Origin of the sequence: Nostoc sp. (genome assembly GCF_036917655.1) — a bacterium.
Lineage (GTDB): Bacteria > Cyanobacteriota > Cyanobacteriia > Cyanobacteriales > Nostocaceae > Nostoc.
In genome coordinates this window covers 1-115,343 of record NZ_JBALCY010000057.1, presented here as the reverse complement: position 1 = coordinate 115,343, position 115,343 = coordinate 1, and the positions used below count along the sequence as shown (strand labels likewise).

Here is a 115,343-nt window from a genome sequence, read left to right as displayed (position 1 = left end):
ATCCGCAACTATTCCGGGAACTCAAAGGACGGCTGAAATTTTTTAATGTTGCGATCGCAGTTGCAACATCTTTACTACTGCAACTGGTAGTTTTTTTATATCAGTTACGGGAATTGCCTGATGATAGATACTCCCTAACTGCCACATATTGTCGTTTGCATCAAGTCTATGAACTGCAACAAAAGCAGGTTTACCAGGAATCAGATCAATCTAGAATTGCTGACTTAAATCATTTCTTCTCAAATAATTTTTGTCCTCAAAATGAAATTGATTGGCAATTGTGGTGGCAAAACCATTGGGAATATACGTTTCTAACGTTTAGTGTAATTTTTATATTTACACTATTAGTTGCCGGAACTTATTTACTAATCAACGATTTAGCCAAAGAAGAAACTCGCGGCACACTGAATTTCATCCGTCTCAGTCCCCAATCAGAAACAAGCATATTGACTGGGAAGTTGCTCGGAGTTCCGAGTTTAATTTATCTGTTCATCTTAGTAGCAGTTCCTTTACATTTGTGGGCTGGACTTTCTGCCAAAATTGCCTTTAATTACATTTTGAGTTACTACGCAATCGTTGCTGCTAGCTGTATTTTCTTCTACAGTGCTGCACTACTATTTGGTTTATTTAGTCGTTCCTTTAGCGGTTTTCAGCCTTGGCTAGGTAGTGGTCTACTTTTGCTTTTTTTGTTCATAACAATGGTGGTGGCATTGTCTGATAACATCACCTTAAATAATTCAACTGCTTGGTTTAGACTTTTTAATCCTTGGGATGTAACAAATTATCTATTTCCTAACTTGTTTCATGTATACTATGGTTCTCCCGTGACAAACTTGCAGTTTTTCTATTTACCATTAGGGACAAGTGTTGTTAGTGTTGTTGGTTTATATTTGCTGAACTTTGGATTATGCAGTTACGGTATTTTCCAAGCTCTTAAACGTTGCTTCCGTAATCCTCAAGCGTCAATAATCAGTAAGGAACAAAGTTATTTTATAGTAGCGTTTTGCCAGTTGATGATGTGGGGATTTAGCGTACAAATTAGTCTAAATAATGAAAGATGGGATGAACGGCTTGGGGGAAGTCTCATTTTGCTAGCACTATACAACTTGGTGTTGATTTTAAGTTTAATTGTGGTTCTTTCCCCTCACCGTCAAGATGTACAAGATTGGGCAAGATATCGACATCAGGCAGTTTCTAGCCGCAAGAGTGCTTGGCAGGATTTAATTAAGGGCGAAAAAAGCCCTGCACTAGTAGCGATCGCTATTAATCTGACAATTGTTACTATCCCTTGGCTAGTTTGGGTTTCACTTACATCTGTTTTTGATGCAAACAATGGCCAAATTTGGCTGAGTAACGATATTGACAGGTTTAAAGTAGTTTTAGCTATAGCTTTGTCTATCAGCTTAATGATGATTTACGCTACCATCGCCCAATTGATACTTTTGCTGAAAACTCCCAAGCGTTATTTTTGGACAATTGGGACTTTAGGTACAGCAATGTTTCTACCACCGACGATTCTCCAATTTCTCGACATCTCCTCATCGAAATATCCTACTGTCTGGTTATTTTCAACTTTTCCTTGGGCAGCTATAGAATACTCTGGGGTGACAACAATTTTTATGGCACTTCTAGCTGAGTTGAGTGTTCTAGCGTTGTTAAACTTCCAGTTGACAAGGCGCGTGAGATTAGCAGGCGAATCTGCTACGAAAGCATTATTGGCAGGACGTTAGGTAAGTAGTTATCGATACACGTTAGAACCCCGATTTCTTTGAGAAGTCGGGGTTCTTGTTTTTCAAAAATGATTTAAGACTGCTATATTATCTATTATTTGCCTAAATTAACGGTTAAATTTTTAATCGGCATAAATATTACGACTATCTAAGAATTATGCTAAATATTTCTACTGAAGACCTACGCTATACAGCCATCCAGTTTTTAGAACAAAGTCCCCCACAGCGTCTGCGAATTCTCAAGAATCTGGGCATAGCTCGTTATGATTTTTTAACCAAAATACAACTAAATGAAGCAAATATAATCTGTATGATGCGGTTTTTTAAATATCCAAGTCAGCTAAAATTTCCTAATCTTATAGGAGCAGATTTATCTGGTTTAATTTTAGATGGCGTAAACTTCATCCGAGGAAATTTATCAGGAGCAAATCTACAAGGTAGTAGTTTAGTTAATGCAGACCTCTTATTTGCAAATTTTACGAAAGCTGACTTGAGAAATGCAGATTTACGAGGTGCAACTTTGAATGAGACTATTTGGCTAGAGACTCTAGTCGATAACTGTCAGCTTGGCGTAGGTACTGGTTTAAATCATTTGCAACGTCAAGATTTACAACTACGCGGAGCTAGATTTAATTCTTGAAAAGATGGTAATTAAAACACAAAAAATTATAATATTATTGACAGGACTTACGCCAAAAAGTTATGAAGTAGCGGTAATTCATGAATTACCGCTACGACAAATCAGGTTTTTGAAACAATTTTGCATAAGTCCTAATTGAATTGAAATTGACTGGATAAGTTAATGAGTATTAAGTTGCCCCAAAAATTGATGTTACTGGGTTCAGGAGAACTAGGCAAGGAATTTGCGATCGCAGCTCAACGTCTTGGTAATTATGTGATTGCTGTTGACCGCTACGCCAATGCTCCGGCGATGCAAGTTGCTGATGCTTCTGAAGTTATTTCTATGCTCAGTGCTGATGATTTAGAAGCTGTAGTGACAAAATATCAGCCACATATTATTATACCAGAAATTGAAGCAATCAGAACAGAAAAACTGATCGAATTTGAACAGCGAGGGATTACAGTTATACCGACTGCGGCTGCTACTAACTATACAATGAACCGCGACAGAATTCGGGAACTAGCGCATCAAGAATTGGGCATCAGAACGGCTAAATATGGTTATGCAACTACTCTAGAAGAATTAATTGCAGTTTCTGATGAAATTGGGTTTAGTAATGTTGTTAAACCTGTGATGTCATCCTCTGGGAAAGGTCAGTCTGTAGTCCAGAATAAGAGTGAGGTTGAGAAGGCTTGGAATTATGCGATCGCTAATTCTAGAGGTGATAGTCAAAAGGTGATCGTCGAAGAATTTATTAACTTTGAAATTGAGATAACTTTACTGACAATTAAACAGTGGAATGCACCGACAATTTTCTGTTCTCCTATTGGCCATCGCCAAGAACGAGGTGATTATCAAGAATCGTGGCAACCCGCACTAATTTCTGAAGATAAGATATTAAGAGCAAGAGAAATTGCTATAAAAGTCACTGATGCTTTAGGAGGAGCCGGAATTTTTGGCGTTGAGTTTTTCATTACCAAAGATGAAGTGATTTTTTCCGAACTTTCTCCCAGACCCCACGATACGGGAATGGTGACATTAATCTCCCAAAATCTCAATGAATTTGAATTACATTTAAGAGCAATTTTAGGCTTGCCAATCCCTCATATAGAACAGCTAGGAGCATCAGCTAGTGCGGTAATTTTAGCATCAGAAAAATCTGATTCTATTACTTTTGGTGGTGTAGCCGATGCTTTGTCAGAAAAAGATATAGATATTAGATTATTTGGTAAACCTAATGCTCATCCATATCGGCGAATGGGCGTAGCTTTAGCGAAGGGTGCTAATGTCCAAGAGGCTAGGGAAAAAGCTACGAAAGCAGCCAATAAAATCACAATTATCTAATCCAAGTAGGTGGGTTGAATTAAATATAAAACCACTGTATCTGTAGGGTATGTTATAGCGGTTATCAGTTGAGTGAGGTACAATAACCCCACCCCCAACCCCCTCCCCGCAAGCGATGAGGGGGCTATGATGTACCTCATTTGATTGTGTAGCCGCGTTCGCGTCAGCGTGCCGGAGGCTCTATTCTATTCGCCCTGGCTATTTTTAACCCAATTGTGAACTGCTATCTCGTCGCACTGTTAGGAAAATTAACCGCAGCAACCGGATTCAACTGATTCAGGTAATTGTAAACAAGCTGGGAAACTTGACGGATAAAGTCTCTCCCTCTAGTGTCCTTATACGGACGGGTGACGAAGATAGCCGCCAAGTAGCGCTTACCATTGGGCATAGTCACAAATCCCGCGTCGCCAATGAGAAAGCCGATATCTCCGGTTTTGTTAGCGATGACAGCGCCTTTCCCCAAACCTGCGGGAAGCAGTGTGTGAATTGTGGTGTGACGCAGAATATCTAAAGCTTGCTCCCGACTCTGTAAAGAAACTAGCTTGTTATTCACAACTAAAGCCAGCACCCGCGCCATATCTTGAGAACTTGTGGTGTTGGTTCCTCTCAAGTCAGCCAAAAGATGCCGAATTACTGTGTCTTTCAGTCCCCAGTTACGGAAGCGCTGATTTAGTCGCGCAGCTCCACCTAAGCGATCGATAATCATGTTGGTGGCGGTATTGTCACTGATGGTTATCATCTTAGTGATGGTTTCCAAAGCTGTATACTTCTTACCAACTCGCTCATACTGCATAACTCCAGAACCATTGGTTACTAAGTCACCCCGCATAGTCAGGTTTTCTTGAAGGGTGACTTTACCAGCATCTAAATCTTGGAAAAAGGCGATGAGAATTGGCAGTTTAATTGTACTTGCAGCCGGGAAAACGCGATCGCCTCCAATATCCAAATAATCTCCAGTATCCAAATCTAGGAAAAACATTCCTGTTTTGAGAAAACTGTAGCGACTCATCAAGGCTTTAATTTGAGGTTCCAGCACTTTCATCGGTAAATGCATGGGAACCACGCCAGCAAATAGAGTGCTATTATCACCCACTGTTGGAAAAATACTCGGAGTTATTTCCAGATATTTCGGCTGGGTTGCAGTCAGTGGTACTGGCTTGGGTAACTGCACAGACCAATGATTGGCTGATTCCTCTTGCAACTTTACCTGTGCTAAGTCGAAGGTGTAACCGGGTGCTAAAGTAACTACCATGCGGGTAGTCTCTGCGTTAAACTGCTCGATGCGAATCTCTTGAATTACTGACCCCACTCTTTGACTAGTCTGTGGATATCCTAATGTAACTCCAGGTAAATCAATGACCAGACGAGTAGGGTTGGTAAGTAATTGTACTTTCGGTTGAACATTCTTGTCTGTGGTGAAATCCAGATGATTGCGATTGCTATCAAAATGCCAATTAGCGATCGCAGTAGCTTTGACAGTAGAGCCAAACAGGAACAAACTTAAGAAGCTGGGTAGAAGCAAGCTAAATTTTAAAATGTTTTCTTTGTGTGTGAGGAGCATCGATGATCGCTTTGTGTGTGAGGAAGATTCTTAGAGAACAAAAACCGCTCACCATTAAAGCACAATTATGAGAAGTTTTGTAACAGGACTTACGCAAAAAAGTTCTGAAATAGCGGTAATTCATGAATTACCGCTACGACAAATCAGGTATTTGAGACAATTTTGCGTAAGTCCTATGTAAATAATGTGCTTATCCGAAAAAGCATCTAAACCACATCTATTTTTTTGCGTAGGCTGTTGTGTAATCAGCTTGATTGATGCACGTTAAAATCCTAAATCCACGGCAATGCGGTGGGCGCAAGCAAACCCAGAAAAAGCGACTGCATTCAATCCTTGACCCGGAAAGGTACTATCGCCTACACAATAAAGTCCTGGAATAGCTGTGCGATTAAAGGGCATGTTCAATAACCCCCACAACTTGCGCCGGGGAATTGGCCCATAAGTGCCATCCTCACGACCCAAAAAGCGGCGATGAGTGCGCGGTGTCCCCACTTCTAAATAATCCAATCCGGCATCTAAACCGGGAAAAAGCTTCTCTAGGCGGTCAATAATTCGCCCAGCCGCCTCTTCTTTCTTCGCTTCGTACTGACTCACAGAAAGTTCTTGCCAATCATCAATCCAATGAGGCGTGAAGGCATGAATGATGTGATATCCATTTGGTGCTAAATCTGGGTCAAGCAATGTGGGAATCGAAACAAAAACTGTGCCTTCTACTGCTGTCATCTTTTCCCAATCTTCTAGCAAAATATGGTGGCACTCTGTCCCCGCAGGCAAAACTGACTCTTTTACCCCCATGTGCAAACTCAAGAAGCTTGGAGATTTTTGATAATTTTGTTGCCACTTTTTTTCATTAAGTGGCATTTCTTCTGCTGGTAGTAATTGTGCAAATGTATCCCAGCGTGTAGCGTTAGAAACTATGCGTTTACCCTGATATACTTGACCATTAGCCAGTTGCACACCTACCGCTTTTCCCTGTTCTGTAAGAATTTTCGTGACTCTAGCTTGGTACTGAATCTTACCTCCAGCCTTCTCTAGACCTTCCACCAGTTTTTGGGCAATTTGTCCCACTCCGCCTTTAGGATAGTTAACTCCGCCATAATGTCTGTCAGAAAAGACCATTCCAGCATTAATCATTGGTGTCATGTCAGCGGTTACAACCGACCAGCAATAACATTCCATATCGATAAATTTCAATAATTGCGGGTCTTTGATGTAGCGCCGCGCCACGTCTCCAGCATTTTGGGGCAGATATTTAACTAAACCGAGACACGCTAAAGGATGCTGAAAAAATACCCGCAGTAGATACCGAGGTTCTTCCAGCGACAGCAAATCCATGCTGTTGAGGCACTTGAATACTTTTTGGCATTCGTCATAAAAGCGATGAATCCCCTGTTCTTCATGGGGAAAATGAGCAGTAAGATTTTGCAAAAATTTTTCATAAACCCGGTCAACTTTCAGGTTTAAACCTTGGGGTAGATGATAGTGAATTTGTACTGGATCTGCGATCGCTTCTTGGCTGACATTTACAGTTGATAATGCACGGGTGAGTAAGTTAGTAGTACCGTTCTGTCCCAACCCAAAAATCATTGATGCGCCAACATCGAATCGATAGCCTTGGCGTTCAAAATAACCGGCGCTACCACCTGGAATCAAATAACGTTCCAGTACCAGCACTTTTGCTCCCTTCGCAGCTAACTGGGTCGCTGTTACTAATCCGCCAATCCCAGACCCAATCACGATCGCATCAAAATCTTGCATTTTTCTCTTTTGTCATTAGTCCTTTGTTTATTTTCCAATGCCTAATCACAAAAAAGAGGGACGAGCCTGCTGCTGCTGGCTAATCCCGTCTGCCGATCCTTAAAAGAGAGGAGAACACTGTATAAGAATATAGCTTTGATTGATAATTAATGTCAACTACTAATGAAAAAGTTTATCAATAAAGTTGAGAGTGTAAATTTTTAGCTGTCAGCCGGATGCAGGAAAGAGTATTATGGTGTTTCAGTTCTTATACAATAAAAAGGCGCCTATTTCTGGCTATGACGCTACAATTGCGCGTTTATGTTCCATCCCATCCCCTGATCAAACACTGGCTGGCAGTTGCCCGTGATGCAGGCACACCTTCAGTATTATTTCGCAGTGCGATGACTGAGTTGGGAAGATGGCTGACTTATGAAGCTGCGCGAGACTGGTTGCCCACCCAAGAAACAGCGGTGCAGAGTCCCTTGGATACCTGTCCAGCAACCGTGATTGATCCACAAGTGCCTATGGCAGTAGTGCCGATTCTGCGGGCTGGACTAGGATTACTTGAGGGAGCGCAGACTTTACTGCCTTTAGCATCGATTTATCATCTGGGCTTGGCGCGAGACGAAGAGACACTGCAACCTCATTGTTATCTGAACAAGTTACCAGAAAAATTTGACCCCCAAACACGAGTGTTAATTACCGATCCAATGTTGGCAACTGGAGGGTCGATCATGGCTGCAATGGCAGAATTGACACAACGGGGTGCTGATCCAGCCTTGACCCGGATTGTTTGTGTAGTGGCGGCTCCACCAGCTTTGCAAAAACTGAGTGCAGCTTATCCAGGTTTAATAGTTTACACCGCTACTATTGACGAAAAACTTAACAGCAAGGGTTTTATTGTACCGGGATTGGGAGATGCAGGCGATCGCATTTTTGGGACTTAGGCTAGTATGCAGCTAGGGCAGGAAAATAGCATAACTACTGTAAAAGTTGCAAGGTTTGTTGAAGGCGGTAAAGATATGAGTCAACGAGATGGTTTTGGCAGTGGTTTTTTAGCAGGGGCGTTTGTTGGTGGCGTATTTGGCGGTGTTATCGGGGCACTGATTGCTTCTCGACGCGACCCTCAATTGCTAGCAGAGGAGGAGATAGAACTGACGGATAGCCAAGCCGAAGCTAAAAAAATAGCAGCAAAGCGGCGTCAGATGAAAGCCTCAGAAAGTGAGAGTATCGGTATAGAAACGGCCCGGCGATCGCTAGAAGATAAAATTGCCCAGCTAAATGCCACAATTGATGAAGTGCGAAAGCAACTGGGTAATGTGAATGGCGGTTCACCCCAAGCAACCAATGACCGCTCCCTCACTAAAGACTCCTGAGGTTTGTTCAGGTGTGGTGAAAGTATCAAGTGTGGTAAACGTGGAATCAGCAGACACGATGACATGGACTAAATTAAAATTAAAAGATAAGACTGCGTTTGACACTTAAGTAGGAAACTAACAAATCCATGTACCTTCTGATTAACACTCTGGCTAGTTTCATCCAGATCTATACTGTTTTGCTAATTATTCGGGTTTTGTTGACCTGGTTCCCCAATATCAACTGGTACAACCAACCATTTACAACTTTGAGCCAGATAACCGACCCTTACCTGAATCTGTTCCGCCGAATTATTCCCCCATTGGGCGGTATGGATTTTTCGGCAATGTTAGCTATTATACTCCTTCAAGTACTAGGTAGTTTCATAGGTGGTCTTCAAGCCTACGCATAAAGCAGAATTTGCTATTTGCTACACTTCAAATAAAATATTTTTAGGTCTGGGCTAATTAAGTCCAGACTTTTTAAAGTAACTATTAACGCCGGACTTGACCGCTAAATCCGGCTGCTTTAAATTGCTTGAGCTTCAAAGGTAACGGCTGATTCGCAGGTACAGAAATTCTCAATTCAAAATCGCTAATACCTGATGGCACCTCGACAATAGAACCTAAACGAGTGCGGTTTTGCATTACCGAGTCATTGTTGGCATCATAGATGCGTCCAAAAATATCTGCGTCGTAGACTGTTTTATTAGTGCCATTTTCGGCTTTGCCAATGACAATAAAACAATTGGCAGCCGCGCTACCACTACTGATAACAGCCCCTTGTGCGAGTTCTGGTGGACAATCTTTATAAGAGACATCAAATAGTTTAATCTGTGTCAGGGCTACAGCAGAGGGAGTGATCGCCCACGATAGAAAGGTGATCAGACAGGAAATCAAAACGACCGTGAGTGAGCGCAACCGCATAAAAGACCCCGTGACTTAATTCAATAATTATTTAACTTATAATCTCAGCTTACAACATACCCTTACTCGCTATTCTCTACTTCCCTGATTGATTCGCAACTGCAAACACCTGCTCCACGATCAATTCCCAATCGGGTACTACATCTGATGCAATCCGAACCGTACCCTTCAACACTGTATCCTCATCCTGTCCCTCCACCCACTTACAAACGGTGATTTGTTTTAACTCCGGATCAACAATCCAGTATTCGGTAATGCCTCTAGCTGCGTATTCCGTGCGTTTATAACGGTAATCGCGGCTGCGGTTCTCAGTTCCGGGACTGACGATTTCAACCACCAGCGCTGATAGAGGCATATCGCGGGTAATCAGATTGCGGGGACTCCCAATCAAAGCCGTTTTCGACTCTTCTGTATGCACCACCAGATCCGGTAGCCGACAGGTTGCTCGCCGCCCACTAACTTCAACTTCAATGTCCTTGTAAGCCAGCAAGGCGATAGGAAAATGCTTTGCCAACTCGAACAGCAGAAATTTGGCAATATCACAGTTTTCCTGGCTCTCAGTTGGCATTTCTACTAGCTCCCCATCCACTAATTCATAGCGGGTATCAGTGTAATCGTCATAAGCTAGAAATTCCTCAAAAGTCAGGAGTTTTGTGGGATGCTGAGTTTGAGTCATGGCAATTTCTCTAACTAGGTGATAAGTACGTCAACACTAGAAAATATCAAACCGATAGCAAGAACTCAGAAGACAAGAAAGAATAAAGTTTTTCTCTTGACTCCTGACTTCCCTGAATATTACAGCTATTTTCAGGTAAATAGACGACGCGGTAGGGGCGCAAGGCCTTGCGCCCCTACGACAGATGTGGTTCAAATAGATGAAAACTGCTGTAAGCATCTTACGTTTAAGTATGTCCATATTTAACTACAGGGTGATTGGAGACTTTAATTTAACTTTTGTAATAATTAGGAAAATAAACCCTCAATTGCTATTAACTTATGACTCCAGATGAGATTGAAGCAGCTATGCTTGCAGCCTTTAATGATTGTGATGTAGCAAGCTGTCCTCTCACTGACACGCAGAAACAGATATTACTGCAAGTGGTCGAGCAAATTCAGGGAAATTCTACCTCTGGGGCGTCAAGTATTGTTAATCCCTTAGACGAACTTACCCCAGAGGAGTTAGAAGCATTTTTAGAGTTTGTTAAGGATGAAGAACAACGCAACCGCACTTGGAAAGTGCAATTACTTAACGACTGGCTGCTAGGAAATGACTCTGGAACAGTACAATTTATTCGGCAACGTTATGGTTTACAGTGGCTGAATCGTGTTGAGTCATATCATTTTGATAAGTATTCTTATTTTGAGGATGCACTAAAGCTGAGAGTAGGCGATCGCATTGAAGTTTCCAATGCACTATGGGAATGGGTGCAACAAGATGGCCCTTGTAAGCGCGAATGGTTTCCTTGTATGGTGATCAAAGTCGAGGAAATTAGCGATGTCTACGACGGGCTACGCCTACGCGATGATTCTTCTACTAATTGCATCGTCCGCTTCTTCAACGGCGCTGAGTATGAAATTCAAGGCATCTACGAATGGAATCGCTACAATTGGCGCTGGCCTCAGAAGTAGTGGGGAGTGGGGAGTGGGGAGTGGGGAGTGGGGAGTGGGGAGTGGGAAGTGGGGAGTGGGGAGTGCTGAGTGAGTAGTAAATCTCATTGAGTCTTTGAAACTCGTTCATCCACCTTTGATACTCATTCATCCACCTCGGAACTCCGTTAATGAGTCTTTGATACTCGTGAATGAGTCTTTATGCTCTGACTGCTGCCATACTTTAATAAAATTATTGCCTGAACAACGCCCAAGCCAAAAACCTCTCGGTATAATACAACGCTAATTGATTGCTCACACCATTGAAAACGGCATCAAAAGCGTGTTCTGCCCAAGGAATTTCTAGAAAAACCGCAGTATTACCAGAGTCATGTAAATGTTCATACATCTGTCTGCCAAATCGCGCTTCTACCAAATTGTCACGACTGCCGTAAATTAATAAAGTTGGCGGTAAAGGGTGCGTCAGATAATTTATCGGTGAAGCAATTTCATACTGATTAGGTAATTCTTCTAAAGAACCACCGAGAAATGCTTTTAAAACAGCGCGGGTGTTGATAGGGTCAGGATTTGGCGGTGTTTTATATCCTTCAGTTAAATTAACAGGCCCGTAATAGTTCACCACAGCCCGAATGGGTGGTGCATCTGGTTCATAAGCCGCTAGCATTGCTAGGTGCGCCCCCGCAGAACGTCCTAAAAGTACCATGCGTTCAGCATCGGCTTCATATTCAGCTGCATGTTTGCGAATAAAATTTAGGGCTGTACGCACGTCATCTAACTGAGATGGAAACCGATATTTAGGTGCGTGTCGATAGTCGATCGCAAATACTGTATATCCATGATTAGCAATATATTGATTAAACTCAGAATTGGCATGAGGATTGCCATATTGCCAAGCTCCACCATAAATTACTACCACTGCTGGATATTTCCCTACCTCTGAGGGTTGGTAAACTTCCATTTTTAAAGGCACTCCCGCAGGAGAAGCAAAAACAATATCTTTTTGATGACGCGTTTTGCCTAATGCAATACCCCCGAAAAAATTAATTAAGTCAAAGGGATGGGTTTGCATCTTAGCCCTGACTTGGACTGGAATTTGCTCTAGATAATTTGCTCCCAATCCTTGTTTCATCGCTTTAGTCATCTGTATTTGAGTTAGTGGGATATTCACTAGTACCCATCCACAAATTAGAAATCCTATCAAACTGAAAATATAAGCTAAACGCTGTAGTTGACGGCGACGGATGTAGAACAAAGAAAGTAATAAAGAGAGCAAGTTTAATAACAATAACCAAGGGCTGACTTCTGGCGCTCCCACTGCTAGGGTGAGTAAAAACATATTTGGAGCCGGAAGAATAATCCAAGAACTAAGAAATAGACTTGCAAAACTGAGTAATAATACAAGCCATAATAAAAGTATTTTGGGTTTAGCAAACATAAATTAAAGTGCGGTAAAAACGACTCCAAAGAAGTACAATCTATCCGCCAATGCTAAGGTTGGCAATAGTTACAGCTATTTTCAGGTAAATAGACGATGCTGTAGTGTCAATTTAACGTTAAATCGGCGGTTAGAAACCGCGTCTACACAGGCAAAACCCACCTCCGTGGGTTATAAAAGCTTGATGTTCTGCTGCCTTCACGCAATCTTCAATTACTTTTCAGTACCTTTACAGCGATCGCATTCTGCCTTGAAAGACTCTGCTCTGGTGCTGGTTCCCATTTCACTTTTTCTTAGTCCGCGGAGGCGGACTTTGTTTGTGGTAGCTGCGAATTCTAAGCTGTTACGTATACAACTTGCATTATCAGGGCGGGCAGGATGCCCACCCCACAATCATCTTGAAAAAATATTAGTGCAAATTAAAGGCGCAACAGCTTATTCGCCCTGGCTCTAAGTTGACACTACGCTTACGCATTTCAAAAAGCCATTAATAAAGCCATCTAGCTCAGGGTAATTATTTTTCCATCAACCTAAACCCAGATGCTTTCTCAATGCTTGGCGCATCACTTCTACAGGTACAGTTTCCTGCTGTAACCAAATTTTTAAGGCTGCTACTCCTTGTTGAACTAGCATTTCTAATCCATCGATCGCAATTGCACCTTGTTTTTCTGCTTGCTGTAGAAATTGCGTCGGTTTCGGAATATATATTAAATCGTAGGCGATCGCACATGTTGATAAATTCGCTATTTCCTTTCCACTCAAAGGCGACTCATCAACCTGGGGATACATACCTATGGGGGTTGTGTTTACCAACAGATTAGCTTGGGGAATTAGCTTTGAAACTTCCTCCCATTGATGAACCTGTAAATTTTCACTTATGGGTGAATTGCTCCAACTCTTGCCAAATTCTTGTAATCTCTGCACATTCCGCCCAGCAACGTGAATTTTGGCAAAACCTAGTTGGTGACAACCTGCTACAACTGCCCTGGCTGCGCCACCATTACCTAAAATTACCGCTACCTTCTGACTCCAATCCTGTTTATACGTTGTCTGCAAAGGAGCGATAAATCCTTCTATATCTGTGTTTGTCCCCACCCATTGATTATTTTGGCGACTAACAGTATTCACTGCGCCAATAGTTTGAGCCAGGGGTGTAATTTCTGAGAGTAGGGGTATGATTGCCTGTTTATGAGGTATTGTCACACTAAAACCGACAACACCAATAGCTGCGAAACCTGCGATCGCTATCTCTAGATTCTGTGGTTCGATAGGAAAAGGGAGATAAACGTAATCTAATCCCAAATGTGCGATCGCTGCATTATGCATCACTGGCGATAGCGAATGTTCCACCGGATGTCCAATGACTCCTAGTAGTCTAGTTTTGCCTGTAATCAATTTGTCATTTGTCATTTGTCATTTGTTATTGGTTATTTCTCCCCCTGCTCCCCCGCTTCCCCTACTCCCCCACTCCTCTGACTAGCCTACAATTATTAAAAGCTACTTAACATTTCTTTTGATTATGCAGGCAACTACAGCCCCCTCTACAACCCCAACTCCTGGTAAATATTGGCAGTGGCGAGGGCACAACGTTTACTATGTGTGTGCGGGAGAAAAACAATCTCAACGTCCGCCCTTGCTTTTGGTACATGGATTTGGTGCTTCCACAGACCACTGGCGCAAGAATATCACAGGATTGTGTCAAGATTTTGAAGTATTTGCGATCGATCTTTTGGGATTTGGGCGATCGGCAAAACCAAAATTGCAGTATAGTGGCGACTTGTGGCGCGACCAACTCCATGATTTTATCAGTGAAGTAATTGGTAAAAAAGCAGTATTAGCGGGTAATTCCCTTGGTGGCTACGCTGGCTTGTGTGTTGCAGCACAGCGTCCCGACAGTGCTGCTGGTTTAGTTTTGCTCAATAGCGCTGGGCCTTTTAGCGAAAGCCAGCCTACATCTGAGCCTGAAGCTTTACAATCAGAAATTCAGCCACCTAAACAAACCTCTTCTTTACAGAAAGTACTAGGTGACTCAGTTAAGTGGATTTTTCAACAACCTTTAGCTCAATCTCTGTTATTTCAATATGTGCGACAACGTTGGGTGATCCGCCAAACTCTAGAAAAAGTTTATCTTGACAAGAGTGCAATTACAGACCAATTAGTAGAAGAAATTTATCGCCCTGCTTACGATCCTGGTGCGTTGGATGTATTTGTGTCAGTCTTTAGCACTCCTCAAGGGGAAAAAGTTGACGTGTTACTAAAGCAATTAACTTGTCCTCTGTTGATGTTGTGGGGAGAAGCTGATCCTTGGATGAATGCTAAAGAACGTTCCCAAAAATTTCGTCAATATTATCCCGAACTCACAGAACATTTCTTAACAGCCGGTCATTGTCCTCATGATGAAGTACCCGATAGAGTAAACCAACTTTTAGCCGATTGGGTTTTGTCTATTCCCAAGTGATATAGGCTTTTTATTTGATTCGCTTTCGACTGACCTAGAATGCTGGCATTGGCAAGTTTGTCTTTGATATTCGACTATTTCAATGGAGCGTTCTACTATAGCAGTTCTGGTTTGGATGCAACACATGGCAGGGGCACAGCAATGCTCATAGGTGTCAACTTAACGTAAAAACCAGTTTAGACAAAGCTTTGATAGATTCCCTCGTTCCCAGTCTCCGACTGGGAATGCCGTTCTAGAGGCTCCGCCTCCCTTGCTGGCGGCAGAGCCGCCAAGAGCAGCATTTCCAGCCAGAGGCTGGAAATGAGGTTTTAAAAGGGTTTGTGCTTAAGTTGACACCAATGAGCAATGCTGTGCCCCTACGAGTGGTCTGTATTCCATGCAATTGAGAACCGCTATAGTTGTACTACAAGTTGTGTTTACCCTCCCACTGGGGAATAAGCAGTTTATAACAATCCTTCCAATTCAGCGAATTTACGCAAACGTGGCAGACACTGGCGCTGATAAAAACTGCTTAATGTCGGAATTGACAGCCCAAATTCCTCAGATAATTCTCTCCAGCTAACTTCCGGGGGTAGGCGTCTGAGAATTAAAACCTGACAATTTACATCTGGACGCCCTTTAATGTAAGTACCGCACAGTTCTCCTTGAGAATCTGTCTTAACCCACATCTCCAAGTCTTCCAGAATGGGAGGTGTTTGGGGGGTAGCTGGGAGGTTATCTACAGGATCAATGGTTTCACCTGTTCCACCCGATGTAGACTGACGAACCCGAAGAGGGACTGTTGTGGCTTGTTCCCGGTTCTGGTGAATGTAAAAGTCTTGTAGTCTCCGTTTTAGGTAAGCATTCAGCCAGGTGATGACACTGCCATAGGTGGGGTCATAGATTTGACCTGTCAAACCTTCACAAACATTGCGGCAGAAATACAACCAAGTTTGTTGTAGTGCATCTTGATAGTAGGGAGTACTTTCCCTCCAGAGTCTACTTGCTGTCAAGCGAATAATTTGCGTGAGCAGCTTCTGACGCTGAGGGCTTCCAGGTGTGTGTCCACAGGCTTCGGTAACTAAGCGGCGTAGCTGTTCATCGAATTGAACCATGACAATCTTGGCGAAGAAAGCAAGAATATCTTAGTATTGCCTATAACAACGCCCTAAAAAATACCTTTCGTCAAGATGCTGTATCTTTTTTCAAAGGGATTGGGCATTGGGTATTAAGAAGATTCTGATTTTTCCCCAGTGCCCAGTCCCCAATTCCCTCAATATAATCCCAGCCAGGAAAATAAATTTTCCCACCAGGAATATCTCAGATTACCTACACTCAGCTTCATTTTGTTGCGAATGTCTTGAATATTCCAGTTGGTTAGTTTAGCTAGAGTTTGCGCCTCTTGTTCAAAACGCTTGGGCAAAGACCGCTTATATTCTCTACCCGCCTGACACTTGAGTTCCCCTTGGAACGGATGTTGCAAAACATAACGCCCTTGGAAAGATTCACTATTAGCAGTTTGTTGGAAAATCAGGTCTTCAGGAAATTTGTCGCGGGTGTAGCGAACATGCAATCGGGAGATGAAAACGCTACTACTAGGAGAAGAACGACGAAAGCCGGGGCTTGCTGGCATATTACTTTCAGAATTATCATCTAGCCAAAATACGCCTGCTTGCTTCAGTTCTTCTGGGGTTAGCGGATCGGCAGAACAAGGATCGCAACTACCCATGTCCCAAGCGTATTCCAAAAAACCAACTTTCCTGTCTTCTTTGGTGTAGGCAGTTTGAAACATGGATTTGTAGAATTCACCAAATTCCTCTTTGACAAACAAGGGAATGTTTGCGTCGGAGGGGATTTTCACTGTCCGGTAGTTAGTGATTTCTGCCTGTCCTTGGGGCGAGAGGATGTAGACAATCAAATCCTGCTCTGTCGTAGCATTGATCATGCCCAAACGAATTGGCAGCATGAATTTGGGTGACTGGTAGGAAATTTGTAGCGGACGGAGGAACTGATAGCCAGATTTCTCAAATTTATCCAAGTTGACTTTGGCAACAAAGAATTTCATTGAGGAGCGGATGTAGGGCTGAAGTAACTGTTTTGCTCCTCTGGGGATTTTGTAGCCATTGCGTCTGAGCCAAGTTTCCAGTCCGCCAGATTCTTTAGCGCTGAGGATCAAAATGTCGTATTCGCCGACGTTGAAACGCGCTTCGACTGTCACACCTAAACTGCGATCGCTTGTCTTTTGAGCTTCCTCATTGACTGCGCCTGCTCTAGATGCCGGAGCTGGTCGATCTAGCGAATCACTTACAGCACATGGATCTGAGTCAAAATATTCTACCAATCGCGGCGCACTAAAAGCATCTAGGCGCTGGATAATCTTCGGTTCGGTAACATGAACTTGCTCTTTTTGTAACACCGTTGGCACAGGTATTACTATTGCAAAATCTTTGACCTCGCCTTGAAAGTCGTTTGCCATTGTCATAACAGTGCGATCGTCTTGTCGCGCGATCACCACTTGAGAAGCTTTGTTATACAGTTTTGTATCAGCTTTCGCTACATAAAATCCACAAAATGCCCAAGCTGCGGGTGCAAACCACAAAACAGCTACAATTGCCAACAATAATGGCGTTAAAAGTCGAAAAAATCTCATTTTATACCTCTACTTTTTTAGTGCTGAGTTAGGAGACGCGATTAATCGCGTCTGTACAAGAGTTAGGAGACGCGATGAATCGCGTCTGTACAAGAGTTAGGAGTAGAGACGCGATTAATCGCGTCTGTTAGGAGTTGTCCCTCATCTCCTCTTTGCCAAGCAAACCTTGGGGCTAACCAGAGAACATCTAACAGAATGGTCAATGGCGCAAGGGCAAACAGCGCCCAGAAAACTGCGGTGGAAACAAAAAAATAATTCCGCAGAATAAAAGTTAATCCGGCGATGCACATTGCCCAAACTACACGCCCAATTCGGGAGTTGGGGATTGATCGCGGATCTGTAATCATAAATAGGGCGAACAGCAGTAAAGACCCGCTCATCAATCGGTGCCAGTAAACATCCCAAGTCCAACCCAGCCAGAGATTACGAATCGCTTCTAGCAAGGAGTAGGAACCCAAAAAAGCTGCTGTGGTGTCCCAGCGACCAACGCGCTGCAAAATCATGCCACCAGTGCCGGCAAATAATAGCCCATACCACCACTCTTCACCCCATTGTCCCGGCGAAACCCAAGCATCGGGGGTCAGAATCAAGGCAGATATGATGCCAAAATTGGCGGGATTGAAGAAATGCTTATCACCGACTTGAAAGATAAATTTGCTGGCGATCGCAATTGCTGCGGCTATTGCCATTGTCGTCCAGTGATCAGCCCGTAACAGCAGGCTCAGTCCTAGTGAGGTAATTAAAGCACTCCGAAGACTCGTTACTTGTTCTTTCCCTGTTACCCATGACAATATCCATTGGGTTGCTAGACTGGTGGCGATCGCTACCCCAATTAACTCAGGTCGCAGCGTCCAGTCTCGTGTACCGATTCCCAAGACTAGGAACAAGCCCAGAAATAGAATTTGATAATCTCGTATATCTTTGAGCAACATTACCCTTTCATTCAGGGATTCCCCGTAGATTTGTCATCAATCTAGACGAGTGCTAACTCAAATAATGTTACTGTTACAGATTTTGTTACAAAATAGAGCAGTAAATCTAAAAACCCGTAAGGATATAGTCAGAGATAGAAATGTATTTCGCAAGCAACATCTACAAAAAGTTGTCAGCAGCAGATAAACGCAAATGCAGCTAGCTCCCCTGTTCCCAATTTTATACCGCATTCTCCAGCCGAGTTTTCCCAACTGCCTTTGGGCTGGAAATCGCGATTCTAAAGCGATCGCTCTGACTTTTGATGATGGGCCCCATCCTCAATACACACCCGAAGTCTTGGCAATATTAGATCGTTACAATATTACAGCTAGTTTTTTTTGGTTGGGTGTTTGCGTCAATCGTTCACCAGCCATTGCTAAAGCTGTTTGCGATCGCGGCCACTGGATCGGATTGCATGGCTACGATCATCGTTCTTTTCCGATGCTTTCCCCAAATGACCTAAAGGACAGTTTAGAAAAAACCCAAGTTGCCATCTCCAATGCCTGCAATCTGCAACCAGAACAAGTGCGAGATGTCCGCCCCCCCAATGGTTTATTTACACCTGCGACTTTAAAATTATTTTTCCAGTGGAATTACCGCCCAGTTATGTGGAGCGTTGTACCAGAAGACTGGGTGCGACCAGGTGTCACCACCGTGGTAAAGCGAGTTATGCAGCAAGTCAAAAATGGTTCGCTGATTGTCTTACATGATGGTGCTTGCGGTGGAGAAGATGTTGCTGCCACAATTCAAATCCTGATTCCGCAACTGCTACAACAAGGCTATGAGTTTGTGACTGTTGATACTCTATGGCAGGAAAGTAAAGACTAACTAAAGTATTAGTCTGATTAGCGATCGCATCAAAATAATTCAAAACCGATTTTGTATAATTTGGCAAATGTTTATCTGCGATTACGACATTGCAGTGGATAGCGCTTACCCCGCCATGTCGTCCAACCATCTGCGATTTTAGTCCGAGTGTTGTATCTGAGATACCAGTTATCTTGTTCTGCACCTAAATAACGAATACCTAAATCCTGTCTTTGTGTGCTGGAAAAACGTTTTCCTAGAGGAACCCACGCACTACCATTATCACTAAACCGCCCGACGAGACGGACACCAGAAGTAGTAGAGCAAACATCACCGTTACAACTAGTTTGTGGATCATCGACTACTTTCCACTGCATTTTCGCTGGTCTACCGTCAATATTACAATCCCAGAGACCAAAGAACCACTCACCAGCAATTTGACTGGCTTTAGCATGACTAGATGCTAGTACCAAACTTGCAGGAACAATCGCCAAGCCCAAAAGCCATTTTGTGATGTTTTTCATCAATACCTTAAGCTAATCTATAGTTTCTATTCACTTATACTTTCTATTCACTTATAGATATCAGCATTACTGTTTATGCAGATAATAAAAGTGTAAAGATTTAATATTTTTTTGCACATAGACTGCGACACCTTCCTGCTGCGTTTATTGTTTAATATGACCGCAGAATGGCATGAAGATTTTCGTACATTTTCTGGGAGTATCAGCCACAAAAGGCTGATATCCCATTAACTGATGCCAGTTTCTAGAGTTGATGTGCGGCGAGAAAAGCTTCGACTTCAGCAGCAGTAGGTTGAGAAGCGATCGCACCTGCTTTAATGGTAGTCAGCGCTCCAACAGCACTGGCGTATGTGACAATACGTTTTGCTGTTTCTGCATCCCGCAAGCTGTGGATGCCGTGCTGACTCAGTTGGTGGATGAATCCTGCCAAAAAGCTATCCCCTGCACCAGTTGTATCAACTACGGGGATGGAAAAGGAAGGTAATTTGCCTTCATTCTCACCCAGACAGTAGGTGCAACCGTTTTCCCCATCTGTTACTAGTACTCCCTCAATTGAAGCCAGACGGTAAGTTATGGCTCCGGGATCTGTGGTTTCAAATAGCCATTCAGCTTCTTCTTTGGAGAGTTTGAGGAAATCGACTCGCTTAAATAATTCTGGAATTTTTTGATGAGCGATGTTTGGCTCGTCCCAAAATACAGGACGCCAGTTGACATCTAGCACAATCTTCAGGTCGTAATGTTCTGCTAACTCTAGGGCGCGGTGAATTGCCTCTTCACTTTCAGGATAAGCTAATTCCAAAGTACCCAAAACCAGAAAATCTGCCTCCTGAAACAGCGAATTTGGCAATTGTTTAGCTTGCAGGTGAGTATCGGCAAATTCTGCGGTGTCATACCGACCAAATCCGGCGAAGGTGCGATCGCCAGCCAGATCCCGTGTAACATAAACTTGCCGCGTTGGTGCTGTGGGATGGCGTTGTACCCCCTTCGTCTCTACACCTACATCTTGTAATAGCTTGACCAGTGCATTCCCTGGTTCATCTTCGCCAACGGCTCCGATAAAGCCGGCTGATGTCCCCAGCTTGACTAAAGCACAGGCTACGTTAGCTGGTGCCCCTCCTGGGTAGGGAGTCCAGGATTTCACTTCTTCCAGCTTTAGCCCTAATTGATCGGCTAAACAATCAAACAAAATTTCACCGAGGCACAAAACACGGGGATTGCTCATCTCATTTTCAATTTTAGATTTCGATTTTGAATTAGGAATTTACAGTATAAAATCTACAATAATTTTTGCTAATCTGTCGCCAGTCCTTCATAGAATTAAATAGCAATTTTAACTACTCCCATAACATGTATATACTTCTAATCCTCTCCATGATTATCTCAGTGAATAGACTTAATATTTTTAAAAATATGTTTTATTATATACTAAGAGTTTTCATAGTTTATATTTATGCCAACTTTAAATCCAAAGAAAATATTGACAATGGTATTACTGCTAACACTTGAAACCCCTACCAACAAAAGAATCTTCTAGAATTAGAAAGAGCGATTAAGTACATATACCAAGCGAGGATAGAAATAGTCATGGCTGGTGGCAAGTCTGAGACCCCCGTTAGTCTGTCAGACAGAGAACTGCAAATTATCGACTTAGTGGCCACTGGCTTAACTAACCAAGAGATTGCAGGAAAACTGGAGATTAGCAAGCGTACAGTTGATAACCATATCAGTAATATTCTCACCAAGACTGAGACAGAAAATCGAGTAGCTCTTGTCCGCTGGGCTTTACAGTGGGGCAAAGTCTGTTTGAATGATGTCAATTGTTGTCTTTTGCCTAACCAGATCGAATAAACAATTTACTAGTAGCAACGTAATTGCTCTGGTCTGGTATACTGACAAGCCAATCTTGAGGTTTACTGATTGTTCCCCTTCTCACGCCTAAGTTTTCAGTGTGAACACTCTACCAAAAGTTCCGAGTCCTTCACTCAGCCGGAGTTTATGTTAGTGGAGCCAGCTGACCCTCGGACTCGGAAACTATAACTCGTATCACAATTCCTTTTCAAATTCAGCAGAACAGATTTAGGACTTACGCATCAGCAACGAAAAATTAAGGGTTTGGGCAGGGCATTATTAAGAAGCAGGGGGCAGAGGAGCAGGGGAGCAAGAATTTTAGATTTTGGATTTTAGATTGAAATTTAATCCAAAATTTAAAATCCAAAATCCAAAATTGAATTGCCCAATGCCCAAACTCAACAATCATCCACAAAAATTAGCAACAATTCACTGGTGCAAGCGTTACATTTGAAAGAAATCTATGTTGCTCCATCGGCTTGGAGAGCAGTGTTCCAATGAATACTTCTGCTTCTTTTCAGGGTGACTCGTCTCCCTTTAAATTTTTTAACTTTGAGTTTACGACACCTGTATCTGAGAAAGTTCCGACCCCAGAATACCGACCCTTAGACTTTCCGCAACCCACACAAGATGCCGATTTACTCAGGCAGCTATCGTTTATTCCAGGGTTGAAAGAAATTTTGATGCTGCGGCAGGTTCACGCCTTAGAACACGCTACTGTTTGGGTTCTTAGCGAATCAAAAAGCGCCTATCCTGCCAGAAGAAAACCCACTAACGTTCAATTAGATAACGAACTATTAGGTGGTTTGTCTACTGAGCAGGGATTCTACCTCTATGGTGAGGTGAATATTAGTGATTTGCGGCGTGCGGTCACACTTGCTCGACATCGCCTCACCAGTGGAGAATGGGATTTGGCTGTACATCCTCGTTGCGGCACAAATTTATCAGTAGCAATGCTCTTAACAGCTGGACTAGCTGTGGGTGTGCATCTGTTGCTACCATTTCGACCAATCGAGCAACTTATAGGTTTGGGGTTAGCGGCAACGACAGCCGCTGAACTCGCACCTGATTTAGGTTCTCTGGCACAGCGTTACCTAACAACTGCCATTCCTTTTAACCTAGCAATTGAAAATATTACCCGTACACGTGACGTTTGGGGACGTGAGGCACATTTTGTTAAAGTGGGCTGGCAAGAATGAAGGGAGCAGGGGAGCAGGGGAGAAGTTGTAGTAAGTCTTTCCCCAATGCCCAATGCCCAATGTCCAATGCCCAATACCCTAACAAAATTATGAGAAAACTTTACTTCTTACTCCCCGGTACAGATGGCAAATTTGCCTGTGGTGGTCTTTGGGCTGAGTTAAAAGCACTTAATCTGGTTCAGCAGTTCTGTAGTGCTGATGTTGTAACTTACCGTCAACGCGAAAAAGGTAAGCTTTTTATTGATGATTTGCTAAAAGAGAAAAATTTAAGTGATGTAATTTTTGTCATCAGTTGGGGATTTGATGTAGCTCAACTCGTGGCTAAACTTAAGGAATACAATGTCGTTTACCATGCCCATAGTGCAGGCTATCCATTCAGGCTAAAAGCGAGTATTCCGATCATCACTGTCAGCCGCTATACAATGGGATATTGGGGAGAAAAATCACCCAATTCTCTCATTTATTATTTGCCCAATCAAATTTCTGATGAGTTTCAAAATTTAGGTCTTGAACGGGATATTGATGTTTTAGTTCAGGCTCGAAAGTCTTCTGAATATTTAATTAAAGAATTAATTCCAGCGTTGCAAAAACGTTCTAAAGTATTGGTTGTTGATTCCTATGTAGAGGATTTACCTGGACTATTCAACCGAGCTAAGGTTTACCTCTATGATTCGGCTGAGTACTGGGCACAACAGGGTGTTAGTGAAGGATTCGGTCTGCAACCAATGGAAGCTCTTGCCTGTGGCTGTCAAGTATTTTCTAGTGTCAACGGTGGACTGGCAGATTACTTAGATCCGGGGTTTAATTGCTATAAAATTGCTGGATATTCACAAGAATATGATGTTCAACGGATTATGAAGGTACTTAATTCTTCAGTAGCAGTTAGCTTGTCGGAAGAGTTTTTAGTTGAGCATCGGACTGAAAATATTATTAAGCGTTTTCAAGTTATTATAGATGATTTAAATGATTTTTTTGACCACAAAATCCAGCAGCCGTCTAATATTAAGAGTTTGACGAGAACACGTATGGTAAAGTTATTTGCACAAAGGATATACGGTAAGCTGAGGAAGAAATACTTTAAGTAATAGAAACGAACCGCTCCAGGCGCTGAGAACACAGAGAGAAGAGAGGAAATTGAATGAGTCGGCGGTTATTAGTTACTGGGGGTGCGGGGTTTATTGGGGCGAATTTTGTGCATCACTGGTGTCAGGTTTATCCCGATGATCGAGTGGTGGTGTTGGATGCTCTTACCTATGCAGGGAATCGTCTGAATTTGGCGCTGGTTCAGGGAAGAGAGAATTTTCGGTTTGTGCAGGGGGATATTTGCGATCGCACCATTATAGATCAGTTACTAGCAACGGAAAATATTGATACCATCGCCCATTTTGCCGCTGAATCTCATGTTGATCGTTCGATTTTGGGGCCAGCTGCTTTTGTGCAAACTAATGTGATGGGAACTTTCACGCTACTAGAAGCTTTTCGGCAACATTGGGAGACAAAAGCACAGCCATCTGACTATCGTTTTCTGCACGTTTCTACTGATGAAGTCTACGGTAGTCTTGACGCAGATGATCCAGCTTTTTCTGAAACTACACCCTACGCTCCCAATAGTCCCTATTCAGCTTCAAAAGCTGGCAGTGATCATTTAGTCCGTGCTTATTATCATACTTACAAACTTCCAACTATTATCACAAATTGCTCTAATAATTATGGCCCTTATCAGTTTCCCGAAAAACTAATTCCCCTGATGTGTATCAATACTTTGATAGGCAAACCATTACCTGTTTATGGTGATGGTAAAAATGTGCGGGATTGGCTTTATGTAGGCGATCATTGTCTTGCCCTGGATGTGGTCATTAATCATGGTCAACCAGGAGAAACATACAATATTGGTGGCAACAATGAGGTGGAAAATATTAACCTCGTCCAACTTTTGTGTCAGATGATGGATGAATTAGCACCTGATTTACCAGTATATCCGGCAAAGCAGTTGATTACTTTTGTTAAGGATAGACAGGGACATGATCGGAGATATGCAATTAATGCGAATAAAATTAAAACTCAGCTTGGTTGGACGCCTTCAGTAACGATTGCTGAGGGTTTACGTTTAACTGTTGAATGGTATCTCAATCATCGTGATTGGTGGGAACCTCTGCTGTCTGCGGAATATCAAGCTTACTATCGCAAAAATTATCTGTAAAATGATCTAAAATGGGGCTAATTCTAACGAGTAACGGCCTCAAATTTTTATGAGGAACTAATTTGTTATAATGTAAGCGACCAATAATTATGCCTGGATGTCTATTTTGATTTTGAGCAAATTCTTCAATCGCTTTCCGAGAGAAAGCTTTTTTACTAGTAATTGATTAACGGGCATTATGGATGGACTTTGTGCGATCGCAGAGCTTTTTGGTCTACTAAAAATGTTGAATTAAAATTTTGGCATAAAAATTTTAATTCAACATTTGAGACAGTGCCGCTTGCTTTTTTCAAAGCCAGTGCCTTACACAGTCGTATTAGATATTGGGCATGATGACCTCTTAGCTACTGGGGATAACATAACGTTTTTTGGTAAACCACTAGATGAACTTGATACTTTGCTTCAAGGTTTGTCCAAAACTCTGGAGAAGTACCCAAGGAAGGCTTGGGAGAGTTCGATAGCTGTTTCAGGTGTAATTTGCTTGCTTCCCAGAATAATTTCATTGATAGTTTGAACTGGACGCCCCATAATCTCTGCTAAATCTTTCTGTGTCCAGCCACGGGCTTCTATTTCTCGACTTAAAATTTTTCCTGCTGTTGGTATTCTTGCTGGTACTAGCTTCTGGCTCATATTTTTGTCTCCCCTACTGCGTGTACACGGGCGACAACGCGTAAGGATGCTAACAACGCGCCGGAATCGTTGTCTTTTGAATATTCCTGAAAAATCTCGGTTAAATAATCGTCGATTTCTTCCGGGTGCTTGCGGAAATACTCTTTTTCAAATTCATCGAGTGTTCTAAATTTTCTCACGGCTTAGGTACTCCTTTTTCAATAAATAATCTAGCTCACACAGTTTCTCTAGATAATGACTATCCTTGAATAGTAAGGGAATCAGATCAACGTAAATTGCCAGCAGGTGTCAGATGCTGCAAGCAGAACAGATATTACAAGACCGTTATCAAATTCAACGCCAACTTGGTAACAATGGAATTCGTCAAACTTGGCTAGCAAAGGATTTACAAGCCTCTGATGGCGAAAATTCGACCGTTGTGGTCAAACTTTTGGCCTTTGGCGGTACTGTACAGTGGGATGACTTGAAACTTTTTGAGAGGGAAGCACAAATTCTTAAACAGCTAAATCATCCCCGCATCCCCCGATATATAGATTATTTTTGTATCGACGATCGCACACTCTGGTTTGGCTTAATCCAAGAATATATTCCTGGTGACTCGCTCAAGGAAAAACTTGCTGTTGGCAAAAGGTTTACTGAAAAGCGAGCTAGAAAAATTGCTGTTGAGGTTTTAAATATTCTCACGTATCTACATGAATTGAATCCAGGGGTATTGCATAGAGATATTAAACCGAGTAATTTAATCTGGGGCGAAGATAATCGGATTTATTTAGTCGATTTTGGCGCAGTTCAGGATAAAGCGGCAAGAGAGGGCGTTACTTTTACCGTTGTTGGTACTTATGGTTATGCCCCAATGGAGCAATTTGGTGGTCGAGCGGTTGCGGCTTCAGACCTCTATGCACTGGGAGCGACTTTAATTCATTTGCTCACTGGGACTTCCCCTTCTGATTTACCTCAGCAGGATTTGCGACTGCAATTTACTGACCGAGTTAACCTCAGTCCCAGTTTTGTCAGTTGGCTACAAAAGTTGATAGAACCTGCTCCAGAACAAAGATTTAGTAGTGCTAGCCAAGCGCTGAATGTTCTCAAATCTGGTCTGGCTGTCAAATCTCTAAACAGGAATCAACTTTTACCGCTAAAAGAAATAATCAACAATTCTGGATGCGGGATAAATAATCACAATGAAACAGTCCCAGAGGAAATTCTTGGTTGGAACTGGGGCGCGTTTCTGATGCCTTGGTTGTGGATGTGGCCGAATCAAACTTGGTATGGACTATTCTGTTTTATACCTCAAGTTGGGTGTTTGATGGCGATCGCTCTTGGTGCTAAAGGCAATGAATGGGCTTGGAAAAGTCGGCCGTGGCGCAGTATTGAACAATTCAAAGCCCATCAAAGAGGCTGGGCGATCGCTGGTATTCTAATTGGAGCGCCGATTAGTATTATGTTGTGGGTTCGAGCGATCGCTTTGCTCAAAGCTGTAATGTAGTCAACTTAGTAAAATCGGCGGTTAGAAACCGCGTTGTCTCGTTCCCAGTCTCTGACTGGGAATGCCTATTGTGAGGGCTGCCGCCTCCCTTACTCGCGGCAGAGCCGCAATTGAAGAGCATTTCCAGCCAAAGGCTGGAAACGAGGTTTTAAAAGGGTTTTGATTTTAGATTGACACAATTACACATCTGTGAACTACTAGTGCATTTTTATCCACTCACTTGCGATTCAACTACACCTACAGGACAAGATACGTTTGTCCCTCCTAAACCACAATACCCATTAGGATTTTTAGCCAGGTATTGCTGATGGTAAGCTTCTGCATAGTAGAATTCCGGCGCATCCAAGATTTCTGTGGTAATCTTGCCATAACCTGCACCATTGAGAGCTTGCTGATAAGCTGACCGCGATGCTTCTGCTAGCTGCTTTTGACTTTCAGAATATACATAAATTCCCGAACGGTATTGAGTGCCAGCATCATTACCTTGGCGCATCCCTTGGGTAGGATTGTGGCTTTCCCAAAAAACTTTGAGCAGTTCAGAATAACTAATTACTTTGGGATCAAATACAACCAATACCACTTCATTGTGACCGGTTCGCCCACTACATACCTCTTCATAGGTGGGGTTGGGTGTGAATCCAGCAGCGTAACCGACTGCGGTGGTGTAAACTCCTTTAAGTTGCCAGAATTTGCGTTCTGCACCCCAAAAACAGCCCAAGCCAAAAATTGCCTTCTCTAATCCATCGGGATAAGGAGCTTTTAAGGGATTCTTGTTGACATAATGAGCGGCTGGTACTGACATAGACTGTGCCCTTCCTGACAAAGCTTCTTCAGGCGTGGGTATAACTTGCTTTTTGCCGAATCCGAATAGTGCCATTGATTTTGACTCTGATATATATCTTTACCTTATTTACTATTCTAAAGATTCTAGCGATCGCTTGGGGTTTTCTCAGAATCCTCGCTGGATTATGTTGATGCTTACAGATGCATCTGAGTGTTTGTTTCACTAGTTAATGCTATTCATCAAGGGGAAATTGGCATCAGAAGATAGTCATGGATAAAATACCGAAAATTGATCGTCAAAGGGAGCATCAAGCGAACGAACGGACTTTTCTGGCTTGGCTACGCACTTCTATTGCATTGATTAGCTTTGGTTTTGCGATCGCACGATTTGGTATATTTCTGCGCCAGTTGAATATTGCTATTACTCAACAAGAACCTCCAGTAAATCCATTATCCAACTCGGAAAATTTGGGTTTGGCTTTGGTAATTTGTGGAATTTTGACTGTTGCCTTAGCTGCGTGGCGATACAACGAAGTTTTCTGGCAAATTGAACGAGCAGATTATACACCAAATAGGTTAATGGTTTGGATAATGACCGGAGTAGTAATTATTTTGGGACTTCTCAGTATTCCTTTGCTCTTAAGGCGTGATAAAGTCCCTTCTCATTCTCCTATTCCAATTCAACCACAGTCCCGAAATTTGCAAAGATTAACCCCAAACGCCAATGTTAATAAGGGGACAATTACTACTCAATACAAACAAATATTTTACAACAAGATCCCTGACTTCTTAAAGAAGTCGGGGATCTAAGCCTTACTTAGCACTAGCCTCAGAAATAACCGTTACACAGGCATTCACCAAAGGTAACAACGGCCCTAATTGCTCTTGTCCATTCACGGCTAAATCGCTGTGACACAAATAAACTCTTTCGGATACACGAGATAGTAAATCTGTCAATATCCTTCGCAGTCTTTGTTCTTCTGCCAATTTCTCATCTTCTGCTGTCCAAGGTTCGCCTAATCTGTCTCGCAGAAAAAACGGCGCACCAAACAAAGTAGCTGCACCACCTTTAGCCCATAGAGGTGAACCAGCATCTAGCCAAAAATGCCAACGGTGCGATCGCCTACTAGATCGATATTGAAATATAGTTGCTAAGGTGACGGCCTTTCTCGCTCCACCGATGGAGCGCACAGGGTAAGGGTTGGCGGTAATCGTACCACGTCGCAGTAGTTGAATGAATTCGATAATAGTTGTGTAAGGCGTTGTCTCAAGTGGGGCAATTTGTCGTAACCTGGTGTCAATTTCCCAGTAGTGTTGGGCGGTTTCTAATAATTCCCGCAATGCTGCTAGTTGTTCGTACGGGAGATTGCTACCATTCCACAAAAAACGCACAATTGCTCTGTCTAAGAGGGAAATTGGACTGGGAATTAACCGCAATTCTTGTTGCGATCGCTGCTGTTCTAACCACTCTAATATCTCACTATAGGCTGTAGTCGCTGCATAGCCGATTCTATCCCAGCGCTCGAAGGTTGACACTGGTAGCAAGTTGGGGCGATCGGGATGGGGTACAAAGCAGTAATCTGCAAGCAAACCAGCGCGTACCGGATCAATATCGGTAGAGACGCGATTAATCGCGTCTGTAGAGTTTTCTGGTAGTTGTTGTTTCCTGCTCAATACAACTAGCATTTCTGCCACCGCATCCCGATCTACGAGGCGTCCCAAGCCGGGATAAACTAGTGCCAGCATGGTGAGTAATGCGCGAATGACGGGTGAACTAACTAAGGGACGTTGGTCATTCAGCGATTGTACTTGGATGTTTTGTTTGACGAGGATTTCTACTAGAGTATAACGAGCGATCGCATCTAAACCTGGTGCAATAATCGCCACTTGTTCTGGTTGCACTTGCCGTGATTGGATGGCATTAGCAATTACCTCGGCTGTTTGTCGCAATAGTTGGGCGCGGGAGGTGGTTTGAATTGAATGCACAATCTCAGGTAAACTCAACAGCACCATCGGTTCTGTGACTAATTCCACCATTTGTTTAGCGAGTTGTTCACCAAGAGACTCAGGAGGCGGCCCGGTTAAGATTTCTACCCGACAACGCTCTGCTAGCCCTTCTAGGTAGTTGGGATCTGCTCCCAATCCTAATCGCACCGCACCGTCGGGATTGTAGCTAAATGCGCCGACTGCACCTTGATCTAATAGCAACTCAAACAGAAGACGCGCTACGCTAGGATAATCATCTACATCATCCGCCAGTACCGCCTGATAGCGTTTAGTTAGGTGCTGCTGGTAATTGCGATCGCTTAACAAATATTGACTATAAAGTTCAGTAATAATCCCATAAGTTAGTAACCCCCTCTCTAAACACCAGTTACGCCAATCTAGGAGCAAAGAGGCCAAAAATTCCGGCTCTAAAGTTGTAGGATTTTCCCCCAGACCCCTTGTCAAAATCTGGGCAATATCTTCGCAATGTACACCACTGTAAGCTGCTAATTGCAACAAGTCTAAAATGCGACGCACTAAGCGAGATTCATTCACTCCCGCAATCCGTAAAATTTCTTCGTCTAATTGGGGACGCCAGAGTTTGGTTGCTAACTCTTGTTCGGTTTCTGGCCGCAATCTTACCGGAAACTGTGCTTTCAGGTTCAACGAATTAATTAGCAACGGCCAAAATAAAATAACTTCATCCTGGAAAAAACCTAGCGGCGTCTTGGCACGAACCGGATATTTTCCCAAGGTAGATGTAACAATTATATCTCCCAATTCTCGACGATTATCATCATTGGCAGCTAAGACTAAAACTCCTGGCTCTGTTTGTTTAAGATATAAAAATTCGGGTATGCGTTCGCCTTTTTTACGTCCCTGCTTTTTAGTATAAAATGATTCAGTATACTGCTTTTCCGGTTGTACCCAACTACAAAATTGCTCTACCAAGCGAGCCGTCTTACCACTGCGGCTAGTGCCAACAATCCAAACCGAATGAGAAACCACAAACTTTCTCCTTGTAGATTTGCTAGTATACTTCGTGCGTTAACTTAAGGTTAAGAATCACCAAATAATGCTGGATGATTGTCTCTAATGAAAAACTCTGTTTTTAGCCAAAAAATCTATTCTTTCTTACTTGCTGCTTATCGATGGTACTTACAGACTCCTGAACGTTCTTTATATGAAGCTTACGATGCAGCATTAAAGATTAAGGAAATAGAAGATAAGCATTTCAATGGTAAAAAAATAGACATTGACTCAGCCATGTACAGTAACAGTGTGATGGATTATTTTGAGTCAGACCTAAAAAAGCTATTAAAAATTGCAAGGATGCGGCTTACAGAATTGAAAGCAAGCCGTTGGTTTTTAAATGAAGAAAATCAAAAACCTGCTCAGAAAGTAGGTATAGAGTATCTCAGTCCTTCTTTGGTTTTGGAAAAGCTAAACTTCATCGATCAAGTCATATCCAAATACACAACAATTTCTGATCAAATAAATTCTCAAGCTTTAGTAGTCAAACCTTCAAATCTACCAGTTAACTCTGTAATATCCGACAACAAGTCGCTGCTCGTCAATACTCCAACTTTACCACCCAAAATACCAACTCAAGACTCGGATAAAAAATCAAAACTCAAGCGTAAAGTCGATACAACAGGCGTTTTGCCCCGCTCTATTTTAAGTACTATCACTCGTCTGCAAGTTGAATTAGACCCTAATTCTGAACAAGAGGTAATTCAGAGTTTTCGTCAGGGTCAAAGAAGAACAATAATATCTATCAGATTTATTTTACTATTAATTATCGTACCATTACTGACACATCAGATAGCAAAAGCTTTCGTAGTAGGCCCAATTCTTGAGCGCTTTAAAAGCAATGAGCAAATCCAGATATTCCTCAATTCAGAAATGGAAGAGGAAGCCCTTGTAGAATTACAAAGATTTGAAGAAAAGCTAAAGTTTGAAAATCTGATTAGAATTGCTCCTCCACTTTCACCAGAGCGGATGGAAATTGAAATGAAAAATAAGGCCACAGAGGTTGCTGAAGAATTTCGTCACGAAAGCTCTAATGCTATCAAAAATGTTTTTGCAGATATTTTCTCGGTGGGTGCTTTTATCTGGCTTTTAATCGTCAGCAAGTCTTCTATTGCTGTAATCAAAGATTTCTTTGATCATATTGTCTATGGACTTAGTGATAGTGCCAAGGCATTTATCATCATTTTGTTTACTGATATATTTGTAGGATTCCACTCTCCTCATGGCTGGGAAGTCCTCCTAGAAGGTGTATCGCGTCATTGGGGATTACCAGCAAATCGAGATTTTATCTTCTTATTTATTGCGACATTTCCAGTGATTTTAGATACCATTTTTAAGTATTGGATATTCCGATATTTGAACCGGATATCGCCTTCCGCAGTTGCTACTTACCGGAATATGAATGAATAAGGGATTGGGCATAGGGCATGGGGCATGGGGCAGTAAATTATTTTTGGTTTTTGATTTTTGATTTTGAGCGAAGTGGGATAATCTCAAAAATTTTGAATTTTGATGAAAAAGACACTTGCTAGGTTAGGAAAGTTTAACAAAGTTATCGCCATCAGCTTACCTGTGGTTTTGTCGATTTTGCTGGTGCGGATGCCATCTTTGGCGCATCAAGAACTCAGCCCGCCAGAATGTCGTGTCCAAAAGTGGGATATACCAGTTTCCTTGACTGCTAAAAATCAAAATGCACTTACACAAAAGCAAAAAGCACCATTAATCCAGAGACTACCAGTTACTTGTTGTCAAGGTGATATCTCTTGTTTGGATGAAGTACTCTATGGACAAATCGCAGATAAAAAGGCACTGTTGAGTGCGATCGCTCGCAGTCTCGAATATCTGCAAACAGCTAATGCTGTGGCTGCTTATCAAAACTATTCGGTGGCTGAGATTAAACGCGATCGCGTGTTCAAAAGCTTGAAAAGATTCCGCGAACTCCTATTAAAAACTAATTCTGCAACAGAATTACATCAAGCCATTGAGCGAGAATTTGTTCTTTACCAGTCAGTCGGTAAAGACACCAAAGGTTCCGTTTTATTCACCGCCTATTATGAGCCACTTTACGCAGCCAGTCGTGTCCCCACAGCAGAATATCGTTATCCTGTTTATCGCTTACCTCCTGATTTTAACTCCTGGACTAAGCCTCATCCTATACGCTTGGAATTAGAAGGAGCAGATGGTTTACAAAGCGCAAAAGGGAAATTACGAGGATTAGAGTTGTTTTGGTTTCGCGATCGCCTTGAACCATATCTAACTCAAATTGAAGGTTCGGCGAGGCTTCAGCTTCCCGATGGGACTCAGACAACAATCGGCTATGCTGGTAATACCGCTTATAACTACAAAAGCATTGGCCGAGAATTAGTGAATGATGGCAAATTACCACTACAAGGTATAACTATGCCAATTATTCTCGACTATTTCCAAAAGCATCCCCAAGAATTAAATATTTATATTCCGCGCGATCGCAGCTTTGTTTTTTTTCAAGAAAATCATGGTGAACCAGCCCAAGGTTCTATCAACGTACCATTAACAGCAGAGCGTTCTATTGCTACAGATAAATCCCTCATGCCCCCTGGTGCTTTAGCGTTGATTCGCGCTTCTATTCCCTTTGTTAATCCTACCGGAAAAATGGAGGAGCGCATCGTTAGTCGCTATGTTCTTGACCAAGATACCGGAGGTGCAATTAAAGGTGCAGGTAGAGTAGATTATTTTTTAGGTACTGGGAAATTAGCAGGCGATCGCGCTGGTGTTACAGTCAGCAATGGACAATTATTTTATCTATTACTCAAGTAGTTAACTTAACCTGAAATCGGCGGTTAGAAACCGCATCTACAAAGTCAAAACCCGCCTGCGCGGGTTTCAAACTCTTGATTTGACTTTAATAGCTCTCGTTTGTGTAGCCGAGAATTCTATTCGCCAAGACTACGCTTCTATATCCATCTCAGCATCGTCATCGTCATGATCATAAGGGATATCGTCAAGGTCTATCATTTCTGAAATTTCTTCTACTTCATTTAGATACTCAGATTCTTGATGTTCACGCTCTATTAGACGACCAGTTGACTTTAACCATTCCAAGAGAATAAACTCATTACTTGTACGAATTACAGGCGCTCGCTGGTTACGAGGTTCTTCACGTAAAGGACTAATAGGCATAAAAAAAGCTCACTTTGAATTACGGGTTACAGTGCAAAAACAGGAAAGTTCTACACTAAGCTTAAAAGTCTTGTATGACAAGTCTTTTGTCAACAGATGAAATATGAACCATTGAGTTTTTTATTCTCTTGTCCGTCTAGTTACTTACCATTGAAATCTCTTCGCATCAGTCTTATATGATAAATCTTCAAGCGGACACCATCTCACAAGGCATTTGGTAGCTTGGCGAGAGTTTCATACATATTAGAGGGTAATGCAGACAATCTGTTCGCTACAGCTACTGCATCAGCTAAGTTGCTAAATTGACACCGGACTATATCTTGTCCATTTCCTGAAGGGAATCGCTTCCTAGCTTTGTTAGATACAGCACAAATAATCGCTAAAGCTTTGGCGAACCCATCTTTTGTCAAAATTGTTTCTTGAGCGAACCCTTCAACAGGGATAAGGCAAACCTCAAACCGATAACCCGGTCTGGGAGAAACAGCTAAGTCAATATATGGTTTATCTTCTCTTCTGATTCGGCGTAAATATTGGGCTGTCGAATTAGTATCATGCAAATCAGTCCCAAGGGCATAAGTAAAGAAACAATCTTCTGTAAGGGATTCAGGACGGGTAATTATATCCGTTGGCATAAGTTCAAGTAGTATCCGTATGTTGTCTGGCTTTGTGACAAACTTTACTGTCCGTTCTTCTTAGCACATTTTTTGACATTGAGATGTATAAGTTTCACGCGAGGTATTGCAATACACTTCCGCGCACTAAAAATTTCAAGTTTTGGAATGCTGAAGACTCTCATCTCTAAAGGTCTTAGCTTTGTTAACTTTGAGACTATGACCGATCCCTTAGATATCTCTCAACGCCTGAATAGCCGTTACTTCTTCGGCGTCTGTTTCTATTTCTCCAACGGCAAATCACCTCTTTTCACCACTTTTCTAGTTGATAGACACCAAAACTCTTTTAACATAATCCCTAATTTGAGAAGACCTGTTCTAGGTCATCATCTTCAACCTCATTGGGCTTCATTGGATAAATTAGCAATATAAACTGACATCAAACACCTCCAGAATCAAAGGGTGTAGAGATTTAGATTCGGAGAAGCAGTCTATATAGTCAGTTACATGACCGAAAATATTTCTCAACCATGTAATTATAACATAGTTGACGGTTCTGTTGAACTTTTTCACCTATATCTCGGTTGATATTGATACCCCGCTAACAAGCAAAATACCCAAATTCTCAACCCCTGCGATCGCTTAACTTCGTACCCTACAGTAACGCCTAATGGCGATCGCAATCACAAACTCTCTGATATTTATTTATACCCATTTATTTATTGCCTGATATTTTCTAAAAATTAAGAGCATCTTTACGAGTTATTGACATAAATAATCGCCTAAATAAACCCTCCGGATTGTAAATATAATTCTGGGGCATCATCTTCATATCCTGTCTAAGATATTTGCTATTAGCCTGTAGAAATCAACCGAATCATAAATCTTTATTCTATGCTTAACACATTAAAGGTATGTTTTGTCAATGCCATTTGAGATGCGCTTACCCTGCATATCAAATCCAAATCAAGTGTCAAACTGGCGATTATAAATAACCTTAGCAGTATGCCACAATCTACTGCTAAGGTGCGAAGTAAAGAAAGTCAGGATTTCACGAATTTTTTAGGACTACTATAGCTAATAGCTGTTAAAATTTGTCAACAAAATTAACAGCTGAATTCTCCAATAGGCTGCTAGGTCAATTTCTAAACCTACGGAACAGAACCATATCCGAGAGATGGAGCTAAAGCTTTTGCAGCTGTAATGAACCCTTTAAAGTCTAAGTCTGAGTAATACAAGAAATAAGTTGCTCCGGAAATGGGATAAGCACTTGCACTCTTGGGATCGGTCAAATTATCAATTCTAGTCAGCTTAGTACCGTATGTTACAACAGTCCCATCTTTAATAGCCGCTGTAATTGAAGCTGGTGAGACAGCAATATACTTACCTGCCTTGTTAAGTAAGAGTGCGGCAGGTAGCTTTTTAGTTAAACGGGTAGCATTATCCACATAACCAATTGCACCATTATTACTTGTGATCGCAGTGGCTACACCTCCGCCACCAGTAGCACCAATGAAAGTGCTTGGCCAACTAACAGTTGTACCCACTCCTCTATTCCATACATTAGCTGCTGGAACACCTGGAGTCTTACATACAGTATTGAGATGACTGCTTAAAATAAAAGTGCTACCACTTGAGTCAGCACGACGTACAACTTTGATGGGTAGATTGAGTGCTATTTGGCGACCGTTATCTGCACTAATGCTCTTATCGTTCCAATTTTTGATGCTACCGTTCAAAATACCACAGTAACTAGCTCGTGAAAGCTTAAGTCCTGCTGGTACAGTCAGACCATTAGTGTTAAAAGCTAATGTGATTCCGACACCTACCAGAGGCACTTGGACGTAACCACGACCGCCAGTAACTTTTTCTGTTCCGGCTACGGGGTCGTCACTATCTGCAAAAGTGATTGGGCTAGGAGTACCAGTGGGTGGGGTTTGAGTGAAAAAACTTTTTAACCCTGCGCCACTACCATTTGCAGTATATGTGAATGTGAAACTCGATTTTAGAGCTGCAAATAAAGCACCTACAGTACTTGCGCCTGCACCATTACCTATAGAGGTCGCAGCTAGAGATATCTGAGTAGCAGATTGACCTACTACTAAACCAATTGTCATGGCAAATACAGAAACTGAACTTGCCAAATGGGTCAATTGACGATCGCGATAAAAAGCCATGTCAAGCTCCTTCAAATTAATTTCCGGTTCAACACCTTATCAAATCCAAATCAAGTGTCAAACTGGTGATTATAAATAACCTTCTATAAGCACAAACAATTGGCATTAAAAAGGTTATTAATAAACCCAAAGTTTTCACAAAGCTCTGAAGAATGTAGAGCAAATTCAAGGCAAAATTTTAAAGATGTAGAGGGCGTTAAGCTATTGCTCATCCACCCTATGACATGATTATTTGCTAGTTAAAAACTCTACATTCGCAAAGTAAGTTTGTATAAATAAACATTTATTGGCTTTAGTATAAGAGAGTAGTTACTAGGTACTATGAATCATACCTAAATTCACATTCTCGTCTCTTATACCCTTTTAAAAAGCCATGTTTAGTTTTACCCACTTACCTTATTTGGGATGGCAATTTTATCTGAATTATGAAAATAACTTTCTTTAATGTAGATGTGCAGCAGTTTGCCACAAACTACCGCTAAGGTGCGAAGTAAAGAAAGTCAGAATTTCACGAATCTTTGAGGACTGCTACAGCTAATAGCTGTTAAATTAAATGCCAACTAAATCAACAATATAATGTTAAGGTAAAGCTCAAGTCATGATTGCATTATGGAAAGATTAAAAAAGTTAAATATATTTCTGGAATTTAGAGGTGTTTGAAAAGTGGTTTTTGTAGCGCTTTTTATTTATCTCGTCAGAGAAAAATCTGAAACCTTCGCTTATATATGGTTTTGCTTATTAAGGTTTTTTTTAGAGGTTTTAATAAGTAATTAATAGAGTTTACGCAGTTTACAAATTACTCAGCGTGTGTATTAACGAAAATACGTTGTTTCAGCATCTTATCACTCATCCTTTTATTAGTTGCGACGCCGAATAGCCCAACCTAGGCGTCGCAAAAAAATAGCTGAAAAATCTAGCTATAATACCAGAAATCTATACCGCGTGTTTGGTGTTTTCTATCACCGAGTAATTTGGAGTATCTTTTTTGACAAAAAACAAAATTGTAAACATTCGGAATATTTAAGCAAAAGGATAAAGTCTTGTCTATTTCGTGCTACAGACGGTAGACTGATTAACGCGTATATGGATGGTAGTGCTAACATCATCTCCAAAAGTATTCCCAAAGGCCTTTGCAGATGGGATACTGTAGCCAATGCGTTGCAAAGTTCCTTAAAGTTGTAGCAATTTATGTAGTAATCTGTAGGACATTAGGTAAGGATAACACCTCACAAAAAGGTTGCTTGGAGGAATAAAATGTTTTCTATACAACTTGTAACTCTGCTTCCAAGCATTGTCTCGCGTTTCTACCGGATTCGCTAACCTCTAATTGAGGCAAAAGCGCTGGGATAGAAAAAGTCTAGGAGGACTGTAGCAGTTCTGGTTTAAAGCTCGAAACTAGTTTCTCAAACCACGCATACTTACCTTTTAAACTAAACTTAATATTCTCTTAAGTTAACTTAATAATAGTTTGTATATAATGTATGACTTTACTGCGACTTGATAATTTTGATTAAAAATGAATGTTAAATCATGTTAAATTATAATAACTGTAAAATTTTAGACACCTAATACTCATAGTACACCATAGGAAAATTAGCAAATGTCTAGACAAAGTTCTCACCAGAGAAACTTTTTCAAAGCTTTAACTGGTAGTGCGGTCAAAGGATCTCATAAGTTAAGACTGGGACTGAAATCCGGCCTGATTATTCTGGTTGAATCTGTACCTTTTTTGATTGCTTGTGCTGTACTTCTAAGCGTTATCAGCCTAAAAAGTCCTATCCTGCTTTTTTGTTTACTAGTTGGTAGTTTAATTGCAGTCATCACCCAGCAAATTGGGCAGCAGGTGAATTTACCAAGGCGATCGCTAATATTATTACAAATTTTAGCAGCAGCCATCATTCTCAGTTTATATTGGTTAGACTGTTTTGCAGCCCCCGCACAAGCACAGTTTTTTGGGGAAGCTGAAAAGTTTTTCAAAAAGAACTTAGGTGGTGCAGCAACAAGTAGTGGTGGTGGTAGCGAGACAGCAATAAGTTTGATATTTAATGTGTTGCGGGCGATTTACTTACTCTATATTGCAATTTCGCTGGTTGGTGTGATTAACGCAGTGCGTAAAGATGAAGATTGGCAAAGCATTGCCAGAACTCCCCTATTAGTCGTTGTTGCTGTTACCATTGCTGATGTACTCACACGCTTTGTAATTGGCTCACAGCCGTAAATAATTCAGATATTTCAAATGTCTCAAGAGCGGGAACAAGAATTTCGTCCAGTCAATCAGGTTCTGGGAAGCCAACCTTCGTTAGGACCAATCCCTGCTGATCAAATTCTTCCTTGGACGGTAATTGCCTTAGCCTCCTACTTTATTATCAATGGGATTTTTGGGGGGATTTTCCAAGAAGAGTTTCAAAAATGGTTGTGGACAGTACTAATTACTGGTTGGGGAATCGGAACTTGGTGGATTTTAACTGGTGGTAGGAGTTGGAGTTTTTTAAGTAAATTTATTGGCGTTCCCGCTTGGACAAGAGGCTTTGCTCGTTATCAAAGCTTATTGGAAGTTAACCATGAAGCAAAAAATCGGAAAACAAAGCGTCGGCATCGCCGGAAATGAAAGTAGATTAACACCATTTGAAGATGCCTTACACTTGGCGACAATGTTACGTGTCGCAATGAATGGACGTGATATTGGGGGTTACCTTTTGACAAAAGGCACTCAAAAAGATCGGTTCTGCTTTGTTTTTGGTTTTGACTGTAAGGGAATTCATACCACCTTAAGACCCGAACAAATCGATACACTTTTTAATAATATTGAAGCTGGATTGAAAGACATTCCTAGCGGTGAAAGGATGACACTGCATTTGGGATCTTTTAGTTCAGACAAAGAGCGCCAAAAAGAATTAGCATCACTAATAAGAAATGCGCCATCACGAGATATCAAATATTTGTTGATGGCGGAAAGAGCTAGAGTCAAAGAACTGACTATTTCTGGGATTCGGAAGCCAAAATTTTTGCGGATTTATGTCACCTACACCATTGAATCCAATTCCAGACATGCAGATGATTGGATAGAGAAGCTTTTAGTCAAAGCTGAATCATGGTGGTTGAAATTCAAAGGGGATCTCTCAGAAGTAGAAAACCAACGCATTGAAACCCTGATTACAAATGCTTACAAACAGGGTTTTCTCCGCTGGGAACAAATTTTATCTAACCAAATGGGATTGGATGTCAAGCCTTTGACAGCTGTTGAACTCTGGGAGGAGATATGGAGAAGGTTTAATGATACAGATCCAATAGATATTCCCCAGTTAATGACTTTAGATGAACAAGGACTACACGAGCAAGTTAATTCAGATTTAGCTAGTACTAAATTGCTTATAGACAATATCCACGGCACTACTTTGCTGATGGAGTCTAGCGTCCCTTGTGCCGATCGCCGCTGGGTTAATGTTAACAATCGTTATATTGGCGCACTGTCATTTCTCGAAAAACCTGGAGGTTGGCCAAATAAATCTGCCCAACTGCGCTATTTATGGGAACTGTTGGCCAGAGAAAGAGTAGTAGATACAGAGATTTTTTGTGAGTTGACTGCGGCAAATCCAGCAGTGGTGAAAACTACCCTGCAACGAGTGCTGAAACAGTCAAACATGACGACAATCATGGCTCAAGAAAAAAGTAAAACTATTGATGTCAATGCTCAATTAAAGTTGAAGAAATCGGTAGCAGCACAAGAACAATTATTTGAAGGTGCAGTCCCGATTTATACGAGTATCGCTATTTTGGTACATCGTCCAACTGTCGATAAATTAGATGAGGCAACAAGATATATTGAAAACTGTTTTCAACGTCCAGCAAGAGTAATTAGGGAAACTGAGTACGCCTGGAAAATTTGGCTACAAACTCTACCGATAGTTTGGGAGGGTTTGTTAGCAACACCCTTTAACCGTCGCCAGCTATATTTAACAAGTGAAGTTCCCGGATTAATGCCTTTAGTTTTAACTAAACGGGGTGATAAACAAGGCTTTGAGTTGATTGCTGAAGAAGGCGGAACACCTGTACATTTAGATTTATTTAATCAGCACAAAAATTTAGCTTTGTTTGCCACAACTCGTGCTGGTAAATCGGTGTTGGTATCAGGGATTTTAACTCAAGCTTTGGCGCATGGCATTCCTGTAGTGGCGTTAGATTTCCCTAAACCTGATGGCACATCTACTTTTACTGACTACACAGAGTTTATGGAGGGAAATGGGGCCTATTTTGATATCTCTAAACAATCGAATAACTTATTTGAACAGCCAGACTTACGATCGCTAGAACCAGAACAACAGCGCGATCGCTTTAACGATTATACCGCCTTCCTAGAATCAGCGTTAATGACAATGGTTTTAGGATCATCCAGTGAAAGTCAAATTTTATCGCAAACCGTGCGATCGCTGCTCAACTTAGCATTAGAAGCCTTCTTTGCTGATGAGGGCATGAAAGAGCGATATCGACAGGCGATGGCGGGAGGATTTGGCACTCAGGCTTGGCTGAAAACTCCTACCTTAAAAGATTTTCTGTTTTTCTGTTCACCAGAACACTTGCAGCTAAGTTCTTTAACTGGCAGAGTAGAAGACGCCCTTAGTCAAATTCAGCTGCGCTTACGATTTTGGCTTTCTAGTCGTGTGGGACAAGCCATTTCTGCACCATCCAGCTTTCCTACCGATGCACAACTTTTAGTTTTTGCTCTCAGAAACTTATCAGATAGTGAAGATGCAGCCGTACTTTCTTTGAGTGCCTATTCAGCAGCATTACGACGCGCATTAAGTAGTCCAGCCTCCATATTCTTCATCGATGAAGCGCCAATTTTATTTGAATTCGAGCAAATTTCTGACTTAGTTGGCAGAATTTGTGCGAACGGTGCTAAAGCCGGGATCAGAGTCATCTTATCAGGACAAGATCCTGATACCATTGCCAAATCTAAAGCTGCATCTAAAATTTTGCAAAACCTGACAACACGATTGATTGGACGCATTCAGCCAGTTGCAGTAGATAGTTTTGCAGACATCTTGAAATATCCCCGCCAAGTTATTTCTCGTAATGCCTCAGAAAGCTTTTTTCCCCGGAAAGAAGGCGTTTATAGCCAATGGCTATTAGATGATAACGGTATTTATACATTCTGTCGTTATTATCCAGGTTACGAACAATTGGCAGCAGTTGCTAATAACCCTTCTGAACAAACTGCACGGAGCAAAATGATGCAACTTCATAGCGATAAGTATGAAGCAATTTCTGCATTTGCACGTCAGTTAGTGGCTACTCTCCGTAGTAGTTAATCGGGTTATATAAGCAGTTAACAGTGATTTAAAAAGTTATAAATCATAGTTAAAAAGCTAAATTCCTGACTTGCTACTTAATATCGTCTACCTTTTTCAGGCACAAATGTATGCGAAAAACTACCATTTTTACTTTTACGTTGTTATCCCTGGCAATCCTACCAGCAATAGCACAAGTTCAACTGGGATCGGGATTAGGAGAGGTTTGGACTAATTTTAAATTATATTCCACAGATATGGGAATATACTTTCAAAATAATCTGAGCGAAAACTTAAACCCTGTAGAAACACAGAGCCGAAATGCTCTTGATAGTGCTAAGGGAAATACAGAATTGAAGATACCTAACCCCGTCGATGCGGGACAAAATGTTCGTGATAACATTATCAACGAATCTTATCGTTCAGAATCTAAAGCAAGCCGCTTTGAAAATAATGCAGCAGTACGGGCAAATTTAGTTAGTAATGAACTCAATCGTTTTATTACTCGTGGAGCAGCAGAAGCTATTCTTGGTAAAGATGGACAAAATCGGACACAAGTAAAGTTAGAAAATACTGAAAACACACTAAAAGATATTGACGCAATTAACGAGACGGCAGGGGCAAAGAACAACCTATTTAGTAGCAAATTTAGTCAATTAACTACAGGGCTAGGAAAAAGCGATGTAGCCCAAGCCGCTATAAGTACTATTTCTGGTTTATCAAATTTAGCACAAATGCTAGGTGAAAATAACTTGCAAACTATTAAGATTCAACAGGCACAATCAGTAATTTTAGGTGAAACCTTTGCTCAGACAATACAAACGAATCAGTCTTTACAATATTCTAATTTAAATTTAGCAAATATTTCTCAGCAGGCAGAAGAGGCGAATCGCGCTCGGAGGGTAGATACATCTACAGAAGCAGCGCGACTTTTACGAGCTACTTCTCAACTAGATTTGTTTCGGAGTGCGAGTAAAAAAGAAGTTGATAAGTATGATTTGAGGATAAAAAAACTCTAATTTTCCATACAATCAATTTTTAAAATCCTTAAACTTTTTACAAACCACAGCAAATCTAAAAAACAGTTTGGTAGGGTGCGTTACGCTGCCGCTAACGCACCGAAAGCATCCTGGATGGTGCGTTATGAACGTAACGCACCCTACGAAATCTAAAAAAAACAGCCCATCAACTCAAAATGCAACTTGCTATTCAACTAATTTTTGCCCAAGTAGGTGCTCAAGTAGGCATTAATGAGGTTCTCGATAATGGTGTCGTAACTTCTCTAAGTATTGCCGAAGGTTGGAATAAACAATGGCTGGATTTATTACAAAATAATACTAGTAATAACTTGTATGGAGCGCTGACAAATCTGGGTATTTTTTTTGCGGTAGGAACCCTGTTATTTTTTATGATACAATTCCTCAAAGACTTAATATCCTACGAATATAGTCGTCCAATATCAGCTTTAATCTGGCCTTTTGTAGTGGTGATCCTCTTAAGTAATTCAGGGAAGGGAAGTATCCTTTCTAATTTGACACTGGGAGTCAGGGATTTTTTAAACACTGTGAATCAGCAAGTAGTGGTATCAGCAGATGCGGGTCAAATGTACCAACAAGCACTGAATATGAGTGTTGCTGAAGAAGTAACTGGTTCTTTTCTGCGTCCTTGCCAATCGCTAACTGGCGCTCAACAAAGTCAATGCTTTGTCAGCGCTGCCGATAAGGTCAATATTCTCTTGCAGAAATATAGAAATACATACGGAAGGAAAATTTGGATATATAGGCTACAAACTAAGGTAAATAATATTAGATATAACAAAGGCTTTATATCAGAAATCTCATTTAATTCTTTATTAGGTTCTACAGTCCAAACAAGCATAAAAAACTTTTTAGTTTCCTTACAATATGCCTTCCAGAATTTGATAGAAGCTACTATGTTGCTGATAGCGGTTTTAGGGCCAATAGCCGTAGGTGGGTCTTTACTGCCTGTAGCTGGTAAACCAATTTTTGCATGGGTAACTGGATTTTTATCTATTGGAATCGCCAAGATTTCATTCAATATTATTGCTGTGCTGACTGCCGCAGTGATTGTAAATGGGCCAGGTCAAAATGCTAATGCTGATCCAGACTTAATGTGGTTCATAATTTTTCTGGGAATTTTAGCACCAATTTTATCATTATTTGTGGCTGCTGCTGGCGGTTTTGCAGTCTTCAGTGCTATCAGCAATACGGCTTCTTTAGTAAAGGAGAGGATATAGGAAATTCAAAACTTGTATTGAGCTTGTCGAAGTATTCAAAATGAATAAAATTTTTGCAAGTGTCGTAATTGCTGAATTATATGCAAATGATAATTTATATAGAATAGCTGAATTTTTTTGCAGAAGAGGTGAGTAAATGGTGCGTTTACTGGAAAAAAGACAATCAATAGCTAGTGTTTTGACACTTTTTGCGATCGCTACCTTCAGTTTACATATATTAGTTTTACTTATATTCATATTTCAAGGGCTAAAGATTCGCCAACTCAGTCTGAGAAAACCTCCCAACTTTGTGCAATTAATCAACGGTAAACCAGTAGCTAATATTGATGATTTAGCAAGAGAACCAGAAGCAATTCGCCAATTCATCAGCAAAACGATGATATCAATGTTTAGCTGGTCTGGAACCTTACCACCACAAACTATCGAAGAAGTTGCAAACCCAAAATCAGATTTAGGAATTCTTATTCAAACACCTCAAGGGAGTAGCCAAAAAATTAGTACCAGCAGTTGGATAGCTAGTTTTGCCTTATCAGAAGACTTTCGCAAAGGTTTCTTAAGCACAGTTGCAGAAATGACACCGCCAGAAGTTTTCTCTGAAAATCCCAGCCTTGTTATGACATCACAATTAGTTATTAAGCGGGTTTATCCGCCAAAACAAATTGCGCCAGGTAAGTGGCGAGTGGGTATGGTAGCCGACTTAATTCAAAAAAACCGAGTTGGTGGTGCAAAACTTGTAACTCCTTTTAACAAAGATTTCCTTGTCCGTGCAGCAGATTATTTCGCTAATCCCCAAACCGACAATGGCACAGATCTGCAAAAAGCAATTTATAGTGTCCGCGCTGATAGATTAGAAATTTATGAAATTCGTAACTTATGTTTGCTAGATAGCTACAACAACCTTAACGAAGATAAATTTAGGCAATGCGGGACTGGACAAACATCTGATAGCTTTGTCAGATAATCAATTTCTAATTCACTGGCTCATAGCTCAATTTATATAATCAATTATTAATGCAATTACTCAAACCAGAAAATAAGAAAAATAGCCCATTACCACTGTTGGCAGTAGGAACATTTGGGTTACATCTATTTACCTTGCTTGTACTAATCTTTCACGGGTCTATGTTACAACAGTTAGGTCGGCAACTCACACCTCAAAGTTTAGTCCAACTTGTTGATGGTCGCACTATAACCGTAGACCCCGAACCAAATTTAAAGCGACAGCCAGAGGCTATTCGGCGCTTTGTGGGTGAAACTATGAGCTTAATGCTTACCTGGTCAGATCAACAGCCGCCAACACAAGTCTGGGAAATTACCTCCCAACTAGTAGCTGATAATTTTAAACAAAAACTTAAATCAGAACTTACTAATTTAAATCCAGATAGCCAATTTGAAAATGTTAATAGAGGAGCAGAGAATGTATTAGTAATCCAAAAAATTTCTCAACCTACAGAAATAGGCGATGGAAAGTGGAAAGTAGAGATCCTTGCCAATCAATTAGTTTTTAGCAGTTATGATAGGTTGGGAAAATCAATTTCCTTTAATAAACAAATTTTAGTAAGAGCAATAGATGAACCAGCAACTTCACTACCAAATGCAGCACTACCGTTACACTTCGCAGCTTACCGCCTTGGTGAAGCCAGACTAGAAATTTATAATATATGTGAAATCAAAGATAAAAATTGTTCTGGAAATCCTAACCAAGCTTTACCATGACTCGATACTCAATTCCGGCCCAAACGCCTCCCCAAAATGGATTTACTCTAACCACTGACGATCGCCAACCAGAAGTAGAATCTTTAGATTGGGAATCACGGATGTCAAGGTTAGTCGGCTTTGAAGAAGAATCTTCTTCTACCGATACCCAAGGATCAGAAGACTCTGCAACGCCGCAAGAATCGCTATCTCTTCCACAAGAAGTTCAGACTAAGCAACCTTTCTCATCGAATCCTTTTGCAAAGTTAGGCTTGGTAGGGGCTGCTACCTTAGCGATAGTTTTGGTGGGTGGTGTGTTTTTGTCCCAGTTGATGAGTCCCAGCAATAAAAAGCCAGAAAATATTGTTACTCCACAAGTGCGTGAGCAGCCAACTGATGAATCTACCTCTCAACAGCTAGCAGGCGAAGTAGATACTCTGAAAACGAAATTAGCTCTGACTGAACAAGCACAGATGGTGAAAGCCGCCCAACAACAGCTAAGAACTGCCAAATCAACGCCGACAGTAGCCTTACAAGAACCGTCAATTTCTTCTAGAGGTAGAGAGAAAGTGATCCCAACACCCCCACCAACAGCTTATGTGCCTCGGACAGTGACAGTTGAGCGCATCGTAAAAGTACCGGCTTCTCAACCTTTGCCATCACCCCAGCTACCAGTTGTCAAGCCAAACACTCAACCCGTAATCAATATAACTTCACCACCTCCACCAAGCGCATTTGAAGAGTGGAGAAGGTTAGCAAAGTTAGGTAGCTACGGTCAAGTAAATGCTACAGAACAACCTAATAACATCGCAGCTGCTCCTGAACCTGCAAACAATACGCAGCCGCAGGAACAAACCTCACAACAGGGAACTCCTGCTCCTGCGGTGAGCCAAGCGCAACCGCAGGGAGAGAAATCTGTAGCAGTAGGAAGTAGTGCTAAAGCTGTGTTAGCAACAGCGATATTTGGGGAAACTAATACTAAATCAGGCGGTGGTGATGAAACAGGTGGACAGAAAAACGTATTTGTAGTCCGATTGACAGAACCACTAAAATCTACCGATGGTGCGATCGCTGTACCCGCAAACACCGAATTCCTAGCTGAAATTGGTTCCCTTTCCGAACAAGGTCTTTTGCAGATGAACATAGTCAAAGTTATCTCGCGAAATAACAGCAACCCTACAGAACAAAGCTTACCCAACAATGCAATTATTCTTCGCGGTACCCAAGGTAAACCTTTAATCGCAAATAAATTTCCTAGTCAAAGTTCGTCCATAGCATCAATGGATGCAGGACTATTCATTTTGGGAGGTATTGGTAAAGCAGCAGAGTTAGTCAATCTCCCTGATACTGAAGTCATACCACTTCCTAGTACAGTTAACACCCCAGCCAATGGCACCACTCCCGCCTCCACCAGCAGCACCACCAGCCTTACTACTGTCACTCAGCCCAGACGCAACCTTGCAGCTGGGGTTGTGGAAGGTGGTTTGAACTCTGTAGTACCCCAAATTGCCCAACGTAATCAACAGGCGATCGCCCAAATGTCGCAACAAGGTGGTGTTTGGTTTTTGCCAGCAGGCACAAACGTTGAAATATACGTTAATCAAGCAACCCAGTTTTAGAAGGTAGGATTTATACTAATTTTAGATTTTGGATTGGGTAATGGTAATTGGTAATTAGTTTTCCTTCCATCTTTCCCATCTCCCTTTATTCTATCTACCAATCTCCCCCATTTGTAACCATGAAAAATAATACTAACTTGTCAGGAAATACCCGAAATAATTATTATTTCCTATCTATAGCTTCCTTAATTTGCTCGGTTGCTATGTTCTTGTTAGTAGGCCGTGCTGTAGCTAATAACGCCGTTCTGCGTTCCATATTTTCCTGCCAAGCACAGGGTTTAGGGGGACTAATACCTACTATCAACGTTTGGTATCAAGAAGGAACAAACTTAAGCTTTATTCCGGCTGGAGAAGTAATTAAAAAAGTTTGGTTAAACGATCCATCACAGGTAACTATAGACTTTGATGGGCCAGTATGTATGCAGTTTGGTCAAGAACCTAATACTAGTGGAGGAGATTGTAAAAACTCAGCAGCAAATGTAATTCAACTCAGACGAATTAAAAAACTGGACATTCCTGGACTTCCTCCCACTAGCAATACACTTTTAACAGTTGTTACCGAAGCGCAAGGTAAAAACAAGTTATATACTTTTCGAGTGTTATATGGAACAGATAACCCTGAATATCACACTTTAGCAATTTTTTCCGATCCTTCTGGTCAGGAAGGAGCTTGTGCCAGGGTTTCACAATAAACTTCTAGCAAAAGTAGCCAATGACGACCACTGAAGTTTCCCCGCCACAAAAAGCGCTGATGCTTACCTATGTCTGCATTGTGGCTTTTTAAAAGCCTTGCTCTCCTTTTTAAGCAAGGTTAGAGAGAAGTTAAGTCTTACAGCAATTTTCTTTCTTTATAGACCACGGTTAGGGCAGGGAATGAGGAGTGTTGTATTTCAATCAATTGAAAAAATGCGATAACTTAACCGTATTGGCTTATTCAGGCATTTTTAGCCCATATCTTTATAAATCTTCAGATAAAAACTAAATAAATCTTCAGATAAAAACTAACCACAAATTCCAAATCCGTGCAAATATAAAGAAAAGCTTAAGAGGTTACAGACTCATGGTGAGTGCCAAAATGATGCAACAGCTCTGGGCTGTAATCGAATCTACCCAGGTCAACACCCTGCTCAGTTTTGAGGATGCTGCTTTAGTCCAATTGCTCCTCCAGCAGTTAAAAGTTAAGCAGGGATTTGATGCCCAGGCAGATAGCACCCTCAATACTTATATAAAATCTAAACTGCCCCTCATTCGCGATACGGCTGAAGGCCGATTATCTTTCGGGCAAGGCGGCAATCATTAGCACGATAAATCAAATGATTGCTCCCTCCCAAGCATCCGCTCAGAGTTCAAACAGTGGAATATTATGAATCACTGGCTAGTAATTGCCCTAGTAGCTTATCTAATTGGAGCAGCGATTGAAGGGGTGAGTACAGCCAGTCAGCTATCTCATTCAGTGCCAGAACTAGCTAAAAGTACACAAGCTCATCCTTCAGAGTCTGCCACTGAGCCTAGTTCGACTTGGCGAGTTGTGGCCGCCATCGCCTCAGTAAGTATCTGTGGAGCTTTTTTGTGGCCTTGCCGCCTTTTCCATCATTTAATTAAAGGCAACGTTAGTTCGTAAACCTAGCCCCGGCTGAAGCACGGGGGCAAAAAATATATGTATTAGTTAGTCAATTATGCAGTTTGTTCTGGTGTCGCTACATTTTGCCCAATTTTTGGCTCAGTACCAGCAAACAGTCGTTCAATATTAGTGCGATGGCGCAAAATCACATATAGTCCACCGGCAATCCCAAACAGAATATAGGGTAACGGTTGATGCAAAAGTACCATGAAAATGGAAACTGCGATCGCACCTGCAATTGAACTTAAAGAGACAATCCGCGATATCGCCACAACGACGGCAAACACACCTGCTGTTGCTAAACCTACTTGCCAACTCATTGCCAACAAAATCCCCAAGCTGATAGCAACGGATTTACCACCGGTAAAACCCAAAAAAATTGATTTACTATGTCCCAGGATGGCAGCTAACCCAGCTAAAATTACTATGCATGGTTTCCACATATTTGCATCTACCGTTGGATGGATATAATTTTGAATTGGCTCAAAATTGAATAACCAGTAAACTAGAGCGATCGCTAATACTCCCTTTAAGGAATCAAGTACTAAAACGAATGCTCCTGGCCCTTTCCCCAAGATTCTTAGTACATTAGTTGCGCCAGTGGAACCTGAACCAACTTCTCGAATATCAATACCTTTTAACTGCTTTACAGCAATGTACCCAGTGGGAAAAGAACCCAGTAGGTAAGCTATGACAACAATTGCCCCACACAGAGTTAACCAAATAGCCATAATACAATTCAAAATTCACGCATTCAAATTTCAAAAAGTCCAGAGAAATACCTTTTGACTCTGGACTATTGACTAATTAAAAGTCATCATCATAGTTTCTCACTGTTTTGGGGTCAGGAGCAAAGGCTAACCACAGGGGAAATTGCAGCAGTGACAAACTGATTTGCTCTTCTGAATCATCAATGATAATTAAGGGCAGTTGATTGGCTTTCGTCAATCGGTCTGCTTTCTGAGCGACAGCATCAGATGCCTCAAATAATACCACGCCCCGGTCTGGCCCAAAATCTGGGCGACCGATTCCCAAACAGTCTTGCAAGCCGCGCCGCCATTCACCTAATCGCTCCGGTGTATTAGCTAAGACTAAAGTACGGACGCGATCGCCATACAGCTTGTGTAATATCGAAATTGCAGATGAGGCAATCAGAATATTCTGCAAACGGCTACCCATTGTCCGCAAACCACCCCGTCCCCCTTGGGTAAAAAACCAGTTGGAAACTCGTTCTGCATGGACTGGTTCAAAGGTACGGCGTAGTTGCCACGCCGGGCCGTAGTAATCTGGTTTATTGCGGTATTGGTCAATTAGGCGGCGAATTTGCTTTGTAGTATCTTGAAACTGCTGTTGAGCAAATTGCGGTATTCCAGGTTGGGGTTCAACTGGTTTAGCCTCTTTTACAGATGGTTTTTCTCGTTCCACCACATTTGGTGTAAGTTGCAACTGTTCAGCGGCAGAGGCCAAATCTTGTAAGCTACCTGTGAGATAGTCTTTAAAACCCTGCACCCGAATTGCCAAGTCTTGGGATGCACCAGCAAAAGTGGTTCGCATCTCATTGCGGATACGTTCTTGACGGCGTTCTAGTTGTTCTACAGAAATTTGCAGGGTTTGTTTGCGTTGTTCTAACTGCACCAGCGACTCTTGCACAAGTCGTCCCAGTGAGGTTTGAGTTTCACTCACTTGTGCCTGAAGTTTGTTGTAAAAAGCTTGCAGCTTGGCTATTTCTTCCCTGAGAGCTGCTTCAGCACTCTGCAACTCTGCCACTCGCTGCTCTGCTTCTGCATATAATGAATGATTTTCTGCTCCTATTTCTGACCCCAGTGCGACATTTTCCGCTTCTAGCTGCGCTACAAACTCGCCATTTGAATTTTCTGTTAGCTCTACTGGAGAATCTACCACTTCTGCATTGGAAATGAGTGGCTCAAATGTTGTGTAGTCTTCTGACGAGCTAATGGCTCCTGTTTCTACTACTGACTCAACAGATGGATTTACTGGATGTTCAACTGCATTGTTCTGTTCTTGTTTTTCTGCCAACCGCTCATCAATTGGTTCTGGGGTTTGAGATGCCTCTGGGTTCATAAACAATAGTGTAATTCCTATGACGCAAATAAATAGCTTTCAGAAATATTACAATTGACCTGCCATAAAAGTCCTGAGTCATGAGTTACCATTCGCCCTTGGCGTCTCCTGTTAGGAGAAGTTCAGAGTTCGACCATCGAACTTCTGATGCCTGCGGCGGGCTGCGCTATCCGTTGGCGCAGCCTCTTCGTCGAGTCCGACGCTCAGAGTCAAGGGAAGCCACCGCTCCGACTTCTCGCGCTCGTTATGAGTCTAGAGCAAAATGACTCAGCACAGATAGGACTCAGCACTAAATACGTGGACAACGTTGTTCCAAGCAACTTTTCAAGGTGTTGGGGTCAAATAAAATTGGCAGAAAGTGAATGCTTTTAATTTCTTTAAAGTAAAACAGGATGGGGACTCCATTCCAAAATATCCGCCAGTTTTGCCATTCCCGGTAGGGAAAGCGCTGAATCAATTTTTCGCCTCTGTAAATATCTAAGTCGGTGGCGGTAAATTGCAAACGCAGCGTTAACGCCTGAAACATGAGAAACAAACCAAACAGTGTGAAAACGGAGCCTACCCACGGTTGTACCAACAGTAGTGGAATAGCGGCAATCACCAACACTATAGGTATATTGTAACTAGGCTTGAGTTCCACAGTTGATGTGGAGTTAGAAGCAAATGAACTGGTCACAATCTTAAATCCTGCTTTATTAGTAGGCGTCTCTCCTATTTTAGGAGTCAGGAGTTAGGAGTTAGGAATTAGGAGTTTTAACTCATAACTCATAACTCCTAACTCCTCACTTTTATAAGCCTTGCAAGAATGCACTGCCAAGCCCCTGAAACATTAACCAAGAAAGAAAGAAGTTGCTAATAAATATAATCATTAAGGCAGTCACAACAGCAGTTGTGGTTGACTGCCCTACACCTTTGGCTCCTCCTGTTGTCGTCAACCCCCAACTGCAACCAATTACGGCGATTAAAATGCCAAAGCAACACGCCTTAATCATGGCGCTCAAAATATCCCAGATACCAAGAAAGTTACGGGCTGAGTCTATAAATACCGTATCAGACAGGTTGTAGATATTTGTCGCTATTATGAATCCTCCTAACATCCCTGTTACCAAAGACAGGAGGGTTAAAATTGGTAGCATTAAACAGCAAGCAAGAACGCGGGGAATAACTAGATAATCGATTGGATCTGTTTTTAACATCAACATGGCATCGATTTGTTCTGTGACCCGCATGGTACCGATTTCTGCTGCAAAGGCAGAACCGACTCGCCCGGCCAAAATCACTGCTGTCAACACGGGAGAGAGTTCTCGTGTCAACGCTACAGAAAGCACTCCACCGATAATGTTTCCTGCGCCAAAGTTGATAAATTCCCGCGCCACCTGAATGGTAAACACCGCGCCAACGAAAATAGCCGTCAAGAGGGCAATAAAGAGGGAATCTGGCCCAACTGCTGCCATTTGTTCTAAGGTGTTGCGCCGATGGATTTTGCCTTTCAATAGGTGAACTAGTACTTGCCCACCCAGAAAAATCGCCGCCAGCAACCGCTGACTCCATTCTCCTAAACTGGATTTGGATGTAGTCTGGTTCAATGTTCTGTAGCTAACTCGGTAACTGCCTTAAGAATAGCGGAAGTCATGGGAATGGGGAATGGGGAATGGGGAATGGGGAATGGGGAATGGGGAATGGGGAATGGGGAATGGGGAATGGGGAATGGGGAATGGGGAATGGGGAGAATGAAAAATTACCTCCCCTCTGCTTCTTCTTCCCCCACTCCCTACTCCCTACTCCCTACTCCCCACTCCTTAAGAAGACTAAACATTAACTTACATTAAAGATACTCTCAGAAAATGAAGCTGTTATTAAACGTGCTGCAAACCAATAAATAGGTGCTAACCTTGGCTCTAACCGTGATTTTGCAAGGGTTTTGTAGATTTAAGTCATTTTTTATATCCCCAGCATGTGCTGTAACTAGTAGCGGTTTCTTTTAATGAAAACTTAAGATTTTTGACAGATTGTCTGCTCTGAAGCGATCGCACGTATTGTAGAAAATGACAAACCGCTATCCAGCTATTGTCATCTCTACTCACGGAGTTTGTGCTAAATGACTATTTTCACTAACTTTCTCCGCTCTTTACTACTTACGATCATTTTTAGTTTTGTCGCTCCCATATTCCTAGTTGGTGGCGGACTGCTCCTTTTATCCTTCATCGGTTACTTTCCAGGTTTACAAGAGTTAACTGAGGCGATCGCTACTCAGATTATGCATTTTCTCGCCACCTTTGGCAGTGGAACTCCCCTCCGTGGATTATTTGTGATTAGCTTGACCTGTAGTTTTGTCGGGGCACTGTTTGATATGTACGCTTATTATCGGTGTCAAATTTTACGAATAGATTCATAAGTAGTGGAAATAGCTTCGTCAGGTGTTCACGATCTGGACAAGAGAGGAAAAAGTAATATTTCCAGAAGGTAAAGGACTACTAGTCTTAACCTAAATAGAGATTAGTGTTGCTGAATGAATTTTTATTAATCAAATTGAGTGCCGAAGTTATTGATTAAATATTTATTATTCATTAGTTATTAGTTATTAATTACTGACAACTAGAGTAGGTGCGCGACCGTAGTCAACCAATCCTCAAAAATCCCAAAATTTAGAATATCAAGGGTTTTGGAATTTGGAACTGTGCAAAACAGCTAAAATAGTCTGTGCTAAATCATCACGTTGGACGCTAGACTAGAGTTTGGCATTTTGTGTTAGCTGCAATTTTTAAGGACTTGATTAGCATTCATTGAGAATATCAAATAAAACTCACTGCAAAATATAAAAATTTCCTTAAAATCCTGATGAACACAATGCCTGCTCATGTTTCTTAACAGACCAAAGCAGGTCGTCTGACCGCTGGGCATCTTATATTGAGTTTATTACGAGGTATGTTTACAGCTCATGGTTTGGCCGTTTAAGCCCAAGTTTAGAAAACAAATTGCGCGGATTGAAATTACTGGTGCGATCGCCGGTGCTACTCGCAAACGCGTCCTAGAAGCCTTGAAAACTGTAGAGGAAAAAAAGTTTCCGGCATTATTGCTACGTATCGATAGTCCTGGCGGTACAGTCGGAGATTCTCAAGAAATCTACAGCGCCCTAAAGCGTTTGCGCGAAAAAATTAAAATCGTCGCAAGCTTTGGCAATATTTCGGCTTCTGGAGGTGTATACATCGGTATGGGAGCGGAACACATCGTAGCTAACCCAGGTACCATTACGGGTAGTATTGGTGTGATTTTGCGTGGGAATAACTTGGAACGCTTGCTAGAAAAAATCGGTGTTTCCTTCATGGTAATTAAGTCTGGCCCTTACAAAGACATTTTGGCTTTCGACCGGCAACTGACTCAACCAGAAGCAAACATCTTACAAGAGTTGATTGACACAAGTTATCAGCAGTTTGTCCAAACGGTAGCTGATGGTCGTTCTTTAGCAGTAGAAACGGTGAAAACTTTCGCCGATGGTCGGATTTTTACTGGACAGCAAGCCCTAGAGTTGGGTGTTGTAGACCGCCTGGGCACAGAAGAAGATGCCCGTCGGTGGACAGCCGAACTGGTCGGTCTTGACCCGGAAAAAACTCTCTGCTATACCCTAGAAGAACGTAAACCCTTATTGAGTCGCCTTCTACCAGGGAGTCGTCAGGTTTCATCAGGAATTCGATCTGGTATTGATTGGCTCGAGTTTGAAATGTCTACTAGTGGTTTACCGTTGTGGTTATATCGACCCTAATTTGAGTTAGGAGTTATGAGTGAGGAGTTATGAGTTAAAAATCTTAACTTCTCCTTCTTAAGTCCTTGCTCCTCACTTTTAGTGTTTTAAGGAGGATTTTGGCGTGGACTGGCAAATGCGGGCTATTCGCGGAGCAACAACCGCTTCAGAAAATACTGTTGAGGCAATCCGAGAGGTGGTGACAGAACTACTAGATGATCTGGAAAACCGGAATCAATTCCAGCCGAGGGACATGATTAGTGTGACTTTCTCAGTGACACGCGATTTGGATGCTATTTTTCCAGCTGCGATCGCTAGAGCGCGTCCTGGTTGGGATAATGTGGCCATGTTGGATGTGCAACAAATGCACGTCGAAGGTAGCTTACAGCGCTGCATTCGGTTCTTAATTCACGCTTATCTGCCAGCCTCCGCCTCAATTCATCATATCTATTTACGCAACGCCGCCAGCTTGCGTCCCGACTGGAGTTTGCCCCAGTCTTTACAAGCATCACAGCAAGCAGTTAAGTCAAAAGTGTAAAATACTCAGATTAATAAATACAAGCTAACTGCTAACAACGCCTACGAACAGATATTAGTGTCAATAGACGCAAGGAGACCATACACTATGACCGAGACGGTAGAGAAACTTAGGCTTGAACTTTCTCAGCTATCCACACAAGAGCGTGCAGAGCTTGCTTACTTTTTGATCCATTCTTTAGATGAAGAAGTCGATAACGACATAAACCTTGCTTGGGATGTTGAGTTGACAAGAAGGTTGGAAGGTATTAGCAGTGGAATAATTTCTGGTGAACAGTCAGACAAGGTATTCACCGATCTGCGAAAGAAGTATTCGTGAAGCCTATGTGATTCAGCATTTTCCTTATCTCATCTTCTATGCAGAATTTGAAGAGTTTATCTGGATTTTTGCAATAGCACATAGCAAGCGCAGACCAGATTATTGGAGAAGGCGACAGATTGAGTGAGGCAATACGTTTCAGTCGTTTTGTAGAAGAATAAAAAAATGCAACCAAATCAAGGATTTATTGAGAAATTGGTGCAAGGCGATCGCACAGGGAACACACTCAAAAATCGAGAACTGTTCAGCGATCGCACTCAGTTGACGATGAAGGCTAGCATTGTTCATGATGTAGTTTTGTGAGGTAGCGATCGCGCTCTGCAAAATGGAATATATGCTGAGATTTCCGAGACGACGAAAGTTAGGATCAGATCAACAATTAATAATTGGATTGAACAATAACCTCTAAAGAATACGATTGTACCAGTTAAAACTGCGATCGCTTCCAGAGGTTATTTTTATGGTTGTTGAAAACTATTTTTAGTTTAAGTGAGCGTAATATTCTTCGCAACATCGTTGCTATGTTCAGGCTTGTTTTGACTTAGCGGTAAAGACTCTTGAGAAAGGGATTCTAAAACTTTTACTGCCTTTAGTAAAGATTCTCCCCATAATTGTTCCAGCAGTGTTATTCCTCTTGAGCGAATTTCTTCAGGTGGAGTCATGGGCAAGTTTACCTCATTTACATCTAGCTTCAACTGTAATCCAAGTTTTTTGTCCTCCTGTCTTCTTAAAGTCTTATCCTTGCAGGTTTCTCCCTGTTGTAACTCTGAGCTATTTATGAGCAGTGGAATGAGGATCTCATAATAATCATCCGGCTCTAATAATATTTTGAATGCCTGAAAACATCGAGTGAGAGAGTATCGATCAACTTTCTTGTTACAGTTAAAAATCTTACACAGGGTATGAGAGTCTAAATCTGTGTGAACACTCAGATTGATGAGTGTAAATCGCTTGTTGCCGTTTTCATTAAATTCTGCTTGTTGTTTTGCCAACTGAAGTTTATGCAATCCTTTAGGCGTAAGGATAACACCACGTCTGCGTTGTTTTGGAAGCATAAAGAAATAGTTAGATTTGATTTACGCAACACTTTGGGCAAAAAAGGAAGTCAGCCGAGAGGGAAAATTACAACTTACAGGTAGCATCCGGTTTTGGCAGATAGATTTTTTATACAACCCAAAGAGGGGTGCTTCTGGCACTAAATAATTATCTTTCTTCCAAAAGTGGATGCGCCCAAGTTACGCTCCCAGTGGTTCGATTTCAGGAATGTTATTCAACAGTAAATTTTCGTCAATCAGAGTATATGGACATCAGATGGAGATTTACCAGAGTATAGCGTTCAAAAAGTGTAAATTTTTATACTAGAAAATTATAAAAAATGCATTTTTAATACTATGTAACAAAATTGGCTTTGCTGAGTTTTAGATAATTTTTCGTTCTTTTACGCGAAAAATTAATATTTTGCTTTGCTGAAAACTCTCAATTTATCCCGCATTTATGCAACGCCCAATTTTGCGATCTGATTTGCTCAATTTCTCAGTTATTGAACAAATTGCTACTGATGGTTTAGAGCGGCGATTGTAATAATTCTTAATTTCCCTGTGCTTAAGTTGGCAAACTTCCATTGATAAATGGCGTGTTAGGTAAGAAAATTGGGTGTTAAACGTCATAGAAGACAAGATGAGATGTCAATGCGTAAGTTTTAGCTATTAGAAATTAGTAAGGAAGTACCCATCCATGACTGAGCCAAGCAAAGCACCCTTTGAAACTGTTTTAAGTAAGGGAATTGAAAAGTTAACCTCAGAGATTTTTATCTTTTTGTTGTGCTACACAATTCTGTTAATCGGGATGGCAGTGCTTGGAACAAAATTACCGACACAACTTCGCACATTGTTATACATTCTTCCAGTTCTGGGTATTAGTTCGTATTTATTGCTTCAGGGACAAAAGTTAAAGAATAAAACGAGGTTCAGAGAAATGGAAAGTAACGAGAGAATTGCCGAATTAGAAGCTCAAATCAAGAATCTAGAGGTGGAGGCAAAAGATATTAAAGGAAGTATCGTAGGGGCTATAGAAGGTTTACCAGAGGATGCAAGTCCAGAGGTTTTAAAGGCTTTAACAGGAATCAAGGCGCGGATAAATGCAACGAGTGTTGAGAATAGCGCAGTAGGAGGTCTTCTCTATAGGGATGATTTAAGTAAACTGGCTAAATCGCTAGATGCGGAAGCTCAAAATGATCTAAAAGGTCTGATTATGTATTTTCAAAAGATCATCAACAATAGCAAGGATGGCGGAAAAAATTTGAGAAGCCTTATCAAAAATATTCCACAGCTAGATGAAGAGAATCTAAGTAAGCTGAAAAATACGTCTGTAAGTTTACTCTAATAGTAATGAAGATGGAAAATTTAGTCTTTAGTATTTAGCCGGAACAGATGGAGCAGTTTAGTATGGATAGTACATTCCAGAAAATTACAGCCTCTCAGGATTCTATTTCTCGTCTATATAATCCTGAAGATACTTTATTTGTGGAGCGAGAATGGTTAATTGATAAAATTAAAGAATTTGAGCAAAGTCCCGACAAGAGACATTTGATTATAGTGGGTGAGCCAGGTGTTGGGAAGTCTGCCATGACGGCTTACTTAGCCCATCATCGGAATTTTCCTCGTCATTTTATTCGAGTGGATACTATTGGAGGCGTATCTGGTTTAGATCCGCGCTCATTCCTAATTGCTATTGGCGCACAGCTTTGTAAGAAATATGGTCAAGATATTTTTAATCAACAAAGTCCTGGAGATGTTTCTGTAAACGTAGATTCTATTGAGCAAACTAAAATTATTGGACAAGTTATTAATAAAATATATTCGCTGTCTTTTTTACCTCCCAGAATCATGGATGTGCAGGTTACAGCAAGTAATGTTAAGGGAGAGAGTGAAATATATGGTGTGGAGATTGGAGAACAATTCAATATAGACCTGGCTATTGATGAACTGACTCTGTTACACATAACACTACTCAATCCCGTTCGGGAAATTCAGAAGCGTTATCCGAATGAAAAAGTTCTTATTCTGATTAATGCTCTGGATGAAGCCTCGCAACACATAGGTAAGAACATCATTGATATCATTCCTCGATCCGCAGATGCTGATTTTCCCACAAATCTGCGTCTAGTTATGACTTCTCGACCAGGGGATCATCTTGCTCATTTTCTACATGAAGATAACTTATTTTTGAACAAGGATGCTAAAGAGGGAGGCCATCGAGAAAAGGTTCTTGAAGATGCAGAGAACTACATTCAGAAGCAAATAAAAGAAAAACCGCTTTCTGAGATATTTGAGACTTTATCTCCTAAGATAAAAACGAATTTCATCGCTAAAGTTAAAGAAAGTAGTGACGGTAATTTTTTATATCTATATCACTTTTTTCAGCAGTTATTAGAAAAAGTTAAGATAGGCGAGACAGATTTAGAAAAGATAGATGCTCCTAAAGGTCTGAAGGGAATATATCGACTTTTCTTACTAACAGGGATTAAAAAATCTGTTGAGGATGATATCTGGAAACAACAGTACCGTCCCATATTGGGAGTTATGGCTGTTGCCTATGAGCCTTTAAGTAAAAAGCAGATTGCTGGCTTTTCTGGGGTGAAACTTGAAGATGTAGATACTGTTATTAATAAAATTACGCAGTTTTTGAGCGAGTCTTTAGATGAAAGATTAGATAAGAAAACCTATCGCTTTTATCACAGTTCATTGAATGAATATTTGCTAGATAATCAAGATCATTCATTTGAACGAAATGAATATCATAGTAAGATTGCATCTTACTATAAGGAACAATCCGCACATTGGGAAAATATAGATTTAAAAAATATAGACCAGTATGGATTATTGCACTTACCTAAACATTTAGATGCGGCTGGGCGGGAAGAGGAACTCTACACCTTGCTGACTGCTTCACCAGACTGGATGAACCGTAAACGTGATTTATATAAGAGCGATCGCCCCTATATCAATGATCTCGAATTAGCGATCAATCAATTTAAAGATCCTGTACCCTCTGACCAATTACTAACCCTCATCAAGCTTAATGCTGCGCGGCAAGTAGTACAACAACGAGCTAACGCCTATCAAGATACTGATTTAAAAACCTTAATCTGGTTAGGAAGAAAAACAGAGGAAGCTCTAAGTTATGCTCGTTTACGGACTAATCCTGAGCAAAAGTTGAACGCTTTGTTAGTTATATATAATGCTTTGCAAGACTCTAAGGGATCTAATTCCACTGTTTTAGATGAAGCTTCTAATGTTTTAAAGGAAGCTACAGAAGTCGCACAGAATGAGATTGAAGATAATTCATGGTCAAAAAAGTCTCTGCGTAAGTTGGTAATTGTTTTAATTCAGGGTAAAAAATTAGATGAAGCTGAAGAAATATCAAAAAAGATCAGGAATGATAGTTTTGAAAAAGTAGAAGTATTGGGAGAGTTAGCAACAGCTTTCAGGAAAAGTAAAAATTTTGAAAAAGCCAATATTTTCTTTAAAAGAGCAGAAGATATTACAGAAGAAATAGACGATTCTGACTCTGAATTTAAGTTGAAGTCACTATTATATTTAGCAACTACCTTAGCTAATACTAAAGATACTGAGAAATCAAATCACCTGTTTAGTGTGGCTGAAGACCTTACAGAAAAAATAGAGGAAACAGAGCAAATCTCAAATAAGGTAAAAAGACTGCTAGATTTAGCAAAAGCTTTAGCCCATGCTGGACATAAGAATAAAGCACGTCCCATTTTTGTTAAAGTTCGGGAATTGGCAACTGCAATTGAAGATAAAAATGATTGGCAAAGAGTAGAAATATTACGAACTTTGGCAATTTCGCAAGCACAGTCTGGAAATGAGTTTGCCAATGAATCCGAACTGGTGTTTGATGAACTTGAAGAACTTGCCGAAGGGAAAGCACAATCATTACTGGATTTAGCAAATGACTTAGCAAAGGCTGGGAATGTCAAGAAGTCAGAAGCAGTTTTCTGTAAAGCAATAAACATTCCTAATTCCATTGAGGATGGCTGGCAACGAACAGCAATATTACGGATGTTCGTCGAAGAGTTAGTTGGGGCTGGGTTTACTGAGCAAGCAGTTAAATATTTTGAACAGGCAAGGAACGCCATACAAGCTATTTCTAATGAAAATAAATTTGCAAAGGCAGAGGAATTGCGAAAGTTAGCAACAGCCCTAGTTAAAGTCCCTGAGCAAGCTCGTAAAGTCTTTGCTGAAGCTGAGAAACTCACACCCCTTATAGAGCAAGGTATATACGCTGAAGAAGTTCTAAGTCAATGGGCAGTAATCTTAGCAGAGGCTGGTTTTCCTGGAAAAGCAAGAGCAATTTGCCATAATTTCGATAAAGCAAAACAGCAAATGGATGAAGATAGGAAATATCCAGGAGAAATTATAGAACGTGCCAAAAGCTACGCTAACAATAGAACTCTAACAAAAAAACGGACTAAGTTTTTAGAAGAGATAGATCAGGCTAGAAACTCTACTGAAGTACGAGAAATTGCTAAAATTGCCATAGAATCTGGAGCTTTTATGGTAAGCACTTTGGGTCGCTTAGTAATAGGCATAGCTGAAGAAATGAAATTTAGTACAGCAAAAAAAGTTGCATACGCTATTGAAGACGAAAACAACCTGAAGCAGATAGATGTACTGAGAGAATTGGCAAAAGTCGTGGCTTGGCTTGGTTACTTTAGGGAAGCATTTACCATCTTTGGACTAAAAAACGGATTGATTCAGTTTTTAGATCACTTAGGGTACTGGATCTGGGCTTCTGAGAAGGTTGAGCAAGAGTTATCCCTAGAAATACTGCAAGAAACTACACGCATTTTTGGTTGGACATATCCATATTGGGGAAAAATTTCCGAGCAGTTAGTTTCCGCCAGTAATAGTTTATATAACAAAGAAAAGGAGGAACTAGATTCCCAAAGTTTACATATTAACAACATATTAACAACTATCCCTATTGAACAGGCTCAACTCTTTGAAGCTTGTATTCAGGAAGCTGTTGATATTCTTTACCAGAATATCGCCATAAGGGAACCGACAAGTCGCTCAAATATTAAAGAAGCTGTATTGAGGCAAATCATCCAGAGCCTCAATCAATTCCTTTAAATAAGGAGTTTAATTTTTCAAAAGGAGTAAAAACAAATGGAAACTCGCAAGAATAATTATTTGCAAATGTCAAACCAAGAATCTAAAATCAATCAGCGTAGAGATAAAAGGAATTTATTAAAAACCTTTCAGTCAAAAAAACAGCAAAAAACTCGTTCTCGTTTTGTGTCTTCAATTGTTATTCTATCTATTTTGAGTGTAGCAAATAGTAGTTTTGCGTTTCCAGCCCGTGTAAAAAAGGAAACAAGATTGTGGCTGTCTCGAGAATATCAAGGTAAAAAAGTTGTAGACTATATCGATATAAACATAGACAACTCACAAATTGAAATAGAATATTGTACTATAAATAATTTATGCAATACAAAAGGTTATTCTATATTAAGTGAAAGTCGGTTTATACCGCAACGTGGCTTGGTTAATATTTCGGATCTTTGTAATGATCCAAGTGTCAGTATTCCTTTTTTGCCAACTTGTTCGTGGAGCGGTAGAGGAAGAAGTACCCAGTTTATTGGTGAAACAAGCGCAGTCCCAGACCAATCATTTGAAATTAAAGATTACTATTGTGATCAATTGAATACAAATAATACTTTAATGCAGGATGTTGGTTTTACAAGATTACCATCTGTAAGGCAAATCCGTAATCTTTATCCTGAATGCCTATAAATTGGGATAAACAAATGTCTGAATTTCAATCTAAAATCACTTTCAGGAATCAAAACTACAGCGTTTTTTATCTAAATTGAACACATTGTAGAAACGTTTCTACAGGGTTTCATTAGAGGTTGTTTGAAAAGTCCTCTTCTCGGTAATAAAACGTTCTAGATCCCCCTAAATCCCCCTTAAAAAGGGTGACTTTAATTCCAGTTTCCCCATCTTTAAGAGGGGTTAGAGGGGATCAACAAGTGCCTAAAATCACAGCTAACTACTTTACAAACATCCTTTTAGACACAGCCAATATTCCAAGTGACATTAATTAATGTGCGTGCGATCGCCAGATTTTGAGCGATCGCACACACTAATTAGATGTTAAAATTTTTGTACCCACGTCCATCATCTGACGCGATCGCTGCCCGAATAAGATAAATTTTACTGCTTGCTAAATTCATATAAAAGACATTTGAAACAGAAATCAATCGCTTGAGTTTACCCTAGCTAGTTTATTTACAATCAAATCCCAATCTCAGCGATCGCACCCTCTGCGATGGCATTAATTAGCTTTGGCATTAATTAGCTTTGCAGCCGGAAATCAATTACTGCAACTGCGATCGCATAGATCACCAACCAAAATTACTGATTTGGCTTTGACTAGGTAGCGATCGCAATTGATTATTCTTGTACCAAGTAAAAGTGCAATGCCTACGGCGGGCTGCGCCTACGTATCCCAAATGCAAAGCTGAATCAACAGCTTGAGTTTGCGAGGGATGCGATCGCCATTTAATCTTGTAGCAAATAGTTCTAAACCCTTACAAAGTTTTGTTATCACTGTAGGCATCGCTTTATCAACTCTATTCTTTTTGATGATGAAACCGAATTCCTAAAAAGATGTCATAAACAAACTCAAGAAAGTCCTTTTTATGCAACAATCCTGAAGTTTGATAACATCCTTTTTCATCTAACAGAGGCTTCATCACATAGTATACAGGCTGATAATTATACCAGGGAATCGAAGGCCACAAATGATGAATTAAGTGGTAATTCTGTCCCATAATTAGGATATTGAGAACTTGGTTTGGGTAGACGCGAGCATTTTTCCAGCGATCGCGCTCCGCAAAAGGACGATGGGGCAAATAGTCAAAAAATAATCCCAGTGCTATCCCCACCACAAAAGCTGGTATAAACCAAAAATTCAGAATGTAACCCAAAAAGTTGTACTGCAATGATATATAAACAATTACACCGACAATTAAACGACTGATGAACCATTCTAATAGCTCATATTTACGCCACAGTCGCCGTTGAAAGAAAAACACCTCATGGTACAAAAACCGCACTGCAATCAACCACAGCGGGCCACCCGTAGAGACATAATGATCTGGGTCGTCCTTGGGATGGTTGACATGGCCATGATGCTGTAAATGCACCCGCGTAAATACTGGAAAAGCAAAAGCTAGCATCAATGCACTGCCATGCCCTAACATCGCATTAATCACCCGGTTGCGATGGGCTGATTGGTGACAAGCGTCGTGAATTACCGTTCCAGCACAATGCAAGGCAATAGTGTTAACGCTAAAGCACAGCCAGTGCGGCCATTCCCAAAGCCAGTAACCAAAGTTAGATAACACCAGCATTGCTACAGCTACAAAAAACAGCAGTAACGTGGGATTAAAATCACCAGGAGGCGCTAAAAATTCCTTAGGCGGGATTGTCAGTGGCTTTCGTGCCTCCGATGCGATCATCTCTAACATTGACTCCTTCTTAATCAAACATTACAAATATACGATAAAAATTAGGGAAGAATAAATTTTTGTAAAGTTTTGTATAGCAATATTTATCCACAGCTTTGCATATCAGTAGATGAATAACGCTATGATTCCAGACAAGAACTAATCTTTACTGAATAAGTGGGGTATGACAACAATTGGCAAGAAGTTGATGGGATAAACTCCTTCGTTGGGAGGATGGATACAAGATTGATGTACTATATCTAGTCTATCCCACAGCCCCAACTCTCCCATAAACCCTCTCTAACTGCTTATATCTATTGATATAGCAGTGACTGAAAAGGAGATGCCATTTAAGTTACGATGACTTCCCAGATAGCTCCCTAACTTCAGCCCCTATGCAATTAAGAGATTCTCTGCGCCGGACAAAAATTGTCGCTACTATTGGCCCCGCCACTAGCAGTCCTGAAATGCTCAAGGCGATTATTGAAGCGGGAGCCACGACGCTGCGACTAAACTTCTCCCACGGAACTCATGCCGACCATCAGCGTAGTATTCGCTTAATTCGGCAAACCGCCTTTGAACTAAATCAGCCAGTGGCTATTCTCCAAGACTTGCAGGGCCCAAAAATTCGCTTGGGGAAGTTTGACAACGGGTCTATAGTTTTGGCAAAAGGCGATCGCTTCACCTTGACAAATCGCCCGGTTATAGGTAGTCAGGAAATTAGCTGCGTCACCTACGATTATCTAGCCGAAGAAGTCCCGGTTGGCGCAAAAATCCTCCTTGATGATGGACGAGTAGAAATGCTGGTGGAGGAGATTAACCGGGACAAAGGTGATTTGCATTGCCGTATTACCGTACCTGGTAAACTTTCTAACAACAAAGGCGTAAACTTTCCCGGCGTTTACCTGTCAATTAAGGCAATGACCGACAAAGACCGAGAGGATCTGATGTTTGGTCTGGATCAGGGTGTAGATTGGGTGGCGCTTTCCTTTGTCCGCAATCCGCAGGACATGATCGAAATTAAAGAATTAATTTCCAGTACAGGCAAGCAAGTGCCAGTGATTGCCAAAATTGAAAAGCACGAGGCCATTGAACAAATGGAGGCGGTTCTGGCTTTGTGTGATGGCGTGATGGTTGCCAGAGGCGACTTAGGGGTGGAATTGCCAGCAGAGGATGTTCCCGTACTCCAAAAGCGGCTAATTGCCACAGCAAATCGTTTGGGGATTCCCATCATCACCGCCACTCAGATGTTAGACAGCATGGTGAGTAATCCCCGTCCCACTCGCGCTGAAGTGTCGGATGTGGCAAATGCGATTTTAGATGGCACGGACGCGGTGATGCTCTCCAATGAAACTGCTGTGGGTAGCTTCCCTGTAGAAGCAGTAGCGACGATGGCGCGAATTGCCGAGCGGATGGAGCAGGAAGAAGTCCAACATTTAAACTTACGTTCTTCGAGAGATGCTCGACGCTCCATTCCCAATGCAATTAGTCAAGCTGTAGGTCAAATTGCCGAACAACTAGGTGCAGCGGCAATCATGACCCTAACCCAAACTGGGGCAACAGCTCGCAATGTCTCTAAATTCCGTCCTCAGACACCGATTTTGGCAGTGACACCCCATGTGAATGTAGCGCGGCAGCTACAGATGGTGTGGGGAGTAAAACCGCTGTTAGTACTAGGATTACCTTCCACTGGTCAGACATTTCAAGCTGCGATCAACGTAGCTCAGGAGTTGAAGTTACTGTCTGAGGGAGATTTAGTAGTGATGACCGCTGGCACACTCCAGGGAATTTCCGGCTCCACTGATTTGATTAAGGTAGAGGTGGTGACGGCGGTACTAGGTCACGGAATTGGACTGGGACAAGGTTTGGTGAGTGGTCGCGCTCGGGTGGCTAATACTGGCATGGATGTTAGTAACTTTAATCCTGGAGACATATTAGTTGCACCCCGCACTAGTGCGGATTTTGTTGAGGCAATTCGGAAATCTGCCGGGATTATTACGGAAGAGGAAAGTCTCACAAGTCACGCAGCAGTGATTGGCTTACGTCTCGGTGTGCCAGTGATTGTTGGCGTGAAGCAGGCAACGCAGGTGATTCGAGATGGGGCGATTATAACGCTGGATCTGCAACGGGGTTTGATTTACTCTGGGGCGGTGAGAACGCCTTAAAACTAGGTATTGGGGACTGGGGAGTAAGAATTTTAGATTTTAGATTTTGGATTTTAGATTGAAATTTAATCCAAAAGACGCTCGCGGACTCGCTCTAAGCTAAGCCATGCCGTTGGCGCAGCCTCTCGTAGAGAAGGCTTTACGCTACGCTATCGTCAATCCAAAATCCAAAATTGAATTGCCCAATCCCTTTATCAAACAGTTGCGATCGCAACCCCAAGCCATCCAGCAAAGTTTTTCTGCTGTGTGGAGTCAGGATGATCAACAGGTTTTACCTGATATCGAGTGGGATGTGGTGACGCGAGGGTAATGGAATAAGTCCGCAGTTCGTCTTGATGAAAAACTGTGACTTGGATGGTATCGTTTGGTTGGTAATCTTTGAGGCGATCGCTTAAGCCACCCGCCATTACCTTAATCCCATCAATTGCTAACAACTCATCGCCTGCATCAATTCCCTCTGCTTGTGCAGGTGAACCCGCCTCCACAAACTTGATGATCTCCCGCCCATTCTCTGTATTTATTCTCACACCCAGGTAAGGTTCTTCCTGCTGATCCGCTACCAACTGTAAACCAAAGGGTTTCAGGTACTGATTCAAGGGTAAATCGTCAATGCCATCAATGTAGCGTTTAAAGAAATCAGTCAAATCGATTCCGGCGACAGATTCTATAACTTCCTGCAACTGTTCTGGGGTATAGCCAATTTCAGCTTGCCCAAATTGCTGCCACATTTTCAGCATCACATCATCGAAGGAGCGCTGATTGTCATGTGTAGAGCGAATCAGTAAATCCAGCAACAACGATACCATTTCTCCCTTTAAATAATAGGAAATTTGGGAATTACCGCTGTTGGCATCGGGGCGATAGAGTTTAATCCAGGCATCAAAACTTGATTCAGAAACGGGTTGTACCTTGCGCCCCGGTGTCATTTCATATCTGGTAATTTCCTTGCCCAAGTTATTCAAATACGACTGAACATCATAAATTCCTGCCCGCAAAGGAATTAACAAGTCATAGTAACTAGTAGTCCCCTCACAAAACCACAATGATGGTGTGTAGTTTTCCTGGTCGTAATCAAAAACCTCTAATGCTTTTGGGCGAATTCGCTTGACATTCCACAAGTGAAAGAACTCGTGTGCAACTAATTGGATAAAGCGATCGGACTTTTCTTGAGCGCGAAACCCAAAACGGTGGTAAATTAAAGAGCAAGAATTTTTATGCTCCAAACCACCAAAAGCTTGGCTAAATAAATGTAGCAGAAACACGTATCGTTCATAAGGCAAACCGCCGAACATCTGCGCTTCTACCTGAATAATTTTTTGGATATCAGCAATCAGCTGCTGAACTTGATAATTACCTTTCCCCCAAATTGCCAGTTCATGGGGTTTTCCCAAGACCTCAAATTTATACAATTGGTGGCAACCAATCTCAAACGGAGTATCCACCAAAGTATCAAAATCGCCAGCCAAGAAAGTATTTGTTTCCTCACCAACGGCAGGGAGAGCAGTAGTTACCTGCCATTCCGGGTGTGGTGGTACGATGGTGACGCGAATGGGTTGCTTGTCCCAGCCCGGTATTCTAAAAAATAGTGCCGCACCATTGAAATAACCGTGGGTGGCATCTAAGTGATTTGTCCGTACCGATAGCTCATTGGCAAAAATGCGGTAACGTACAGTTAATTCTGAAATACCTGTTTTGTCTATCTGCCAGTGATTTTTACTGGTTTTCCGCCAAGGTAAAGGCTTATCCTCTGCAAAAGCCATAAAATCTTGTAAATTCTTGGCGTATTCCCGGACTAAGTAGGAACCGGGTGTCCACACCGGCAATTTTAAATCGAGAATTGGTGAGGGATGATTGACAAGGCGTAAAGTCACCTCAAACAGATGGGTTTCTGGTTGGGACATTGCCACCAGGTAATGAATTGTTGGCCCAGTTTCCTCGACGTAGGTTTTGGGACGAGTTGCTGTTGCTTCAGTCATCTTGTTTGTTGAGGTAATTGTTAATGGGCTATGCCCAGCTTCGTTTGCGGAGCATCTGGTAGAGAAGACAGTAATTAGTAGTTAAGACGCCACGGATAAATCCGCTTGCTCTCAAATAAAGATTACACTTTATTTCTTTTGCATAACTAATATAGTACTTATGCATTGTACATAATTACTACACGCAATTTGGGTATTTCAGCCATATTGAGCAGCCTGCGATGTCTACGACGGGCTACGCCAACGCACCAAAAATCGGCACTGGTGCAGATTCTCCGATTGAAAAACCCCATTTGGAATCCCAAGCTGAACCTGACATTTGCCGATAAAGCACCGGAATTACCTGTGTTGTGGGTAGTAACTCCTGGTGGTTTGACTTTGGGGGAGTTTCCATTTGGGGAAGCGGTGCGATTATTGTCGGTTTGATAAATGCCTAACCTCTAATAAGCAAATGAAGAGTGCTGAGTTCCGAGTGCTGAGTTAAAAGACCACCCAGAAGGGGTGGGGTATCAACCAACCTCTTGAGTTAAGAAGATTCCGCCACGCCACAAGTGGCCTTGCTCGTACCAAGTACATAAGTGCTGAGTAGTTTTTTACTTGACTCAACTCAGCACTCAGCACTCAGGACTGAGTGTTGTCAACCGAAGCGTATTGTCGGTTGACCTACTTAAGACCAAAATTTGTATCGCTGAATAAATAAAGCAATCACACTTTGCCAGCCAAGTTCATCAGCTGTTTGAAGTTCACAAGATAATTGATGTTGTTGGCGCTATCAATCTTTATCCACCCTTTTTCATGGAGTTTTTCCATGATTTTGGTGGTTTCTTCAACGCCGATTTCTGTCACCTCTGCTAAATCTTTAAAGGGAATGTTAAAAATTTCTTTTCCTAAGTCTGATTCCTGACCATAGCTTTCACCTAAAGTCACTAGGGTATGGGCGAGTTTAACCGCTGGTGGTGAAGACCGCATTTGTAAGCGCTGGTTAATTTGCCGCAATCGCCGCACCATCAGCTGCAACATGCGGTGATGTAACTGCGGGTCTTTAAACAATATTTGAATAAAACGCTCTCTAGAGATACTAAGCAACTTCACGGGTGAAAGGGCAATGACATCGGTTGAGCGTGGAGACTCATCCAAAATTGCCATTTCTCCAAAAAAATCGCCATGACCAAAAATTGCCAGAGCTACTGAATCTTCCCCGACGGTACGCCGGACTTTAACCCAACCAGAAACCACAAAGTAAACGGCGTTACCCCAGGCATCTTCCATCACAACGGCTCGCCCAGATGGGTATTCATGTTCAATTGCAACGTTGAGCAGCCATTCCAAAGTCTGTGGATTGGCTGTACTCATTAAGGGGAAAAGTTCACTAAAAACCTCAGTTAGCATGAAATATTTGCAACAAATGGATTTAAGAGCGGGAAACTAACTTTGCTACTATAAGTTTATTTAAACCGTAATCTTACTCAGAATACGATCGCAAAATTTGTATTTATTTGAGATGAGCCTCTAAACTGGCTCAGTCTAGGATTCCATTACAACATAACAATTATGTATGCGATCGAAATCAGCGGTTTCACTGACAGACCGATGATTTGCTGTTTGTTGGTGGATTGCTATCCAGTGCCAGTATTTTGATCTGTTGGTTTAAACTTTTCACTAGTTGATTCAGGGCTACTATTGCCTCTAATTGCTGAGAATCAAGGCTGGGATTCAGTAAAAGCCGTTCTTGTAATTCATGTAACTTGAAGTTTAGTTGTTGAGAAATTCCTAAGGCATCGTGGCCGAGACGCGCTAACTGTTGTTGTTGATAGAACTTTAGTGCTGCTCCTCGCAATACTTGGAGTGTTGCCTCTTCGCCGTAGGTTCCCGGCATGACTCGCAAGCGTAATAATAAGCGATTTTTTTGATATATGTATTCCTTCTCTACCTGTTTTGGTTCTGCAACCGTGGTGACAGGCAGGGAAGCAAACCGCTTTAATTCATTTAGTACTCCTTGGAAAACCGAGAGCGGCAGTTTGTCTAATACAGACTGCAAGACTCCATTGTCACTCCACAGTATCCTACCTTCGTAAGCTTGTCTTTCTAAATACAGCCGACCAATTCCTCCAGCCAGAATTCGTCCTAGTAATTCTTCTAGTAATATCTTGGGTGGTAGTGTTGGCAACACCTCAATCGGACTAAATAGTTGGGTAACTTGCGTGGGCAAAATAGGTAATTTATCCGGTGGTGCTGCTTCGGAAGTCTCCCCCTCTTGAGTTCTGGTAGGTTGAGACGATTTATCTAGCTCTGGGATAGCAGGCAAGTCTACGCGCTGCCCAGAATTTTGACGCTTTTGTGTCTGAAACGCCATCAATATTGGTTGTTGATTTGATTCAGAGTCGGCATCTAGGGAGGGAATAGGTTTAGCTGCGCTATGTATTGGAGGAGAGTCCTCAGTTTGCTGATGCACAAGTTTTGCATCTAGCTGGGATGTATTCTTATGGTTGAGGTAGGCTGACAGAATTCTGCGGTGAGCGTCGGCTGCGATCGCCTCAATCACCATTGTGTAATTGATATAAGATAAAATGCGACCAACATAATCTAGTGCCTCGCTCTCTTGTGGATGAACCATACCTAGCAAGAGGTTTTTGTCTTCTAATCCAAAGGGCAAAATCTGGTGGTAGAGGCAAGCTTCAAAGGACAAAAGACTATCAATCAGTTGGAATATTTCCTCGTGATCGCCTCCTTCCTCCCACTTCGTTTTAGTGGCAGTTAGCATTTGCTGTCCATTTGCTGCGGTATCATTTAGTTCCCCCTCTGAAGACAACATAGATTTGATTACTTGGTGTTTGGTTATATAATATTTTGCCTCTAATTTAGTAGGTAGTTAATAAAGATACTTTGTTAGATTGTTAAAAATTCAATTATCTATACATAAGTAGACGTAAGTAGAAGATGAATTTCAGCTTGTGGGTAATACTAAGTTTTGACGGTGACAAGGAGGCAATTTTCTCCCTTGTCTCTCTTGTCTCCCACCGCCTAAATTGATCAACTGGATGCCTCACAGCTTACTCCTGGGTTCTTAAAGTTTGGGCTGTAAGATAGACTTTTGTCCATTCGCCTAGCACTTGATGGGTTTTGAGTTTTAAATGTTGGGCTATTGCTTCTATTGAATTACCTGCTCTCCGCAAATCTAGGATTTGCAGCCCCAGAGGAGTCAATTTTTCATCAAGTTGCTGCCATTGGTTTTGTGTTAATCCCAAGTTATGTTCTTGCAAGGAAATTGAGAGCCAGCTGTCTACGAGTTCTGGTTTACCTTTGAGGGCAAAGACGCGCACGGCGTGGTAACTAATTTTTTCTCGCAGACGGTATACTTCTTTAGTCTGCTTATTTAATCTGTGGGCGATCTCTTCTTGGGACTTACCTTGCAAATACAGTCGTAGCCACTCCACTGCGTCTGTTCCCAGATTTTCTTGTAAATAATTTTCAAATTCTTTTTGTACTGACTGGCGCAGCGCCTGTTGTTCCTCTAGTTGTTGTGCTTCTTGATATTCTGCGATCGCCTGACTATCCACTAAGTTAACTCGATTATCATTATCGTCTGTGAGAACTTCTTCCGACACTAGTCTAATCAAGTCACGGCCCGGCACTTGGGTTAAGCCACCGCGCTGAGTGCGACGCAAGTAATTCACAAATCGGTAAGCTAATAGGGGTTGATTGCGGACTGGCCGCAGACAATATTCTTCTACACTGGCAAATAGCAAAGCATCCCCCAATCGTCGATCGGTTGTATATTTGGCAATATCAGCCATTTGCTGTTGCATGTAGCTATCGCTTTGCAATAATTCTTGGAGTACTTCTTGCAACACATCCATGACACTACGCTGGCGATCGCGGCTCAGAGCAACCCAAGTCTGAATCTTATTCCGTAATGTTACTAAACTCCCCAATCGCGTTATCAAGTTGCGATAAGCACGTTCTCGCCCTAACCCCAAGTAGCGTTGACGTAAAATTCTCCAGCGATATTCCATCGCTTGTTTAGCAATATCGAGTTCCTTAGGGTTAAACAGATCAAACCGTTTTGAGTCAGATCCAAATAGCCAGAGAATAATACTTTGCCTAGCAGCTTCATTTTGATCTGGACATTCCGCAGCCAAGCGTTTTCGCCAATCTAGAGCCAGTTCTTCCACATCTGTTGTCATAGTGAGATTGCGTTCCTCGAAACTCAATTTTGAAGTTTGCATCACAACCCCCATTCGTCCCACCTAATTGTTTAACTGGCAATTTCCTCGGATTTCATGAGTCTCATGAAAATAGCTCAGTGATTCCACTTTTATTACGTCTTAATTCACTAAAATTATGCAGAAATTGCTGGATTGATATTTTGCTTGCAATTTCAAAATCCCCCAAACCCATGTCTATGATACGTTTAGCTCAATTATGTTAATTTAACCTTTTTGTAAAGTTATGTTATCTAACTGAGAACAGAAATCTGCCTAAAGTGGTAAGGATACTGCTTTGCAGGAAATAGGTTGAGGAAATCTGACATTTTATAACCGAGCCGAGGAACGAATCTAATTTAACTTAATACCAGACGTTATTTCACCCGTATAAGTTTCAACCCTCTACAATCCCTTACGTAGTAAAATACTTAGTTAAATCTCAATACGCTTGGTGTTAGGATATTTTGCCCCGGAAGATTCCCCCAACCCACGCCAGTCGCTCATGGGGAAACCCTAGACGTTAGCGGACTCGCTCTAAGCGTACTCCTTTGGGGAAGCAAGCTACGCGCAGTGTGTGGCAGACAAGCCTCTATAGAGAAGGCTTTACGCTCGCTATGGGCGGCATCGTCTCCCCAACTCTACGCGAAAATAGAAGACCGCGCTAGCTCCTTTAAAAATGGGCTTAATTCCCTCCTTTTTAAACAGAGTTAGGGAGGATCAAGCCTTAACTAAATCGTATTAAGTTAAATTTCGTAATATATTTTTATATTATTAAGTGTATATACGCAAATTAGCTTTTAAAAGGATGTTAAATAAGTCCTTGTATAAAACCTTAAATAAATTTTGGATAAATACTATTACAATAGCGTGGAATCAGCCCCAGTATGCCACATAGCGATGTCTACGACGGGCTACGCCTACGCTATTCTGGATAGTAGGGATTGATAGGCAAATTTATCTTTTTTAAACTAGCTTCACCCACAACTACGCCTCTAACATTGACAAGTTCTTCTTAAAACTTTTACATTCCCAAGAGTCAATATTGATTTTGACTATTGACTCTGACTGTTGCTTTCCCTCTGCTCAAAATTCAACTTATGCAAAATCTAAAAACAGAAAGAATGCAACCATCAAAAGCTTTAATCGTCATCAGCCTTACAAAAGACTTCTCTTTAAATTCATTTATGGGGATTTTTCGTTTTGAATTCGCTCACAGGGGGTTGACTTTATCGACCGTTCGATGATCTAACAATGGGATTTTCTACAGATTCTCGATACTGTTGGACTTGTTCTGTGTAACCAATTGGCAGAACAGCTTCAACGTTTTCATGGGGACGAGCAATAATCACCCAAGATTCTAGGGTACCGCCATAAACATTTTCTGCGGCTTCAATACCAGCAGCCATAGCGGCTTTTACTTCAGAAACATCGCCACGAATATTAACTGTAAAACGAGCGCTACCTACTCTGATATAACCAACGAGGGTGACTCGACCAGCTTTTAGCATAGCATCTGCTGCTGCTAGCACCGCCGGAAAACCTTTCGTCTCAAGTGCTCCAACTGCCTGTAATGACATTAATAATCTCCTGTATGAATAAACGATATGCGGGTTACAAATTAATTGTACGAAGCTTCGCTACAGATTTTGATGGCGGAATTGCTTAGAAGATGCGGAAAGGTTCTGATTCTTCAGTGAAATGGATTGGTAATATGGTTTCCACATTTTCCGGGGGATTAGGAACGATGTAGTAGGTAATTACTGCACCAACCTTTACTTCCTCTCCAGCTGCGATCCCGGCTTCAACTGCTCTTTTTACCTCAGCAACGTGTCCCCGGACGGCGACTAACAAGCGAGCACTTTCCGCTTGACCATAGTACACAATTGTGACTGCGGCAGCTTTGACCATTGCATCTGCTGCTGCTAAGACACTAGGAAAACCTAAAGTTTCAATTACGCCAACGGCCATTGGCATGGCATTAGCTCCTGGATTAAGGGATAGGCGATTTTAATTGTAAGTGGCTTTAGTCCCAATTTTGACATTTTGGAAAACTTTCTTTGATACCAGGAATTCTGCGGCAGTGGGGAGTGAGGAGTTAGGAGCAAAGCCGGAGACGCTCCGCCTCCGGTTAGGAGTTAGGAGTTAGAATGTTTTGATAATCGCTGGTCTATGTTTTATATATTATAAGTAATATCTCAGCACGTTAGTTTGTGTAATTTTGTTGTTTAACAAAATCAGCGATGCGTGGAAGCAAGCTAGTACGATAAACTGAAATTTATGTTTCCGAATTTTCTTCCTACATCTGTTGGGCAACTGACAGAACCTACCTCGATCGCACTAGCTCGGAGTATTCAAACTTCTGCGATCGCTACTCCTTTAACTAATCAACCAGTTACCACAACCTATGTCAAGCAAGGGAGTGGTGGAACTCCTATTTTATTAATTCACGGCTTTGACAGTTCTGTATTAGAATTCCGTCGGCTTTTGCCACTGCTCTCTGGAGATAATGAAACTTGGGCAGTGGATTTGTTGGGTTTTGGGTTTACAGATAGACTCTCAGGAATTGCTTATAGCCCAACTGCGATTAAAACCCATCTTTATTGTTTCTGGAAAAGCCTGATTAACCAACCTGTAATTTTGGTGGGTGCTTCGATGGGGGGTGCGACGGCGATTGATTTTACGCTAACTTACCCGGAAGTGGTAAAAAAGCTGGTGTTAATTGACAGTGCAGGATTAGCGGGTGGTTCACCGTTAAGTAAACTAATGTTTCCCCCGTTGGATTATTTAGCAACTCAATTTTTGAGTAATCTTAAAGTGCGCGATCGCGTTTCGCGCATTGGATACAAAAATCAAAGTCTTGCATCTCTCGATGCGCTGTATTGTGGAGCATTACATCTACAAATGCCCAGTTGGCATCAAGCTTTGATTGCTTTTACCAAAAGCGGTGGTTACAGTGCTTTTAGATTTGAAACGCTATCACAAATTGTGCAACCAACGCTAATTTTGTGGGGCGATGCCGATAAAATTTTAGGTACTGGGGATGCTACAAGGTTTAAAAGGGCAATTCCACACAGTACTCTCGTCTGGATTCAAAATTGTGGTCATCTCCCACACTTGGAACAACCACAAATTACCGCGCAGCAGATTTTAGACTTTTGTGGTGAACCACATTAAGTTGCTAGGCGTAAAGAAATTAAAGTTTGTAATAAGGACTTTAGTCCTGATAATCCTTGTTTTGAGCGATGAATCGCTCACTACGAACGTACACATAACCTAAGTCTTCACTACATAAGTTGCTATTAAGTAGTCAGACAGAATTAATTAAACAATGTCATTGTGAATGGAGCGTCTCGTAGAGAAGCAGAATGAAGCAATCGCAATGACTGTAAATATTTTTGTGCGACTACTTATCTGGCGTTTCCAGACTTAACGGCTAAAAGTCAGATATTAGACCTGTCCGGCCACCAATACTTGGGCTGCGGTCAAATCCAGCGTTGGAAAAGTCACTGACTTGATCAGGTCTGTTCCCTGAAACGCAGCTTCTTCATACAGCCCATCCACCAGAGTCAGCAGGGTAACTCGATCTTTATCAGCGTCAACAATCCAGTATTCAGGGATACCCCGTGCGGCATATTCAGAACGCTTATAACGGTAGTCTCTATCCTCGTTCACCTTCCCAGGAGAGACAACCTCAACCACCATTATTGGGGAAGGCATATCTGGGGTAATCGTGGCTCGCCCCCCTCCTAGAGCCGCTAATAACTCTTGCGTCAATATCATCAAATCTGGCAGTCGCACACGAGTTCGGTTGCCTATGACCACGAGTTCTGTATCTTTGTGGCAAATGAGTTGAATCGGCACAAACTTGAGAAATTCCGCCAGTAGATAAAGAGAAATTAAGTTATTTCTATCAGTTTCCGGCGGCATTTCGACCAACTCTCCATCCACAAGTTCATACTGGGTGTCTGTGCCATCATCATAGGCAAGATACTCTTCTAGGGTGAGTTTATTGACGGTTGTGGTTGTATTCATCGTCTTCATAAACTCCACTGCTGATAGCCGCTCTGGACATTTCCTAATTGTATCAGTTCAACGGTTCGCGCCCAGGATTCCTCGTTATTCCGTAACTCATGGGTAAGTCCTAAATTAGTTGCCATTTCTACAATCCTTGCAACCCTAGCCCTTTATCTCCTCTCTGTAAGCGGGGAAGGGCTAAAGGGTTGGGCTTCTACGGGAATGGCGGATAAATTAAGCAGTGCCAGAGATTTTGATTTGTGCCATTAATCTTTATCTGACTGATTAACTGACTCTAGTCAAGTAACCACATCTCATTAGAACTATCAGGATACTCATTTGGTTGATTTTGAGGTTGATTTTGAGCTAGTGTTTCCGATGACCGATGTGATTTTTTGTAGTTAAGTGGATTGTAATGGTCTTTTACTGGTTTTATCGCACTAGTTTCTTTCACAACACTATCAGCATACTCATCTGGTTGATTTTGAGCTAGTCTTTCCGATGGCCGATGTGATTTTTTGTAGTTATATGGATTGTATTGTTCTTTTACTGGTTTTATCGCACTAGTTTCTTTGACAACAAGTTTAGAATTATCTTCTGCTGTTTGTTTTAAAGCACTAATTTCTTCTATCAGATGGGAATTTGCTTCTGCAAGTTGCAGGGCTGTTTTTTTTGTTTCATCAAGTTCTTTTGTTAGCTGTTGTATCACTAATTGTTGTTCCGATACAAATGTTTTTTGTTTAGATAATTTTGATTGCAAACCAGTAATTTCCTCTCCGAGAGATGCTTCTTTTTTGTGGCTTTTTTCCAGATTAATTGTCAACTCTTTGACAGTTGCTTCTAAATCAGCCTTAGTGGGACTTGTGCGCTTAATAGAAGTTGACTCGGGTGTTTGTGTTGAGGATTCCTCATCAGACAAAGCCTGTTCATCGGCAATTTTTTCTGCTGTAACTTCGATCGCAGATTCACCTTCTGGGGGTGTAAATTTTTGCGCCTCTTCTTGTAATAAGTCAGAGAGGCTTTGTTTCTTAACCATTATTTTCTCCAATCACGCTGTAATTCATCAGCTGCACGGCGGTAGTCTAATTCCGCCTCCCGTGCATTACTTCCTCGCCATTGAGTGATCGCTACACCCTCAAGTGCCGCTCGTTCATGAGCTTTATAGGCACGGATGAAGGTATTACAAGTAGGAATACCTAACCGAGTCAGAGTGTTTTTTGCTTCTTGTGCTTCCCCCAGACTGCGCGTATCGACTTTGGTAAGCAGTACCCGATGGGGGGTTCCCACGGGGATGACGACTTCCTTGACTGTTTCCACGAGGATAGCTAAATCCATTGCGGCTGGGGGTGTAGGCAAAACTAGATAATCTGCGATCGCAACTACCGCTACTAATGCTTCAGAGCGCAGCGCGGGAGGCGTATCCACCACTACTAAATCGTAACCTGTTATCTTTCCTAAATCACCTAAAAGTGTAGGATCGGTTTCTTGAGATAAATCAAACCCCATTCCCTGCTGACTGCGCCCAAACCACCAACTGGCAGAACCTTGAATATCTGCGTCAATCAGCAGCACCTTTTTTTTCTTCGCAAAGTTTGCAGCCAGATTGACTGCGGTAGTCGTTTTACCGACTCCTCCTTTACCGTTGAGAATAGCGATGATTTTTGGCACTGCTTGCTTCCGATTCTGCCTCTTGAGTGCTGAGTGCTGAGTTAGGAGTTAAGAGTTAAGAGTTAGGAGTTAGAAGTTAGGAGTTATGATTCTCCTTTTTGTCCCCCTGGTCTCTAGTACCTGGTTCCTAGTTCTCAGTCCCTGGTGATGAAACTTTTTCATTGGGACTGCCTTACAAGAATATACCGCTTTATGTGACCCTCAAGAACATGAAAACTCGTAACAATAAAATTCAGAAGCCATCAACTTCACAAAATTCTATGACAGCAACTTACAATTTGCCTGATGGGCCTGAAATGCCGCGCTGGCTGCGGATGATCAAGTTTATTGGTCAGCCACTGAAATATGTGGATGATTTTGCCAAAATCTATGGTGACACCTTTACTATCAGGAGTAGTCGCGGGGATAACCATCTTGTGTACTTTAGTCAACCCCAAGCACTTGAGCAGATTTTTACTGCTGATTCCAGCCATTTTGAGGTTGGGAGGGGGAACATAGGACTAAAATTTTTGCTTGGCGATCGCTCCTTTATGTTATCAGATAGCGATCGCCACCAGCGCCAACGGCAACTATTAGCTCCTCCCTTTCATGGCGAAAGGATGCGAGCTTATGGTGAGGATATCTGTAAAATAACCCGACAGGTGAGTAATGAATGGCAAATTGGCAAGCCTTTTAAGATCCGTGAGTCGATGCAAGAAATCACCTTGCGTGTTATTCTCCGGGTTGTATTTGGTTTGAATGAAGGAGAGCTTTTTGAGGAACTGAGGCGATCGCTAAGTGACTTACTAGACTTCATCAGTTCGCCCGTAATGTCCAGCGCCTTCTTTTTCCGGTTCATGCAAAAAGATTTCGGTGCGTGGAGTCCGTGGGGTTGGATTCTGCAACAACGGCAAAAAATTGATCAACTTATTTATGCTTTGCTTCGAGAACGTCGGGCTGAATCTGCTCAAAATCGCCAAGATATCCTGAGTTTGATGATGGCTGCTCGTTATGACGATGGTCAAGGGATGTCAGATGAAGAATTACACGACGAGTTAATGACGCTGCTAGTTGCGGGACATGAAACTACCGCTTCCGCATTGACATGGGCTTTTTACTGGATTGACTATTTACCAGAGGTGCGGGAGAAGTTGCTACAGGAACTCAACACCATTGGAGTTAACCCCGATTTGAGTAATGTAGCTAAATTGCCCTATTTGACAGCAGTTTGCCAAGAAACATTGCGAATTTACCCAATCGCCATGACTGCTTTCGTGCGGATTGTCAAGACCCCAATTAACATTATGGGCTACGAACTGCGAGAGGGAACGGCAATAGTCCCCAGTATTTATTTAGCACATCATCGGGAAGAAGTTTACCCACAATCCAAGCAGTTCAAACCAGAACGCTTTTTAGAAAGACAGTATTCACTATACGAATATTTGCCCTTTGGTGGCGGTAATCGTCGCTGTATTGGAATGGCATTTGCCCAGTATGAAATGAAAATCGTCTTGGCAACTGTTTTGTCGGAATTTCAAGTATCGCTAGTGAATAAACGTCCTGTGCGTCCTGTGCGCCGTGGTTTAACTATAGCCGCACCCGCAGGAATGCGGATGATTGCAACACCTCAAGTAAAGCGTGCCAATACACCAGTGTTGGTGTAATATCAAGTTCGGCTAATTACGATCATAAAAACACCCAACCCCTCCTCGCTTGCGGGGAGGGGAGCAAAAGCGTAGCTTTGGCGGGGTGGGGTTCTAGCGCGAAATATGTCAAGTTTGGTTAATCAGTCATACTATTGAGTGTCAGAATTAGCTGATATTTCAGGTTGAATCTGTTGCTTATTGGCGAGTTGTTCATAATGTTCTTTGTCGCGGTATTTAATTGTTCTCATAGGTTGATTTCCAACAATTGCTAAAGGTTCAACATTAGCAGTTACAACCGTACCAGCCGCCACAATTGCACCATCTCCAATGGAAACTCCCGGAACAATTAGGACATTTCCGCCAATCCAAACATTGCGACCGATAACAACAGGTTTATGAATGTAGACATTATGCTCATAGGGCAAATCATTACTTTGATAGTTGTGATTTGCAGAGAGGATAACAACATTAAATCCAAGTGTGGTGTTGTCGCCAATTGTGATTCCGCCACGTCCATCTAATAAGACATCTGGGCCGATGTAGACTTTATTTCCCAGAGATACATTTTGCGGATGGTCAATTTTAATATCTCGCTTAAATCGTAGACCTGAGCCACAAAATTTCAATTGACTCTTCAGTTCTTGATGCTTGTATCGCCTGATTTTGGTTTCTAAGTATTCTCCCCACCGTACCAGACGAGGTACTAACCATTGTTCCAATAGTCGCTCTAATTTATTTGTAATTTTATTTTTGATCTCTTTCATAAAACCTCATGGAAGTCTCGGAACTCTCTGGCTTTCAACCAAGGAGGAAAAACGACGTGGGTACTTTAGCACCCTTTACATTTGTTAGGTTTCCCTGATTAGAGTATTTTCTCCCGTGTGAATACCGTTTCTCTAAAAGTAGGGTGAGGGATGCTAGCCTTGTAAAGGTGAGCTAAACATTACGAGTTTTAAGCTTGAAGTGTCAAGTTTTGAAGCTCAAGTTCCGAGTTCAAAGATTAGTGTTGGGACAAGTGAAGAGGGAAAAGATGGCAAATCTACTTACGTAGATTACATTGTTAAATCGCCTAAGCGATCGCTAGAGGAGTTTTGTCGCTGGGTGTACCGCTTCATGGGCAATTCTCAGTTCATCTATCCTCAACATCTAGCTGAACAACACCAGAAATTTGCTCGTGCATTAATAAGATGGGTATTCTTCCAAAGCCCCATAAATCAGGATGATTGACTGCCCGACTTCAACAGAAATTCTTCCGTGCCCAGTTTTTGTAATCCAACCCTCTTGCGAATTCGCCATGATTGTCTCCCTCAGAAAGGGACTGATCTTCACTCCGGTACTCACCATGACCAAGATGGAAATGCAGCGATAATTATTAGAGCAGAAGGGATCAGATGGCTATTGGGGGAAGGTGACGCTCGTTCGCCCTTGGCGTCTCCCTTTGGGAGAAGACTCGCTCTAAGCGTACCCCTTTGGGGAAGCAAGCTACGCGGAGCGTGTCGCAGACAAGCCTCTCTAAGAGTTGGCTTTACGCTGCGCTATCAGCCGTCTCTGCTGTAGGAGGGGAGGTAAGACTTCATGCTGGGCGAAAGTCTAAGTGGAGGCACTGGACAATTAGTACACAAACCTGATATAACCCGGTACTCCGGGTTAGTGGTAGGTAGTTCATGCTCAATCTTCACGCCGTAACTGCCATGCTGCACCGAGAGCGGCCCCAGCCCCAGCTAACAATCCGGTACTCATTCCTTGGATAGTTTTTTGGATTGGATCTTGAGTTAGACACTCACTTGTAACCTTACTGTCTTGCAGACAGAGACTACTTTCTGCCCAACCGGCAGTACCTCCTAAAATTACACCAGTTATACTACAGGAAACAACTAGCAGCAAAAGACGTTGGGTTTTTCTAACCATAGATAGATGTGTCAAATATTAGAGATAGTGATTGACTATCAATTACTTTACACATTCTTGCTAGCAAATGTCAGCTGGTTTCAACAGAACTGGCTGCTATTTAAAATCTAGACAAGTAGTGCCATCCTCCATACACTGATTTGGAGTCCCAAATGAGCGTGGGGGACTTCTGCTAAAAAAGTTAAAAAATCTGATTGGACATCGCATCTTAAAAAATAACCTCTGGGGAAGCGATATCACCAGAAGTTTTAATAAAGACATTAGAATAGGGAACTATTATAAAAATAAATTTATCTTTTTGCCAACACTATTTCTTCCTTCTCAAAGACAGGTCAAAGTTAATTTTGCCTGTAATTAAGGATACAAATTGGACTGATAAATCGCATAGATCATATTTTTACCTCTTTTGAGGCACTAATAGAGGTAGTTGGCGGGCGTCGGTTACAAATTTGGCGTGTTGTCCAACAGTCAAAACATTGAACTGACTGGATATAAGTTCTAAACTTTTGTTCATTACTGCTAGCTTTTTGTAAGTCGGAACGCTCATTCCAGGGAAGAATGATAGTTCTGGTACATCCTCTTGACTTAAAAAGTCTGTAGGATGGAGTAGCAAAGAAGGCTGGACGCGTGTAAGTTTACACAGCCACAGGGCAATTCGCAGGTAGAGTAACGCCACTTCCGAAGAAAATGTACTCAGATACATTATGTAACTGAAGTGAATTGGCACCTTGAAAATTGGCATAGTGGTAACAGGAATTTCAGTCAGTTTATCCTTACCCATCTGCCACTGGTAAGGTTTCAGAGGCTGCAAACCGTCTTTGAAACCGCCAAACAGGGCTTCCCGTTTCTTGCGTTCTTCCTTGCTCAGTTTACAGGTCATCAAATAATACGCTCGTGCTATGGGCCCCAAAAATGTGGGAAAAGTCGAAGCATCATATTCGTATCCCCGTCGTGCTAAGACTTTCAATACCGCAGGAGAAAAACTGTATCCAGGCCCCCGGAAGCCGATAGGATGTTGATGAGTGACGCGCTTGATATGTTCTTCTGCCAAGGCCACCTCTTTTTCAATCTCATCCTCTGAATACAGATGTAGCCAAGGATCATGGTAAAATGAGTGATTGCCAATTTCGTGACCAGCGCTAGCGATCGCTTGTAATGCTTTAGTGTTCTTTTCCAGCGCTGCATCCTGACCCACAATGAATACTGTGATTGTCAAATCCCATTGCTGGAGAATATCTAAGAAACGAGGGACTGCGATATCCAGGTAAGAGGGAAAAGTCTCCCAACCCGGAGCGCCCTGATTTTTTAGAAAAGACCAAGCATTATCCAAGTCTAAAGAAAGACTGGCTATTGGTTTGTTTCCTGGTCGCTTGCTTTTCATTATTAGTTTAAGTATTTGGACAATTTTTTTGCGTAAATTATAGTATTAGGTTTGGGCTTTATGAGTCAAGTTTCATAGTTCTACTCAGGGCTGATTTTAGGATAAATCTCAAGCCAGAAGGTTTGCGGCTGATCATTTTCAAAATCATAAGTGACTTTAAGAGCAGCATGGCATAGGCGTAGCCGTGTAGACATCGCCTAGATTGAACACTAATAGGTGTTCCATTACCAACAAATTCTGCTTGTCTAAAAGATATTCCCGGTGAATTAGATAATGGGTTTTCAGCGCTCCCTTGATCCCGACTTTATCAGCCTTTCGGACAACGTTTTCCCTTGATACTTAATTATTGGTCATCAATATATTATAAGCAAGACACATTTAAACCTATATTATAAGTAAGTCTTAGCGTTCGCGCCAGATATAGAAGTTATTAATGATTCTGATGCTCAATTTCTATCATCACTTCCAAGAAAAAGCGATTATTATACATAAAGTTTTATCAACATCTTAGTACAGCACGGCGTAAATCCACCTACCATCTCAATTGACAAGACAAGTTGCTCAACAAGAGGCAAAATGCCCTTGTTAAAGGTAGGCAAACTTTCGCCACTACTAGATGTTAATTTGCTGCTTCTGAGTGAAACACATTGCAATTCCCTTTTCGTAGTAAGCTGCTTCATTAATAAAAATAGGCCAAACGGGAGATTTTCCCTGATAAAGAATTGTTTGATCATCAAACGTTAAAAACATAGGATATCCTGGATTCAAGGCTTGATAATCCTTGTCCTGAAGTTCAGGATGAATCATCCCAAAGATTGTCCCATCCTGTTTTTTTGGATAGTCTACAACTGATAAATGGTCATAGAGAATTAACGTTTCGTTAGTTGATAAAATTTCACCCTGGTTAAATTGTTCCAGATAGTCTAGAATCGCGTGAACAAGTTCCTCTGTTTGTTGGAAAAGCGTCGCTTTTAATACACCTTGGGCAATGGGGCCAACCTCGATCGCAAAGCCTAATTCGCAGAGGGAATTTACAAATGGGTTTTCTTCAATTGATTTAAAAGAGCAGCGATAAATCCTCACCAAAGGATTAATTCGGCTCAGATGAGCAGCCAGCTTCAAGTTTAAGGGATGACGATTGTCGAGAATAATTGTCAGACCCATATTAGATGTACTGCTGTGCAAGTCTAAGATGAAATCTACTTGTTTATCCCTATTTGATACTAGGATGTCCTGAATTGATTTAGCTTGCAATTCTTCGTAACTGCTTAAAGTTGGATCTTGTAAATCTTGCTTGAGAAAACAGCGATTTAAATCCTTTTCTAGATATCGCCTCCCTGCTGCAAAAGCGTTAGGATTTGCTAATAGAGTGACTGTCTCAAAACTTGGTCTAGTAATTAAGTTGGGAAACTGGGCAAATTTTTGGATTAAGTAAGCCCCAGTAAACTCATTGCCATGAGTTCCACCGACAATTGCAACTCGATTAATCTGGTTCACGATTACACCAACTCTAGAATGCAGCTATCGAGGTATCAGTTCTCAATGTACCTTATGAAGCATTCACTTTGGCAATGCGATCGCGCCCATGTGGTTGATTAAGATAAGACATATCAGGCCCATTGGGAATAATCCCACCGGGATTGAGTGGGAATAGGTTCCCGTAGTAGTCTCGCTTCACACTCTCGACATCGCAGGTGTCAGCTACACCTGGAAGCTGATATAGATCACGTAAGTAAGCTCCCAAGTTGTGATAGTCTCGAATTCGCTGCCTATTGCACTTAAACAACCCATAGTAGGCACTATCAAACCGAAATAACGTCGTGAATAAACGGACATCTGCAAGCGTGAGATTGTCCCCACACAGATATCGACTAGTCTGCAATGCAATGTCAATCTCATCGAGAGTTGCGAACAGTTCATTACAGGCTTGATTGTATGCTTCTTGGCTTTGGGCAAAGCCGCAGCGATACACGCCGTTATTTACCGCGTGATAAATCTTCTCATTCCACCAGTCAATTTTCTCTTTGAGTGCTTCTGGGTAAAGATTCAGTGTGGGATTGTTGGCGAATTCGTTAAATTCAGAGTTCAGCATCACGATAATCTCTGAACTCTCATTATTGACGATGGTTTTTGTTTGGTTATCCCATAAAATTGGAACTGTAGAGCGTCCACTGTAACCAGGTTCTGCCAGCTGATAAAATTCAGCCAGTGTCTGACAACCTTCTTCTTCCTCGTTGAATATCCAACCGCCTTCAATGGGAGAAGGAGAGACGATACATACTGATATTACCGCTTCGAGTTTTTTGAGCGATCGCACAACCAGGGTTCGGTGCGCCCAAGGACAGCCCAGCCCAACATAGAGTTTGTAGCGCCCCGCTGCTGGTGGGTAAAGATTCCCCTCCTCTGTGCCAATGAACTTCCGAAACTGGCTATTAGGACGAATATACGCTCCCGACTGATTGCTAGGAGCAAGCTTTGACATCATTATCTGCCACATAGTCGTCCAGACAAACTTTCCCAGCCAGATGATCAGCTTGGGAGGGAGTGTCCTGCTCTTTTTCTTTGGGAGATTTTTCTCGTCATTCATTGGAGTTGAGTTGCTCATGGCGACAATCTTGCTTTAGGAGCGATTGACGTTACCACTGTTTCTACTAAGTAGGTTTCCATGCTTACAACCCACTTTCAGTTTTACTACTTTACTTTACTACGCTTTGCCTGTAATTTATATGATGTTCATTGCGAAAAATCTCTAAGCTTTAGGCTAATCCTCATTTAAATTGCATCTTTGCCTGAACTCCCCTACGGATAAATCCGGGGGTTCCAACTCGACTAAAGTGAGTTTCGTTTCTCATGTATGTACCTATTATCACATCGCACCATTGGGGACAATTTAAGGTGATCAACCATTTGTCAAAAATCGAGATCCCAAACACAATTTTTAAGCCAGCGATGCCCAATGGCAAGCTGCTTTCAAAGTTATGAGCAAAGAAAACTGACCCTCAAACTTTTCTTTACGTCTATGCATCATAATTTAAAAGCATCGTTCATCCTTACCCCAAAAACTCAATACAAGGCGTAATTAGATACTCAAAAACATAAATTTCTTCCAGGGTAATTACTATTGATAAAACGGATTTTATCTTAGCTTTAAAAAAAAAATATGACATCTTAACACTAAGTAAGCCTAAAGAAGTATAGATATAATTAAGTGGGCGTGAATAATTAAAGGTTTGTAGTAAGGGCTGAAGCCCTTACTACAAACCTTTAATTATTCATACTACAACGCGTAGTACAATATGATTTATTCTTGCCCACTTACTTAAATTTAGGAAAAAATTACTGAAAAAAAGAACAAAAATGGGAAATTTACGTAGGAAAAATTGTAAATAAAATGACTCAAACTAATAACAAAACTAACCTTCGAGAGGAAACGGATTTAGGGATTTTCATAGCTCAAAGTACTACTACAGACAAATGGCAAATATTGCCGTACAGAGTTCCAATCCTACCTATGCATGCGGCTCTACTTCATACTGGTAAGGTATTCTTTTTCTGCGGTTCAGGTAATGATCCCGCTCGGTTAAATACTCCCTATGACAGTGTGGTCTGGGATGTGAGTAAAGGAACCTTTTCCCGTCAAGCGCCTCCATTGGATAGTAATAATCAACCTATTGACCTTTTTTGCGCTGGTCACTCCTTCCGCTCTGAAGGTCTGTTAATGGTTGCCGGTGGAACTCTACGCTATGACCCATTTTATGGTTCACCCTCTGCTATGATGTTTGATCCTATTACCGAGAAATGGGTCAAGAAGCCATCAATGAATAATGGCCGCTGGTATCCTACTCTGTTAACACTAGGCAGCGGTCGGATCTTTGCACTGTCTGGGCCGGATAAAGATGGCAAGCTTAACAGACAACCAGAAATTTATTCTGTTAGATTTGCAAATGGTTGGAACGCTTTTCCAACAACTAGTTCCTTCGCACCATATGCGAATTTATTTTTACTAAGTAGTGGAAAAATCTTTTATTCAGGTGCTCAGATGGGGGGTAGCTCTGGAGTAGCGCCAACTATACTAACCCTGCCAGGAACATTTACGCAATCCATTACAGAAAAAGTGGTACCAGGGCTGCAAGCCGCAACTTACGGGAACCAAGCTACCAGTGTACTTTTACCACCTGCACAAGACCAAAAAGTCATGATTATTGGTGGGGGTAATAATGTTGGGGGTAATGATAGAACAACAACAAACAGGGTAAATATTGTAGATTTAAAAGCTAGTAACCCAACTTACGTACCAGCAAAGTCTTTAAATTATAGTCGGATGCATCTTAGCGCAGTTTTGTTGCCCGATCGCACAGTCTTTGTTTGTAATGGTAGCAAAATGAGTGAGGATTCAACCCAATCAATGCTGCCAGCAGAAATCTACAATCCAGCCACAAATACCTGGACAGTAGTAGCTAGACAAAATGTCCCCCGCGTATATCACTCGGTGGCCTTGCTCCTACCAGATGGTAGGGTAGCCACAGCTGGGGGTAACCCCGCGCGGACTGTCAATGAACTGCGATTAGAAATCTACAGTCCTGCGTATATGTCGCAGCCACGACCAATCATTCAGAGCGCTCCTGGAACATTGAGCTACGGGCTGCAATTTACGATTCAGACAGCCCAGGCTGCGAATATAAAATGGGTTAGTTTGATTAGACCAATGGCAACCACCCATTCCTGCGATACAGAACAAAGGTTAGTGGATGTACCGATTAATTCTAGGAACGCTACTTCTCTCAATGTCACGCTAACAAACAATCGAAACATAGCACCACCAGGCTGGTACATGCTTTTTATTACTAACAACAATGGAACACCATCAGTAGCAACCTGGACGCGATTATTTTAGTCTTAGAGGTTGTTTGAAAAGTGTTTTGCTGTGACTTTAGGCACTTTTAGATTCCCCCTAACCCACGCCAGTCGCTCTCATGGGGGAAACCCCCTATCCCCCCGCTGGCTTCCCTTAAAAGGGGGGAACCGGAATCAAAATCTCCCAATTCATCAGGGTATTTAGAGGGTTCTAGAACTTTTGATCCCGACAAGAAGAAGACTTTTCAAACATCCTGTTACGCATTGATGTTTAATACACTGCACTTTACTGAATAAAAGTCATTATTTCTAGGAGTGGAAATATGAATTACAAGCTATCACGTCGAAAGTTTGGCCAGCTGGCACTTGCTGGAACTATAGTATCTGGACTTAGTTATGTAACCAACAAAACTTTGGCGCAAACACCAAGTTTTAAAATTATAGGTATAGGTTCTGGCTCTATCATCAACACTGACCAAACGGCTATTCCAGAGGTAAACACCACTGAATTAGACAGCATTAACTCAGACAGTGTACTCACAAATATTAAGCCTGTAGGACTAGGACTTATTTTGCAATCCTTTGGTTTGCAATCCTTAAATACAGGAAAGGTTCAACTTCTAACTCCAATAATCTCTCAGATACTTGCCGAGCAAGGTACAGCTTTAGTAGAGTCTAATGAGGCATTGAGTATCTTCAATTCTTTAAGCGATGGCACACTTGCCGATCGCATTACAGCTTTAGTAGAGTCTGATGAGGCATTGAGTGACTTCACTTCTTCAAGCAATGGCACACCTACCGATCGCGTTAAACCTTTAGTAGAGGCTAACGAGACATTGAGTGGCTTCACTTCTTTAAGCGATGGCACACTTGTCGTAGCCGTTACTCCTATTAGCACTAGTAGGAGACAGGATACACCTACTCGCATTACATTTTTGGGTACGCCTGTAAAAACTTTGATAGTCTCAGGACTTAAACAGAATCAACAGCTTGGGAGCTTGGTAGGCAGTAATGATGGGCGACTCATCGGTTTAGTAGGTAAGAAGAACGGTACACCGCCCATCAGATTGGTAGAGATTAACCTGCAAACAGGAGCGATCAGTTTCATTAGTAAGGTTAAATTCCCGAACGATGAGCGACTCAGTAATCTAGCTGAATGCCCAGATGGAAAACTCTATACGTCCTTAGTTGGATCAAGTGGTGATACAACTCTGGTGCAGCTAGATTCAAATCAAAAAAATCCGATCAGACTGGCACAATTGAAAGTTAATGGTCAAGCATGGAATAATGGCTTACAAAGCTTAGTTTGTTCTGCAACAGGTCAACTCCTCGCCTTTGGAGCGATGAGGTATGAGACACCTAATGTTGTGTATAGCGTAGATAAAAACAGTGGAAACATGACTCGGCTACAAGACTTTGACGCGAGTCAGATTACGCTTGCTCGTGGGTAGAAAGGATTGAGCCGATATCTAGCAAAAAAGTGCCAAACCCTCATCTTGCCTTGAGGACTTTTTATTGGCATTGATTGGTACACCTTATATCATGTCCGCCAAATTACCCATAATAAAAGAACCCCACCCCCAACCCTCTCGCCGCCTGCCTACTGTGTACACACAAGTCCTAAAAACCTAGCTTGATTAGGCTTGACTCGTTTGACTCGTTCCCATGCTCTGCATGAGGAATGCATTCATTGAGTCTCTGACTCAATATTCTGACTGGAGGCAGCAGCCTCTAATCAACCATTCCTAGCTTTGCATGGGAACGAGAGAACAAGGAGAAATGAGAAATCGAGCTTTTTTCGACTTGTGTGTATACCGTAGCCCGAAGAGCGGGGAACTCGGGGCCCCGTCTGGGCATTAGGGGCAGGGAGACAAAGCATAGCTTTGGGGGGGTGGGGTTCTTCGGCTTTAATAAGCAATCAAGCGGACATGATCTTCTTATTAAGAATTTTGAGTATTTTAATTGATTGACAAAAAGCACTTTATTCTAACCTCTCACAGATGCCCTTTCCCTAAGAAACGCATCAAATGTAAACCTATCAGATAGCGAAGTTTGTGCGCCTGGTTTTGTTGTCGCCAAAGCACCTGCTGCTGCACCCCAAACAATTGCCTGATGTAAAGAAAGTCCTTCAAAAAGTGCCGCAGTTAAGCCGCCATTAAAAGCATCGCCAGCAGCTACTGTGTCAACCGCATGAACTGGAAACGCCGGTACAAAAAACTTTTCCTCAGCAGTGGCACAAAAAACACCTTTAGCACCCAGTTTGACGATCGCACATTTCACACCCCGTTGTAATAAAACTCCAGCTGCTTTGGCTGCTTGTTCCTCTCCATCCACAGGAAAACCCACTAACTGCGCGGCTTCAACTTCATTCGGTGTGATAATGTCTACTAATGGGTAAAGTTCATCTGGAAAATCAGATTGTGCGGGTGCAGGGTCGAGAATTACCCTTATTTTGGTTTTTTTTGCGGCTTTAGCGGCTGCAACCACGGCAGTAATCGGAATTTCTAATTGTAAAAGCAGTGCTGTAGCTTCTGGTAATAAATGGGACAATCGTTCTACATCTTCTTGATTGACACACCCATTTGCACCAGGAATTACAATAATTTGATTTTCCCCAGCATGATTTACGGCGATGATGGCGACTCCAGAACTAACAGTTTCATCCACGAAAATATTATCAATCTGCACACCAGATGCTTGCAAATTGTTGACAAGTTCTACACCAAAACCGTCTGCACCTACACGCCCCACCATTTGAGTAGGAATTCCCAATTTTGCTAATGCTACGGCTTGATTAGCTCCTTTCCCTCCCGAAACTTTAAAAAATTCTTCTCCTAGCAACGTTTCTCCGGCAACTGGCAACCGGGGTGTTGTTGCTACCAAGTCTATATTTATGCTGCCGAAGACGATAATACTCATTTTTGTTGATTTTTAAAGTCCTTTAGCCCAATACTACAGCCAATACGGTTCGGATAAGATCCCCCCGCCTGCGGCGACCCCCTTAAAAAGAGGGTAAAGATTAGAAAAAGCCCCCCTTAAAAAGGCTACCGTGTATACACAAGTCCACCCAGAGCGAGTTTCCAGCCAAGAAAGATGGATTCAAATTGTCTTAAACCATGAACAAGGGTAGGGATTCCAGGAGGTCTCCCAGAGGTATAACCAGACCATCCACCAAGTCGAGCAATGATCCAAGTAGCCCAAGGCAAACAACCCCGTGGATAAGGATTGTGCAGTTTTTTGGTATCTCCTTCAACAGAAGATTGAATTTGAGATAAGCATTGCTGCTGCTCAACACAAAAGGTAAGCTCGGCAGAAAATAGAAGCGATCCGATCGCTTGACTTTTAAGATAGTCGCTACAAATGTTTTTATTTTTTCAGAGTAATAAAAGAGTGCTAGTGACCGACTGGCGCTTTCGCTCCTGCACCGCCTTTACCCAGGAATAATAAAAGGGGTAATGAACAAAGGAACGCCACGCCTACGACTCGAAAGCAATCTGCGTAAGACAAAACAGCAGCTTGAGTATCTACTGTTTGACTTAATATAGCTAGTGCTTGTTGTTGAGCTGTAGTCGCATCCATGCCTTGACCTTGGAGTGCCCCGTTGAGTGCATCAAGGCGCTGATTGGTTTCTGGGTCATAAGGACTAAGTTTTCCTAATAGCATGGCTCGATGAAAAGCCTCTCGTCGGTCAAGGAGAGTGGTGAGTAGGGCAATACCGATGCTACCACCTAGTTGTCGGGTGAGGTTGTAGAAACCAGAGCCGGCAGAAACATCTTGTTTGGGTAGCGGGCCTAAAACTGCCAAACTCAAAGGGAGAAACATCAACACGGTAAAAGCCCCACGCCATACCAATGGCCAAAATAAATCATCTGTGCCGGTTTGTGGGGTAATTGTTGCTAGTTGAAACATGACTCCAGATGAGCCGACAGCGCCCATTGCAATTAAAAATCGGGCATCAATTTTACTAGACAGTTTGCCTAATAAAACCATAACGATCGCAGACGCTAAAGCCCCAGGCGCTAATAATAGTCCTGTCTGCGTTGCCGTAAAGTGCAACACACTCTGAGCAAATATCGGCACAGCAAAGAGTGTGCCATAAAGCCCCATACCCACCAGTGCTGAGAGAACGCTTCCCGCAGCTAAAGAACGGTGACGCAAAACTCTCAAATCCACAGCAGGGTGATCTGTTTTCAGTTCTCGCCAAATAAACAGTCCCAATCCGATAATACTAGCGATCGCCAACGTGGTGATGAAACCGGAGGAAAACCAGTCGTCTTCCTCTCCTTCCTCTAACAAAGTTTGCATACAGCCAACAGCAATGACCAAAAACCCAATCCCGAACCAATCGACGGCTTGGCTTTGTGTCTCGCTCTTATCTTTGTCTTTGAGCAAAAATGCAAAGGACATCGCCACTGCAACGATCCCAAAGGGAATATTAACAAAGAAAATCCACCGCCAGCCCAAACCATCTACCAAGAATCCTCCTAAAGTCGGGCCAATGGCTGGGCCAGCAATTACACCTACCCCAAAAACTGCCTGGGCCATACCTTGTTCAGCAGGTGGAAAAGTCTCGAACAAAATTGCTTGTGCTTTAGCTAGCAACCCGCCACCACATAAACCTTGAAGAATTCGAGAAAAAACCAGCATCGGTAGATTAAATGCCAACCCGCATAAAACCGAGGCAAGGGTAAAGCCAATCAACGAGAAGATGAAGTAGGTTTTGCGCCCAAAGTAATTTCCCAGCCATGCAGATAAAGGAATTAAGACGACATTTGCGATCGCATATCCAGTCACCACCCAACCTACTTCACTGACAGTTGCACCCAGGCTGGCTTGGATGTCAGTCAAGGCAACGTTAACAATACTGGTATCAATTACTTCTAAGATTGCACCAAGGGAAGCCGTGAAAGCGATCGCCCACTTCAATGGCCCCTGGACATAACCAAATTGGTCAAAGGTAGAACTTTTAATGTTGGCAGCCATTGTTAGCACAAATAATATTTGGAGGATGTCAATCAATTTTGGATTTTAGATTTGCGATTTTGGATTGAAAGAGACCACAAGGGGGCGGGGCTTGAACCAAAAAACAATCCAAAATCTAAAATCGGCAATCAAAGCCATACCTGGCTTGGACTACTCGGCGTCGCCAAAGCTAAAATTAAATATTGTATGTATACGCTACGGTAGCGTATCATATAAAAACGGTCAAGAGAGACTTTAATGAAAAGTGGCAGAAATACTTATGCTAAAGATGGATGGTCACTCCTACTGTTTTCGTGCATGGGAACTGGGTTATAGGGTTTATTTGTTTCCCATAGGCTATGTTCTCTGCCCAAAGGTAGAAGCAAATTGTCAAGAAGATATTGCTTGGGGATGATATTTTATGAGTAAGCAAATCAACAGCCCCTCTGGACGCCCACGCAGCATCTACGCTGACCAAGCTATTTTGCAAGCAACCTTAGACTTGCTTGCAGAGGTAGGATATGAAAGCATGAGTATAGAGGCGATCGCGTCCCGGGCTGGAGTTGGTAAAACGACCATCTATCGGCGTTACACTTCCAAAGAAGAACTAGTTGCAGACGCTATAGAAAGTCTCAGAGATGATTTAGCGATCCCCGATACTGGCAGTTTCTGGGGAGACATGGATATCCTGATCAATAATGCCGCCAAAAAAATAGATAGTCCCCTTGGTCGTCAGACACTCGCCCTGATCATTAGTACAGCATCTAGCAATCCTCAGTTTGCAGAGGTTTACTGGACAAAATATACAAAACTCCGACGTGAAGCCTTTTCTAAAGTACTTGAGCGTGCCAAGTCTAGAGGGGAAATACACAAGGATGCAGATGTAGACTTAATTATCGACCTTGTAAGCGGGTCACTATATTATGCATTGATTTTCAAACCCACAACCGAGCCAGTAGAAGCATACATGCGCCGCACAATGAATCTTCTTATGAAGGGAGTAGGGAGTAGGGAGTAAGAAGTAGGGGGAGCAAGAATTTTAGATTTTGGATTTTAGATTGAAATTTAATCCAAAATTTAAAATCCAAAATCCAAAATTGAATTGCCCAATGCCTAATGCCCAACTTGTTGCCAAAATAACTTTTCATGAACGGTTGTAAATGAGATGATGGATTAATTAGAGAAAAAGGTGAACAATTGTTATTTTTCTCCTTCCGCTTCTGGTTGCAGAATAGCATTACAGTACTGAATGAGGGTTGTCAAGCGATCGCTAATCGTTTGAAGTCTCGTTTGTGCAGTAGATGCCTGCCGCGCTCCTTGCAAAAACATGACATCTATTTCCAACAGGCGCAATTGCTTACTCATCTCCGTTTGATAAGACTGCACTCGCCAGTTTTCATCAGCCAAAGGCACAATCTGCTGCCCAAAAAATTGCTGCAACGAGGTTACACCTTGCCGCAGTTCGGGTGCAACAATTTGCGTAGTTGTGGCATCGGAGCGTAATTGCTCTAGTAAGGTTACGAGTGCCTGATATTTCTCACGATTTAAAGACATCCAGTGCTAGTTAAGATAGTATTAATGTCAAGTAATTTTTCTTCTACAATAAACTTTCTTAAGCGCTGATCAGCACTGAAAGCCTCAAATCGTGATTTGGGGCTTTGTTTGCCATCAATGGATTTTCTTTCTTTATGATCCTTGAAACTCAAACTGGATGACTACCAGACGCTCCTGCGTCGCCCTGAGCGTAAGCAAGTTACGCGTCTCGTACAGAGCCATGCCGCAGGCTTTACGCTCCGCTATCGGCAATTCGAGAAGCATCCTGACACTGCTTTTTCGAGCAACAGCATCTTTTCACGGCGATGCTGCCAGTTTTATTTATCAGTCACTTATCTACCGATCCTATCCAAACCCAATTGTATGAGCAGCATAGCTATAAATTCATCAGTTGATCTTGCCATTCCAGAATGGTTAAAAAAATGTTTGAAGGAGTCATCCACAAGTAACAGCGAAGCGGAAGATGACCGAAGGCATAATGATGTAGTCTTAATTGGCCGGGCATTTGAATTTGCTTACCAACTGCATCAAGGTCAATACCGAAAATCTGGAGAACCATACATTGCTCATCCCATTGCCGTGGCTGACTTGCTGCGTGACTTGGGAGGTAGTGCTGCTATGATAGCAGCTGGATTTCTTCATGATGTCGTTGAAGATACAGAAGTTACAAGTCAAGAAATAGAAGAACGCTTTGGCCCAGAAGTGCGACAATTGGTCGAAGGTGTCACCAAGCTTTCTAAAATCAATTTCACCAGCAAAACCGAAAGCCAAGCGGAAAACTTCCGGCGGATGTTTTTGGCAATGGCGCAAGATATTCGGGTAATTGTGGTGAAATTGGCAGATCGTTTGCATAATATGCGAACTTTACAATATATGTCAGAGGCCAGCCGCCGCCGCAGTGCCCAGGAAACGCGAGATATATTCGCACCCTTAGCCAATCGCTTGGGGATTTGGCGGATTAAATGGGAACTCGAAGATTTGGCTTTTAAGTATTTGGAACCAGAAGCTTTTCGCCAAATGCAAGAGTACGTTTCCGAAAAACGGACGGCGCGAGAAGAGAAATTGGCCAAAGCTACAGACATTTTGCGAGAACGTTTGCAGGAAACCGGAATCCACTTTCAGGATATCAGTGGTCGTCCCAAGCACCTTTATAGCATTTACCAAAAAATGCATCGGCAGCAAAAGGAATTTCATGAAATTTACGATTTGGCAGCGCTGCGGATTATTGTTCAAACCAATCAGGATTGCTATCGGGCGTTGGCGGTGGTTCATGATGCTTTTCGGCCAATTCCTGGGAGATTTAAGGACTATATTGGACTGCCAAAGCCTAACCGTTACCAGTCATTGCACACTGGGGTGATTGGATTAACTGGTCGTCCTTTGGAGGTGCAAATTCGGACAATCGAAATGCATCATATCGCCGAGTATGGGATTGCCGCCCATTGGAAGTATAAAGAAACAGGAGGTTCTAGCATTAGCCATTTGACAGCGACAGATGACAAGTTTACTTGGCTGCGGCAGCTGCTGGAATGGCAAACTGATCTCAAGGATGCACAAGAATATCTTGATAGCGTCAAAGACAATTTATTTGAAGATGATGTCTATGTCTTCACCCCTAAGGGGGATGTTGTTCCTTTAAGTCCCGGTTCTAGCACTGTAGATTTTGCTTATCGCATTCATACGGAAGTAGGAAACCACTGTTCAGGGGCGCGGGTGAATGGGCGAATGGTGCCACTGTCAACGCGGCTGCAAAATGGCGATATTGTAGAGGTTCTGACCCAAAAGAATTGCCATCCGAGTTTGGATTGGTTGAACTTCGTCAGAACTTCGGCGGCGAAATATCGGATAAAACAATGGTACAAGCGATCGCGCCGGGAAGAAAATGTCGCCCGTGGACGGGAATTGTTAGAAAAGGAACTTGGTAAAACTGGTTTTGATAGTTTGCTGAAGTCAGATGCGATGGAGACTGTCGCCGAAAAGTGTAACTACCATAGCGTGGAAGATTTACTCGCTGGTTTGGGTTACGGTGAAGTGACGTTGAACCTAGTACTAAATCGCTGGCGAGAAGTGGCGAAAGGACAACAACCAGTTTCCAGTGTGCCCTTATTTATTCCCAAAGAATCAACTACATCAAAAGCTTTGCGAGATACACCTGCAACTACCTCCCGCTCCACAGATTCGCCAATTGTTGGGGTGGAAGGGTTGGTGTATTATTTAGCTGGGTGTTGTACCCCGATTCCTGGCGAACCGATTATTGGTGTAGTGACGCGAGGTAGGGGGATTGCAATTCATCGCCAAGGCTGCCATAATCTGGAGACTGTGGAGTATGAGCGCTTAGTACCAGTTAGGTGGAACCCAACCGCCGAAAATAGTGGTCGTCCGCACACTTATGCAGTGGATGTTCAAATTGAAGCCCTTGACCGCGTAGGGGTGCTAAAGGATATTTTGTCACGATTGAGTGACCAAGGGATCAATGTCCGCCATGCCCAGGTGAAAACCTCTACTGGTCAACCTGCATTGATGGACTTAGGAATAGATATACGCGATCGCTCTCAACTAGAGCAAGTCTTCGTCCAAATTAAGAAAATGAGCGACATTTTGAATATCCGCCGCGTTGGTCAAATTGACGAGTAAATAATTGGTAGGGTGCGTTAACGCAATGTAACGCACCAATTTAAGTTGCTAATAATATTTATTTTGTTATAAAATTAATAGCGATCGCTTAATCAAGTAGGTTGTAGTAACAGATATAGTAAGACAACTGAACGCCATCAAGCTTGTAATTGTATTTATATATCATCAATACGCTTGATGTTAGTGATATTTGGTTTCGGAATCTCCCCGTGATATTTACGTTTCTAGAGGGATGTAAAGCCACTGACATTTCGCTACAACTTTAAACAGAGAGGCTTTACAAGATGGTGTCAAGCAATGGCAGACAAACCCCAACAAGAAATAGAGGTGAATAAATTAGTTAATTCACCCAGAGAAACTTCAGAAGTAAAAATCCAGGCTCAATCATCACTAGGAAATGAACCATCTACATTAGAGTCTTTTGTTGAAACTGTTGCTCAGACTGGCAAAGCAGTTTTAGACACAGCAGTGGGAGTGGGTGAAGCCACGGCGAAAGAAACACACAAATTCATTGAGCAAACAACTCAAAGCAGCGGTCACTTTGTGAATCGCCTCAGCGACAATTGGCTGATTAGAAAACTATCTGGAGTATTAAATCTCAATTGGCTAATTAGTGATACTAACCTTGTTGATTTGGAAAAAGCAGAAACTGCGGTAAACAAGCTTAAGAAACAGTATCCAAATGAATTACCCAGCCAGATTGCTCACCGAATCATGGTCGAAAAAGCAACTAAAGCAGGCACAGTTGGACTAGCCACTAGTATTTTACCAGGAATAGCGGTTGCATTGTTGGCAATTGATTTAACAGCCACAACACAATTGCAGTCAGAAATGCTTTATCAAATTGCATCTGTCTACGGGCTAGATTTAAAAGATCCTGCCCGTAAAGGTGAAATTTTGGCAATTTTTGGGTTGGCTTTGGGTGGAGGGCGTTTGTTGAAAGCTGCGGGGTTAGGCTTGCTGCGAAATGTGCCCTTGGCGGGTGCGGTGATTGGAGCTAGTTCAAATGCGACGATGATCTATTCATTGGGGTATGCTGCTTGTCGATTTTACGAAACGAAGCTAGATGAATCAACTTCTCTGGCATCGCCACAGACATTGGCAACATTAAAAGCTGAAAGTGAAAAGTATCTCGAAAGTGCGATCGCTCAAGAAGCGGTCATGGATCAAATCTTAGTTCACATGATCCTTGCTAGTCATCCAAACAAGACTTTGTCAGAAATTTTGCCAGACTTACAAGCTGTAAAACTCAGTCCTACCTCGTTGGATGCTATTGCTCAAAATATCAAATCACCTAAGTCTTTAGATATACTGCTCAATCAGCTAAATCGTGATTTTGCCATACCCTTATTGGCTCAGTGTGACAAAATTGCCCAGCTTGACAATAAGACTACACCACTTGAGCAACAAATAATCGCAGCGATCGCCAGGAAATTTGACATTGATAGAAATGGAATTGGGGCATAGGGCATAGGGCATAGGGCATGGGGCATAGGGCATAGGGCAATTCCATTTTGGATTTTGGATTTTAAATTTTGGATTAAATTTCAATCTAAAATCCAAAATCTAAAATCTAAAATTCTTGCTCCTTCATCTCCCTCACTCCCCTCAGCCTGAAACAAGAATTTTGAGCAATACTGGTACAGGAAGGAATATTTACACAAAATCCCAAAATGACAATTCAACCTAGTGATCAGCCTTTGCTAGAGTGGGCAGGCGATAGTTTGGCAATTGGATTATTTGAAGATGCAGTAGAGTTAACCGGCGAACTGGCAACTTTAGATCAAAAGTTTTCCGGGGTCTTAAAAGAACTAATTGCTGAAGAGGAATTTAAAGGTAAAGCCAACAGCACCATCTTCACCCGTGTGAATGCTGGTAGCCCAGTGCGTAAATTGATTCTGGTAGGTTTGGGTAAACCAGATGCACTGAAACTCGACACTTTGCGACGCGCTGCTGCTGCTGTAGCCAGGGTAGGAAAAAAGCAAAAAAGCAAAATTCTGGGATTTAGTTTTCCATTATGGAACAACGAGCCAGCCGCCAGTGCCCAAGCGATCGCAGAAGGTGTCGAATTGGCGCTTTACCAAGATATTCGCTTTAAATCAGAACCACCAGAAGAGAAAGGTTCACAAATAGAAACCGTAGATTTACTAGGATTTGGTGGACAAGAAGCAGCCATCACCCGCGCCAATCAAATCGTTTCTGGGGTAAATTTGGCCCGGCAGTTAGTAGCAGCGCCAGCCAACGCGGTAACACCAATTACTTTGGCAGAAACTGCTGTTGCGATCGCCAAGGAGTACGGTTTACAAGTAGAAATTCTGGAAAAAGAAGACTGTGAAAATTTGGGTATGGGTGCTTTTTTGGGAGTAGCACAAGCTTCCGAACTGCCACCTAAATTCATTCACCTGACTTACAAGCCAGAAGGTACACCCAAAAAGAAACTAGCAATTATTGGCAAAGGTGTAACCTTCGATTCCGGCGGACTCAACATTAAAGGTGCTGGTAGCGGCATCGAAACCATGAAAATGGATATGGGCGGTGCAGCTGCTACCTTGGGCGCGGCAAAAGCAATTGCTCAAATTAAGCCAGATGTTGAGGTTCACTTTATCTCGGCGGTAGCTGAAAACATGATTAGCGGTCGCGCCATGCACCCTGGAGACGTTCTCACCGCATCAAACGGCAAAACAATCGAAGTGAACAACACCGACGCTGAAGGACGTTTAACCTTAGCAGATGCCTTGGTGTATGCCGACAAATTGGGCTTGGATGCGATCGTCGATTTAGCCACCCTGACTGGTGCCAACGTCATTGCCTTGGGTGACGATATTGCTGGTTTGTACACTCCCGATGATGCTGTAGCTTCCCAGATCGAGAAAGCTGCTGAAACTTCAGGGGAAAAGATTTGGCGGATGCCAATGGAAGAAAAATATTTTGAAGGGCTAAAGTCTGGTATAGCGGACATGAAAAATACCGGGCCGCGTCCGGGTGGTGCAATTACCGCTGCTCTTTTCCTCAAGCAATTCGTCAAAGAAACCCCTTGGGCGCACTTAGATATTGCCGGCCCAGTGTGGACAGATAAAGAAAATGGCTACAACGGCGCGGGGGCAACTGGCTACGGCGTTCGGACGCTAGTTAATTGGGTACTAGAGAGTGGGGAGTAGGGGAGCAAGAATTTTAGATTTTAGATTTTGGATTTTAGATTGAAATTTAATCCAAAATCCAAAATTGAATTGCCCCATGCCCCATGTCCCATGTCCCATGCCCAAACAATTCGTGCTATCTTGAGCTTGCCAGCAAAAATTGTTGCGATAGTAACAGAAATAATTTGGCGGTCAGAAAGTTAAGCTTTTTCGGCAAAGCCATCTGGTAAAATTTGTAAGGTTTCTAAAAGCTCTGAGCAATGAGATCGACTCGCGTACGGATCGCAATTGACGCAATGGGAGGGGATCACGCACCCGGTGAAATCGTTGCTGGCGCATTGCGAGCACGGGAAGAATTGGGTGTAGATGTATTGTTGGTTGGTGATCCCCAACAAATAGAAGCTGCCTTGCCGCCAAAAACGAATTTAGGGCAGGTGGAGATCGTGACTGCTGAGGAAGCGATCGCAATGGATGAGGAGCCTTTAAATGCAGTTAGACGCAAACGCAAGGCTTCTATCAATGTGGCGATGGATTTAGTCAAGCAGCAAAAGGCAGATGCCGTATTTTCTGCCGGTCACTCTGGGGCAGCTATGGCATCAGCTTTGCTTCGCTTAGGACGATTGCCGGGAATTGACCGCCCAGCCATAGGGACAGTTTTTCCTACCATTATTGCTGGGAAACCAGTGCTGGTACTTGATGTCGGCGCGAATGTAGATTGCCGCCCCAAGTTTTTAGAACAGTTTGGCGTTATGGGTTCGGCTTATAGTCAGTATGTCTTGGGCACAACCGAACCTAAAGTGGGTTTGTTGAATATCGGTGAAGAAGACTCTAAGGGCAATGACGCAAGCGTCCGCGCCCACCAAATGCTCCGCGAAAATCCCCAAATTAATTTTATTGGTAATGCCGAAGGGCGTGATGTGCTTTCCGGTCGCTTTGATGTGATTGTCTGCGATGGCTTTGTTGGCAATGTATTATTAAAATTTGCCGAAGCGGTTGGAGAAGTGATTCTGCAAATTCTGCGGGAAGAATTACCCCAAGGATTGCACGGTCAAATCGGTTCAGCACTCTTAAAACCAAACCTGAAGCGGGTTAAGCAGCGAATGGATCACGCAGAACATGGTGGTGCTTTGCTGTTAGGCGTGGCAGGAGTTTGTTTTATCGGTCACGGTAGCTCCCAAGCTCCTTCAATTTTTAATGCAATTCGCATGGCAAAAGAAGCTGTTGACAACCAGGTGATACAACGAATTCAGTCCCAATATATCCTAGAGCGTGAGAGCGGTTAGCGATTCAGTTATAAGTCATGAGCCGTTTGTCATTTGTCATTTGCTAGGACGAAAGACAAAAGACAAAAGACAAAAGACAACAGACAAAAAGCTGATAGCTGGGGAGATTAGGAGTGCAAAACTTAGGCGTAGCAATTACCGGAAGTGGCTCGGCAGTACCAGCAACTTCTCTACACAACCAGACATTAAGTGAAGTAGTTGAAACATCAGACGAGTGGATAGCCACAAGAACGGGAATTCGTCAACGACGATTAGCTCTGCCATCTGAGTCCTTAAGTGGACTCGCCACTGCCGCCAGCAGTCAGGCGATCGCATCTGCGGGAATCAAACCAGAAGACCTAGACCTGATTCTGCTAGCGACTTCCACCCCTGATGATTTGTTTGGTAGTGCTTGTCAAGTACAGGCTCTATTGGGAGCCACCAACGCAGTCGCCTTTGACTTGACCGCTGCCTGCTCCGGCTTTGTGTTTGGTCTGGTTACAGCAGCCCAATACATTAGAACAGGTGTCTATAAAAATGTACTGTTGATAGGGGCAGATATCCTCTCTCGCTGGGTAGATTGGGAAGATCGCCGTACTTGTGTATTGTTCGGTGATGGTGCAGGGGCAGTAGTATTGCAGGCTTCTAAAAGCGATCGCTTATTGGGATTTGCCCTTAAAAGTGATGGCACTCAAAACCATCACCTCAACCTTGCCTATGCAGGCGCTTCCCAAGAACTGCTCACTGGTGTAAATATCACCAAAGGCACTTACCAACCGATTACTATGAACGGCAAAGAAGTCTACCGCTTTGCTGTCCAAAAAGTGCCAGAAATCATTGATAAAGCCTTGTTTCAAGCCAACCTTAGTGTTGACCAAATAGATTGGCTGTTGTTGCATCAAGCCAATCAGCGAATTATCGATGCCGTTGCCCAACGCCTGAATGTTCCAGAACATAAAGTTATCAGTAATCTCGCTCAGTACGGCAATACTTCTGCTGCTTCTATTCCCTTAGCTTTGGATGAAGCAGTGCGGCAAGGTAAAATTAAACCCAATGACATCGTTGCTGCATCCGGCTTTGGTGCCGGTCTTACCTGGGGTGCGGCAATTTTTAAATGGGGAAGGTGACTCAATTTTGGATTTTGGATTTTAGATTTTAGATTGACCCTATGCATAAATGCTCTTTCTTCGATCAAGAACTTGAGATTTTAGATTGGTTCTCGCGTTTAAATTCGCTTACTCTGAGACTTTTTAAATTTTAGATTTTGAATTATTCCATCCAAAATTTAAAATCTAAAATTCGGTAAATATTTTGTCCTTTGTTAATGACCAATGACCAATGACCAATGACTAAAACTGCATGGGTGTTTCCCGGACAAGGTTCTCAAGCGCTGGGAATGGGAATGGACTTATTAGATATACCCGCCGCTAAAAATAAATTTGCCCAAGCTGAGGAAATTTTGGGCTGGTCTGTAACAGAAATCTGTCAAAACGAAGAACAAAAGTTATCACAGACGCTATACACCCAGCCAATTCTTTATGTGGTAGAAAGCATTCTTGCTGACCTTCTCCGAGAACGAGGATACCAGCCAGATTTAGTTGCTGGACACAGTTTGGGAGAATATACTGCCCTTTACATAGCGGGTGTCTTTGAGTGGTCGGCTGGTTTATATCTAGTAAAGCGTCGTGCAGAACTCATGGATAGTGCGGTCGGTGGAATGATGGCGGCTTTGATGAACTTTGACCGTGAACATTTGGAAAAAGTCATTGCTCAAACGCCTGATGTGGTGCTAGCAAATGACAATAGTTCGGCTCAGGTGGTAATTTCAGGTACGACTGAAGCTGTACAAGCAGTGATGTCTCAAGTTAAAGCAAAGCGTGCTATTCCCCTAAAAGTTTCTGGGGCATTTCACTCACATTTAATAGCACCAGCGGCTGCCCAATTCCAAGACATTCTAGAATCTGTGGAATTTCAGCCAGCTATTGTGCCGGTGTTGTCTAATGTAGAACCAATTCCGTCTATTGATGCCGAGATTTTAAAGCAACGCCTGAACAAACAAATGACTGGTTCTGTACGGTGGCGAGAAATTTCTCTGCAATTACCAGCCAACGGTATCGAGCAAGTATTGGAAATTGGGCCTGGTAAAGTCCTAACTGGCTTGATTAAACGTAGTAGCCCTGACTTAATATTAAAAAACATCCAGAGTGCTGCTGATTTACCTGTTTAATTTTTTTAGAGCTTCATTTCAATTAAAAATTCTGTACCCTGACCTAAAACAGAGTTAAAACTCAATTTACCACCGTGGGTTTCTTCGACGATTTGACGAGCGATCGCTAATCCTAATCCCGTGCCTTTACCCACAGCTTTTGTAGTAAATAAGTGGTCAAATACTTTTTCTTTGATTTGTTCATTCATCCCTTTTCCATTATCAGCAATGGCAATTTTAACTAGATGATTTTCGACTGAGGTTGTAATTGTAATGCGGTTAGGATTGGCATTAATTTCTTCAAAATTGCATCCCTGGTTAGATTCATCTAATGCATCAATAGCATTAGCCAAAATATTCATAAATACCTGATTTAGTTGCCCATGAAAGCATTCTACTGGAGGTAAATTACCATAGTTGGTGACAACTTCAATCGCTGGACGAGTCTCATTTGCCTTGAGACGATGGCGTAAAATCAAGATCGTACTATCAATCCCTTCGTGGAGATTGAAGGCTTGTTTTTGGTCGCTATCGGCACGGGAAAAAGTACGGAGACTCTTACTGATAGACATGATACGATCGCCACCATCTGTCATGGCTCTGATTAACTTGGGTAAATCATCTCGTAAATATTCCAGGTCGATTGTCTCTAATTCTTCTTCAATTTCCGTGCCAGGTTGGGGAAATTTATCGTTGTAGAGGTCAATCAACCCAAATAGGTCATTGATGGAATCTTGGACAGCACCAACGTTGCCAATAATACAGCCAACGGGATTGTTGATTTCGTGAGCTACACCAGCGACTAAGTTACCTAGCGCCGACATTTTTTCACTTTGAACTATTTTCAACTGGACTTGTTGCAAGTCGGTGAGAGTCTGCTGGACTTGATTGTAAAGTCGGGCATTTTCTAGAGAAATAGCCACTTGGGTGCAGAGGAAGTCGAGAATAATGATGCGATCGCTGGTAAACACACCACTGGTTAAGCGATTCTTGAGATACAAAATACCGAGCAAATGTCCTTGATTGAGAATGGGTAAACACAGGATACTTTTCGGCTGGTGTAGTCTCAAATAATCCTCAATTACGGGTAAATCGGTTTCTAAATCGTCAATCACCACGACTTGTTGAGTATTTTTGACATATTGAATCAGTTTGACGGGTAGATTGGGGTTGTTTTCCAGGGGTTCGGAGTAGAGTTCGGTGGCGGTGGATGTGGCGATCGCCCGCACTTCCCAAACTTGATTCTCGTTGGGTAAGATTAACGCACAGCGATCGCCCCCCGAATTTTGCAGAATAACTTGGGCCAGTTGGTGGAGCAGATCCTCTAATTGAATCGTCCTCGAAAGTGCTTGGGAGGCTTTGAGAATGGCAGCAAAATCGAGGGTTGTATTGATGCTGGAACTGCTAGAACTTTTGTGATTGCTGGAGTGAAGAGAATAGGTGGGAGATGCGCTCGTCGCTAGTGTGCCTAACATTGTCACCGAGGGATCGGACTGCTGCAAAATCGGGCAAAGCAGCTCTGGATAACGGGTTTCCAAATCATCAGTTTTAGCTTTAGCTCCCCAGTGGGCATAGCAGTAATAGGCTTCCTGCATATAGCTGGCGGCGACTTTCTCTTTGCCCCAATTGAGATAGAATTTGGCTGCTAGTTCGTTTGCTAAAGCTTCTTCCTGGATATATTCGTTGGCTTTTGCTCCAGAAATGGCGCGATCATACCAATCCCCTGCTTCATAATTTTTTCCTAAGACTCGATATTTTTCTGCTTCTACCAAATCAACCTTATGTTGGTAATTCATCGGGGCATTCTGCGCCCAGCGATGCAGAATTATTTCATGGCTTGCTGCTCGCTCAAGTATTTCGGCTTGCTGGGGTTCTGGCTGGGTGGGGCAGAGTGCCAGGTGCGTTAGGGCGGCATAAAAATGGAAAGTAGGAACGTGAGCCATTCCCGATACTGCCATCAAATAGGATTTGTTTTGGGCGATGTGGTCGAGGGCAGCCTGATAATTGCCAAAGTAGTAGGCAAGCAGCAGTTTGTAGCTGTAGGCAAGGGCGATGCCCGTGAGATCGTTATCCTGCGGGTGCTTTGGCAGCATCACTGTTTCATCGTAGAATTGGCCAATTAAGAGATGGGGTTGGCTCACCGATTCACGCAAATTTTGCACCGTTTGCTGCACCATGTCTAAATAAATCCGCGACGAGTCTTGTTTCACCTGCGCCAAAGCAGCACTGTAAGCGGCGAATTCGGGTTCTAAAGTGTCCAGGTTTACACCTGCGAAAACCGCAATATTCATGTAGGATATTGCGCTGTAGCCAGCAGAGAGAAAATCGCCAGTTTCCATACCAGTCGTGTAGCTATCTTTCAGCGTCGATATCGTTGCTCTCAGTGCTTCGTGGTGATGTTGGATGAAAGCCCCAAACAGGTTTAGAGTGATAGACTTCATTAAGAGAGCATTCAACCGTTCCAGCAACGAGAGCGCTAATTGACCAAATCCGTAGCCTGTTTCGACTTCGCCCAAAAAGGCACACAGCACCATGCCATGAATCGCATAGCCGACTATCGAGGCGGGGGCATTGCCAAACTGGAGCGACAACCGCACCATCGTCGCGCTCAACAGGGGCAGTAACCCTGGCATTCCCTGGATCGCTGCTGGAAACAAAACTCCTAACAGTTGGATCGCGGCTTCGGCGGTGCGATCGCTCATCACGGGCAGGTCAATCAGCTCGGCAATATTTTTGCGGCTTTGAAGGCTTGCCACCTCTTGTAGCACTTTGCCGATTTGGGCTTCATCGGTTGCATTCGGGAGATCCACCCCTAATTGACTCAGTGCCTTTCTTCCCACCGCGATCGCCCCTAACATTTGGCTCTGAGCCGTTAATGCCGCGATTTGAATTTCGTAGATTTTCACTTTGTCAAAAATTGTTTGTGTCTGTTGCAATACCACTGCGGTTAATAGTTCCATGCCCTCGAAGTCACCATTCAAATAGGCAGTTTCCGCAGCCGTCACATACAGATTTAGAGTCAATTCATACTGATCTTGCCAGCAGTTTGTTTGTAATAGCTTAATCCCTGTTTGCAAATAAACCCTTGCTGCGACGTAAGCTGTAGAATTTCTCGCCTTGACTCCAGCTTTCAAATTCAGTTGAGCTAATGCTTGGCGATCGCTTGGTTGAGTAATTAACTCAATTCCTAAATTCAAATGCCCGACAATATCAAACAGTTTTTCCTCTTGTTGGATTTGAGAGGAATTTTGTAAAAGTAATTGGCCAATTTGGAGATGAGTTGCTTGTTTTTGGTTATCAGGAATTAGAGAATAGGCAGCTTGTTGCACTCTGTCATGTAAAAATCTATATGAAGCTATCCTTTGTCCTTTGTCATTTGTCATTTGTTTGTTATTTTCTAATGACAAATGATCAATGATCAATGACGAATTTTGATAAAACTTATAAACATCACTAATGGGTAAAATCAACCCTTCTTGTAAAGCTTTCCATAAACTAGCAGCCGTTTCAATTTCTGGTTTTCCCCAAACAATTGCCAAAGTTGCTAAATCAAATTGATTGCCAATACAAGCGGCTAACTGCAACACCTCTTGAGTTGATTGAGGCAGTCTTTGCAATTGAAATGCCATGAACTTAACAACATCATCTGTAACCGCTTGCTGATTTATTTGGGTAATGTCACATTGCCAACACCCTGATTCCAAGTTAAATTCAATTAATCCATCTTGGTGTAATGCCTTGAGAAACTGTATAGCAAAAAATGGATTACCTTGAGTTTTCTGAGATACCAAGTGAGAAAGAGGCCATGCCAAATTTTCTGTACATTTAAGTGTGTCAGCAAATAATTGATTTACTTGCCCTTGACTCAGTGGCGCTAAAGTAATCGTATTAATCGTGACTGCTGTTTTTTCGATATCATTCAAAGTCAACATTAACGGGTGTACTTGGTTGACTTCGTTATCACGATAGGCACCAATTAAGAACAGATGCTTGGTATCAGCCATTAATAACTGCATTAACATCAGCGATGCTGAATCAGCCCATTGCAAATCATCTAAAAACATCACTAATGGATGTGCGTCACTAGTAAAGACTTGGGTAAATTTCTGGAATAATAAATTAAATCGATTTTGTGCCGCCGTTCCTGATAACTCTATCGCTGGTGGTTGTTGACCGATAATTCTTGATAATTCGGGGATGACTTCAATAATTACCTGCCCATTTTCTCCAATAGCATCTAAAATCTTATTTTTCCATTGCTGAATTTGGGCATCGCTTTCTGTTAACAATTGCCCCATTAAATCTCGGAAGGCTTGCACAAATGCACTCAAGGGAATATTTCGTTGAAATTGGTCATATTTCCCTTTGATAAAATAACCGCGTTGCCGCACAATTGGTTTATGAACTTCGTTGACAATCGCTGTTTTACCAATTCCCGAAAACCCAGCTACCAACATCATTTCTGTTGCACCAAGGCTGACTCTTTCAAATGCTTGGAGTAGGGTTGATACTTCTGATTCTCTTCCATAAAGTTTGTCGGGGATAATGAAGCGATGTCTACGACGGGCTACGCCTACGCACACATCCCATCGCGCAATCTCAAAATCCCTAATTACACCATAAACTTGTAACTGATTTAAAGAATTTTCTAAATCAAACTTCAGTCCCAAGGCACTCTGATATCTATTTTCGGTATTTTTCGCCATCAATTTACTAACGATTTCCGAGAGTACAAACGGGATTTGTGGGTTAATTTTATGTACCAAGGGTGGAAGTTTCGCAATATGACAATGCACCAACTCCATCGGATCGTTTGATTCAAAAGGTAACTCACCTGTAAGTAATTCGTAGAAAGTTACACCCAAAGAATAAAAATCAGTCCGATAGTCAATCCCCCGATTCATTCTGCCTGTTTGTTCTGGGGAAACATAAGCTAGTGTCCCTTCTAAGACATTGGGATTGATTAGTGTTTGTGTTTCTCGTGGTAGTAAAGATGCAATACTAAAGTCGATTAATTTAACTTGTTTGGTTTCGGGATTAATCAGAATATTGGCGGGTTTGATGTCTTTGTGAATAATCCGCTCGCGGTAAAGTATATCTAAGGTATTGCACAGTGCGATCGCTATTTCTAAAAACTCTGTGAGATTTCGTAGGCTTGACCCTGTTTCCCATTCTTTAAGAGAAATTCCCCCAAAGTCTTCCATCACCAACGCATAGCCATTTTGGTAAGGTTCTAGGCTGTAGGTTTGGATGATTAGGGGTGAGTTGAGATTTTTGGCAATGGTGTACTGATTGCGAAACTGCACCAATTCGCTGAAACTCGGATAAGGATTTTTCAGTAGTTTAATCACCACTCTTAAAGAGTCAGTTTCTCGATCCCCTCGATAAACTAGGGTTCTCGAACCATTGTATAGTTCTTCGTTAAGTTGATATCCGGGAATGCTGACTTTAGTGCTAACCATACTGCGCTTATGTTTAAGACTTCCAAATTTAGTGTTCCCGGATATAGGACTCATATTTGATTTTTGAATATACGTAGGGGAGCCAGTGCGTTGCGGAGGTTCCCGACGCTCGATGACTCGCTAACGCTGCGCTATCCGTTGTAGCAACTGGCGTAACACACCCTACATCCAATACGGTTCGGTTAACGTTTTAATATTTTGAAGATCCCCCCAACCCCCCTTAAAAAGGCTTGCTCATAACCCTCTTTTAGCCCCTTAAAAAGGGGGTCGCCGCAGGCGGGGGGATCTTAACCGAACCGTATTGACCCTACATATACTTAGATTTTTTCACGCAATCAAATCGGATTCCTATAGTGCAGTTGTTTGCCAACAATCTTCAAAACTTTACAGTGGAATTTCAATTATAAATTCTGTTCCCTCACCCAAAACAGAGTTAAAACTTAATTTCCCGCCGTGAGTTTGTTCGACAATTTGACGAGCGATCGCTAATCCTAATCCCGTTCCTTTACCTACAGCTTTCGTAGTAAATAAGTGGTCAAAAATCTTTTGTTTCACTGATTCATCCATTCCCTTAGCATTATCAGCAATAGCAATTTTCACGCCTTCATTTTTCAGGGAGGTTTTAATTATAATTCGGTTAGGATTGGTCTTAATTTCCTCAAAATTTCGTCCCGTATTTGATTCATCCAGCGCATCAATTGCATTTGCCAGAATATTCATAAATACCTGATTTAATTGTCCAGGAAAACACTCAATCTTAGGTAAATTGCCATAATTGCTAATCACTTCAATTGCTGGACGCTGTTCGTTTGCTTTCAGGCGATGTTTGAGAATTAAAATCGTACTGTCGATACCTTCGTGGATATTAAACGGCACTTTGTAATCTTTATCAGCACGCGAGAAAGTGCGGAGACTGGTGCTAATATTTTTGAGGCGATCGCACGCCATCACCATTGAATCAATTGCCTTGGGTAAGTCTTCTAAGGTATAATCCAAATCGATCTCTTCAGCATGGTCGGTAATTTCATCACTCGGATTTGGTAGACTTGATTGATATAGTTTCAAGTGTTCAACAATATCTGCAACAGTGGGTTTAGCTTGTTTGAGGCTAGCAGAAATAAAGCCTAAAGGATTATTCATTTCATGGGCTACCCCTGCGACTAAATTACCCAATGCAGACATTTTCTCACTCTGAACAATTTGTAATTGCGCTTGTTGTAAATCTTCTAAGGCTGTTTCGAGTACCTGAGATTTTTCTGTTAACGCTGACTCAGCTTGTTTGCGTAAGCGAAGCTCCTCGTAGAGATCGCTAATATTAATAGTTGTCCCGACTAGGCGATAAGCTTTGCCCGTCTCATCTTTTAATGGACTGAGTGTGGTTAACCACCAAGTTTTCTGATCGTTAAATGTTAGACATTCTTCATAGGTGATAGGTATTTCGGTTTGGAAACAACGCAGATATTTTTGCTCCACTGCTGCACCTTCATCAGCAGCCATGAATTCTTGGGGAGTTTTACCCAGCACTTCGGAAGCAAGTATACCAACCTCTAGTTCGCAGGATTTGCTCCATCCTGTGTACTCAAACCTACCATTATCCCGGACATCAATCACGAAGATGAGACAGCCAACACCTTCGTAAATACTATTGAGAAACTTTTCTCGCTCCTGGAGATGATTATATAATTGGGCATTTTCCAAAGAAATCGCAGCTTGAGTGCAGAGAAAATTGATCACAGAAAGGCGATCGCTAGTAAATACCCCTTGAGTCAGTTGATTTTCTAGATAAAGAATCCCTACCAAATGCCCTTGATTAATAATCGGGGTACATAATACACTCTGGGGTTGGATTCGGTGCATATATTCCCCAATTAAACCCGGAATATCTGTTTTGCAATTGTCTATAACAACTGTTTTCTTGGTATTTTTGACGTAATTGAGAATGTTTACGGGAATATCTTGACAATTATCTAGTGATTGTGTATTTGGGATAGTTTGTATTTCCTCATGCTCAATTAAGGTAATTGCTCGTACTTGCCAAGTATCATCTTGGGGAAGAATTAGTGCAGATTTTTTCGCGCCAGAGTTTTCTAGGATAATCCGCGTGAGGCTGGTAATGAGTTGATCTAATTCTAGAGAACTGGAAATAGCTTGAGCAGCTTTGAGAACAGAGGTAAAATCTAGAATATCCGAAATACTAGTACTGCTAGTAGTATTCGTGCGAGTAGATGAGGAAGTCCCACGAAAAGCAATGGTTTCTAGAGGATTGAAGTTAAGTTGTCGCTGTTGCAGAATTGGTTGCAGTAGTTGAGGATAACGTTTTTCTAAATCCTCCACTTTCGCTTTTGCTCCCCAACGGGCATAACAATAATAAGCTTCTTGCATATATGCAACAGCGACTTTTTCTTTGCCCCAGTCGAGGTAGAACTTGGCGGCGAGTTCGTTAGCTAGGGCTTCTTCTTGGAGATATTGGTTTTCTTGAGCGAGTTGAATAGCAAGATCATAAAGTTCCATCGCATCTGTTTTCTGCCGGAAAACGCGACATTTTTCTGCTTCGACCAAAGAATATTTATGCTGGAAGTTCATGGGAGCATGATATGTCCATTGTTTCAGTTTTTGCTGATTCACAAGAACTCGCTGCTGCAATCTTTCTCGTTCCTCCTCACAAGTATGAGGTAAGGCAGCAAGCTGGGTCAGCGAATCATAAAAATGAAAAATTGCTACCATGAAACAGCCAGCCACCCCATGTAAATATTGTTGAGCAGAGTCTGCCACCGCAATGGCTTCCTGCCATTCTTGGAACAGGTAGCAAAGCATCAATTTATTAACGTACAGCGTACCGATGGCGTAAAGATCGTTGGCAGTTTGGTGCAAGGGCAGCATTGCGGCTTCATTATAGACTACACCTTGAAATTGCCAAGGGAGATGACTTTGACCGACTGAAGTTGACGCTAAATTTAAAGTAGATTGATAGAAAACATTCAGATAGTTGTAAGCAACTTCCTGTTTAAGTTGAGCCAAGGCTTGACTATAAGCTGCCATTTCTTGTAACAAAACAGTTAGTTCTTTGCCTAAGAAAAAGGATAGGGAACAGTAATTGTAAGCACAATAAGCTCCATATTCTAAAGCACCCATCTCCAGACCACTGTGATATCCCTCCAGCAGAGGAACGAGAGACGCTTGAATTGGATATTTCCAGGGCTTTATAAACGGATACACCATATTAATCGTGCTGGCTTTGAATTCCTGACTCCGAGATTTTGCCAGGAGATCCAATGCCAGTTGACCTGCCTGATTCCCCAATTCAATTTCCCCATTGATGCAAAGAATCACCCCATACCAAGCATAAGCCAGCGTAGATACACTAGCATTGCCTTGTTGAATCGATAAGCAAACCTGTTTGCAAACGATCATTGGTAAGAGATGCGGAACCGCTTGATAGACTGCTGCTGTCACTGCTGCCAGAATTCGGATCGCTGCTAGGGCTTCAGGATCGACCATTTCAGGCAATTTCAGCAATTCTTCTAGTTGCTTTCCGTTCAAAAGTAACTGGATTTCTTGTAAACTTTGATTAATCTCTGCTGGGCTGGGCTGAGTTGGGAACACAATTCCGAATAATTCTAGAATTGTGAGAGCGGTTTTAATCGCTTCGGGTTGCTGGCTCTGCGCCACATAGGCCAGAATTTTTACTTCGTAGACTTTAATGGTGTTTAGCAAGTGTCGGGCATTGTGCAATACAGCATCCACAAATTGCTCCATTAGCTCAAAATTACCGCTCAGACAAGCAACTTCGGCAGCTAACTCATGCAGAGCCAAAGTCATGTCATAACAATGTTGCCAGCCTTCTGTAGTTAGCAGTTGAATGCCTCGATTTAAATACTGCATTGCTGCTACATAAGCAGTTGAAGATTTTGCCTTTTGTCCAGCTGCAAAATTGAGCATTGCTAGTTCGTGCCGCTCAGTTTGAGTAGTAATTAATCCGGCTCCCTGATTCAATTGGTTAACAATTTCAAACAGTTTCTCGTCTCGCTGTTGTTCGGGTGTGGCATTGAATAACCGTTGTCCAACTTTAAGGTGCGTTAGTTGTTTTTGGTTTTCGGAAATAAGGAAATAGGCAGCTTGTTGTACTCGATCATGTAAAAATCTATATTGAGCTAATTGTTTATTGTTATTCTCATTTTTACTAACTAATTCATCATTAGTTTTTCCTTGATAAAGCTTATAAATATCACTAATCGGTAAAATCAACCCTTCTTCTAAAGCTTTCCATAAACTAGCAGCCGTTTCAATTTCTGATTCTTCCGAAACAATTGCCAAAGTTGCTAAATCAAATTGATTGCCAATACAAGCCGCTAATTCTAACAGTTTTTGAGTTGATTCCGGCAGTCTTTGTAATTGAAATGCCATGAACTTAACGACATCATCTGTAACTGTTTGCTGATTTATTTGTGTGATATCACATTGCCAACACCCTGATTCCAAGTTAAATTCAATTAATCCATCTTGGTGTAATGCCTTGAGAAACTGTGTAGCGAAAAACGGATTACCTTGAGTTTTCTGATATATCAATAGAGAAAGAGGCAAAGCTAAATTTTCTGAACACTTCAGCGTGTCAGCAACTAATTGATTCACTTGTCCTTGACTCAGTGGTGCTAAAGTAATCGTATTAATCGTGGCTGCTGTTTTTTGGATATCATTCAAAGTCAACATTAACGGATGTGCTGGGTTGACTTCGTTATCACGATAGGCACCAATTAAGAAAAGATGCTTTGTATCAGCCATTAATAACTGCATTAACATCAATGATGCCGAATCAGCCCATTGCAAATCATCTAAAAACATCACTAATGGATGTTTGTCACTGGTAAAGACTTGGGTAAATTTCTGGAATAATAAATTAAATCGATTTTGTGCCGCAGTTCCTGATAATTCTGTAGCGGGTGGTTGTTGACCAATAATTATTTCTAATTCGGGGATGACTTCAATAATTACCTGTCCATTATCACCTACAGCCGCTAAAATATTGGTTTTAAATTGCTGGATTTTAGCATCGCTTTCTGTTAATAATTGACCCATTAAATCCCGGAAGGCTTGCACAAATGCACTGAAGGGAATATTTCGTTGAAATTGGTCATATTTCCCTTTGATAAAATAACCACGTTGTCTAACAATCGGTTTATGAACTTCGTTAACTACAACGGTTTTACCAACACCCGAAAAACCAGCTACCAGCATCATTTCTGTTGCACCAAGGCTAACTCTTTCAAATGCTTGGAGTAGGGTTGATACTTCTGTTTCTCTTCCATAGAGTTTATCAGGAATAATAAACCTGTCGCACACATCTCGTTGTGCAATTGGGAAACTCTTAATTTCACCAGTTTCTTGGAGTTGAGATAAACAATTTTCTAAATCAAATTTCAGCCCCAATGCATTCTGATAGCGGTCTTCAGCATTTTTCGCCATCAATTTCATTACGATGTCACATAGAACTTGGGGAATCTCTTCCCTATCTCCTAACATTGGTGGAAGTTTTGCTAAATGACAATGTACCAACTCCATCGGATCATTTGATTGGAACGGCAACTCTCCCATGATTAAATCGTAAAAAGTAATACCTAAAGAATAGAAGTCAGTCCGGTAGTCAATCCCGCGATTCATTCTTCCTGTTTGTTCAGGTGAAATATAACCAAGTGTCCCTTCCAACACATTAGGATTCATCAGTGTTTGAGTTTCTCGTGGCAGTAAAGATGCAATACTAAAGTCAATTAATTTAACTTGTTTGGTTTCGGGATTAATTAGAATATTGGCGGGTTTGAT

The 115,343-nt window shown here is 42.1% G+C and carries 93 protein-coding genes and 1 pseudogene (1 of these 94 running past the window's edge); 51 read left to right on the top strand and 43 right to left on the bottom strand.

Translation table 11 applies throughout. The features are described from left to right. The 3 genes from V7K30_RS19465 to purT all read left to right on the top strand — a co-directional run. On the top strand, positions 1-1,730 hold the 3' portion of the coding sequence (locus V7K30_RS19465) for an ABC transporter permease subunit (RefSeq protein WP_335002022.1). It extends 37 nt beyond the left edge of the window; the window shows 1,730 of its 1,767 coding nt (coding positions 38-1,767); its start codon lies off the left edge, out of view; the stop codon is at positions 1,728-1,730. Between the two features lie 157 nt (positions 1,731-1,887). Further along, positions 1,888-2,370: a pentapeptide repeat-containing protein gene (locus V7K30_RS19460; protein ID WP_335002021.1), complete on the top strand. Its 483-nt coding sequence runs from the start codon at positions 1,888-1,890 to the stop codon at positions 2,368-2,370. Positions 2,371-2,532: 162 nt separating this feature from the next. After that, on the top strand, positions 2,533-3,696 hold the full coding sequence (gene purT / locus V7K30_RS19455) for a formate-dependent phosphoribosylglycinamide formyltransferase (protein WP_335002019.1): 1,164 nt from the start codon (positions 2,533-2,535) through the stop codon (positions 3,694-3,696). A 223-nt stretch (positions 3,697-3,919) separates the two neighbouring features. On the opposite strand, the gene V7K30_RS19450 is transcribed toward purT, so the two are convergent. Beyond that, on the bottom strand, positions 3,920-5,257 hold the full coding sequence (locus tag V7K30_RS19450; protein ID WP_335002017.1) for a serine hydrolase: 1,338 nt from the start codon (positions 5,255-5,257) through the stop codon (positions 3,920-3,922). Positions 5,258-5,521: 264 nt separating this feature from the next. Then, positions 5,522-7,015 (bottom strand): carotenoid isomerase, encoded by a 1,494-nt coding sequence (gene crtH, locus V7K30_RS19445; protein WP_335002015.1) that lies wholly within the window; start codon positions 7,013-7,015, stop codon positions 5,522-5,524. Between the two features lie 278 nt (positions 7,016-7,293). On the opposite strand from crtH, the gene upp reads away from it, so the two are divergent. The 3 genes from upp (at position 7,294) to V7K30_RS19430 (ending at position 8,765) form a co-directional block, all read left to right on the top strand. Then, the gene (gene upp, locus V7K30_RS19440) at positions 7,294-7,944 is read left to right on the top strand and encodes a uracil phosphoribosyltransferase (RefSeq protein ID WP_335002013.1); all 651 of its coding nucleotides are present in this window, start codon (positions 7,294-7,296) and stop codon (positions 7,942-7,944) included. A 75-nt stretch (positions 7,945-8,019) separates the two neighbouring features. Beyond that, positions 8,020-8,373, top strand: coding sequence for a hypothetical protein (locus V7K30_RS19435; RefSeq protein ID WP_335002058.1), 354 nt, complete (start codon positions 8,020-8,022; stop codon positions 8,371-8,373). Positions 8,374-8,501: 128 nt separating this feature from the next. Next, the gene (locus tag V7K30_RS19430; RefSeq protein WP_335002011.1) at positions 8,502-8,765 is read left to right on the top strand and encodes a YggT family protein; all 264 of its coding nucleotides are present in this window, start codon (positions 8,502-8,504) and stop codon (positions 8,763-8,765) included. Positions 8,766-8,847: 82 nt separating this feature from the next. Here V7K30_RS19430 and V7K30_RS19425 read toward each other — a convergent pair whose 3' ends face one another. Both V7K30_RS19425 and V7K30_RS19420 read right to left on the bottom strand, forming a co-directional pair. Continuing rightward, complete coding sequence (locus V7K30_RS19425; RefSeq protein WP_335002009.1) at positions 8,848-9,279, bottom strand: biotin carboxylase; 432 nt, start codon at positions 9,277-9,279, stop codon at positions 8,848-8,850. Between the two features lie 76 nt (positions 9,280-9,355). Next, positions 9,356-9,955 (bottom strand): Uma2 family endonuclease, encoded by a 600-nt coding sequence (locus V7K30_RS19420; protein ID WP_335002007.1) that lies wholly within the window; start codon positions 9,953-9,955, stop codon positions 9,356-9,358. 320 nt (positions 9,956-10,275) lie between these two features. Here V7K30_RS19420 and V7K30_RS19415 point away from each other — a divergent pair, with 320 nt between their 5' ends. Further along, a complete protein-coding gene (locus tag V7K30_RS19415; protein WP_335002005.1) occupies positions 10,276-10,908 on the top strand; it encodes a hypothetical protein in 633 nt (210 codons plus the stop codon). A 211-nt stretch (positions 10,909-11,119) separates the two neighbouring features. On the opposite strand, the gene V7K30_RS19410 is transcribed toward V7K30_RS19415, so the two are convergent. Next, a complete protein-coding gene (locus tag V7K30_RS19410; RefSeq protein ID WP_335002003.1) occupies positions 11,120-12,322 on the bottom strand; it encodes an alpha/beta hydrolase in 1,203 nt (400 codons plus the stop codon). A 525-nt stretch (positions 12,323-12,847) separates the two neighbouring features. Next, entirely contained in the window at positions 12,848-13,732 is an 885-nt protein-coding gene (locus tag V7K30_RS19405; RefSeq protein WP_335002001.1) for a shikimate dehydrogenase, read from the bottom strand. 109 nt (positions 13,733-13,841) lie between these two features. On the opposite strand from V7K30_RS19405, the gene V7K30_RS19400 reads away from it, so the two are divergent. Beyond that, positions 13,842-14,780, top strand: coding sequence for an alpha/beta fold hydrolase (locus tag V7K30_RS19400; RefSeq protein WP_335001999.1), 939 nt, complete (start codon positions 13,842-13,844; stop codon positions 14,778-14,780). Between the two features lie 443 nt (positions 14,781-15,223). Here V7K30_RS19400 and V7K30_RS19395 read toward each other — a convergent pair whose 3' ends face one another. From V7K30_RS19395 to V7K30_RS19385, 3 genes are all read right to left on the bottom strand, one after another. Next, positions 15,224-15,874: a sigma-70 family RNA polymerase sigma factor gene (locus tag V7K30_RS19395; RefSeq protein ID WP_335001997.1), complete on the bottom strand. Its 651-nt coding sequence runs from the start codon at positions 15,872-15,874 to the stop codon at positions 15,224-15,226. Positions 15,875-16,032: 158 nt separating this feature from the next. Continuing rightward, positions 16,033-17,409: a DUF2330 domain-containing protein gene (locus V7K30_RS19390; protein WP_335001995.1), complete on the bottom strand. Its 1,377-nt coding sequence runs from the start codon at positions 17,407-17,409 to the stop codon at positions 16,033-16,035. 62 nt (positions 17,410-17,471) lie between these two features. Then, complete coding sequence (locus V7K30_RS19385) at positions 17,472-18,341, bottom strand: RnfABCDGE type electron transport complex subunit D (protein ID WP_335001993.1); 870 nt, start codon at positions 18,339-18,341, stop codon at positions 17,472-17,474. Between the two features lie 193 nt (positions 18,342-18,534). Here V7K30_RS19385 and V7K30_RS19380 point away from each other — a divergent pair, with 193 nt between their 5' ends. Further along, positions 18,535-19,209 (top strand): polysaccharide deacetylase family protein, encoded by a 675-nt coding sequence (locus V7K30_RS19380; protein WP_335001991.1) that lies wholly within the window; start codon positions 18,535-18,537, stop codon positions 19,207-19,209. A gap of 71 nt (positions 19,210-19,280) precedes the next feature. On the opposite strand, the gene V7K30_RS19375 is transcribed toward V7K30_RS19380, so the two are convergent. Both V7K30_RS19375 and V7K30_RS19370 read right to left on the bottom strand, forming a co-directional pair. Further along, positions 19,281-19,712 (bottom strand): DUF6006 family protein, encoded by a 432-nt coding sequence (locus tag V7K30_RS19375; RefSeq protein WP_335001989.1) that lies wholly within the window; start codon positions 19,710-19,712, stop codon positions 19,281-19,283. A gap of 244 nt (positions 19,713-19,956) precedes the next feature. Beyond that, positions 19,957-20,934: a carbohydrate kinase family protein gene (locus V7K30_RS19370; RefSeq protein WP_335001988.1), complete on the bottom strand. Its 978-nt coding sequence runs from the start codon at positions 20,932-20,934 to the stop codon at positions 19,957-19,959. A 362-nt stretch (positions 20,935-21,296) separates the two neighbouring features. Between V7K30_RS19370 and V7K30_RS19365 the strand changes: the two genes are divergently transcribed. From V7K30_RS19365 to rfbB, 4 genes are all read left to right on the top strand, one after another. Then, positions 21,297-21,560, top strand: coding sequence for a helix-turn-helix domain-containing protein (locus V7K30_RS19365; protein WP_292764399.1), 264 nt, complete (start codon positions 21,297-21,299; stop codon positions 21,558-21,560). Positions 21,561-22,057: 497 nt separating this feature from the next. Then, positions 22,058-22,759 carry a DUF6391 domain-containing protein gene (locus tag V7K30_RS19360; RefSeq protein ID WP_335001986.1) on the top strand — a complete coding sequence of 234 codons (702 nt, stop codon included), beginning with the start codon at positions 22,058-22,060 and terminating at the stop codon, positions 22,757-22,759. An 89-nt stretch (positions 22,760-22,848) separates the two neighbouring features. After that, a complete protein-coding gene (locus V7K30_RS19355; RefSeq protein ID WP_335001984.1) occupies positions 22,849-23,844 on the top strand; it encodes a glycosyltransferase in 996 nt (331 codons plus the stop codon). Between the two features lie 53 nt (positions 23,845-23,897). Then, the gene (rfbB, locus tag V7K30_RS19350; protein ID WP_335001982.1) at positions 23,898-24,959 is read left to right on the top strand and encodes a dTDP-glucose 4,6-dehydratase; all 1,062 of its coding nucleotides are present in this window, start codon (positions 23,898-23,900) and stop codon (positions 24,957-24,959) included. A gap of 402 nt (positions 24,960-25,361) precedes the next feature. On the opposite strand, the gene V7K30_RS19345 is transcribed toward rfbB, so the two are convergent. Then, positions 25,362-25,589 (bottom strand): helix-turn-helix transcriptional regulator, encoded by a 228-nt coding sequence (locus V7K30_RS19345; protein ID WP_335001981.1) that lies wholly within the window; start codon positions 25,587-25,589, stop codon positions 25,362-25,364. Then, positions 25,586-25,768 carry a hypothetical protein gene (locus V7K30_RS19340; RefSeq protein ID WP_335001979.1) on the bottom strand — a complete coding sequence of 61 codons (183 nt, stop codon included), beginning with the start codon at positions 25,766-25,768 and terminating at the stop codon, positions 25,586-25,588. The genes V7K30_RS19345 and V7K30_RS19340 overlap by 4 nt, the downstream gene beginning before the upstream one ends. Before the next feature lie 113 nt (positions 25,769-25,881). Between V7K30_RS19340 and V7K30_RS19335 the strand changes: the two genes are divergently transcribed. Then, a complete protein-coding gene (locus V7K30_RS19335) occupies positions 25,882-27,075 on the top strand; it encodes a serine/threonine protein kinase (protein WP_335001977.1) in 1,194 nt (397 codons plus the stop codon). Positions 27,076-27,283: 208 nt separating this feature from the next. On the opposite strand, the gene msrA is transcribed toward V7K30_RS19335, so the two are convergent. After that, a complete protein-coding gene (gene msrA / locus V7K30_RS19330; RefSeq protein ID WP_335001975.1) occupies positions 27,284-27,952 on the bottom strand; it encodes a peptide-methionine (S)-S-oxide reductase MsrA in 669 nt (222 codons plus the stop codon). Between the two features lie 176 nt (positions 27,953-28,128). Between msrA and V7K30_RS19325 the strand changes: the two are divergent. Further along, positions 28,129-28,563: pseudogene (locus V7K30_RS19325) on the top strand (YidH family protein); the annotation flags it as partial. 108 nt (positions 28,564-28,671) lie between these two features. Here V7K30_RS19325 and V7K30_RS19320 read toward each other — a convergent pair. Beyond that, positions 28,672-30,852: a recombinase family protein gene (locus tag V7K30_RS19320; RefSeq protein ID WP_335001973.1), complete on the bottom strand. Its 2,181-nt coding sequence runs from the start codon at positions 30,850-30,852 to the stop codon at positions 28,672-28,674. 87 nt (positions 30,853-30,939) lie between these two features. Here V7K30_RS19320 and V7K30_RS19315 point away from each other — a divergent pair, with 87 nt between their 5' ends. Then, positions 30,940-32,286, top strand: coding sequence for a proton extrusion protein PcxA (locus tag V7K30_RS19315; protein WP_335001971.1), 1,347 nt, complete (start codon positions 30,940-30,942; stop codon positions 32,284-32,286). Between the two features lie 102 nt (positions 32,287-32,388). Continuing rightward, positions 32,389-33,672, top strand: a complete 1,284-nt coding sequence (mltA, locus tag V7K30_RS19310; protein ID WP_335001969.1) for a murein transglycosylase A — start codon at positions 32,389-32,391, stop codon at positions 33,670-33,672. A gap of 129 nt (positions 33,673-33,801) precedes the next feature. On the opposite strand, the gene V7K30_RS19305 is transcribed toward mltA, so the two are convergent. The 3 genes from V7K30_RS19305 to V7K30_RS19295 form a co-directional block, all read right to left on the bottom strand. Then, positions 33,802-34,035 carry a DUF3134 domain-containing protein gene (locus V7K30_RS19305; RefSeq protein ID WP_300419985.1) on the bottom strand — a complete coding sequence of 78 codons (234 nt, stop codon included), beginning with the start codon at positions 34,033-34,035 and terminating at the stop codon, positions 33,802-33,804. A gap of 203 nt (positions 34,036-34,238) precedes the next feature. Next, positions 34,239-34,667, bottom strand: coding sequence for a hypothetical protein (locus tag V7K30_RS19300; protein ID WP_335001967.1), 429 nt, complete (start codon positions 34,665-34,667; stop codon positions 34,239-34,241). Positions 34,668-35,797: 1,130 nt separating this feature from the next. Next, positions 35,798-36,823, bottom strand: coding sequence for a substrate-binding domain-containing protein (locus V7K30_RS19295; RefSeq protein ID WP_335001965.1), 1,026 nt, complete (start codon positions 36,821-36,823; stop codon positions 35,798-35,800). Positions 36,824-38,423: 1,600 nt separating this feature from the next. On the opposite strand from V7K30_RS19295, the gene V7K30_RS19290 reads away from it, so the two are divergent. The 11 genes from V7K30_RS19290 to V7K30_RS19240 all read left to right on the top strand — a co-directional run bounded on the left by V7K30_RS19290 (position 38,424) and on the right by V7K30_RS19240 (position 49,303). Beyond that, positions 38,424-39,041 (top strand): hypothetical protein, encoded by a 618-nt coding sequence (locus V7K30_RS19290; protein WP_335001963.1) that lies wholly within the window; start codon positions 38,424-38,426, stop codon positions 39,039-39,041. 18 nt (positions 39,042-39,059) lie between these two features. After that, entirely contained in the window at positions 39,060-39,431 is a 372-nt protein-coding gene (locus V7K30_RS19285) for a hypothetical protein (protein WP_292764466.1), read from the top strand. Beyond that, positions 39,385-42,132, top strand: a complete 2,748-nt coding sequence (locus tag V7K30_RS19280) for a hypothetical protein (RefSeq protein ID WP_335001961.1) — start codon at positions 39,385-39,387, stop codon at positions 42,130-42,132. The genes V7K30_RS19285 and V7K30_RS19280 overlap by 47 nt, the downstream gene beginning before the upstream one ends. A gap of 110 nt (positions 42,133-42,242) precedes the next feature. Continuing rightward, complete coding sequence (locus V7K30_RS19275; protein ID WP_335001960.1) at positions 42,243-43,130, top strand: hypothetical protein; 888 nt, start codon at positions 42,243-42,245, stop codon at positions 43,128-43,130. A gap of 176 nt (positions 43,131-43,306) precedes the next feature. Beyond that, positions 43,307-44,368 (top strand): hypothetical protein, encoded by a 1,062-nt coding sequence (locus tag V7K30_RS19270; protein WP_335001958.1) that lies wholly within the window; start codon positions 43,307-43,309, stop codon positions 44,366-44,368. Positions 44,369-44,504: 136 nt separating this feature from the next. Further along, entirely contained in the window at positions 44,505-45,329 is an 825-nt protein-coding gene (locus V7K30_RS19265; RefSeq protein ID WP_335001957.1) for a hypothetical protein, read from the top strand. Between the two features lie 50 nt (positions 45,330-45,379). Continuing rightward, on the top strand, positions 45,380-46,084 hold the full coding sequence (locus V7K30_RS19260) for a hypothetical protein (protein ID WP_335001956.1): 705 nt from the start codon (positions 45,380-45,382) through the stop codon (positions 46,082-46,084). Continuing rightward, entirely contained in the window at positions 46,081-47,682 is a 1,602-nt protein-coding gene (locus V7K30_RS19255) for a hypothetical protein (protein WP_335001954.1), read from the top strand. Before V7K30_RS19260 ends, V7K30_RS19255 begins: the two co-directional genes overlap by 4 nt. Before the next feature lie 119 nt (positions 47,683-47,801). Then, entirely contained in the window at positions 47,802-48,374 is a 573-nt protein-coding gene (locus V7K30_RS19250) for a hypothetical protein (RefSeq protein WP_335001952.1), read from the top strand. A 368-nt stretch (positions 48,375-48,742) separates the two neighbouring features. After that, positions 48,743-48,982, top strand: a complete 240-nt coding sequence (locus tag V7K30_RS19245) for a hypothetical protein (RefSeq protein WP_335001950.1) — start codon at positions 48,743-48,745, stop codon at positions 48,980-48,982. A 63-nt stretch (positions 48,983-49,045) separates the two neighbouring features. Beyond that, complete coding sequence (locus V7K30_RS19240; RefSeq protein ID WP_335001949.1) at positions 49,046-49,303, top strand: hypothetical protein; 258 nt, start codon at positions 49,046-49,048, stop codon at positions 49,301-49,303. 53 nt (positions 49,304-49,356) lie between these two features. On the opposite strand, the gene plsY is transcribed toward V7K30_RS19240, so the two are convergent. Both plsY and V7K30_RS19230 read right to left on the bottom strand, forming a co-directional pair. Beyond that, on the bottom strand, positions 49,357-50,034 hold the full coding sequence (plsY, locus tag V7K30_RS19235; protein ID WP_335001947.1) for a glycerol-3-phosphate 1-O-acyltransferase PlsY: 678 nt from the start codon (positions 50,032-50,034) through the stop codon (positions 49,357-49,359). A 76-nt stretch (positions 50,035-50,110) separates the two neighbouring features. Next, positions 50,111-51,385 carry a DUF3086 domain-containing protein gene (locus V7K30_RS19230; RefSeq protein WP_335001945.1) on the bottom strand — a complete coding sequence of 425 codons (1,275 nt, stop codon included), beginning with the start codon at positions 51,383-51,385 and terminating at the stop codon, positions 50,111-50,113. Positions 51,386-51,465: 80 nt separating this feature from the next. Here V7K30_RS19230 and V7K30_RS19225 point away from each other — a divergent pair, with 80 nt between their 5' ends. Continuing rightward, positions 51,466-51,651, top strand: coding sequence for a hypothetical protein (locus tag V7K30_RS19225; RefSeq protein WP_335001943.1), 186 nt, complete (start codon positions 51,466-51,468; stop codon positions 51,649-51,651). Between the two features lie 23 nt (positions 51,652-51,674). Here V7K30_RS19225 and V7K30_RS19220 read toward each other — a convergent pair whose 3' ends face one another. Both V7K30_RS19220 and V7K30_RS19215 read right to left on the bottom strand, forming a co-directional pair. Beyond that, the gene (locus V7K30_RS19220; protein WP_335001941.1) at positions 51,675-52,061 is read right to left on the bottom strand and encodes a DUF3119 family protein; all 387 of its coding nucleotides are present in this window, start codon (positions 52,059-52,061) and stop codon (positions 51,675-51,677) included. 112 nt (positions 52,062-52,173) lie between these two features. Beyond that, positions 52,174-52,971, bottom strand: coding sequence for an MlaE family lipid ABC transporter permease subunit (locus V7K30_RS19215; RefSeq protein WP_335001939.1), 798 nt, complete (start codon positions 52,969-52,971; stop codon positions 52,174-52,176). A gap of 512 nt (positions 52,972-53,483) precedes the next feature. Here V7K30_RS19215 and V7K30_RS19210 point away from each other — a divergent pair. The 5 genes from V7K30_RS19210 (at position 53,484) to V7K30_RS34315 (ending at position 56,283) form a co-directional block, all read left to right on the top strand. After that, positions 53,484-53,780, top strand: coding sequence for a hypothetical protein (locus tag V7K30_RS19210; protein ID WP_335001937.1), 297 nt, complete (start codon positions 53,484-53,486; stop codon positions 53,778-53,780). Positions 53,781-54,323: 543 nt separating this feature from the next. Then, positions 54,324-55,145, top strand: coding sequence for a signal peptide peptidase SppA (gene sppA, locus V7K30_RS19205; protein ID WP_335001936.1), 822 nt, complete (start codon positions 54,324-54,326; stop codon positions 55,143-55,145). 103 nt (positions 55,146-55,248) lie between these two features. Further along, a complete protein-coding gene (gene aroH / locus V7K30_RS19200) occupies positions 55,249-55,662 on the top strand; it encodes a chorismate mutase (protein WP_335001934.1) in 414 nt (137 codons plus the stop codon). A gap of 87 nt (positions 55,663-55,749) precedes the next feature. After that, positions 55,750-55,980 carry an addiction module protein gene (locus V7K30_RS19195; protein WP_335001932.1) on the top strand — a complete coding sequence of 77 codons (231 nt, stop codon included), beginning with the start codon at positions 55,750-55,752 and terminating at the stop codon, positions 55,978-55,980. 165 nt (positions 55,981-56,145) lie between these two features. Next, positions 56,146-56,283: a hypothetical protein gene (locus tag V7K30_RS34315; protein WP_442941082.1), complete on the top strand. Its 138-nt coding sequence runs from the start codon at positions 56,146-56,148 to the stop codon at positions 56,281-56,283. A gap of 182 nt (positions 56,284-56,465) precedes the next feature. On the opposite strand, the gene V7K30_RS19185 is transcribed toward V7K30_RS34315, so the two are convergent. Next, the gene (locus tag V7K30_RS19185; protein ID WP_335001928.1) at positions 56,466-57,035 is read right to left on the bottom strand and encodes a hypothetical protein; all 570 of its coding nucleotides are present in this window, start codon (positions 57,033-57,035) and stop codon (positions 56,466-56,468) included. A gap of 679 nt (positions 57,036-57,714) precedes the next feature. Here V7K30_RS19185 and V7K30_RS19180 point away from each other — a divergent pair. The 3 genes from V7K30_RS19180 (at position 57,715) to V7K30_RS19170 (ending at position 62,795) form a co-directional block, all read left to right on the top strand. Continuing rightward, the gene (locus V7K30_RS19180) at positions 57,715-58,362 is read left to right on the top strand and encodes a hypothetical protein (protein WP_335001926.1); all 648 of its coding nucleotides are present in this window, start codon (positions 57,715-57,717) and stop codon (positions 58,360-58,362) included. A gap of 62 nt (positions 58,363-58,424) precedes the next feature. Next, complete coding sequence (locus V7K30_RS19175; RefSeq protein WP_335001924.1) at positions 58,425-62,132, top strand: hypothetical protein; 3,708 nt, start codon at positions 58,425-58,427, stop codon at positions 62,130-62,132. A 36-nt stretch (positions 62,133-62,168) separates the two neighbouring features. Continuing rightward, positions 62,169-62,795: a hypothetical protein gene (locus V7K30_RS19170; protein ID WP_335001922.1), complete on the top strand. Its 627-nt coding sequence runs from the start codon at positions 62,169-62,171 to the stop codon at positions 62,793-62,795. 842 nt (positions 62,796-63,637) lie between these two features. Here V7K30_RS19170 and crtR read toward each other — a convergent pair. Then, entirely contained in the window at positions 63,638-64,528 is an 891-nt protein-coding gene (crtR, locus tag V7K30_RS19165) for a beta-carotene hydroxylase (protein ID WP_335002056.1), read from the bottom strand. A gap of 383 nt (positions 64,529-64,911) precedes the next feature. On the opposite strand from crtR, the gene pyk reads away from it, so the two are divergent. Further along, positions 64,912-66,681: a pyruvate kinase gene (pyk, locus tag V7K30_RS19160; protein WP_335001920.1), complete on the top strand. Its 1,770-nt coding sequence runs from the start codon at positions 64,912-64,914 to the stop codon at positions 66,679-66,681. A 194-nt stretch (positions 66,682-66,875) separates the two neighbouring features. Here the strand turns inward: pyk and V7K30_RS19155 are convergent, their stop codons facing one another. After that, positions 66,876-68,657, bottom strand: a complete 1,782-nt coding sequence (locus tag V7K30_RS19155) for a M61 family metallopeptidase (RefSeq protein ID WP_335001918.1) — start codon at positions 68,655-68,657, stop codon at positions 66,876-66,878. A gap of 165 nt (positions 68,658-68,822) precedes the next feature. Between V7K30_RS19155 and V7K30_RS19150 the strand changes: the two genes are divergently transcribed. Continuing rightward, on the top strand, positions 68,823-69,083 hold the full coding sequence (locus tag V7K30_RS19150; protein ID WP_335001916.1) for a hypothetical protein: 261 nt from the start codon (positions 68,823-68,825) through the stop codon (positions 69,081-69,083). Positions 69,084-69,362: 279 nt separating this feature from the next. On the opposite strand, the gene V7K30_RS19145 is transcribed toward V7K30_RS19150, so the two are convergent. The 5 genes from V7K30_RS19145 to V7K30_RS19125 form a co-directional block, all read right to left on the bottom strand. Next, entirely contained in the window at positions 69,363-70,046 is a 684-nt protein-coding gene (locus V7K30_RS19145) for a Crp/Fnr family transcriptional regulator (RefSeq protein ID WP_335001914.1), read from the bottom strand. 187 nt (positions 70,047-70,233) lie between these two features. Continuing rightward, the gene (locus V7K30_RS19140) at positions 70,234-71,469 is read right to left on the bottom strand and encodes a pilus assembly protein PilB (protein WP_335001912.1); all 1,236 of its coding nucleotides are present in this window, start codon (positions 71,467-71,469) and stop codon (positions 70,234-70,236) included. 238 nt (positions 71,470-71,707) lie between these two features. Beyond that, a complete protein-coding gene (locus V7K30_RS19135) occupies positions 71,708-72,895 on the bottom strand; it encodes a HetZ-related protein 2 (protein WP_335001910.1) in 1,188 nt (395 codons plus the stop codon). Between the two features lie 1,193 nt (positions 72,896-74,088). Then, on the bottom strand, positions 74,089-74,439 hold the full coding sequence (locus tag V7K30_RS19130) for a carbon dioxide-concentrating mechanism protein CcmK (RefSeq protein ID WP_335001909.1): 351 nt from the start codon (positions 74,437-74,439) through the stop codon (positions 74,089-74,091). An 85-nt stretch (positions 74,440-74,524) separates the two neighbouring features. Further along, positions 74,525-74,836, bottom strand: a complete 312-nt coding sequence (locus tag V7K30_RS19125) for a BMC domain-containing protein (RefSeq protein ID WP_335001907.1) — start codon at positions 74,834-74,836, stop codon at positions 74,525-74,527. A gap of 303 nt (positions 74,837-75,139) precedes the next feature. Here V7K30_RS19125 and V7K30_RS19120 point away from each other — a divergent pair, with 303 nt between their 5' ends. After that, on the top strand, positions 75,140-76,036 hold the full coding sequence (locus V7K30_RS19120; protein ID WP_335001905.1) for an alpha/beta fold hydrolase: 897 nt from the start codon (positions 75,140-75,142) through the stop codon (positions 76,034-76,036). 273 nt (positions 76,037-76,309) lie between these two features. Here V7K30_RS19120 and V7K30_RS19115 read toward each other — a convergent pair whose 3' ends face one another. The 3 genes from V7K30_RS19115 to V7K30_RS19105 form a co-directional block, all read right to left on the bottom strand. Next, complete coding sequence (locus tag V7K30_RS19115) at positions 76,310-76,903, bottom strand: Uma2 family endonuclease (RefSeq protein WP_335001903.1); 594 nt, start codon at positions 76,901-76,903, stop codon at positions 76,310-76,312. 268 nt (positions 76,904-77,171) lie between these two features. Continuing rightward, complete coding sequence (locus V7K30_RS19110; protein ID WP_335001901.1) at positions 77,172-77,912, bottom strand: hypothetical protein; 741 nt, start codon at positions 77,910-77,912, stop codon at positions 77,172-77,174. Beyond that, positions 77,912-78,544 (bottom strand): ParA family protein, encoded by a 633-nt coding sequence (locus tag V7K30_RS19105; RefSeq protein WP_335001899.1) that lies wholly within the window; start codon positions 78,542-78,544, stop codon positions 77,912-77,914. The genes V7K30_RS19110 and V7K30_RS19105 overlap by 1 nt, the downstream gene beginning before the upstream one ends. Before the next feature lie 260 nt (positions 78,545-78,804). Between V7K30_RS19105 and V7K30_RS19100 the strand changes: the two genes are divergently transcribed. Continuing rightward, a complete protein-coding gene (locus tag V7K30_RS19100) occupies positions 78,805-80,187 on the top strand; it encodes a cytochrome P450 (protein ID WP_335001897.1) in 1,383 nt (460 codons plus the stop codon). 131 nt (positions 80,188-80,318) lie between these two features. Here V7K30_RS19100 and V7K30_RS19095 read toward each other — a convergent pair whose 3' ends face one another. Further along, entirely contained in the window at positions 80,319-80,933 is a 615-nt protein-coding gene (locus V7K30_RS19095) for an acyltransferase (RefSeq protein WP_335001896.1), read from the bottom strand. A gap of 199 nt (positions 80,934-81,132) precedes the next feature. Here V7K30_RS19095 and V7K30_RS19090 point away from each other — a divergent pair, with 199 nt between their 5' ends. Continuing rightward, on the top strand, positions 81,133-81,396 hold the full coding sequence (locus V7K30_RS19090; protein WP_335001894.1) for a hypothetical protein: 264 nt from the start codon (positions 81,133-81,135) through the stop codon (positions 81,394-81,396). A 441-nt stretch (positions 81,397-81,837) separates the two neighbouring features. On the opposite strand, the gene V7K30_RS19085 is transcribed toward V7K30_RS19090, so the two are convergent. From V7K30_RS19085 to V7K30_RS19070, 4 genes are all read right to left on the bottom strand, one after another. Next, a complete protein-coding gene (locus V7K30_RS19085; protein WP_335001892.1) occupies positions 81,838-82,077 on the bottom strand; it encodes a hypothetical protein in 240 nt (79 codons plus the stop codon). 397 nt (positions 82,078-82,474) lie between these two features. Beyond that, positions 82,475-83,458 (bottom strand): polysaccharide deacetylase family protein, encoded by a 984-nt coding sequence (locus tag V7K30_RS19080; RefSeq protein WP_335001890.1) that lies wholly within the window; start codon positions 83,456-83,458, stop codon positions 82,475-82,477. 612 nt (positions 83,459-84,070) lie between these two features. Continuing rightward, entirely contained in the window at positions 84,071-84,955 is an 885-nt protein-coding gene (locus V7K30_RS19075) for an aspartoacylase (RefSeq protein WP_335001888.1), read from the bottom strand. A gap of 52 nt (positions 84,956-85,007) precedes the next feature. After that, on the bottom strand, positions 85,008-86,063 hold the full coding sequence (locus V7K30_RS19070; protein WP_335001886.1) for a glutathione S-transferase family protein: 1,056 nt from the start codon (positions 86,061-86,063) through the stop codon (positions 85,008-85,010). Between the two features lie 906 nt (positions 86,064-86,969). Here V7K30_RS19070 and V7K30_RS19065 point away from each other — a divergent pair. Together V7K30_RS19065 and V7K30_RS19060 are read left to right on the top strand one after the other, a co-directional pair. Then, on the top strand, positions 86,970-88,352 hold the full coding sequence (locus V7K30_RS19065) for a galactose oxidase-like domain-containing protein (protein ID WP_335001884.1): 1,383 nt from the start codon (positions 86,970-86,972) through the stop codon (positions 88,350-88,352). A gap of 283 nt (positions 88,353-88,635) precedes the next feature. Beyond that, the gene (locus V7K30_RS19060) at positions 88,636-89,763 is read left to right on the top strand and encodes a hypothetical protein (protein WP_335001882.1); all 1,128 of its coding nucleotides are present in this window, start codon (positions 88,636-88,638) and stop codon (positions 89,761-89,763) included. A gap of 535 nt (positions 89,764-90,298) precedes the next feature. Here V7K30_RS19060 and rbsK read toward each other — a convergent pair. Together rbsK and V7K30_RS19050 are read right to left on the bottom strand one after the other, a co-directional pair. Next, positions 90,299-91,231 (bottom strand): ribokinase, encoded by a 933-nt coding sequence (rbsK, locus tag V7K30_RS19055; protein WP_335001880.1) that lies wholly within the window; start codon positions 91,229-91,231, stop codon positions 90,299-90,301. A 474-nt stretch (positions 91,232-91,705) separates the two neighbouring features. Further along, positions 91,706-93,295, bottom strand: coding sequence for a DHA2 family efflux MFS transporter permease subunit (locus V7K30_RS19050; RefSeq protein ID WP_335001878.1), 1,590 nt, complete (start codon positions 93,293-93,295; stop codon positions 91,706-91,708). A gap of 400 nt (positions 93,296-93,695) precedes the next feature. Here V7K30_RS19050 and V7K30_RS19045 point away from each other — a divergent pair, with 400 nt between their 5' ends. Beyond that, positions 93,696-94,292 carry a TetR/AcrR family transcriptional regulator gene (locus tag V7K30_RS19045; protein ID WP_335001876.1) on the top strand — a complete coding sequence of 199 codons (597 nt, stop codon included), beginning with the start codon at positions 93,696-93,698 and terminating at the stop codon, positions 94,290-94,292. 182 nt (positions 94,293-94,474) lie between these two features. On the opposite strand, the gene patD is transcribed toward V7K30_RS19045, so the two are convergent. Then, positions 94,475-94,828 (bottom strand): heterocyst frequency control protein PatD, encoded by a 354-nt coding sequence (gene patD / locus V7K30_RS19040; RefSeq protein WP_335001874.1) that lies wholly within the window; start codon positions 94,826-94,828, stop codon positions 94,475-94,477. Positions 94,829-95,191: 363 nt separating this feature from the next. On the opposite strand from patD, the gene V7K30_RS19035 reads away from it, so the two are divergent. The 6 genes from V7K30_RS19035 (at position 95,192) to fabD (ending at position 104,088) form a co-directional block, all read left to right on the top strand. Next, positions 95,192-97,462: a RelA/SpoT family protein gene (locus V7K30_RS19035; RefSeq protein WP_335001872.1), complete on the top strand. Its 2,271-nt coding sequence runs from the start codon at positions 95,192-95,194 to the stop codon at positions 97,460-97,462. Between the two features lie 297 nt (positions 97,463-97,759). Then, positions 97,760-98,929, top strand: coding sequence for an EcsC family protein (locus tag V7K30_RS19030; RefSeq protein ID WP_335001870.1), 1,170 nt, complete (start codon positions 97,760-97,762; stop codon positions 98,927-98,929). A gap of 206 nt (positions 98,930-99,135) precedes the next feature. Next, positions 99,136-100,620, top strand: coding sequence for a leucyl aminopeptidase (locus tag V7K30_RS19025; RefSeq protein ID WP_335001868.1), 1,485 nt, complete (start codon positions 99,136-99,138; stop codon positions 100,618-100,620). A 239-nt stretch (positions 100,621-100,859) separates the two neighbouring features. After that, positions 100,860-101,882 carry a phosphate acyltransferase PlsX gene (plsX, locus tag V7K30_RS19020; RefSeq protein WP_335001866.1) on the top strand — a complete coding sequence of 341 codons (1,023 nt, stop codon included), beginning with the start codon at positions 100,860-100,862 and terminating at the stop codon, positions 101,880-101,882. 113 nt (positions 101,883-101,995) lie between these two features. Then, on the top strand, positions 101,996-102,988 hold the full coding sequence (locus V7K30_RS19015) for a beta-ketoacyl-ACP synthase 3 (protein WP_335001864.1): 993 nt from the start codon (positions 101,996-101,998) through the stop codon (positions 102,986-102,988). Between the two features lie 218 nt (positions 102,989-103,206). Beyond that, positions 103,207-104,088, top strand: a complete 882-nt coding sequence (gene fabD, locus V7K30_RS19010; protein WP_335001862.1) for an ACP S-malonyltransferase — start codon at positions 103,207-103,209, stop codon at positions 104,086-104,088. Positions 104,089-104,093: 5 nt separating this feature from the next. Here fabD and V7K30_RS19005 read toward each other — a convergent pair whose 3' ends face one another. Both V7K30_RS19005 and V7K30_RS19000 read right to left on the bottom strand, forming a co-directional pair. After that, positions 104,094-109,529, bottom strand: a complete 5,436-nt coding sequence (locus V7K30_RS19005) for a trifunctional serine/threonine-protein kinase/ATP-binding protein/sensor histidine kinase (protein WP_335001860.1) — start codon at positions 109,527-109,529, stop codon at positions 104,094-104,096. A gap of 384 nt (positions 109,530-109,913) precedes the next feature. Beyond that, positions 109,914-115,343 (bottom strand): ATP-binding sensor histidine kinase (locus tag V7K30_RS19000; RefSeq protein WP_442941081.1); only part of this gene is annotated, 5,430 nt, incomplete at its 5' end.

What these genes read in the sequence shown, in the direction of transcription:
- V7K30_RS19460 (WP_335002021.1), top strand. Translation starts at nt 1,888, where the DNA reads ATGCTAAATATTTCTACTGAAGACCTACGCTATACAGCCATCCAGTTT.
- purT (WP_335002019.1), top strand. Translation starts at nt 2,533, where the DNA reads ATGAGTATTAAGTTGCCCCAAAAATTGATGTTACTGGGTTCAGGAGAA.
- V7K30_RS19450 (WP_335002017.1), bottom strand. Translation starts at nt 5,257, where the DNA reads ATGCTCCTCACACACAAAGAAAACATTTTAAAATTTAGCTTGCTTCTA.
- crtH (WP_335002015.1), bottom strand. Translation starts at nt 7,015, where the DNA reads ATGCAAGATTTTGATGCGATCGTGATTGGGTCTGGGATTGGCGGATTA.
- upp (WP_335002013.1), top strand. Translation starts at nt 7,294, where the DNA reads ATGACGCTACAATTGCGCGTTTATGTTCCATCCCATCCCCTGATCAAA.
- V7K30_RS19435 (WP_335002058.1), top strand. Translation starts at nt 8,020, where the DNA reads ATGAGTCAACGAGATGGTTTTGGCAGTGGTTTTTTAGCAGGGGCGTTT.
- V7K30_RS19430 (WP_335002011.1), top strand. Translation starts at nt 8,502, where the DNA reads ATGTACCTTCTGATTAACACTCTGGCTAGTTTCATCCAGATCTATACT.
- V7K30_RS19425 (WP_335002009.1), bottom strand. Translation starts at nt 9,279, where the DNA reads ATGCGGTTGCGCTCACTCACGGTCGTTTTGATTTCCTGTCTGATCACC.
- V7K30_RS19420 (WP_335002007.1), bottom strand. Translation starts at nt 9,955, where the DNA reads ATGACTCAAACTCAGCATCCCACAAAACTCCTGACTTTTGAGGAATTT.
- V7K30_RS19415 (WP_335002005.1), top strand. Translation starts at nt 10,276, where the DNA reads ATGACTCCAGATGAGATTGAAGCAGCTATGCTTGCAGCCTTTAATGAT.
- V7K30_RS19410 (WP_335002003.1), bottom strand. Translation starts at nt 12,322, where the DNA reads ATGTTTGCTAAACCCAAAATACTTTTATTATGGCTTGTATTATTACTC.
- V7K30_RS19405 (WP_335002001.1), bottom strand. Translation starts at nt 13,732, where the DNA reads ATGACAAATGACAAATTGATTACAGGCAAAACTAGACTACTAGGAGTC.
- V7K30_RS19400 (WP_335001999.1), top strand. Translation starts at nt 13,842, where the DNA reads ATGCAGGCAACTACAGCCCCCTCTACAACCCCAACTCCTGGTAAATAT.
- V7K30_RS19395 (WP_335001997.1), bottom strand. Translation starts at nt 15,874, where the DNA reads ATGGTTCAATTCGATGAACAGCTACGCCGCTTAGTTACCGAAGCCTGT.
- V7K30_RS19390 (WP_335001995.1), bottom strand. Translation starts at nt 17,409, where the DNA reads ATGAGATTTTTTCGACTTTTAACGCCATTATTGTTGGCAATTGTAGCT.
- V7K30_RS19385 (WP_335001993.1), bottom strand. Translation starts at nt 18,341, where the DNA reads ATGTTGCTCAAAGATATACGAGATTATCAAATTCTATTTCTGGGCTTG.
- V7K30_RS19380 (WP_335001991.1), top strand. Translation starts at nt 18,535, where the DNA reads ATGCAGCTAGCTCCCCTGTTCCCAATTTTATACCGCATTCTCCAGCCG.
- V7K30_RS19375 (WP_335001989.1), bottom strand. Translation starts at nt 19,712, where the DNA reads ATGAAAAACATCACAAAATGGCTTTTGGGCTTGGCGATTGTTCCTGCA.
- V7K30_RS19370 (WP_335001988.1), bottom strand. Translation starts at nt 20,934, where the DNA reads ATGAGCAATCCCCGTGTTTTGTGCCTCGGTGAAATTTTGTTTGATTGT.
- V7K30_RS19365 (WP_292764399.1), top strand. Translation starts at nt 21,297, where the DNA reads ATGGCTGGTGGCAAGTCTGAGACCCCCGTTAGTCTGTCAGACAGAGAA.
- V7K30_RS19360 (WP_335001986.1), top strand. Translation starts at nt 22,058, where the DNA reads ATGAATACTTCTGCTTCTTTTCAGGGTGACTCGTCTCCCTTTAAATTT.
- V7K30_RS19355 (WP_335001984.1), top strand. Translation starts at nt 22,849, where the DNA reads ATGAGAAAACTTTACTTCTTACTCCCCGGTACAGATGGCAAATTTGCC.
- rfbB (WP_335001982.1), top strand. Translation starts at nt 23,898, where the DNA reads ATGAGTCGGCGGTTATTAGTTACTGGGGGTGCGGGGTTTATTGGGGCG.
- V7K30_RS19345 (WP_335001981.1), bottom strand. Translation starts at nt 25,589, where the DNA reads ATGAGCCAGAAGCTAGTACCAGCAAGAATACCAACAGCAGGAAAAATT.
- V7K30_RS19335 (WP_335001977.1), top strand. Translation starts at nt 25,882, where the DNA reads ATGCTGCAAGCAGAACAGATATTACAAGACCGTTATCAAATTCAACGC.
- msrA (WP_335001975.1), bottom strand. Translation starts at nt 27,952, where the DNA reads ATGGCACTATTCGGATTCGGCAAAAAGCAAGTTATACCCACGCCTGAA.
- V7K30_RS19315 (WP_335001971.1), top strand. Translation starts at nt 30,940, where the DNA reads ATGAAAAACTCTGTTTTTAGCCAAAAAATCTATTCTTTCTTACTTGCT.
- mltA (WP_335001969.1), top strand. Translation starts at nt 32,389, where the DNA reads ATGAAAAAGACACTTGCTAGGTTAGGAAAGTTTAACAAAGTTATCGCC.
- V7K30_RS19305 (WP_300419985.1), bottom strand. Translation starts at nt 34,035, where the DNA reads ATGCCTATTAGTCCTTTACGTGAAGAACCTCGTAACCAGCGAGCGCCT.
- V7K30_RS19300 (WP_335001967.1), bottom strand. Translation starts at nt 34,667, where the DNA reads ATGCCAACGGATATAATTACCCGTCCTGAATCCCTTACAGAAGATTGT.
- V7K30_RS19295 (WP_335001965.1), bottom strand. Translation starts at nt 36,823, where the DNA reads ATGGCTTTTTATCGCGATCGTCAATTGACCCATTTGGCAAGTTCAGTT.
- V7K30_RS19290 (WP_335001963.1), top strand. Translation starts at nt 38,424, where the DNA reads ATGTCTAGACAAAGTTCTCACCAGAGAAACTTTTTCAAAGCTTTAACT.
- V7K30_RS19285 (WP_292764466.1), top strand. Translation starts at nt 39,060, where the DNA reads ATGTCTCAAGAGCGGGAACAAGAATTTCGTCCAGTCAATCAGGTTCTG.
- V7K30_RS19280 (WP_335001961.1), top strand. Translation starts at nt 39,385, where the DNA reads ATGAAGCAAAAAATCGGAAAACAAAGCGTCGGCATCGCCGGAAATGAA.
- V7K30_RS19275 (WP_335001960.1), top strand. Translation starts at nt 42,243, where the DNA reads ATGCGAAAAACTACCATTTTTACTTTTACGTTGTTATCCCTGGCAATC.
- V7K30_RS19270 (WP_335001958.1), top strand. Translation starts at nt 43,307, where the DNA reads ATGCAACTTGCTATTCAACTAATTTTTGCCCAAGTAGGTGCTCAAGTA.
- V7K30_RS19265 (WP_335001957.1), top strand. Translation starts at nt 44,505, where the DNA reads ATGGTGCGTTTACTGGAAAAAAGACAATCAATAGCTAGTGTTTTGACA.
- V7K30_RS19260 (WP_335001956.1), top strand. Translation starts at nt 45,380, where the DNA reads ATGCAATTACTCAAACCAGAAAATAAGAAAAATAGCCCATTACCACTG.
- V7K30_RS19255 (WP_335001954.1), top strand. Translation starts at nt 46,081, where the DNA reads ATGACTCGATACTCAATTCCGGCCCAAACGCCTCCCCAAAATGGATTT.
- V7K30_RS19250 (WP_335001952.1), top strand. Translation starts at nt 47,802, where the DNA reads ATGAAAAATAATACTAACTTGTCAGGAAATACCCGAAATAATTATTAT.
- V7K30_RS19245 (WP_335001950.1), top strand. Translation starts at nt 48,743, where the DNA reads ATGGTGAGTGCCAAAATGATGCAACAGCTCTGGGCTGTAATCGAATCT.
- V7K30_RS19240 (WP_335001949.1), top strand. Translation starts at nt 49,046, where the DNA reads ATGAATCACTGGCTAGTAATTGCCCTAGTAGCTTATCTAATTGGAGCA.
- plsY (WP_335001947.1), bottom strand. Translation starts at nt 50,034, where the DNA reads ATGGCTATTTGGTTAACTCTGTGTGGGGCAATTGTTGTCATAGCTTAC.
- V7K30_RS19230 (WP_335001945.1), bottom strand. Translation starts at nt 51,385, where the DNA reads ATGAACCCAGAGGCATCTCAAACCCCAGAACCAATTGATGAGCGGTTG.
- V7K30_RS19225 (WP_335001943.1), top strand. Translation starts at nt 51,466, where the DNA reads ATGAGTTACCATTCGCCCTTGGCGTCTCCTGTTAGGAGAAGTTCAGAG.
- V7K30_RS19210 (WP_335001937.1), top strand. Translation starts at nt 53,484, where the DNA reads ATGACTATTTTCACTAACTTTCTCCGCTCTTTACTACTTACGATCATT.
- sppA (WP_335001936.1), top strand. Translation starts at nt 54,324, where the DNA reads ATGGTTTGGCCGTTTAAGCCCAAGTTTAGAAAACAAATTGCGCGGATT.
- V7K30_RS19195 (WP_335001932.1), top strand. Translation starts at nt 55,750, where the DNA reads ATGACCGAGACGGTAGAGAAACTTAGGCTTGAACTTTCTCAGCTATCC.
- V7K30_RS34315 (WP_442941082.1), top strand. Translation starts at nt 56,146, where the DNA reads ATGCAACCAAATCAAGGATTTATTGAGAAATTGGTGCAAGGCGATCGC.
- V7K30_RS19185 (WP_335001928.1), bottom strand. Translation starts at nt 57,035, where the DNA reads ATGCTTCCAAAACAACGCAGACGTGGTGTTATCCTTACGCCTAAAGGA.
- V7K30_RS19180 (WP_335001926.1), top strand. Translation starts at nt 57,715, where the DNA reads ATGACTGAGCCAAGCAAAGCACCCTTTGAAACTGTTTTAAGTAAGGGA.
- V7K30_RS19175 (WP_335001924.1), top strand. Translation starts at nt 58,425, where the DNA reads ATGGATAGTACATTCCAGAAAATTACAGCCTCTCAGGATTCTATTTCT.
- V7K30_RS19170 (WP_335001922.1), top strand. Translation starts at nt 62,169, where the DNA reads ATGGAAACTCGCAAGAATAATTATTTGCAAATGTCAAACCAAGAATCT.
- crtR (WP_335002056.1), bottom strand. Translation starts at nt 64,528, where the DNA reads ATGATCGCATCGGAGGCACGAAAGCCACTGACAATCCCGCCTAAGGAA.
- pyk (WP_335001920.1), top strand. Translation starts at nt 64,912, where the DNA reads ATGCAATTAAGAGATTCTCTGCGCCGGACAAAAATTGTCGCTACTATT.
- V7K30_RS19155 (WP_335001918.1), bottom strand. Translation starts at nt 68,657, where the DNA reads ATGACTGAAGCAACAGCAACTCGTCCCAAAACCTACGTCGAGGAAACT.
- V7K30_RS19145 (WP_335001914.1), bottom strand. Translation starts at nt 70,046, where the DNA reads ATGCTAACTGAGGTTTTTAGTGAACTTTTCCCCTTAATGAGTACAGCC.
- V7K30_RS19140 (WP_335001912.1), bottom strand. Translation starts at nt 71,469, where the DNA reads ATGTTGTCTTCAGAGGGGGAACTAAATGATACCGCAGCAAATGGACAG.
- V7K30_RS19135 (WP_335001910.1), bottom strand. Translation starts at nt 72,895, where the DNA reads ATGGGGGTTGTGATGCAAACTTCAAAATTGAGTTTCGAGGAACGCAAT.
- V7K30_RS19130 (WP_335001909.1), bottom strand. Translation starts at nt 74,439, where the DNA reads ATGTCATTACAGGCAGTTGGAGCACTTGAGACGAAAGGTTTTCCGGCG.
- V7K30_RS19125 (WP_335001907.1), bottom strand. Translation starts at nt 74,836, where the DNA reads ATGCCAATGGCCGTTGGCGTAATTGAAACTTTAGGTTTTCCTAGTGTC.
- V7K30_RS19120 (WP_335001905.1), top strand. Translation starts at nt 75,140, where the DNA reads ATGTTTCCGAATTTTCTTCCTACATCTGTTGGGCAACTGACAGAACCT.
- V7K30_RS19115 (WP_335001903.1), bottom strand. Translation starts at nt 76,903, where the DNA reads ATGAAGACGATGAATACAACCACAACCGTCAATAAACTCACCCTAGAA.
- V7K30_RS19110 (WP_335001901.1), bottom strand. Translation starts at nt 77,912, where the DNA reads ATGGTTAAGAAACAAAGCCTCTCTGACTTATTACAAGAAGAGGCGCAA.
- V7K30_RS19100 (WP_335001897.1), top strand. Translation starts at nt 78,805, where the DNA reads ATGACAGCAACTTACAATTTGCCTGATGGGCCTGAAATGCCGCGCTGG.
- V7K30_RS19095 (WP_335001896.1), bottom strand. Translation starts at nt 80,933, where the DNA reads ATGAAAGAGATCAAAAATAAAATTACAAATAAATTAGAGCGACTATTG.
- V7K30_RS19085 (WP_335001892.1), bottom strand. Translation starts at nt 82,077, where the DNA reads ATGGTTAGAAAAACCCAACGTCTTTTGCTGCTAGTTGTTTCCTGTAGT.
- V7K30_RS19080 (WP_335001890.1), bottom strand. Translation starts at nt 83,458, where the DNA reads ATGAAAAGCAAGCGACCAGGAAACAAACCAATAGCCAGTCTTTCTTTA.
- V7K30_RS19070 (WP_335001886.1), bottom strand. Translation starts at nt 86,063, where the DNA reads ATGAGCAACTCAACTCCAATGAATGACGAGAAAAATCTCCCAAAGAAA.
- V7K30_RS19065 (WP_335001884.1), top strand. Translation starts at nt 86,970, where the DNA reads ATGCATGCGGCTCTACTTCATACTGGTAAGGTATTCTTTTTCTGCGGT.
- V7K30_RS19060 (WP_335001882.1), top strand. Translation starts at nt 88,636, where the DNA reads ATGAATTACAAGCTATCACGTCGAAAGTTTGGCCAGCTGGCACTTGCT.
- rbsK (WP_335001880.1), bottom strand. Translation starts at nt 91,231, where the DNA reads ATGAGTATTATCGTCTTCGGCAGCATAAATATAGACTTGGTAGCAACA.
- V7K30_RS19050 (WP_335001878.1), bottom strand. Translation starts at nt 93,295, where the DNA reads ATGGCTGCCAACATTAAAAGTTCTACCTTTGACCAATTTGGTTATGTC.
- V7K30_RS19045 (WP_335001876.1), top strand. Translation starts at nt 93,696, where the DNA reads ATGAGTAAGCAAATCAACAGCCCCTCTGGACGCCCACGCAGCATCTAC.
- patD (WP_335001874.1), bottom strand. Translation starts at nt 94,828, where the DNA reads ATGTCTTTAAATCGTGAGAAATATCAGGCACTCGTAACCTTACTAGAG.
- V7K30_RS19035 (WP_335001872.1), top strand. Translation starts at nt 95,192, where the DNA reads ATGAGCAGCATAGCTATAAATTCATCAGTTGATCTTGCCATTCCAGAA.
- V7K30_RS19030 (WP_335001870.1), top strand. Translation starts at nt 97,760, where the DNA reads ATGGCAGACAAACCCCAACAAGAAATAGAGGTGAATAAATTAGTTAAT.
- V7K30_RS19025 (WP_335001868.1), top strand. Translation starts at nt 99,136, where the DNA reads ATGACAATTCAACCTAGTGATCAGCCTTTGCTAGAGTGGGCAGGCGAT.
- plsX (WP_335001866.1), top strand. Translation starts at nt 100,860, where the DNA reads ATGAGATCGACTCGCGTACGGATCGCAATTGACGCAATGGGAGGGGAT.
- fabD (WP_335001862.1), top strand. Translation starts at nt 103,207, where the DNA reads ATGACTAAAACTGCATGGGTGTTTCCCGGACAAGGTTCTCAAGCGCTG.
- V7K30_RS19005 (WP_335001860.1), bottom strand. Translation starts at nt 109,529, where the DNA reads ATGGTTAGCACTAAAGTCAGCATTCCCGGATATCAACTTAACGAAGAA.